Annotated in this window: 70 protein-coding genes, 1 tRNA gene and 1 pseudogene; 42 read left to right on the top strand and 30 right to left on the bottom strand. The window is 39.9% G+C overall.

The annotated features are described in order from the left end of the window. Nucleotides 1–546: 546 nt before the first annotated feature. From VB691_RS18125 to VB691_RS18115, 3 genes are all read left to right on the top strand, one after another. Nucleotides 547–1,320, top strand: a complete 774-nt coding sequence (locus tag VB691_RS18125; RefSeq protein WP_323292921.1) for a PspA/IM30 family protein — start codon at nucleotides 547–549, stop codon at nucleotides 1,318–1,320. Nucleotides 1,321–1,504: 184 nt separating this feature from the next. Beyond that, entirely contained in the window at nucleotides 1,505–1,831 is a 327-nt protein-coding gene (locus VB691_RS18120) for a thioredoxin family protein (RefSeq protein ID WP_323292920.1), read from the top strand. Between the two features lie 71 nt (nucleotides 1,832–1,902). Further along, nucleotides 1,903–3,090 carry an LL-diaminopimelate aminotransferase gene (locus VB691_RS18115; RefSeq protein WP_323292919.1) on the top strand — a complete coding sequence of 396 codons (1,188 nt, stop codon included), beginning with the start codon at nucleotides 1,903–1,905 and terminating at the stop codon, nucleotides 3,088–3,090. Here the strand turns inward: VB691_RS18115 and VB691_RS18110 are convergent. From VB691_RS18110 to VB691_RS18100, 3 genes are all read right to left on the bottom strand, one after another. Next, nucleotides 3,074–3,517 carry a hypothetical protein gene (locus tag VB691_RS18110; RefSeq protein ID WP_323292918.1) on the bottom strand — a complete coding sequence of 148 codons (444 nt, stop codon included), beginning with the start codon at nucleotides 3,515–3,517 and terminating at the stop codon, nucleotides 3,074–3,076. The two genes, VB691_RS18115 and VB691_RS18110, sit on opposite strands and share 17 nt — an antisense overlap. A 183-nt stretch (nucleotides 3,518–3,700) precedes the next feature. After that, on the bottom strand, nucleotides 3,701–4,330 hold the full coding sequence (locus VB691_RS18105; protein WP_323292917.1) for a hypothetical protein: 630 nt from the start codon (nucleotides 4,328–4,330) through the stop codon (nucleotides 3,701–3,703). Nucleotides 4,331–4,766: 436 nt separating this feature from the next. Beyond that, on the bottom strand, nucleotides 4,767–5,123 hold the full coding sequence (locus VB691_RS18100; protein ID WP_323292916.1) for a hypothetical protein: 357 nt from the start codon (nucleotides 5,121–5,123) through the stop codon (nucleotides 4,767–4,769). A 264-nt stretch (nucleotides 5,124–5,387) separates the two neighbouring features. On the opposite strand from VB691_RS18100, the gene VB691_RS18095 reads away from it, so the two are divergent. The 7 genes from VB691_RS18095 (at nucleotide 5,388) to VB691_RS18065 (ending at nucleotide 14,748) form a co-directional block, all read left to right on the top strand. Further along, a complete protein-coding gene (locus VB691_RS18095) occupies nucleotides 5,388–6,164 on the top strand; it encodes an amino acid ABC transporter ATP-binding protein (protein WP_323292915.1) in 777 nt (258 codons plus the stop codon). A 172-nt stretch (nucleotides 6,165–6,336) separates the two neighbouring features. Continuing rightward, nucleotides 6,337–8,187, top strand: coding sequence for an N-acetylmuramoyl-L-alanine amidase (locus VB691_RS18090; protein ID WP_323293036.1), 1,851 nt, complete (start codon nucleotides 6,337–6,339; stop codon nucleotides 8,185–8,187). 87 nt (nucleotides 8,188–8,274) lie between these two features. Continuing rightward, nucleotides 8,275–9,120 (top strand): glutamate racemase, encoded by an 846-nt coding sequence (gene murI / locus VB691_RS18085; RefSeq protein WP_323292914.1) that lies wholly within the window; start codon nucleotides 8,275–8,277, stop codon nucleotides 9,118–9,120. 779 nt (nucleotides 9,121–9,899) lie between these two features. Next, complete coding sequence (sds, locus tag VB691_RS18080) at nucleotides 9,900–10,871, top strand: solanesyl diphosphate synthase (protein ID WP_323292913.1); 972 nt, start codon at nucleotides 9,900–9,902, stop codon at nucleotides 10,869–10,871. A 160-nt stretch (nucleotides 10,872–11,031) separates the two neighbouring features. Continuing rightward, the gene (locus VB691_RS18075; protein WP_323292912.1) at nucleotides 11,032–12,627 is read left to right on the top strand and encodes an Hsp70 family protein; all 1,596 of its coding nucleotides are present in this window, start codon (nucleotides 11,032–11,034) and stop codon (nucleotides 12,625–12,627) included. Nucleotides 12,628–12,776: 149 nt separating this feature from the next. Then, entirely contained in the window at nucleotides 12,777–13,517 is a 741-nt protein-coding gene (locus VB691_RS18070) for a 2-phosphosulfolactate phosphatase family protein (RefSeq protein WP_323292911.1), read from the top strand. A 40-nt stretch (nucleotides 13,518–13,557) separates the two neighbouring features. Continuing rightward, nucleotides 13,558–14,748 (top strand): glycosyltransferase family 4 protein, encoded by a 1,191-nt coding sequence (locus VB691_RS18065; protein ID WP_323292910.1) that lies wholly within the window; start codon nucleotides 13,558–13,560, stop codon nucleotides 14,746–14,748. A 97-nt stretch (nucleotides 14,749–14,845) separates the two neighbouring features. Here the strand turns inward: VB691_RS18065 and VB691_RS18060 are convergent, their stop codons facing one another. Then, nucleotides 14,846–15,409, bottom strand: coding sequence for a PEP-CTERM sorting domain-containing protein (locus tag VB691_RS18060; RefSeq protein ID WP_323292909.1), 564 nt, complete (start codon nucleotides 15,407–15,409; stop codon nucleotides 14,846–14,848). Between the two features lie 413 nt (nucleotides 15,410–15,822). Here VB691_RS18060 and glmS point away from each other — a divergent pair, with 413 nt between their 5' ends. Then, a complete protein-coding gene (gene glmS, locus VB691_RS18055; protein WP_323292908.1) occupies nucleotides 15,823–17,709 on the top strand; it encodes a glutamine--fructose-6-phosphate transaminase (isomerizing) in 1,887 nt (628 codons plus the stop codon). Nucleotides 17,710–17,790: 81 nt separating this feature from the next. On the opposite strand, the pseudogene VB691_RS18050 reads toward glmS, so the two are convergent. Next, nucleotides 17,791–18,072: pseudogene (locus tag VB691_RS18050) on the bottom strand (type II toxin-antitoxin system YafQ family toxin). A gap of 684 nt (nucleotides 18,073–18,756) precedes the next feature. Between VB691_RS18050 and VB691_RS18045 the strand changes: the two are divergent. After that, a complete protein-coding gene (locus VB691_RS18045) occupies nucleotides 18,757–18,951 on the top strand; it encodes a hypothetical protein (protein WP_323292907.1) in 195 nt (64 codons plus the stop codon). A gap of 96 nt (nucleotides 18,952–19,047) precedes the next feature. Here the strand turns inward: VB691_RS18045 and VB691_RS18040 are convergent, their stop codons facing one another. The 3 genes from VB691_RS18040 to VB691_RS18030 form a co-directional block, all read right to left on the bottom strand. Then, nucleotides 19,048–19,746, bottom strand: coding sequence for a helix-hairpin-helix domain-containing protein (locus tag VB691_RS18040; RefSeq protein ID WP_323292906.1), 699 nt, complete (start codon nucleotides 19,744–19,746; stop codon nucleotides 19,048–19,050). Nucleotides 19,747–19,772: 26 nt separating this feature from the next. Next, nucleotides 19,773–20,123 (bottom strand): NINE protein, encoded by a 351-nt coding sequence (locus VB691_RS18035; RefSeq protein ID WP_323292905.1) that lies wholly within the window; start codon nucleotides 20,121–20,123, stop codon nucleotides 19,773–19,775. Between the two features lie 75 nt (nucleotides 20,124–20,198). Continuing rightward, nucleotides 20,199–20,396, bottom strand: coding sequence for a hypothetical protein (locus VB691_RS18030; protein ID WP_323292904.1), 198 nt, complete (start codon nucleotides 20,394–20,396; stop codon nucleotides 20,199–20,201). A gap of 140 nt (nucleotides 20,397–20,536) precedes the next feature. Between VB691_RS18030 and VB691_RS18025 the strand changes: the two genes are divergently transcribed. Next, nucleotides 20,537–21,526, top strand: coding sequence for an adenosine kinase (locus VB691_RS18025; RefSeq protein ID WP_323292903.1), 990 nt, complete (start codon nucleotides 20,537–20,539; stop codon nucleotides 21,524–21,526). A gap of 99 nt (nucleotides 21,527–21,625) precedes the next feature. On the opposite strand, the gene hmpF is transcribed toward VB691_RS18025, so the two are convergent. Continuing rightward, nucleotides 21,626–23,236 (bottom strand): pilus motility taxis protein HmpF, encoded by a 1,611-nt coding sequence (gene hmpF, locus VB691_RS18020; RefSeq protein ID WP_323292902.1) that lies wholly within the window; start codon nucleotides 23,234–23,236, stop codon nucleotides 21,626–21,628. Nucleotides 23,237–23,683: 447 nt separating this feature from the next. Between hmpF and VB691_RS18015 the strand changes: the two genes are divergently transcribed. From VB691_RS18015 to VB691_RS18000, 4 genes are all read left to right on the top strand, one after another. Beyond that, nucleotides 23,684–24,901 (top strand): response regulator, encoded by a 1,218-nt coding sequence (locus tag VB691_RS18015; RefSeq protein WP_323292901.1) that lies wholly within the window; start codon nucleotides 23,684–23,686, stop codon nucleotides 24,899–24,901. A 174-nt stretch (nucleotides 24,902–25,075) separates the two neighbouring features. After that, a complete protein-coding gene (locus tag VB691_RS18010) occupies nucleotides 25,076–25,441 on the top strand; it encodes a response regulator (protein WP_323292900.1) in 366 nt (121 codons plus the stop codon). Between the two features lie 32 nt (nucleotides 25,442–25,473). Then, complete coding sequence (locus VB691_RS18005) at nucleotides 25,474–26,004, top strand: chemotaxis protein CheW (RefSeq protein WP_323292899.1); 531 nt, start codon at nucleotides 25,474–25,476, stop codon at nucleotides 26,002–26,004. 93 nt (nucleotides 26,005–26,097) lie between these two features. Further along, nucleotides 26,098–28,857, top strand: coding sequence for a methyl-accepting chemotaxis protein (locus VB691_RS18000; RefSeq protein ID WP_323292898.1), 2,760 nt, complete (start codon nucleotides 26,098–26,100; stop codon nucleotides 28,855–28,857). Nucleotides 28,858–28,963: 106 nt separating this feature from the next. Here the strand turns inward: VB691_RS18000 and VB691_RS17995 are convergent, their stop codons facing one another. Next, on the bottom strand, nucleotides 28,964–30,280 hold the full coding sequence (locus VB691_RS17995) for a hypothetical protein (protein WP_323292897.1): 1,317 nt from the start codon (nucleotides 30,278–30,280) through the stop codon (nucleotides 28,964–28,966). Nucleotides 30,281–30,500: 220 nt separating this feature from the next. Here VB691_RS17995 and VB691_RS17990 point away from each other — a divergent pair, with 220 nt between their 5' ends. From VB691_RS17990 to VB691_RS17960, 7 genes are all read left to right on the top strand, one after another. After that, nucleotides 30,501–31,061: a hypothetical protein gene (locus tag VB691_RS17990; protein WP_323292896.1), complete on the top strand. Its 561-nt coding sequence runs from the start codon at nucleotides 30,501–30,503 to the stop codon at nucleotides 31,059–31,061. Between the two features lie 113 nt (nucleotides 31,062–31,174). Next, on the top strand, nucleotides 31,175–31,858 hold the full coding sequence (locus VB691_RS17985; protein WP_323292895.1) for a DUF1822 family protein: 684 nt from the start codon (nucleotides 31,175–31,177) through the stop codon (nucleotides 31,856–31,858). 13 nt (nucleotides 31,859–31,871) lie between these two features. Continuing rightward, a complete protein-coding gene (locus VB691_RS17980; RefSeq protein ID WP_323292894.1) occupies nucleotides 31,872–34,199 on the top strand; it encodes a hypothetical protein in 2,328 nt (775 codons plus the stop codon). Then, on the top strand, nucleotides 34,199–34,801 hold the full coding sequence (locus VB691_RS17975) for a CPBP family intramembrane glutamic endopeptidase (protein WP_323292893.1): 603 nt from the start codon (nucleotides 34,199–34,201) through the stop codon (nucleotides 34,799–34,801). Before VB691_RS17980 ends, VB691_RS17975 begins: the two co-directional genes overlap by 1 nt. Then, nucleotides 34,776–34,997 (top strand): DUF4160 domain-containing protein, encoded by a 222-nt coding sequence (locus VB691_RS17970; protein ID WP_323292892.1) that lies wholly within the window; start codon nucleotides 34,776–34,778, stop codon nucleotides 34,995–34,997. The genes VB691_RS17975 and VB691_RS17970 overlap by 26 nt, the downstream gene beginning before the upstream one ends. Nucleotides 34,998–35,047: 50 nt before the next feature. After that, on the top strand, nucleotides 35,048–35,272 hold the full coding sequence (locus tag VB691_RS17965; protein ID WP_323292891.1) for a DUF433 domain-containing protein: 225 nt from the start codon (nucleotides 35,048–35,050) through the stop codon (nucleotides 35,270–35,272). A 279-nt stretch (nucleotides 35,273–35,551) separates the two neighbouring features. After that, nucleotides 35,552–36,343, top strand: coding sequence for an MlaE family lipid ABC transporter permease subunit (locus VB691_RS17960; RefSeq protein ID WP_323292890.1), 792 nt, complete (start codon nucleotides 35,552–35,554; stop codon nucleotides 36,341–36,343). A gap of 200 nt (nucleotides 36,344–36,543) precedes the next feature. On the opposite strand, the gene VB691_RS17955 is transcribed toward VB691_RS17960, so the two are convergent. Then, the gene (locus tag VB691_RS17955) at nucleotides 36,544–39,864 is read right to left on the bottom strand and encodes an efflux RND transporter permease subunit (RefSeq protein ID WP_323292889.1); all 3,321 of its coding nucleotides are present in this window, start codon (nucleotides 39,862–39,864) and stop codon (nucleotides 36,544–36,546) included. Between the two features lie 229 nt (nucleotides 39,865–40,093). Here VB691_RS17955 and VB691_RS17950 point away from each other — a divergent pair, with 229 nt between their 5' ends. Beyond that, nucleotides 40,094–41,110, top strand: coding sequence for a cyanophycinase (locus VB691_RS17950; RefSeq protein ID WP_323292888.1), 1,017 nt, complete (start codon nucleotides 40,094–40,096; stop codon nucleotides 41,108–41,110). A gap of 917 nt (nucleotides 41,111–42,027) precedes the next feature. Here the strand turns inward: VB691_RS17950 and VB691_RS17945 are convergent. Continuing rightward, nucleotides 42,028–43,188, bottom strand: a complete 1,161-nt coding sequence (locus VB691_RS17945; RefSeq protein WP_323292887.1) for a Na/Pi symporter — start codon at nucleotides 43,186–43,188, stop codon at nucleotides 42,028–42,030. Nucleotides 43,189–43,344: 156 nt separating this feature from the next. Here VB691_RS17945 and VB691_RS17940 point away from each other — a divergent pair, with 156 nt between their 5' ends. Continuing rightward, complete coding sequence (locus tag VB691_RS17940; protein WP_323292886.1) at nucleotides 43,345–43,611, top strand: TIGR02450 family Trp-rich protein; 267 nt, start codon at nucleotides 43,345–43,347, stop codon at nucleotides 43,609–43,611. Between the two features lie 168 nt (nucleotides 43,612–43,779). Continuing rightward, nucleotides 43,780–44,373, top strand: coding sequence for a hypothetical protein (locus tag VB691_RS17935; RefSeq protein ID WP_323293035.1), 594 nt, complete (start codon nucleotides 43,780–43,782; stop codon nucleotides 44,371–44,373). A 107-nt stretch (nucleotides 44,374–44,480) separates the two neighbouring features. On the opposite strand, the gene VB691_RS17930 is transcribed toward VB691_RS17935, so the two are convergent. Continuing rightward, entirely contained in the window at nucleotides 44,481–44,876 is a 396-nt protein-coding gene (locus VB691_RS17930; RefSeq protein ID WP_323292885.1) for a zf-TFIIB domain-containing protein, read from the bottom strand. A gap of 103 nt (nucleotides 44,877–44,979) precedes the next feature. Between VB691_RS17930 and coaE the strand changes: the two genes are divergently transcribed. Next, nucleotides 44,980–45,582, top strand: coding sequence for a dephospho-CoA kinase (gene coaE / locus VB691_RS17925; RefSeq protein ID WP_323292884.1), 603 nt, complete (start codon nucleotides 44,980–44,982; stop codon nucleotides 45,580–45,582). Nucleotides 45,583–45,941: 359 nt separating this feature from the next. On the opposite strand, the gene VB691_RS17920 is transcribed toward coaE, so the two are convergent. Continuing rightward, nucleotides 45,942–47,483, bottom strand: a complete 1,542-nt coding sequence (locus VB691_RS17920; RefSeq protein ID WP_323292883.1) for a bifunctional pantoate--beta-alanine ligase/(d)CMP kinase — start codon at nucleotides 47,481–47,483, stop codon at nucleotides 45,942–45,944. A 166-nt stretch (nucleotides 47,484–47,649) separates the two neighbouring features. Between VB691_RS17920 and VB691_RS17915 the strand changes: the two genes are divergently transcribed. After that, the gene (locus VB691_RS17915; RefSeq protein WP_323292882.1) at nucleotides 47,650–48,042 is read left to right on the top strand and encodes a RidA family protein; all 393 of its coding nucleotides are present in this window, start codon (nucleotides 47,650–47,652) and stop codon (nucleotides 48,040–48,042) included. Here the strand turns inward: VB691_RS17915 and VB691_RS17910 are convergent. Beyond that, on the bottom strand, nucleotides 48,035–48,211 hold the full coding sequence (locus VB691_RS17910) for a hypothetical protein (protein ID WP_323292881.1): 177 nt from the start codon (nucleotides 48,209–48,211) through the stop codon (nucleotides 48,035–48,037). The genes VB691_RS17915 and VB691_RS17910 overlap by 8 nt on opposite strands. Nucleotides 48,212–48,417: 206 nt before the next feature. On the opposite strand from VB691_RS17910, the gene VB691_RS17905 reads away from it, so the two are divergent. Next, a complete protein-coding gene (locus tag VB691_RS17905) occupies nucleotides 48,418–48,735 on the top strand; it encodes a 2Fe-2S iron-sulfur cluster-binding protein (protein ID WP_323293034.1) in 318 nt (105 codons plus the stop codon). Between the two features lie 228 nt (nucleotides 48,736–48,963). Here the strand turns inward: VB691_RS17905 and VB691_RS17900 are convergent, their stop codons facing one another. After that, nucleotides 48,964–50,736, bottom strand: coding sequence for a glycosyltransferase family 39 protein (locus VB691_RS17900; protein ID WP_323292880.1), 1,773 nt, complete (start codon nucleotides 50,734–50,736; stop codon nucleotides 48,964–48,966). Nucleotides 50,737–50,786: 50 nt separating this feature from the next. Between VB691_RS17900 and VB691_RS17895 the strand changes: the two genes are divergently transcribed. Beyond that, a complete protein-coding gene (locus VB691_RS17895; RefSeq protein ID WP_323292879.1) occupies nucleotides 50,787–52,637 on the top strand; it encodes a sodium:solute symporter family protein in 1,851 nt (616 codons plus the stop codon). Nucleotides 52,638–52,797: 160 nt separating this feature from the next. Here VB691_RS17895 and VB691_RS17890 read toward each other — a convergent pair whose 3' ends face one another. The 6 genes from VB691_RS17890 to VB691_RS17865 all read right to left on the bottom strand — a co-directional run bounded on the left by VB691_RS17890 (nucleotide 52,798) and on the right by VB691_RS17865 (nucleotide 61,316). After that, complete coding sequence (locus VB691_RS17890) at nucleotides 52,798–53,295, bottom strand: chemotaxis protein CheW (RefSeq protein ID WP_323292878.1); 498 nt, start codon at nucleotides 53,293–53,295, stop codon at nucleotides 52,798–52,800. 69 nt (nucleotides 53,296–53,364) lie between these two features. Continuing rightward, entirely contained in the window at nucleotides 53,365–56,427 is a 3,063-nt protein-coding gene (locus VB691_RS17885; protein ID WP_323292877.1) for a hybrid sensor histidine kinase/response regulator, read from the bottom strand. Nucleotides 56,428–56,478: 51 nt separating this feature from the next. After that, on the bottom strand, nucleotides 56,479–58,857 hold the full coding sequence (locus VB691_RS17880) for a methyl-accepting chemotaxis protein (RefSeq protein WP_323292876.1): 2,379 nt from the start codon (nucleotides 58,855–58,857) through the stop codon (nucleotides 56,479–56,481). A 17-nt stretch (nucleotides 58,858–58,874) separates the two neighbouring features. Beyond that, the gene (locus tag VB691_RS17875) at nucleotides 58,875–59,378 is read right to left on the bottom strand and encodes a chemotaxis protein CheW (RefSeq protein ID WP_323292875.1); all 504 of its coding nucleotides are present in this window, start codon (nucleotides 59,376–59,378) and stop codon (nucleotides 58,875–58,877) included. Nucleotides 59,379–59,562: 184 nt separating this feature from the next. Continuing rightward, nucleotides 59,563–59,922 carry a response regulator gene (locus VB691_RS17870; protein ID WP_323292874.1) on the bottom strand — a complete coding sequence of 120 codons (360 nt, stop codon included), beginning with the start codon at nucleotides 59,920–59,922 and terminating at the stop codon, nucleotides 59,563–59,565. Between the two features lie 125 nt (nucleotides 59,923–60,047). Then, a complete protein-coding gene (locus VB691_RS17865; RefSeq protein ID WP_323292873.1) occupies nucleotides 60,048–61,316 on the bottom strand; it encodes a response regulator in 1,269 nt (422 codons plus the stop codon). A 547-nt stretch (nucleotides 61,317–61,863) separates the two neighbouring features. On the opposite strand from VB691_RS17865, the gene VB691_RS17860 reads away from it, so the two are divergent. Then, nucleotides 61,864–62,061 (top strand): hypothetical protein, encoded by a 198-nt coding sequence (locus VB691_RS17860; protein WP_323292872.1) that lies wholly within the window; start codon nucleotides 61,864–61,866, stop codon nucleotides 62,059–62,061. A gap of 76 nt (nucleotides 62,062–62,137) precedes the next feature. On the opposite strand, the gene infB is transcribed toward VB691_RS17860, so the two are convergent. The 4 genes from infB to rimP form a co-directional block, all read right to left on the bottom strand. Next, nucleotides 62,138–65,167 (bottom strand): translation initiation factor IF-2, encoded by a 3,030-nt coding sequence (gene infB, locus VB691_RS17855; protein ID WP_323292871.1) that lies wholly within the window; start codon nucleotides 65,165–65,167, stop codon nucleotides 62,138–62,140. 194 nt (nucleotides 65,168–65,361) lie between these two features. Continuing rightward, nucleotides 65,362–65,607: a YlxR family protein gene (locus VB691_RS17850; RefSeq protein ID WP_323292870.1), complete on the bottom strand. Its 246-nt coding sequence runs from the start codon at nucleotides 65,605–65,607 to the stop codon at nucleotides 65,362–65,364. A 6-nt stretch (nucleotides 65,608–65,613) separates the two neighbouring features. After that, nucleotides 65,614–66,864: a transcription termination factor NusA gene (nusA, locus tag VB691_RS17845; protein ID WP_323292869.1), complete on the bottom strand. Its 1,251-nt coding sequence runs from the start codon at nucleotides 66,862–66,864 to the stop codon at nucleotides 65,614–65,616. Between the two features lie 41 nt (nucleotides 66,865–66,905). After that, nucleotides 66,906–67,361, bottom strand: coding sequence for a ribosome maturation factor RimP (rimP, locus tag VB691_RS17840; protein WP_323292868.1), 456 nt, complete (start codon nucleotides 67,359–67,361; stop codon nucleotides 66,906–66,908). 206 nt (nucleotides 67,362–67,567) lie between these two features. Between rimP and VB691_RS17835 the strand changes: the two genes are divergently transcribed. After that, a complete protein-coding gene (locus VB691_RS17835; protein WP_323292867.1) occupies nucleotides 67,568–68,158 on the top strand; it encodes a Uma2 family endonuclease in 591 nt (196 codons plus the stop codon). Nucleotides 68,159–68,210: 52 nt separating this feature from the next. On the opposite strand, the gene VB691_RS17830 is transcribed toward VB691_RS17835, so the two are convergent. Next, complete coding sequence (locus tag VB691_RS17830) at nucleotides 68,211–69,056, bottom strand: prohibitin family protein (RefSeq protein WP_323292866.1); 846 nt, start codon at nucleotides 69,054–69,056, stop codon at nucleotides 68,211–68,213. A 634-nt stretch (nucleotides 69,057–69,690) separates the two neighbouring features. After that, on the bottom strand, nucleotides 69,691–70,974 hold the full coding sequence (locus VB691_RS17825; RefSeq protein ID WP_323292865.1) for a glycoside hydrolase family 10 protein: 1,284 nt from the start codon (nucleotides 70,972–70,974) through the stop codon (nucleotides 69,691–69,693). Nucleotides 70,975–71,083: 109 nt separating this feature from the next. On the opposite strand from VB691_RS17825, the gene VB691_RS17820 reads away from it, so the two are divergent. The 5 genes from VB691_RS17820 to VB691_RS17800 all read left to right on the top strand — a co-directional run bounded on the left by VB691_RS17820 (nucleotide 71,084) and on the right by VB691_RS17800 (nucleotide 75,873). Beyond that, the gene (locus tag VB691_RS17820) at nucleotides 71,084–71,287 is read left to right on the top strand and encodes a DUF751 family protein (protein WP_323292864.1); all 204 of its coding nucleotides are present in this window, start codon (nucleotides 71,084–71,086) and stop codon (nucleotides 71,285–71,287) included. 739 nt (nucleotides 71,288–72,026) lie between these two features. Beyond that, complete coding sequence (locus VB691_RS17815; RefSeq protein ID WP_323292863.1) at nucleotides 72,027–72,467, top strand: DUF29 domain-containing protein; 441 nt, start codon at nucleotides 72,027–72,029, stop codon at nucleotides 72,465–72,467. A gap of 164 nt (nucleotides 72,468–72,631) precedes the next feature. Further along, nucleotides 72,632–73,489 carry a DNA repair protein RecO gene (gene recO, locus VB691_RS17810; RefSeq protein ID WP_323292862.1) on the top strand — a complete coding sequence of 286 codons (858 nt, stop codon included), beginning with the start codon at nucleotides 72,632–72,634 and terminating at the stop codon, nucleotides 73,487–73,489. A 46-nt stretch (nucleotides 73,490–73,535) separates the two neighbouring features. After that, nucleotides 73,536–74,951 carry an MFS transporter gene (locus VB691_RS17805; protein WP_323292861.1) on the top strand — a complete coding sequence of 472 codons (1,416 nt, stop codon included), beginning with the start codon at nucleotides 73,536–73,538 and terminating at the stop codon, nucleotides 74,949–74,951. A gap of 163 nt (nucleotides 74,952–75,114) precedes the next feature. Continuing rightward, nucleotides 75,115–75,873, top strand: a complete 759-nt coding sequence (locus tag VB691_RS17800; protein ID WP_323292860.1) for a hypothetical protein — start codon at nucleotides 75,115–75,117, stop codon at nucleotides 75,871–75,873. Between the two features lie 171 nt (nucleotides 75,874–76,044). Here the strand turns inward: VB691_RS17800 and surE are convergent, their stop codons facing one another. Beyond that, nucleotides 76,045–76,722, bottom strand: a complete 678-nt coding sequence (surE, locus tag VB691_RS17795) for a 5'/3'-nucleotidase SurE (RefSeq protein WP_323292859.1) — start codon at nucleotides 76,720–76,722, stop codon at nucleotides 76,045–76,047. A gap of 71 nt (nucleotides 76,723–76,793) precedes the next feature. After that, on the bottom strand, nucleotides 76,794–78,221 hold the full coding sequence (locus tag VB691_RS17790) for an NADP-dependent isocitrate dehydrogenase (protein WP_323292858.1): 1,428 nt from the start codon (nucleotides 78,219–78,221) through the stop codon (nucleotides 76,794–76,796). Between the two features lie 140 nt (nucleotides 78,222–78,361). Between VB691_RS17790 and VB691_RS17785 the strand changes: the two genes are divergently transcribed. The 4 genes from VB691_RS17785 to VB691_RS17770 all read left to right on the top strand — a co-directional run bounded on the left by VB691_RS17785 (nucleotide 78,362) and on the right by VB691_RS17770 (nucleotide 80,966). Continuing rightward, nucleotides 78,362–78,435, top strand: a tRNA-Val gene (locus VB691_RS17785). 372 nt (nucleotides 78,436–78,807) lie between these two features. Next, a complete protein-coding gene (locus VB691_RS17780) occupies nucleotides 78,808–80,292 on the top strand; it encodes a class I SAM-dependent DNA methyltransferase (protein WP_323292857.1) in 1,485 nt (494 codons plus the stop codon). A 44-nt stretch (nucleotides 80,293–80,336) separates the two neighbouring features. Continuing rightward, entirely contained in the window at nucleotides 80,337–80,549 is a 213-nt protein-coding gene (locus VB691_RS17775; protein WP_323292856.1) for a type II toxin-antitoxin system HicB family antitoxin, read from the top strand. 42 nt (nucleotides 80,550–80,591) lie between these two features. Beyond that, on the top strand, nucleotides 80,592–80,966 hold the full coding sequence (locus VB691_RS17770) for an endonuclease domain-containing protein (protein WP_323292855.1): 375 nt from the start codon (nucleotides 80,592–80,594) through the stop codon (nucleotides 80,964–80,966). Nucleotides 80,967–81,064 lie beyond the last annotated feature (98 nt).

Genomic DNA, 81,064 nt, shown 5'->3' with positions numbered 1-81,064 from the left:
TGATTTTTTGGTCTGTCGTTGGCAATAACCGATATTGATAGGTGTATTTCATGAGCGTGGGCTTATTATGATACGGTGTTCGTAAAAATTAGGGGCATCGAACCCCTAATTTTTACCCGCCTTTCATCCCGACACCGACCCGAAGCGGGTACGGTGCGGGGCTTCTCTGCGGGAAGCTAAAAGAAAGCCTGTACCTTACTAGTTTACTTAAAGATTAAACCCATTAATCAAGTTTCCCTGATCTTGATGCTGTTCATAGAGCAATTCGTGGGAGAGTATATCAAGAGGCTTGTTGAACCTCCACTGCCGTGCATACGAGTGGATTCCCATATAGACTATATACTAACACAAATTAATTTGTTTTAGTTAATCAAAGACAAAAAAAGCCGTCGTAGAACGACGGGGTTTTAAACCCAATTTTCCGATAAACTAGAAGATAGCAATGTCTCCCTCAAGAGCATAACAACGCTATTTTTAAAACTGAGCGGAGCCGAAGTTTTAAACTGAAACCTTACTCAACCTTGTAAACGCCAAGAGAAAAGTATTATGGGATTATTTGATCGCCTAAGCCGAGTTGTCCGAGCCAACCTCAACGATCTCGTTAGTAAAGCAGAAGATCCAGAAAAAGTTTTAGAGCAAACCCTGATTGACATGGGAGAGGACTTGCTTCAACTGAAACAAGCCGTCGCCCGTACCATGGCAGAGCGCAACCGCACGGAACAACGCTATAAACAAGATCTAACCGAAGCCAATAAATGGGAACAACGGGCTAAACTCGCCCTCTCAAAAGGAGAAGAAAGTCTCGCCAGAGAAGCTTTGGTGCGGAAAAAATCTCATGGTGAGGTGGCAGCTACCCTTAAAGCGCAATTAGAACAGCAAAATGCTCAAGTGGAAACCCTGCGCCGCAATTTAGTCGCTCTAGAAAGCAAAATTTCTGAGGCCAAAACCAAGAAAAATATGCTCATTGCTCGCGCTAAAGCAGCCCAAGCCAACGAAGCCCTACAGGGTGCTTTAGGAGGCATCAACACCAGTGGCTCTATGGCAGCCTTTGAGCGCATGGAAGACAAGGTGTTAGAGGCAGAAGCTCGCTCTCAAGCGGTTGGCGAATTAACAAGCACAAGTCTAGATAACCAATTCCTAGAACTCGAAGCGGGTAGCGGCGTTGATGATGAATTAGCCATGCTCAAAGCACAAATTACAGGCTCTGCTCAACCCCAAGGGGCCTTACCCGAAGCCTCTAGTAACGAGCCATCTTCCCCCAAAGATAAGGTAGTTGATGCCGAATTAGAAGACTTACGTCGCCAACTGGATAACTTATAAGCCTGATGGGGTGACAGCTTGCTTGAAGTGTAGACGGAGGTTTAGAGTTAGGGGTTAGGGAAAATTTGGGGAAACTACCGCAAAAAGTGACCCCCAAAACCTAACCCAACCTAAAATCCCATCAAAAGTCAATAACGGGAACTTGTAAGCTAATAACTGAATAACCGATCACTGATAATAAATTATGAGTAGTGTTCTCGAAATTACCGATCCCAAATTTGAAGCCGAAGTATTCGATACAGATCAGCCTGTGTTAGTCTATTTTTGGGCAGCTTGGTGTGGCCCCTGTCGTTTGGTATCCCCTTCTATTAGTGCCATTGCTAATACCTATGGCGATCGCCTTAAGGTGGTCAAATTAGAAGTTGATTCTAACCCAGATGCTCGCTCCAAATGCAAAGTTGAAGGGGTTCCTGCCCTGAGACTGTTTAAAGATAAGGAGCTTCTCCTCTCCCATGAAGGGGCGATCGGCAAACAACAACTCGAAACGATGCTCTCTGACCATCTTAATTAAACAATGGGGTGATGGGGTAATGGGATCATTAAGACAATTATTCTCCTCACCTCCTCACACCCATAAAGATCATGCACTTTGCTCAACGTCTCCAAGCTTTACAATCTAACGTTTTTGCTGATATGGATCGGGCCAAATCTCAAGCGATCTTAACAGGAAAGACTATTATTGATTTATCTTTAGGATCATCAGATTTACCCGCCGCACCAGAGGCGATCGCAACTATTGAAAAGTCTTTACATGATCCCACCACTCACGGCTATCTCCTTCATCGCGGAACCCTAGAATTTCGGGAGGCGGTGGCCCAATGGTATAGCCAACGCTTTAAAATTCCTATTGATCCCCAAACTGAAGTTTTACCCCTCATTGGTTCCCAAGAAGGGACAGCACACCTACCTTTAGCATTACTTGATCCTGGAGATTTTGCCCTATTGCTCGATCCTGGTTATCCTTCTCATGGGGGTGGGGTTTATCTCGCAGGTGGGCAAATTTATCCGATGCCGTTGTTAGCTGAAAATGATTTTTTACCGATCTTTACAGATATTCCTAGAAACATTTTAAGGCAAGCAAGGTTAATGGTCTTAAGTTATCCCCATAACCCAACAACAGCAACGGCTTCTTTGTCATTTTTCCAGGAAGCAGTGGCATTTTGTCAAGCTCATGAGTTAGTTTTAGTTCATGATTTTCCCTATGTTGATCTAGTTTTTGATGGCAACATATCAGCCCCTTCTATTCTGCAAGCAGATCAAACAAAATCTATTTCTGTTGAATTATTTACCTTTTCTAAATCCTATAATATGGGGGGTTTTCGGATAGGTTTTGCCATTGGTAATGCTGAGATTATTAAAGGTTTAAAACAGGTAAAAGCAGTGGTTGATTTTAATCAATATCGAGGCATTTTAAACGGTGCGATCGCTGCTTTAAACTCTGCTGATGATACGGTCAAAAAAACCGTCGCTACCTTCCAAAAACGACGAGATGCGTTTATTAATGCCCTTGATAAAATTGGTTGGCCTGTTACTCCCCCTCAAGCAACTATGTATGTTTGGGCAAAATTACCTGATCCTTGGACAAACAAGTCCATTGAATTTTGTACTGAGTTAGTCGCAGCGACAGGGGTTGCTGTTTCTCCTGGGGCCGGGTTTGGTAAACAAGGAGAAGGTTATGTAAGATTTGCTCTTGTTCATGAACCTGATATTTTAGAATTAGCAGTTAATAAAATAGCCATATTTCTTAAGGATACTACTGCCAAATACTAAATTCATAATAGATATTGCCACGGGTACTATGACGACTTCCTCTTAATTCTTTTAATTTCTTATTCAAATAGTTTTGTGCTTCTTCTGAAGGTAACTGTGTGGCTTGCATAAAGGTTAAAATACTAATCCTTCCTTGACTTTGTTCTAACAATTTATAAAAAATAGTATCGATATCTTTTTTAACTGATTTTAAATAAAAATAAATGGATAAAGCATAAAGGAAGGATAAAAATAACCCCAAGAGATGTAAAGGAAAATTGCTAACAATAGATTCAATAAAGACATATTCAAAAACCAAAAAGAAAATCAAAGTAATCCAAAAAATATAGGCTTCCTTTACCTTTTCTCGTTCAACCTTTCCTCTTAATTTGATCAGGGCTAAAAAATAAACAATAATTGTTAATCCTAGATAGATGATCCACCTCATTAAAAATGCTCTCCTTTCCCTCAAAAAGTAATCATCTCTAACCTTAATCCTATTATAGCCTGATTTATTTCTACGAAACCAGAAAAGATCAGAAAGCGGTAAGGGTTTGATTTACAAACGATTTTGGCTTTGATATTTTGGTTGATAAAGATTGCTGATAACTAATAAAGAAGGAAATGTTATCTATTGAGAACGACTACCAATACCTCTACGTCCCGTTTTATAGTCTTCACTAACTTTGGTTAATTCTTGATCTATCTTTTCCTTATCTATGCTTTCATTAAAAACCAATGAAATGAGATCTGATGTGTAAGGAATTAATCGCTGTAAATGTAAATTAAGATGACTTTTACTGTCTGTTTGCTGTTGAATTTTACTTAGAGATTCTGGCGTTAAAGCTTTGATAGATTCTTCAGCTAATTTGGTCTGATGATAGTCTTGAAATTCTTCCAGTTGTTCTGAGATAAAAAATATCAAAGAATTAACTTCAATGGCATAATTATTGACATAAAGTCGATATAAACTAGCAAGTGGAACACTTTCCCATTTTTTAGCATAAGCTTTATGACTCATAAATATTTTTTTGATAAGTGCCGCATCTTCTTCTAATGATTCTGGGTTGAATTTATCTCGGAAATCAACAAAATTTAAGCCAATATGAATCACACTTAAACCTAACACTTTTTTGTGTATTAACCATTCAGAACTCATTGAAAAATCTATCTCTTTTCTCGGTGGTTCTACGCCTAATATAAAAGAAAAATCAGCCATTTTAGCAATAGTTTCCCTCAGTAGTGTTTCTGTAGGGCGCACTATTTTATCTCTCTGATAATTTCAGTATTCCCAATCAGATGACCCTGATCGCTATACCATTATATTTATATTTATTTATTTTATGTAATTCTTCTGATTATTCAATAATTCCTTATCATGATGAGCAAACTCAAAAGTATAGTTCCCATCCTAACAGACACAAAACCCATAGAGGATGGGAATTTAGGGATAGTTAGATAAGTAATTTTGGTATTTTGTCAAGAATGTCTTGACAAAATGTAATATTGTTGTTACATTAGTTTACATAAGACAGTAAACAAAATCTTAATTTTAACTGGTATTGTTTGCGATCTAAAATCGTGTGATTTCGGTATCTCCCATTGATATTGAGTTCTCCTAGATTACCTCGGTAGCGCGCCGGGGTTTTTTATTGGGTAAAAGACAAGGCAAACCCATCTAATTTTTGTTACGGAAGTCAATGACGATAATTGATAAAAATGCAGAGAATTACTAATAAAACTAGGGGATTTAAGGAAGGCTCATTAATTTTTACAGAAGGAGGAGGTTCGTTAGATTGATCCCCTTCATTATTTTGATCTTCGTCAGATGGAATCAAAAAATCATCTCCAACCTTCAACCAATTATCTTGAATAGGCAAGGAATCATCTCCAACCTTCAACCAATTATCTTGAATAGGCAAGGAATCATCTCCAATAACGGAAAAACTCTCATCTGCTATTAAGCTAAGAGGGTTAATTTTTGAAGAACTGCAGCTATCAAGAAAAAATAGAGGAATTAGTAATATTACTAATAATGAAAAAAGTTTGATCATAAATCTTTACAATCAAGAGTGATTATAGCAGTTGAATTGGCACTCTTAAGGTTCCCAATAAAATCATAAAAAATAACATCTTGGGTAAAAAATATTTGAAGCAAACAAATTTATTAGCTTTCAGCCGTCAGAAACTAAATCAGGAAAGCCTAAAACTAGGGATTCTCGTCAATGTACAAAAATACACTTTTTAGAATGAAATGACCCTAGTAAAATGTAAAATGGTTTCATGTTAAGTTAAAATATCTAATAATTGCGAAACTTATGACCCAATCTTTAAGTGATCCTTCTTCCCTATCTCCCGCAGAAAATGCCATGATTATTGCTGAGGATGTTGAGAAGTGGTATGACAATAACTTTCATGTTTTGCGGGGGGTGAGTCTCACAGTTCATCAGAGGGAAGTCGTAGTTATTATGGGGCCATCTGGTTCGGGTAAATCTACCTTTATTCGCACCTTTAACGCCCTTGAACCCTATCAAAAAGGCAATATCATCATTGATGGAATTAAGCTTAGCCATGACCTCAAAAACATTGACACCATTCGTCGAGAAGTGGGGATGGTTTTTCAACAATTTAATTTATTTCCCCATTTAACAGTATTAAATAATGTTACTTTAGCTCCCATTTGGGTACGTCATTGGAAGAAAGAAAAAGCCGAAGCATTAGCCATGCAATTATTAGAAAAAGTGGGAATTTTGGAACAGGCTTCTAAATATCCAGGTCAATTATCAGGAGGACAACAGCAACGAGTGGCGATCGCCCGTGCATTAGCCATGCAACCCAAAATCATGTTATTTGATGAACCAACATCCGCCCTAGATCCTGAGATGATTAAAGAAGTATTAGATACGATGCGAAGTTTAGCTGATTCTGGAATGACGATGGTTTGTGTGACTCATGAAGTGGGTTTTGCGCGGGAAGTTGCAGATCGAGTGGTATTTATGGACGGGGGAAAAATCATTGAAATTGCCTCACCAGAAGACTTTTTTAACCATCCTCAAGAAGAAAGAACTCAGCAATTTTTATCTCAAATTCTTTGACAATACAAAAAGCAAGGTGGGGAATGCCCAAAAAATAAAATTTTCGTGACAATAACCAAAGGTCATCGAAACCTTGGCTTAATTTTTCCGTCTCTTGGAGTTGATGAATAAGACGGTTGCAATTAACCTTGAATTGGTATCAGAACCGTTATTCTGCACAGGAGCAACCATTGTGAGATTTCACTGGCTACTACTGAGTATCCTCAGCACACTACTATTTGCCCTTCCAGCCCAGGCGGGTAAACTTCTATTTTGGCGGTTTGAAACCAATCAAAATCGCCTAACTTTCACCACAGACTCACGGGTTCAACCTCGGGCCCAACTGATTCCTAATCCGACTCGAATTGTTCTAGACTTACCTGGGATTACTCTGGGAAGGCCCAGTGTCGATCAATCCATTGGTGGGGCCATAAGAAGTGTTCGTGCGGGTCAATTTGACTCCCAAACAGCCCGTTTGGTGATTGAATTAGCCCCTGGATATACTGTTGATCCCACACAAATTAAAGTGCGGGGTCTTTCCCCGACGCAATGGACGGTAGAATTGCCGACTCCCCAAAGGATCGGTAGTCCTTCCCGAACCCCTATTACTCCTCCCCCTACCCGGCCCTCTCCCAATAATCCAGGGCCCTTACGTCCCCTCGGCCCAACTCCCCCATCAAATCAGCAATCTAATGATTTGCAAGTGACTCGTAATGGCTTATTAGTTCGCTTAGATAGCATGGGGGAAAATAAGGATATTCGGACGGAACGCAGCGAGGATCAACAAACCATTGCTTTAACCTTACCCGGCGCGGTTTTGCCCAAATCCCTAGTGGATAAAACCTTCCCTGTTAATGAATACGGGGTGAGTGATGTCAAATTTGAACAAACCCAAGCCTCTCCCCCAGAGGCCCGTTTAACCTTACGGGTAGCTAAGGATAGTCCCAGTTGGCAAGCTTACTATTCTCGTATCGGCGGTTTAGTTTTATTACCAAAAGGGGGCTTATCTCAAGTGCAAGGGTTAAAACCCCCTGAACCTTCCCCTAACATCACCCTTAAGCCAACTCAAAACCAAAATCCCACCATATCGGCTATTCAATTAACCAATAACAATAGTCAATTGGTTATTCAGGCTGATGGCCCCATTCAAGGGACGGGAAACCTAGATCGACGCACGGGAGTCTATGAAATCCGTATTCCTCAAGCTCAACTGGCTGAACCCCTTCAAGGGCCCCAATTGGGGAGAAATAGCCCGATCTATAAACTACAGGTTCGTCAAGCGGACGCGGCAACGGTGGTGATTGTGGTTCAGCCTTCTTTGGGGATTCGCTTTGGGGGGTTAAGTCAAACGAGTCAACAAACCTTATCCTTAGAGGTGCGTTCTCTACAGGCTATTAACCCCCCTGGAAATCCTAGTACCATCCCCGTTCCTCCCCCTTCTAACCCCTCTTTTCCGCCTCCAGATTCTTTTCCCACTAACCCCCCTTCGGGGACCCCTAGGGGGCGGGTTTTGGTGGTTATTGATCCGGGCCACGGGGGAAAAGATCCAGGGGCCGTTGGTTTGGGGGGCTTACAAGAAAAAAATGTCATTTTGCCGATTTCCCTTGAGGTGACTCAAATCCTTAAACAGCAAGGGGTTGAGGTGATGTTGACTCGCAATGCGGATTATTTTGTCAGTCTTCAGGGCCGCACTGATATGGCAAATCGGGCCCGGGCTGATATTTTTGTTAGTATTCATGCTAATGCTGTGGGAGGAGGCCGGAGTAATGTCAATGGGTTAGAGGTTTTTTATGCGGGAAACCGACAGTTGGCCGATGCGATTCATCGTAGTATCATGCGTAGTATCAATGTCCGCGATCGCGGGGTTAAACAGGCTCGGTTTTATGTGTTAAGAAATTCTCGGATGCCTTCTTCTTTGGTAGAGGTAGGCTTTGTGACAGGGGCTGAAGATAATCCTCGTTTGCAAGATCCGGCCTATCGTAGTCAGATGGCTAGGGCGATCGCTCAAGGAATTTTAGATTATATTCAGCAAAAAAGGCTCTAAGTATATTTTTTTCTTGACAATATATTTACTTCCTTAGATATTCGTGTTTCAATTGTCAAAAACTTCTTTTAAGTGAATTTATTCCAGATGAGAGAGATTCAAAACAGTCCGATTGGGATTTTCGATAGTGGTGTGGGTGGATTGACTGTTTTACGGGAACTTTACCGACAGTTGCCCCATGAATCAATTCTTTATTTTGCTGATACGGCTAGACTTCCTTATGGTAATCGTCCTTCTGGCGAAATCTTGCAGTTTGTTCGGGAAATTTTGGCCTGGATGGCCCAACAAAATGTAAAAATGGTTATCATGGCCTGCAATACAAGTTCGGCCCTGGCCTTGGAAGCGGTACGTCAAGAGTTTGATTTTCCCATTTTAGGGGTGATCTTACCAGGGGCCAAGGCGGCAGTTAAACAAGGTAAACGCATTGGGGTGATTTCTACACCAGCAACCGCTAAAAGCAATGCTTACCGTCAAGCGATTCAAGAAATTGATCCGACTGCCCAAGTTTGGCAAATCCCTTGTCCTGAGTTTGTGCCACTAATTGAACAAAACCGCATTTGGGAAACCTATACGAAACAAGTGGCCCAACGATATCTTCAGCCGTTACTCGCTCGGAATATCGATACTCTAGTCTATGGTTGTACCCATTATCGTCATCTGGAAACGGTAATTAAAGGCATTGTTGACCCCACAGTTAATCTAATTGATCCCGCCCGTTATGTGGTGCAAGCAGCAGAAAAAGAGTTAAAATTAATGGGACTCGGACAAACTCAGCCAGCGTTACCCACTCGCTTCGCTGTCAGTGGTTGCCCTCAAACCTTTTCTCAACTCTCTCAACAATGGTTAGGGTATCGTGCAACGGTTGAATCCGTTTCTTTACCGACTACTGTAACTGCTGGGGTCACTTGGGAAGAAGTGGAAATGGTAGAATGAGTTAAGGATTGGCTTTGATGTAAATATCCTCACACCTTTACCAATCCTTTAAATTCGTGAATCATTTGCGTTATAATGGTTGAGCTTAATGCAAACTGTTTCAGCCAAGATCACGGCGGGTGGGGGATAACCATTTACCCGTGCGCTGAGCGAGTATTAACAATCCATAAATCATCAACAGGTAGAGAGCGGCGAGAATCAGAGTGATCAGGGGCATTGTCTTGTCTTCAGATTTTCATTGTAAGGTGGACATTAGGTTAAAGTAAACAAAATTAGATTTTTAATGGGTAGCTCAAACCCACAGTAGTTAAAAATAACTCTGCTGGAATCTTGCAAGGGGAAAGCTTACACTCACCTGAACTTGCCCTTAAGCAACCCGGCTTTGAACTGAACTCAAACAGCGTCAGGCTTCTGCTCAACGCTAGGCCACTGCTGTCTACTGTCAACTACGATCAAAGCTAAAGCACCACAAATTAAGGCCCTTTGGCGACCCATCAGCAACAAAAAAATTGCTGACTCTCCCTCTCCTCCTAAAACCGCCTAGATTAAATAGGCATCTGGGGCATTTCAGTAGTGAGGGGGGAAATTCTTAAAACCCTTATTACTAACTTAACATAAGAATTCATAAATGGAAGATTTTTTTAGGGATTTCACCGAGTTTGTTGAGGGTTAGGCCAAGAAAATGACAAATCCAGTTCCCTTGTCTGGGAAGGTTAGCTTAAAATAAATACAAGGATATGTAAACTTTCGTAACTGAATAACCAGGTTTGGCTAACCGAATGATCTCAACCACCTCTCTCTTTTCTCCCGTTGACAACGATTTGTGTCTTCTCACAGATAACCTCAAACGTCTAGTGGGGGCCCGTCATCCCATTTTAGGGGCAGCCGCTGAACATCTTTTTGATGCCGGGGGTAAGCGGATTCGTCCAGCCATTGTTTTGTTAGTTTCACGGGCTACCATGTTGGAGCGTGAAATTACCCCACGTCATCGTAGATTAGCAGAAATCACGGAAATGATCCACACCGCTAGTCTTGTTCATGATGATGTGGTGGATGAAGCCCAATTGCGGCGTAATGTTCCCACCGTTAACAGTTTATTTGATAACCGAATTGCGGTGTTAGCTGGGGATTTTTTATTTGCTCAATCTTCTTGGTATTTAGCCAATTTAGATAACTTAGAAGTAGTAAAACTGCTGTCAGAAGTGATTCGAGATTTTGCTGAGGGAGAAATTCTTCAAGGTATTAATCGATTTGATACCAGTTTAACCTTGGATGCTTATTTAGACAAAAGCTACTACAAAACCGCTTCTTTAATTGCTAATAGTGCTAAATCAGCCGCGATTTTAAGTGAGGCATCTACTGAAGTAATTGATAATCTTTCTGCCTACGGGCGTTATTTAGGATTAGCATTTCAAATTGTGGATGATATCTTAGATTTTACCTCCTCAACTGAGGTATTAGGAAAACCCGCAGGCTCAGATTTAATCAGTGGAAATATTACCGCACCTGCTTTATTCGCAATGGAGGAACATCCTTATTTAGAAACATTAATTGAACGAAAGTTTAATGAAACAGGAGACATTGAAAAGGCGTTATCTATCGTTAAAGACAGCCAAGGAATTGAGCGATCGCGGGAATTAGCCGCCTATCATGCTCAATTAGCTCTCAAACATATTGAGTGTCTGCAACCGTCTGTTTCTGCTCAGTCATTAACTGATTTAGTAGATTATGCTTTGAGTCGTCTTTATTAACAGATGACCATGGGATCACGTTGAAAATCCTTGAATAAAATAGGGCAAGGTTTAATAATTATCTTGTTCCCATAGTTTATCTTGTCATTTGAGAACATCTTTTGCTATTCTAATAAAATTAGCTATCATTTTGCTGTCTCTTACAACTGTTTAAATCAAAGTGTCCTACGCCATTGACTTCGGTACCAGCAACACAGTAATTACCCGTTTAAACCCTGTCACAGAAACCCCAGAAATAGTTAAACTTCCAGGGGTTTGTCAACAATTAGGGAATAATCCGCCTTTAATTCCGAGTTTAGTCTATATTGAAAATGCGGAGCAAGCACAAATATTAGTGGGTCAAAAAGTACGCGATCACGGTTTAGATTTATCTAATAATCCCAGATTTTTTCGACAGTTTAAGCGAGGAATTGGGGCAACTATTCAAGGATTTTTACCAGAATTAGACGGCAAATTAATTACTTTTGAAAAAGTGGGAGAATGGTTTTTAAGTGATTTAATTAAACAGATAAAAAGTGAAAGTGTTACGCCGTTAGATTCTTTGGTTTTAACGGTTCCAGTTGATAGTTTTGAAACCTATCGTCATTGGTTAAGTAAAGTTTGCCAAGGGTGGAATATTGAACAGGTGAGGCTATTAGATGAGCCGACAGCAGCAGCATTAGGCTATGGAACTAAGGAAGAAAGTTTGTTATTAGTTGTAGATTTTGGAGGAGGAACAATTGATTTATCTTTAGTGCAGTTAGGGGCAGAAAATAAGCAACAAAATCAAGGATTTATTTTAAAATGGGGACAAAAATTATTAGGGGAAAGTTCGGGACAAAAGGCTAAAATTGCCCGTGTTTTAGCAAAAGCTGGCTCGAATTTAGGCGGATCTGATATTGATGATTGGTTAATTAATTATTTTGCTAATACTCAAAATTTGCCGAAATCTTCCTTAACCTTAAGATTAGCAGAAAGGTTAAAAATTAAGTTATCTTCTGAAATTGAAGCTAATGAAGTTTATTTTAATGATCAAACCTTTGATAGTTATGAATTAGCTTTACACAGAGAACAATTTGAAACCATTTTAAAAGAACAACAATTTTTTGAGAAATTAGATGAATTAATGACCCAAGTTTTGCAGCAAGCAAGAAGAAATGGCATTGAAAAAAATGATATTGATGGGGTGTTATTAGTGGGGGGAACAGTACAAATTCCCGCCGTACAAACTTGGATCAAACAATACTTTGAGCAGTCAAAGATTAAATGCGATCGCCCCTTTGAAGCTATTGCTGAAGGGGCCCTACAATTAGCCCAAGGATTTGAGGTCAAAGACTTCTTATATCATAGTTATGGTATAAGATATTGGAACCGTCGAAAAAACTGTCATAGTTGGCATCCTATCATCAAATCAGGGCAAGCTTATCCGATGATTAACCCCATTGAAATTATGTTAGGAGCATCGATTGAAAATCAACCCAGTATAGAACTAATTATCGGGGAATTAGGGGCAGAAATAGGGGGAACAGAAGTCTATTTTGATGGTGATCGTTTGGTGACTCGTTCTATCAGTAATGGAGAAACAACTGTACAGCCTTTAAACGATAGAGATGGGGCGAGAAATATTGCCCAATTAGATCCTTTAGGTTCTCCTGGAAATGATAGAATTAAGTTACAATTTTGGGTAGATGACCAGGGATTTTTAAGAATTAATGTTGAAGATTTATTAACACAAAATCAGTTGGCCAATAATCAAATTGTTGCCCAATTAAGTTAGTGCCAACCATTACAGAGGCGATCGCCCAAAATAAAAACCTTAAAAGCGTTGGGGGAAGATAGCGACGGAGTTAATTGATTGCTTTTTTGTCGGTCAGGAGTTATAAAGGAACTCATCCCCTGATTTATCAATTGTTCCTAAGTGCCAACGTGAAGCTTTTTGTCTACCATACCCCTGAACTAACGCCTCCCGATAGTCTACCTGACTGTGCCGTGGTAATCGATGTACTACGGGCAACTACCACCATTGCCACTGTCTTAGACGCAGGTGCTGAAGCAGTGCAAACCTTTAGCGACATCGACCAATTAATGCAAGTCAGTAAACAGTGGCTACCCGAAAAACGCCTCAGAGCCGGAGAAAGAGGCGGCGCGAAGGTAGAAGGCTTTGAATTAGGCAATTCTCCCCTAGACTGTACCCCAGAACGGGTTACGGATAAACGTCTCTTTCTTACCACCACCAACGGAACCCGCGCCCTACAACGGGTAGAACAAGCTCCAACCGTGATCACCGCAGCTATGATCAACCGACAAGCAGCGGTAAAGTACCTCCTCAAAACCCAACCCGAAACCGTCTGGTTAGTAGGCTCAGGATGGGAAGGCGGCTATTCTTTAGAAGATACGGTCTGTGCTGGAGCGATCGCCTATGCTTTAATTAACGATAATGCTGAAGCCATTAGCGTCGGCAATGACGAAGTGATCGCCGCCACTGCCCTTTATAGTCAATGGCATGATAATCTACTAGAGATGTTTCATCGCTCCAGTCATGGTCAGCGATTGTTACGCTTAAACTGTAACGAGGACTTAAAATACTGCGCTCAAAGGGATATTTTAGAGGTATTACCTATCCAAAAATCCCCAGGGGTTCTCGTTAAACTCTCTGAATCATCCTAAGACTTATTGGCTTCATTGAATTGCCGAGGACAGGGAAGTTATGAAAATTTTGGTATTGACTTGGGAATTTCCCCCGCGAATTGTGGGCGGAATTGCCCGTCATGTTGCCGAATTATACCCAGAATTAGTTAACTTAGGCCATGAAATTCATTTAATCACGGTTGAATTCGGCCAAGCACCTGCTTATGAATTAGTGGATGGTGTTCATGTCTACCGGGTTCCCGTAGCAGGAGGGGATAATTTTTTTGCCTGGGTAGCTAACATGAACAATAGCATGGGCTATCATGGCGGTCAGTTAATCCAAGAAAAAGAGGATTTTGATCTGATTCATGCCCATGACTGGTTAGTGGGAGATGCGGCGATCGCCCTTAAACATCTGTTTAAAATTCCTCTTATTTCTACCATCCACGCCACAGAATATGGTCGTTACAATGGCATTCATACCGATACTCAACGCTACATTGCCAGCAAAGAGGGAACCTTAATTTATAATTCCTGGCGGGTGATTGTTTGTAGTGATTATATGCGCCATGAACTGGAACGGGCCTTTAATACCCCTTGGGATAAAATGGACGTGGTTTATAATGGCATCCGTCCCGAAAAAAAAGGACATGATCCTGAGTTTGATTATCAAACCTTTCGCCGTCGTTTTGCCCACGATCATGAACAAATTATCTATTATGTTGGTCGTATGACCCGCGAAAAAGGGGTATCTATCCTTTTGCAAGCCGGGGCCAAAGTGCTTTGGGAAATGCAGGGCAATGCTAAATTAGTTATTATTGGTGGGGGTAATACCCATCATTTACAAGTTGAAGCCTGGAATTTGGGCATCTCTAACCGCTGTTGTTTTACTGGGTTTATGTCTGATGAAGATTTAGACAAGTTTCAAACTATCGCAGATTGTGCCGTTTTTCCCAGTTTATACGAACCCTTTGGCATTGTGGCCCTAGAAAGTTTTGCCGCGCGAGTCCCTGTGGTAGTATCTAATACAGGGGGACTCCCTGAAGTTGTTCATCATGGAACGACAGGCATTGTCACCCATGCTGATAACCCGGACTCTTTAGCTTGGGGAATTTTAGAAATTTTGAAAAATCCAGGTTATGGTCAATGGTTGGCAGACAATGCCTATAAAGATTTAGCAAATCGCTTTAGTTGGGCTAAATTGGCTCAAGAGACAGAAATTGTCTATACAGTTGTCTATCAGCAGCGATCGCAAATAAATTGGGACTAAAGCAATGAGATTACTAGCAACGACACCGCAAAAAAAAAATCAGGACATAATACTATTATGTCCCTACAAATCAATTAATTAAATTGTTATTGTAAACCTAACCAACATTACGCTTAAAACGAGAACCTAACCCTAATCCAGCTAAGGTTAATAACCCTAAAATTGTACCAGGTTCAGGAACAGTTTCATGTTGAGCTTGAATGGCAAATGACCAAGTTTGTGATGGTGGTGGATTAGTAACGTCTAGAAGATCAATAGTAATAGAGTCATCGGTAAAAGAAATTCCAGAAATTAGACTAGCATTACCTGATGTTAATGTTACTCCAGTTACAATTCCAGGGGCATCTACCCAATCAAGATCAGACAAAATCCAACGTGAAGGAAAACCGATGCCAGGCAGGGTAGTTAAATTGTAGATAATATCAAAAGAATCGCTTTTGACATCTAAATTTAAGTTAGCGCCCTGATTCCCAAAAACAGTAAATTCAATCCCTGGATCAACCACTGTAGCCGTTTGATTTAAGATTGTTCCAACACCAATACCAATCAATTCTGCTGACACTGTATCACCGAGTAAAGCAGCTTGTGCAGGGGCGTAACCTACCATCAAACCAGTAGAAGCTACGACAGTTCCTAATGCAAGTTTAGTTAATGTTTTCATTCAATGCAAGTCCTCACAGGAAATAAATAAAATTGTCAAAATAATCAGGATCTAAGAGCAAAAGAGCCTTTAAACTAGAATTAACCTGATATTATGGCCAACAACGCCTGTATTCTACCCCCCCCCGTTGATTTTGTCAAGTATTTGTTTAAAAACGGAATATTCTAGGGGTTATTACCGTTATTAATGCTGGTGTTATTTAAGTAGGTGAGTATAATTAATTTTATGGTTATTGAAAATTCAGCGATCGCAACTGTTAAAAGTTCGATGAAACCCAAAATTGATAGTTTACGTCTTCATAGGTTAAGGTAGGGGTCAACGGCCGTTGACCCCTACGATGTTCTAAAATACATGGTCATGATTCACCGAATCATTGATAATTAATAAAATTAATAAATTTCTAAATTAAACTTATGTGTGGAATAGTTGGCTATATTGGCACTCAAACAGCAACCGAGGTATTAATCGGCGGTTTAGAAAGGTTAGAATACAGAGGCTATGATTCAGCAGGTATTGCTACAGTTTTAGAAGGCAATATTCACTGTACCAGAGCCAAAGGTAAACTGTATAACCTAAAGGAAAAATTAGAACGGGAAGTCAACCCCTCTCAAATGGGTATCGGCCACACTCGTTGGGCAACTCATGGAAAACCCGAAGAAAATAACGCCCACCCTCATACAGATAACAAAAAACGGGTGGCTGTGGTACAAAATGGCATTATTGAAAATCATCAAGAATTACGGGAAGATTTAATCAGTAAAGGGTGTAAATTTACCTCTGAAACTGATACAGAAGTTATTCCCCATTTAATTGCTCAATATTTACCTGATACCTTTGATTATGATGGTTTACTAGAAGCAGTAAAAAAGACCATTCATCGTCTTAATGGTTCATTTGCGATCGCCGTTATTTGTGCAGACTACCCTGATGAAATCATTGTGGCACGAAATCAGGCCCCGTTAATTATTGGGTTTGGTCAAGGGGAATTTTTCTGCGCTTCTGATGTGACAGCAGTTGTCCCTCATACCCCTGCGGTTTTGTCCCTGGAGAATGGGGAAATTGCCCGTTTAACCGCCCTTGGGGTAGAAGTTTACGATTTCAACCTAAAACGTCTGAGAAAGCTGCCTCGTACCCTTGATTGGAATTTAACAACGGTTGAAAAACAAGGGTTTCGTCACTTCATGCTCAAAGAAATTTATGAGCAACCTTCGGTAGTGAGAAGTTGTCTAGAAACCTATCTTAATCCTAGCTGGAATGTTCAAGATGGGAGTGAAAATAGTCCCATTGATTTAGGGTTAGCAGCAGACATTTGTGAGAATGTAGATTATATTCAAATTGTGGCCTGTGGTACCAGTTGGAATGCCAGTATGGTTGGGAAATATTTGCTAGAACAATTAGCAGGAATTCCTACAATGGTACAATATGCTTCAGAGTTTCGTTATTCTCCTGCTCCGATGTTAGCAAATACCTTAACTATTGGGGTAACACAGTCAGGGGAAACAGCAGATACTTTGGCAGCATTGGAGATGGAAAAACAGCGAAGAATGGGCTTAAAATTTCCTAATGATGCCCGAATTTTAGGCATTACCAACCGTCCCGAAAGTACCCTCGCTCACATGGTAGATCGAATTATTAATACTCAAGCAGGGATCGAAATTGGAGTCGCTGCAACTAAGAGTTTTACAGCGCAATTAATGGGCTTTTATTGCTTGGCTTTACATTTAGCTCATCGTCGAGGTAAGTTAGGGTTAGATAAGCTTGAAGGGTTAATTAAAGGGTTACGAGAATTACCGGCCCAAATTGAATTAATTCTCGAAAAACAAGGGGAACAAATTGAAGAATTAGCCCATGATTTTGCTGAGACACAAGACTTTATCTTTTTGGGACGGGGTATTAATTTTCCCATTGCTTTAGAAGGGGCATTAAAATTAAAAGAAATCAGTTATATTCATGCTGAAGGGTATCCTGCGGGTGAGATGAAACATGGGCCAATTGCTTTATTAGATGCTAAAGTTCCGGTAGTTGCGATCGCAATGCCTGGAGTAGTTCATGATAAAGTATTATCCAATGCACAGGAGGCAAAAGCCAGGGATGCTCGGTTAATTGGGGTAACATCAATTGATGATACAGAAGCGCGATCAACGTTTGATGATCTGTTATTTGTTCCCCATGTAGATGAACTTTTATCACCTATTATTGCAGTGATTCCCTTACAATTATTAGCTTATCATATTGCTGCCCGTCGCGGTTTAGATGTCGATCAACCTCGCAATTTAGCTAAGAGTGTTACAGTGGAATAATTGTTAGTTTGATTTATAAAATCATGGGTAGTATACTCGGCGTACTATCCGTGATAACCGACTATGGCTAAGGGAAGGGAGTTAATAAACTTCATCATGGGAACCAACATCAACTAAGATGATTAAAGATTCCTCTGAGTCTTCATCCTGCGAAAAGATAAAAATAATACGACAATCATAAGTGACAGAAAAAAACCACAAGTCTCATAAATTACCCGTTAATTTATGAGACTTCAAGGAGGAAGTAAAAGGATCTTCTGCTAATAAAATTAAAACACTGGTTATTTTATTTTTTAACTCAGGATTCTTTTTAATAAGTTTCTTGAAAGCTCGTTTAAAACGATTATTCCAAACTATTCTCATCGTCTTCCTCTAACAAGTCTGCTATTAACTCATCTACTGTTCCAATTTTTGCTTTTTGAGAGTTTATAAATAAAATTTTCTTTTTTCTTAGTATCAAGCTATTTCATTCTTTTGAAATGCTCGCAGGCTTAAGCCTGGAGCTATACGAATGAAGCCTGCCTACGCAGGCTCAAATATTAATAATTCGTTGGATAGCCCGCCTGCGCGGGCTTTGTTCCTATAGCCCAACCCTTTAAGGTTAGGGCGTTTTAGAGAATGAAATAGCCCTGTGATACAGAAGCGAGATCAACCTTTAATGATTTGTTATTTGTTCCCCATGTGGATGAACTTTTATCAATGGACAATGGACAATTGACAATGGACAATTGGTTAATTTAGTTTAAAACCTCCTCTTTTAAGGGGAGAAATTAAAAAATTTTTCCTTATTTTCAATCCTCTACCTAAAAGGTAGAGGTAATTGTCAATTGTCCATTGTTCATTGTCAATTGTTGAACACCTATTATTGCGGTTATTCCCTTACAATTATTAGCCTATCATATTGCTGCGAGACGAGGGTTAGACGTGGATCAACCGCGTAATTTAGCTAAGAGTGTTACAGTGGAATAAGATTAATAGTCTTAGGAGGATTGTTAAAGGAAAAAAGTAGGTGTACGTAAGTCTTGTAACTATCAGGAATCTTTAACTATGACCACTCATTTTATTACCGCAGAAATTGACCTACAAGAAACTCCCCTAAAATTACAACAAGCGATTGAAGGGGAACTGCAAAAACAGGGTGAACCCCTACGTTGGGCTATTACTTCAGTAGATTCTCAAAAGCAAACGGTTCAAGTTGAAGCAATTGTAACACCTTGCTACGGTGAAGGGGTTAAGTCCTAATGCTCACGGTTTGACAAGGCAACGGGGCGGGTTTATTTAACTTATTTGTGAGAATCCAGAGATTTTGACAAATACCCGCCTCTACAAATTGAGTAATTAAATCAAATGTTGATAACAACTTAGAGGAATTCCTGTCCGACGTTGTACTTCAATAACCGATTGATAAGACCCATTTTTGTCTCGTTCTTCAACTATTTTTTCTGCTGTCTTTTGCTCAATTCCACATTCAATTAATTGATGTTGAGAATAAGCGTTTAACCGTCGCCAAGATACCTCTAATTCTTGATTTAAGTCATAGGTAAAGGTAATCAAAGAAGCGATTTTTTGGACATAATTTTGCGGTAAACCAGCAATATCTGATAATTCTTCAATCTGAGTAAAAATATAACCTTGATGGCGAACCGCCTCAATATCATTAGCATAGACAATAGGTAGGCCTAAACCATACACTAAATCATCTTTAGAACAGGTATTAATATCAATTTTGTCTTGTTTTTTTTCTGATGAATACTTGAGATTTCTCCCCGTAAAATTCTCTTTAATGGGCTTATTGATCAGAAAAAATTTTTGTTTCAGATAAACAGCTAATCCGATTTGCGATAACCAAATTACTAAAATAATCCCAGAAGAAGATAATAAAAAACTGGCAATCACACAACCAATGCCCGCCCAAATCAAATTATTCTGTTTGATTTTCTGTCCTGCATAAGCAATTGCTATTCCCCCAAAAACAGGAATGAAAGCCAACCAAAACCAAGTAGAATTATTGTTTTGATGAGTAGGAAGTTTTGACATAATCTATCTCAATTAATTTTCATATCTTAAATAGAATCTAAAATTTTCCGTCTCTTTTCTTCAAATTCTTCCGCAGTAATAATTCCTTGATCGTAAAGCCGTTTAAGCTCAACTAATGTTGCAGCTTTATCTCTAGAAGATTCCTCAAACTTAGGCTGACTAGGAGTAATATACTGATAATTAAATTTAGCATCAAAAGACTGATCTGACATCAAAACTAATCCTAAAAATTCAAAAAAAGCAATAAGACCGGGGATTAATGTCCAAGAAAAAATCAAGTATAATATTCCTGCTAAATTCTCACCCAAATAAAATTTATGAATGCCTACATATCCTAAAAATAAAGCAAGTAAGGCGGCTACTAATCTATTTTTCATGTTTTCTCCTAGCTTACGTTAATTGAGGAAAAGAAAAGCCAAAATAATCTTGTAAGAGGTTTACAGTAACTAATCCTAATTTTTGTCCTTAAGATGAGCTAACATCCAATAAAGAATAACCAGTCCAATTTGGGCTTCTAATAAAACGAAGTAACCCTTAATCCAATAATTCCCAACTGTCAGAGAGTTAAGAGAAAATACTAATGCCCCTAACCCAAGGTAAGGTAAAAAGCGGAACCATCGCAAAGTGTTTCTCGTCCTTTGGGTAATCATTGAAGTTTAAATTGAGTAATCCTTGTTATATCTTAGCTTAAATAATGAATCAGACTTTAGAATAGGGATCACGCTTAGGTTAAAATATAGTCGCTTTGATCTACAAAAAACGATTAACATAATCACAACAAGGAAAGTTCATGGGTAGAAAGTATCACGTTTATGGTGTCGGTAACGCTTTAGTTGACATGGAGTTTGCTGTTACTCCCTCCTTACTTCAAGAATTGAACATTGATAAAGGGGTAATGACTCTAGTTGATGAAATTCGTCAAGGGGAGATTATTGACAAATTAAATGGAAATCTTTGTAAACAAAGCGGCGGCGGTTCAGCAGCGAATACAATGGTTGCTATTAGTCAGTTTGGGGCCAAAGGATTTTATTCTTGTAAAGTCGCTCAAGATGAGGCGGGAATTTTTTATCTACAAGACTTACAAACCTGTGGGTTAGATACCAATGTTCATGATGGTAAGGAGGAAACGGGAACCACCGGAAAGTGTTTAGTTATGGTTACTCCTGATGCTGATCGTACCATGAATACGTTTTTGGGCATTAGTAGTGGTCTTTCCCAAGCAGAATTAGTCCCAGATGCGATCGCAGACTCCGAATATCTCTATATGGAAGGGTATTTAGTGACTTCTCCCACTGCCAAAACTGCCGCTATTAAAGCGCGAGAAATTGCCGAAAATGCGGGAGTAAAAACCACTTTTTCCCTCTCAGATCCCAATATGGTGGAATTTTTTAAAGAAGGATTATTAAATATTATTGGATCAGGGGTGGATTTGATTTTTGCTAATGAAGCTGAGGCCCTAAAAATGGCTAATACATCGGATTTTGGGGAGGCGATCGCACATTTTAAAACCTTAGCGAAAGGGTTTGCCATCACTCGTGGCTCACAAGGGTCTATAATTTTTGATGGTCAAGAAATTCTGGAAATTACACCTTATCCTGTTCAAGCGATTGATACCGTCGGCGCAGGTGATATGTACGCCGGAGCTTTTCTTTATGGGATCACCCATGGCATGACTTATACTCAAGCGGGAGATTTAGCTTCTCGTGCTTCTTCTCAGATTGTTACCAGCTATGGCCCTCGTTTAGCTACAGAAGAATTGAAAGCCTTACTTAAAGGGTGATGGGGTAAGCTATAGCATTCGTCAACCCACCCTACCCTCCCAGGAGGGGAAGTAACTAACTTCAGTAGGGGCTTAATATTATTAAGCCCCTACTGACTTCTAAGAAGGATTAAGCCACTGTCCTAAAATCCCTAATTGATGTCTCGTTTCATCAACTTGATTCTGTAGCGGTTGTAAGGCTTCTTGGTAAAGACTGAGACGAGTTTGAAGTTGAGCGACTTGTGTTTGAGCTTGTTGCCAGTGAGCTTCTTCTATATGGAGTTTTTGTGTCTTTTGAGCTTGTTCTGTATCCAGTTGCTTAATCATTTCCTGAATTTGTTGCACACTGTGTTGTAAATGCTCAATTTCTGTTTCCAATTTTTGACGTTCTTGCTCCGTATTATTGGCCAATTCTTCTAACTGATTAAAAACAGGGTCTAAATTAATGGTAGTCGAACCCCCATCAAAATCCATAATTCCTTGACGGCGACGTAATACCCGTAAATGTTGTAAAATCACCTCTTGTCTTTCTTTGAGATTACGCCGTTGACCCACAAGAGTTTCATCTAAAAATTGCTTTCTTTCAAGTTCTTCTGCGAATTCCTGGTCAAGATCAATACGTTCAAAGTCACCAGCTTTTGCTAGTTTGTCTTGTAATGCTTGAACGGCTTGACATTGAACGGTTAATTCTTCTTCTTGATCGTTAACAAAACGCACCAACTTCTCTAAATCTGCCTGTAGATTATGGACAATGGTTTCTAACTCCCCTAATGGCATATTTTCCAAAGCCACCACATCCACTTTCGACTCTGAGACGACATCCCCCGCCCCTGACGCTAAACGCTCCAGGGTATCTTGTAAAGCTTGAGTGGTTTGTAAATCCCAATTAATTTTGTTTAATAGTTCTTGTTTATTGCTGAGGATATTTTGCTGGACTTGCCACTGAATTTTAGACCCTTCCAAGGAGGTGCGAGTTTCTTCGAGGGCTTGGAAACGACTTCTTAGTACATCTCCCTGCTGTTGAACTTGCTGTTGTTTTTGTTGAACTTGTGCTTTGAGACTATCAAGTTGCTGCCAAAAACCATTGAGAATTTCTTGTTGACCCTCAACCGCAGCTAACGCCCCTTGTAAGGGTTGATTTAGGGATTCTACCCCAGAAGAACTGTCCGCCAGACGACTAATCAATTGTTGAATTTTTTCCGCCTCTTGTCCAGGGAGATCAAGCACCGCCCCAAAACGGCGTTGAAAATCTTGCAGTTGTTCTTGGGTTTGTTCAACTCTGTCCCAAGCCGATTCTGCTTCTCGACGACGACGTTCAATTTGAGAGAGTTCCTTTTCAACCTCCTCCAACTGTTCTAAGCGTGTCTCCATCTCCATTTCTCGACGAGTCAACTCCTGACTTTGATAAGTCAGAGATTGTTTCCACTGTTCAGTTTCTTCTTGCTGCTCTTTTAATTTTTCTGAGAGACGAGACAACTTTTGTAGTTGACGAACCAACTCCGGTCCGGCCCGTTCAGGTTCCCCTTGTATTTGACGATTATTGCCCAAATTGAGCATCAATAGGGCCCCTTCTCCCACCTGATCCAATTCCTTTTCAATGGCAATAATTTCATCTCCAGGGACAGAACTCCAGGTTTGATCGTTGTGTTGACAAGCTAAAAGCTTGAGTTCTGTCCGAGAGCTACCAATAAATCCTCTTGTTTGCTTTTTGACTTCTGCAAGGTATAGCACGAACCACAATCCTCTCGATATTGCTTTTGCCTAGATGGTTGACAGTGAGTTGATGTCGAAGGATCTCAGAAAACCCAGAAGATCTAATCCTTGGATTTCTGTCCCTGAAAAGATTGCTTTGCCTGATCTTGTCATTTTTTCATCAGCAGAATTTAACTAAAAAGAAGCAAAAATTGACCAATTTTCATGTCACGCCAAATTTTTGACCATTGAAGTGGACAAACAATATACCTTCCATGAGGAGAATCAAAGTTCTAGATCGGTTGATTTCTCAACAGTCAACGATGATTAACTTAATGTTTACTTTCTCAATCCTAGCAGGAAATTTAGCAATCTCGATCAGAATTGTTTTTATTCATAATGTCCCTATCCCGATCTCCATTAAACTAAAAGAGAGTGGGATAATGCTCTGCTCCCAAGACTTCAAAATTATCATGTTAACTAATTATGCAGGGAACGTTAAATGAAATTGATCTTCGCAGTATCCTGCAACTCATTGAATTAGGACAGCGTACAGGAGAACTTTTAGTAGAAGCGAAGCCAACAACTTCGGGAGAATTAAGAAATTTTCAGTCCTTACCCCAGAAAACCCCTAGATTAACCCCTAATGTTGATGATCAGCGGACATTTTGGCTCGTTTTTTTCGTCAATGGCCAAATTGTCTATACCACCAATGGGGAAAATAGTAGTTGTCGTCGTTTACAAGAATATTTGTATCGTTATCGACAAGAGATTACCTTACCCAAGTTAGAGTTAGGAACTATCAGCACTAACAATGATATCGAATATGCTTATCTTTGGCAGTTAATTAAACTTAATCTGATCACTCCCGATCAAGGCCGCAGTATCATTCAACAGATGGTACGTGAAACCTTATTTGACTTACTGAGCTTACATCAAGGGGCTTTTATTTTTGAGATAGGTGTGGCTTTAGATCCCCTGCTAACCAGTCTCGAAATTGCCCCTTTAGTCACTCAAATGATGAAAGAAGTCCAACAATGGAAACAATTACATCCTCACATGCAAAGTCCTCAAGAATGTCTGGCGATCGCCCATGAGGACAAATTACGTGAGGCCTTACCAGAAAAAGCCTATGAACAATTATTACACTGGGCCGATGGCAAAACCTCCCTCCGTCAACTCTCACGCTATTTACAACGAGATTTAGGAACCTTGGCCAAAGGGGTTTATCCTTACATTGAACGGGGTTGGTTACAGGTGATCCCATCCCCTAACCCTGACTCTCCCCAACTCACCACCAACTGGGAAAAAACAGAAACCCGTAAGCCGCCTCATATTGTTTGTTTTGACGATGATTTAACCATTGGCAAAACCCTAGAAGGGATTTTAAATAAAAACGGCTATCGAACTTCCTTAATTAACGATCCCTTGGCAGGATTAAGTTTAGTCTTTGAATTAAACCCCGATCTAATTTTATGTGATCTCGTTATGCCCAAATTAGACGGGTACGAAATTTGTGCCATGTTGCGACATTCGAGTCGGTTTCGCTCCACACCGATCATTATGCTCACAGGTAAAGAAGGATTTACCGATCGCATTAGAGCGCGCATGGTGGGGGCAACAGATTATCTCACCAAACCTTTCGGGGAGCAAGAGCTATTAATGCTCATTGAAAAATATGTTCAGCTTGAAACTAATAATTAATCAAATAAGCGAGAAAAATTTTTTCCTAGGGACAATGTTCTTTTCCTGCAAAATTTGGGCAAATTAAGTATGTACACTTGGGGACTGAAATGCTGAGCCATCAGTTAATTTATCTCACCCTGAGAACCCATTAAGTCTAAATGTTCTATTAACTCAGCAATTAGGGAAAACCTTATGAGAGCAGTTTTACTGGTAGAAGACAGCCCAGTGCAACAAGAAATGATTTCCAGCATCCTCAAAAAGAATGGGTGGAATGTAGTTGTAGTGGGGAATGGGGTAGAAGCCTTGGAAAGTATTAAACAATCGAGTCCCGATCTCGTTGTTTTAGATATTGTCATGCCCAAAATGAATGGCTATGAAGTCTGTCGTCGGATCAAATCTGATCCCAAAACCGAAAATGTTCCCGTGGTGATGTGTTCTTCCAAAGGGGAAGAATTTGATCGCTATTGGGGCATAAAACAGGGAGCAGATGCTTATATTGCCAAACCCTTTGAAGATATTGAACTCATTGGGACGATTCAACAACTCCTACGTCAATAAACAAATACGGATTAAGCTAAGGGACAAAAAACATGGTTGGGAATCCAGAATTTGTAACAGGAAACGGTCAAGATCTCTCCTCAGAAATTCAGGCATTGCAAACCCCTGAAGGAGAATTACATTTACGCTTTCATCTCCCTTCCCAGGAAGAATTTGCTCTGCCGGCCATTGCCATTCGGGAGGTGATGCAACAAACCCCCGATCGCATTACTCCCATTCCCAATGCTTCCCCCTTGCTATTAGGAACCCTTAACTTAAGAGGTCAAGTGATTTGGGTGGCGGATCTTGGGCAATTTCTTGGCAATACAACCCCATTAAGAACCGATCGCCCAGAAATTCCCGTAATTGCCGTGGAGGAACAAGAAACCATTTTAGGCCTAGCTATCGATAAATTAGGAGATATGGAATGGCTCAATAGCGAACAATTACAGGCCCCAACCAATGTAGCCGATCATATTGCTGGTTATGTTCAAGGGGAATGGGTACTCAATGAGGATAGAAAACAAATTTTAAGGCTGTTAGACCATGTAGCGATTTTACGTTCGGCACGATGGGCAGCTTAAAGAAACAGACAATCACCGTTTATTGATACCAATACAAATAACTCATAACTGAAAGCTCATAACTGACCAGATTAACGACAAAGGAGAGAGGCAATGGCATCAGGGACAGACTATGCAAAATTATATAATGAAGCTTATGTGGCTTATGGACAGGGAAACTACGAAGAAGCGGCAACCTTAATGGAGCCAATGGGGGAAGCCTTTCCCGAAGATCCTGATGTCCTTTTACTCAGGGGTCATATTTATTTTAGTCTTGGTAAATATGACACCGCCTGTAAACAATATCAATCTGTTCTGCAACGGACAGAACGCAAAGATTTACTAGATTGTGCTAATCAAGGCTTAACACAAGCCCAACAACTATTAGCCCAATCAGGCGGCCCTTACTTAACTCAGACAGCCACGGAAAACGAAGGGCCCCGATTTAACCCAGATGAAACAGAGCTTGCCCTTGAGGACTCTAATGGCCATGAATGGCCAAACAACGAACAGCAAACAGACTGGGGCAATGATTTTGATCTCGATGGACTGGACTGGGATAGTGCCGTCTTTAATGAGGATGATTTAGGAGAACCCACCATCGGGCAAGAGGCATCTCAGGGGCGTAAGTCGGCTGATGATGGGGGAGAAACGACCTTTGAGATGGCGGTAGACCCATTTTCGACCCTAAGCGAGATCAATCCTTTTCCCCATCAGCCTAACCCTACTTCGTCAATGGATCAAGCTTGGCCCCCACTTGACGAAGATGATCTCCCAAATTTTTCCTTTTCCGATGAGGAAGATCTCAAAACTGAAGCTAGGACTAACTCAAATGATGACAACACCTTTCTGGTATCGTCTGGGTTAGATCAACCAGTTTTGGGCAACAAATCCCCTTTGAGCCATGGGAAACCCTCCTCATCCTATAACAGTGATAGCCAAAAAGCTGGCCAAGATTGGTCGAGTTATCCCTCACAAGATGAACCCACCATTCAAGCCACACCAACGATGGCATCGAGTAAACTGCGAGAACAAAACCCCGTCTTCGATGATTTTGGGGGTTTTGAGGAAGATCAGTTAGAAGATTTGTCTAATTTTGATTTTACTGAGGCAACTTCTCAGCTACCAGACTCCGATCTCTTTACTCAGGCCACTGGGGATCTCAGTAGCGATCTGGGGTTGCAAACGGGAGATCTCCTAGGGGAGCAAACTACTGGTACGGTTAATTGGGTGAAACCTGATGAGATGAATCAGACTTCCCTTTCCAATGACTCAGCTAAGGGGGTTAAACTGATGGTGGAAGGCTCCCCAGGATATTTGGGCTGGTTCATCAATGCTTCCCTCAAATATAAACCTTGGATCGCGGCCGGTGCCACGGGTGCCGTTTCGTTTTTAGCCATTTTACTGGTCAGTGGTTTGGCTTGGCTGACTACCCCTAAACCAAAAACGGCAGAAGTTGTCTCTCCTACTCAGTCCCCTGAGCAAGTGGCTAAACCTGGAAAACCTTCTACCCCCCCCAAGACTGCCCCAAAAAATGCTCAAGCTTCCCCAGAACCGGAACCGCTCTCAATGCCGAAAAAGTCTAAATCGGGTAGCCCTGTGTTTCTACTGGCTTTAGTCGGCGGTTTGACCGGTTTTGGCACTACTCTCTTTTTTGGGTTAATCAGTGCCTATCAATTGAAGCGCACTATGGATGATTTACAAGCTCAGTTTGATGCCATGTATGCCGGGGATTACAATGTTAAGGCGACGGTGATTTCCCAAGATGAATTAGGACAGTTATCCACCAGTTTTAATCAACTATCTCGTGTTATCTTAACCACCACCAGTGAGGCCCAACAACGGGCAGAGGAAACGGAACAAGCAAGAGAAGATCTACAACGGCAAGTTATTCGTCTCCTGGATGATGTGGAAGGGGCTGCTAGAGGGGATTTAACTGTAGAAGCTGAGGTGACGGCAGACGTATTAGGAGCAGTGGCTGATGCCTTTAACCTCACCATTCATAATCTCCGAGAAATTGTGGCCCAGGTCAAACGTACAGCAAAACAGGTTAACCAAAGTTCGACGGATAGTGAATTATTTGCCCGCAATAATTCCAGTGATGCCCTACGCATGGCGGAAGAATTAGCCGTTACCCTTAATTCGGTTCAGGTGATGACGGAATCGATTCAACGGGTGTCAGAAAATGCCCGTGAAGCGGAAGAAGTGGCTCATACCTCGTCCGTAACGGCTCTTAAAGGGGGTGAAGCGGTAGAACGCACGGTGGCGGGTATTCTGCAAATTCGGGAAACGGTATCGGAAACCACCCGTAAGGTGAAACGCTTAGCGGAAGCATCTCAGGAAATTTCTAAAATTGTGGCTTTGATCTCTCAAATTGCCTCACGCACCAATTTACTCGCTCTTAATGCTTCGATCCAAGCAGCAAGAGCAGGGGAAGCGGGACGAGGCTTTGCGATCGTTGCGGATGAGGTGCGTCAGTTGGCTGATCGTTCGGCGAAATCTTTGAAGGAAATTGAACAAATTGTACTACAAATTCAAAGTGAGACGGGTTCGGTAATGACTGCTATGGAAGAAGGTATTCAGCAGGTAATTGACGTAACGGATAAATCAGAACAGGCTAAACGCTCTCTTGAAGATATTATTGAAGTATCTAACCATATTAATACTCTCGTTCGTTCGATTACCGGGGATACTATTCAACAACGGGAAAATTCTAAAGCGGTGGGCCAGGTTATGCAGTCGGTAGAATTAACGGCCCAAGAAACGTCCCAAGAATCTCAACGGGTGGCGGGATCATTACAAAATCTGGTGGGAATTTCCCGTGATTTATTGGCATCTGTGGAAAGATTCCGCATTGAACCAGCAGAAAAATAATTTCTTTATTAAGTAAGCTAAGCACACAAAATTAATTTCACAAAAACTGTAGGGTGGGCATTGCCCACTCTACAATTGTTTTATCTTTAAACCCACATTCCGCACTTCAATTAAGGTAAGATAAAAACTGGGTATTTTGGCTGGTATCAATCGGCTGATTAAGACGAGGCACCACCAATTTATGAAGTTTAGGGTTATGGTGGGCAAATAATTCGACCATTTGATTGTCTTCCAACAATTCAAAGAGAGCTTGATCATCCTGTGCAGCAGATTGCATTTGCTCAATGCCCTGCCAACGGGAGGCGACCTGAATGAAATCATAAACCCTTTTTGCCTTACCAAGCCCCTTAGCTTCACCAAACCAAGGAATTAAGCCACCGTAACGCTCCCAATCTTCAAGTTTTTCTTCTAGACCACAACTCCTTCCCGTTAAGCTTTCCATAACGTCAACAACCCAACCAAATCCCAACACCGCCGGAGTTGTACAGCCAATTATTTTATTCTTGATTGTTTCACCAGATTGGTAAATTTCGGACTTAACTGTTTTGATCTCCTGATTAATTGAAAAAACCCAGTTATTCGCCACTTTTGAAAGGGGATGTTTAGGATAATTTTTCCGCAAAATCTTCAGAAATTCTTTAGATTGAGGATAAGCAATAGTATTGTAGTAAGCAAGTGAACAATTCATATAAACCACAGGCATTAAAGACGGCAAGTTCCGAATATTTGGGATACTCTGAAATGTCGAAACCTGAGAACAAATGTTCGCATTCTTGGCCACCGCTATCTGGACATTTCGGGATAGAGAATGCCTCGGCGAGAAACTCAGAAAACGTTGATATTGACCCAATTCTTGTTCATTTTGACCACTTTTAGCGTAAAACTTAGCACATGAATAGTAGAAAAGAGGGGTATTCGCTTTCGCATTGGGAATAACCTTCGCATTTACCAAGTTATCAACGCGATCGCAAGATTCAATCCCTGCTAACTGTACCAATTTATAGTTGCTGAAAAGGGCAGTAATTGAAGAAAGTGTTGCCTTCGTCAACTCATCGCTGGGATGTTGCTCAATAAAATTAGATAAAGTGACGAACGCTTTTGATAAATTTCCTTGTTGCTTGGCCTGAGTTGCTTGCTGATTGGCAGTCATAAAAGCAGAACAAGTTGCTATCTTTTGCTGTGCGCGGTCTGTCAAACCATCAAAATTATTAAATGGAAACGATGCCGTTTGCTCAACCTGAGTAAAATGAGATGTTGCCTCTGGACAATTAACGGATTGATAAGCTATTTGTCCCTGTTTAAAAGACTCATAGCGGAAGGCTGAGGCTTCTTTAACCTTGTAAACGATAAAAACGGTGAGAGCAGTGACAGCAACCGCAGCAATACTGCCACTTGTGAGTAAGGTCTGTGTTGAACTACGCATTTAATCATCTCCGAAGTTAATCGTGTTGAACCCAAAATTAGGGTCATAAAAAGTTGAGAAGTATATTGAGTGATTTTTTACAAACAAAAAGTCTTTCTTGTTTGGGTTATTTATAAAACAGTTTAATATTGGCTACTCTAGATAGCTCCCAACCTTGGTTGGAGATTGTGAGGGAGAGGTTATGATATATTTGATTTTGCGAAAAATTATTAATTAGCTTATGAGCCAAACAGAGACTAAGCAATGCGACGTTGCTCCTAAACTACTTTGTGTTATTTGTCCCCAAGCTCAAAGGGATTGGGATTTAGATAGATTATTTACGGATCTAGAATGTGTACTCTGTCTCCAAGATGAGTATGAATCTATTAATAAAGTCCCTGCTGAAGCATGGAGGTCTGCTCAAAGACGAGGCAAAAAACTAAAATCTAAAGAAAAATGTTGGTTATGTTTACTATTACAAGGGTATGATGTCAAAGAGATAGAAAGCTATTTACATTTAACTAAGATTGGAGGAGATGTATCTAAAGGCATTTATAAATGGGTCAGTTTTCTGGCTGGTAAAAAAGTAAGTGATTGGGCGCAAGTTCGTCTCTACCTTGAGTGTAATGTCACTCAGAGTTATAGAAAAAATACCAACACGTCAGTTAACAACGAAGAGCTTGGTATTAATATTAAGCTTCATAAGACACCTCAAAATCAAATCAGTCGTTCAATAATAGTTGAAGTATTCAGACTTCTTGGAATTGATATTAAGGAGGAAGATATAGAGGTAATAGGTTAACAACGATAATCTATGACTTAAAGATTGTTACGATTATTTTTCAAAGACCAAGTAATTTCTTGAAATTGTTAAACTCAAAAACATTAAAAAACAATAAAACTAAGGAGTAAATCATGTCTGATCAAGTCAATACAAAAAATCAAAATATTACAATTAAACTGAAGGGTAATTATCAAATGTTTGATCAGTTATGTGGACTATATGAGTCTGGTGAATTAGAAAAGGCACTCGGTATTTCTATTTTAGAATTAGAAGCCTTTAGTTTTAAAAAAAATACAACAGAACAAGAAGAAATTGTTCCAGAGGTTAAAATTGTAGATATAGCTAAAGTTCCGCCGAATACAATGACAGATCAAGAGTCTGCTATCGCCACAATATCGCCTATTATTGAAACCATAAAAAATGAGGTAAATTCGCTATTTGATTTTTGGTTAGATCGTCTCGGAAATCAAGGATTTAAAACAGCAGCACTTGGTAATTCAACTAGTCGAAAAAAAGTGATTCAATTAAATCAACACCTGATTGAATTAATCTTTACAATTGACGAGATTAACGACACAGAAATTCGGATATATTTAAAAATCAGACCTCAAAATGGTAAAGGTTATTTGCCTGAAAACCTCATTGTTTCTGTCTTTGATGAAGAAGGAGAATTTTTCCCCTCTCAAAAAACTAATCATCAAACTAACATTCTTGATCTTACAGTAGGACATAGCTTTATTTGTAAAAATAATGATTATTTTAAAATTAGTTTTACTCTCAATAAAATTACAGTAATAGAGAGTTTTCCAGAATAAAAAAGAGATTACTATGTCGAAAAAAATTTATTTCAAAATTGGTTCCTGTCTTCAGTTGCAAAACCAGAAGAAAGTTCTACCTGTCACTTTGACTATCTCTGACTCTAAAGGCCGCCTCGAAGAAAGAAGCTCTTATCTTTCAATTATGCCAGAGCAACTTAGTCAGACATTTAATATCTGGAAACATTATATTATTCCAGACTCCCCTCGACGACCTGAAGCAAAATCTCTTTCTAAACAACCATTAAACACCGATGGTAATATTAGTTTGGAAAAACTAGCTGAAAATTTAAAAAAAGAAATGAATCAATGGTTAACGGCTCCTCAGAGTTGGATTAACGAAAAAGGCGAAGTAGATTCAAAAATCCATAATACCTTAGAAAAATACTCAAATTTAAAAGAAGAAATTCAACTTTTCATACAAACTGAAGATCGAATATTAAGAAGTTTTCCTTGGCAAGAATGGAAATTTCTAGAGCCTTTATTTCGTCTGCACAAAAATACAGAATTATCTGTTAGTGCCACTGATTTCGTTCGTCCCGAACAAGAGCAAACTATTTATGTAGATGCAAGAGTTCGGATTTTAGCTATTTTTGCAGATAACGAATTAGACGAAAATAATGAATATAGACAGGAAGAAGAATCTCTTAATAAATTAGAAAAATATGGTGCTTTTATCAAGACACTTTATCAACCTAATTACTCAGAATTAATTGAAACTTTAGAAGACCAAACAGGTTGGCATATCTTCTTTTTTGCAGGTCATAGTCACAGTAATCCAGACGGTAGAATTGGCTGGCTTCAAATTAGTTGGCTAGATGATAATCGAAAACCCCAAAAACAAGAAATTGAGATTAATGAATTAACTAAATGGATGCAAAAACTGATTAATGATAAGCTGCAACTGGCAATTTTTAACTCCTGTGACGGTTTAGGATTAGCCAATCAACTGACATCTCTCAATCTCCCTTACTGTATCGTAATGCGGGAAAGAGTTGATTCTTTTTTCGCGGGTACATTACTTAAGCATTTGCTGAAGGCTTTTGTTGAAAAGGAAAAATCTATATTTGCCTCCATGCGCTATGCCCGTGAACAACTCTTATCTGAATACGATAAGGGAACTGAACCATCAGGAAAAAGTTGGCTACCCGTTATTGTTGCTAATCCAGAAGCCCCTGAGTTAACTTGGGATAGTTTGTTTATAGAACGTCGCTTTAGTCCCAAAGTCGAATTAATTTTATTAGTTTTTTTAATCATTATAGCAGTTGGATTGCCATTAAGTATTTTAGGAGAGTTTGGAAGTCTTAATACCTTACGGTTTTATACACAGCTTTATCCCCATATAATTGTCTATCCTTCACTATTTTTACCTCTATCACTTTACTCTCTCTATCGAGCGTTTAGCTTAATACGCCAAAAAACAGAGATAATTTGGAGAGTTACTATTGGTGTATTTATTGTAAGCTTCATTGCTCTCATGTTTGAAGTATATTCCGATCCAGTATTTTTATTTGAAATTAAACCTCATAGCACCATCATACTTGACAATCAAAAGTTGACTACTATTTTAAGTAGCAAAGATATTGATAGATCACAAATACCTACTCAATGGATAAATCAAATCAATTTAGAGGGAAAAATAACTCTAGATAAACAGAATATTGAAGATGCTGTTAAGAGCGTTATCCAATCTTTTAACAGAGATAATCAAGCTAATAAAAATCATTTTTTTAACATCGCTCATAGCCATAAAATTTGGTCAAATTATTACTCAATAAGTCGTATTTTTTATATGTTAAATTATTGGGCGATTTTTTTCTGTGCTTTTGAATTTTTAGCTTTTCTAGTTGAAAATATTCGTAATGATAACTCTGTATTTAATTTTGATAAGTATATCAAATATATTTTCTCATGTTACATAGGATTACTTCTCTGGATACCTTTTGATAATTACTATACTCAAGAGGTAAAACACTTATTATTCCAGACAAATCAGGGAGGAAACCTCAGAAGTCTCGTCCACATATTTATTATTTTTTTCTTATCTATTATTACCTATTTCATATATAAAACCACCAAAATCAAAATATTGAAACATAAAATTATTGTATTTTTTATGTTTGTTACTCCTTTCATTGCAATACTTTTATTAGAACCATTAAATATATTAATCATCAATAAATGGTTTGGTTTTTTAAGTAAAAGCCTCTTTATCACTTGGTCTGGATTGTTTTGCTTTTTAATGATACTCATTTATCCTATTATTAAATTTTTGATTGACGGAAAATCTTTTTCAAACTCCCTTTTGAAATTCAATAAACTAATAAAATTTTTGCACTAATGAAACTCTTATCCTCATCACAAATAACAATTTTTGTAGTGATCATTTTTCTGTATATCCTACCTGTTGTTTTGCTTCTAACAAAGGTTATTCCCTTCGGCGATCGCTTTTTAGTATTAACCATTACAGGAGTTTCTATTATCGGTTTAGCACTGATCAATAAAATTCCTTTTGTAGATTTAGGCTTTAATCATCAAAATCTATTACCTGCGATTAAAAATATTTTACCCGTAACCATAACATCTTCCGTTTTAATGATTGCCTTTTATCTTAAATATGGAATGCGAATTGATAACACCAGTATTCCCTGGTATTTCTATGTATTTTATATTTCACTCTCATCTCCATTACAGGAATTTTTATACCGTTCCTATCTTTTTAACCGACTCACTCAAATTCAAGTTAATCAATATTCCATCATTATCACTTCTATTCTTTATAGCTTTGCTCATAGTATCTATCAAGACCTACTAACAGTATTATTAAGTTTAATCATAGGTCTGTATTGGGGTTATCATTATAATCGCTTTAAAAATCTTTATAGCATTACCTTTAGCCATACAATTCTCGGCATTGTTGCTATTCTTACAGGAATTTTATGATCTTAATGGAAAAAGAGAAATAAAATTAAAGTCTAATTATGGAATTATTATTAAACTCTTTTTTGCAGATCATCCACCTCCCTATTTTCATGGGATTTATGGAGAGTATAACGCCCTATTTAACCTAGAAACCTTAGAAATCATTGAAGGAGACTTACCAAATAGAGCCACAAAATGCGATCGCCTACTATTATAAATATAAGTTCTTTATTTCCATTATTATTCAATCAAAATGAGGAAAACTATATGAAAAGTTCTATCACTATTGATCCAGATATTTGCAACGGAAAACCTATTATCGCTGGAACAAGAATTTCCGTACAAACCGTTATGGAGTTTTTGGCAGCAGGAGATTCCATTGAAGAAATCCTAGAAGAATATCCTTCCCTCTCAAGAGAAGATATTTATGCCTGTCTCCAATTTGCTACAAAATTAATGGCAAATCATTATGAAATCCGAAAAGTCGCATGAATGGATTTTTATTGGATGAAAACCTGCCTTTATCTAGATCAAATTGAGGCATTTAGATAGTGCGGTCTGCTCCGCAGTGCCTTCGGCAACGCTGATCTTGTAGGGTGCGTTAATGAAATATAACGCACCAATCCCCTCCGCAAACCCTCAAAATTAAAGCTCAAATGCTGTAGAATGAGGGACAGATGAAATTCAGAAAGTCCCGTGAGCGAAACCGTCTATATTGAAAGAAGTATTTTGGGGCAGATAACTAGGAGTATTGATGGATGATGAGGCACAATGACAAATTCTAGCCATTCCCGACGAGGTCTTGGTATCTGGTTTGAGCGATTATTGGCGGCTATACTTTTAGGTGGCCAGGTATTTTTTCATCTCCTAAAAACTAGGATACATCGACGTAATACCCTGGAACAAATGAGTATTGTGGGGCCAGAATCTTTAACTATTGCTTTAGTTACATCGGGATTTGTTGGCATGGTGTTTACTATTCAAGTGGCCAGAGAATTTATCCATTTTGGGGCAGCGTCTACCGTTGGGGGAGTTTTGTCTTTGGCATTAACTAGGGAATTAGCCCCTGTTTTAACAGCCGTGGTGGTGGCCGGAAGGGTGGGTTCGGCTTTTGCGGCGGAAATTGGGACAATGCGGGTGACAGAACAAATTGACGCGCTTTATATGCTAAAAACTGACCCTATTGATTATTTAGTGGTGCCTCGTGTTCTTGCTTGTTGTATTATGTTACCTGTTTTAAATATTCTTTCTTTGCTCACTGGAATGGGTGGGGGACTTTTAATTTCTGACGGATTATATGATATTTCTCCTCAAGTTTTCTTAACGTCAGCACAGAATTTTCTTGAGCTTTGGGATTTGGTAACATCCATTATTAAATCGATTGCTTTTGGTGGCTTAATTGCAGTTATTGGGTGTAGTTGGGGACTCACAACTACAGGGGGAGCAAAGGGTGTGGGCCAGTCTACCACAACGGCGGTGGTAACTTCTTTATTGGCGGTATTTGTGGTTAATTTCTTTTTGTCTTGGTTAATGTTTCAAGGAACGGGAACAGCTTCGCTGTAACATTTTCAAATTGATGTTTTATTATCTATTTACTTCAACAATTGACAATGAACAATGGACAATTGACAATTACCTCTACCTAAAAGGTAGAGGATTGAAAATAAGGAAAAATTTTTTAATTTCTCCCCTTAAAAGAGGAGGTTTTAAACCAAATTAACCAATTGTCAATTGTCAATTGTCAATTGTCAATTGTCCATTGATCAATCATGTTCAGAAGATGTCCTAAAAATCGGGGTGGGTTCTTCTTCTTTTTGGGGTTGAGTAGGAGGGGATTTTTTACCTTTTCCTCCGCCACCACCACCAGGAGATTTTGGCGGTTTTTGACCTCCTTCAAGAATATATTTTTCAAAGTTTTTAATCACAATATAGAGAATGGGAACTAACACCAAACTTAACACCGTTGCTAAGGCCAAACCCCCAAAAATTGCTGTTCCCAAAGACCAACGACTGACTGCTCCTACACTCGAAGCACTTAACAGGGGAGCAAACCCCACTAATGAGGAAACCGCCGTCATTAAAATGGGGCGTAAACGCTGTTCAGAGGCGGTAATTGCAGCTTGAGTAATGGTCATGCCTAAATCACGAGCCTGGTTAGCAAATTCCACGATTAGAATGGCATTTTTAGCCGCTAAACCAATCAACATCACCAACGCCACCTGAGCATACATATTATTATTTAAAATGGGCCAGATGCCGTTTCCAGGGTTAAAAGGAGCCGTTTGCACAAAAGCCACCCGTAACCAAATCATGCCCAACGCGCCCAAAATAGCCAAAGGAACCGTCAATAAGATGATGGTGGGGTCAATATAGCTTTCATATTGGGCAGCTAAGACCAAAAACACCATGACAAATGCTAAACCAAACACGATAGGAGCCGCACCCCCAGAGCTTTTTTCCTCTGCTGCGGTGTTAGTCCATTCATAACCAAACCCTGGTTGTAGCACCTCATTTGCCACCTCTTCCATTGTTTGAATGACCTGTCCTGAACTATAACCAGGGGCAGGAGAAGCAATTAATTTAATAGCAGGATAGGTTTTAAAACGGGTCAGAATAGGTGGATAGGTTGTTGTTTTAGTGGTGACGATGCTACTAAGTTGTACGATTGCTCCATCCCGTGATCGCACATATAACCGGCCAATATCATCAGGGTTGGCCCGATCAGCAGCTTGTGCTTGAGCAAGAACCCGATAGAGACGGCCTTCAAACACAAATTGGTTAACAAAATTTGAGCCGAGATAAGTTTGTAATGTTCTTAAAATGTCATCAATGGCAATATTTTGGGCTTTAGCTTTTTCTCGATCAATAGACATGGTGATCAAAGGACTATTAAAGGTAAAAGTCGTAAAGGTTAAGCCAATTTCTGGTCGTTGATTGGCCGCTGCCATTACCCGTTGAGTATTATCAACTAACGCCGTCATGCCCTTTAATTGACGGTCTTGAATAAAGATTTCTGAGCCATCAAAATTACTTAAACCATCCACAGGGGGTGCATTGGTGGCAAAAACTCTCGCCCCTGATATTTGTTGAGCAAAAGCGCGATTAAGATTTTGAATAATACCAAAGGCTGACTTTTGGGGGCCGGGGCGTTCTTCCCAAGGTCTTAACTTAACAAAGGTGAGAGATTTATTGGCATTTCTGCCCTCAAAGGAAAATCCAGTCAGGTTGATTACATGATCTAACACCTGATCGGCATTTTCCATATTTTGAATAATATTCGTGGTTTGTTGCGCAATTTTGTAGGTGTAGTTCAGAGAAACTCCAGGAGGTGCGTCTGTAATGCCAAAGAAATAGCCTTGATCCTCTGCTGGGATAAATCCTGATGCCATTGTGGTATAAATCCACCAAGTCGCAATTAATCCGCCAATGAACACCGCCATGACGATAATTCGGATGTGGGTGAGGAAATTAATAAAACGACGATACCCTTCCCGAATCAGATCAAACCCTCGGTTAAACCAGCGAAAAAACAGGGCTAAGGGGCCATGTTGTTCTTCCGGTGGCCCCAATAAAATGGCCGCCATAGTAGGAGAGAAGGTTAAGGCGTTGAAAGTAGAAAAGATAACCGCAAAGATGATGGTTAAGGCAAACTGACGATAGACAATACCTGTTGTTCCAGGAAAAAATGTAACGGGAATAAATACCGCCATCAACACCACCGAGGTGGAAATTGTTGCCCCAAATAATTCATCCATGGAGTCCATCGCGGCTTGCATGGGGCGCATTCCTTGGGCTAACTTACTCGAAACCGCTTCCACAATTACGATCCCATCATCCACCACTAACCCTGTCGCTAACACACAGGCAAACAGACTTAACTGGTTGAGTGTAAACCCAAAGGCATTTAAACCAATCATTGCCCCTACTAACGCAACGGGAATGGCAATACCAGGAATAACTGTAGTACGCCAATCTTGAAGAAAGACAAAGATCACCAGCACAACTAAAGCGATCGCCTGAATTAAGGTAATAGTTAAATCATTGAGGGAGGCATTGACAAACAGGGTGTTATCTAAACCCACGATTACTTTTAATCCAGGGGGAAAATTTGGCTGTAATTCCGCCATTTTCGTCTTGGCCGCTTCGGCGGTTTCTAAAGCATTACTACCCGGTAATTGATAGATTAAAAAAGCCACCCCAGGATAACCATCCACATCCACCAAGGTGTCATAGTTCTCCATCCCCAGTTCAGCATAACCCACATCCCGAATGCGGATTAATGTGCCATTCTCTCCTACTTTTACCACCATATTTTCTGCTTCGTCAACATTGGTAAACCGTCCCACTGCCCGCAATGGCAATTCAAACTGCTGTTCCTTGGGGGCCGGTTGTTGCCCAATTCTTCCGATTCCTACCTCAAAATTTTGTTCATTAATCACCCCAACCACATCTAACGCAGTGAGTCCTCTAGCTGCCAATTTATCAGGGTCTAGCCAAATTCGCATGGCATATTTGGCCCCACCAAATAGGGCGACTGAACCGACCCCCGGCAACCCTTGCATTTCATTCCAGAGATAGCGTTCAACGTAGTTATAGATGAAGGTTGTGTCATAAAGGGGTTGGCCATCGGGCCCCTTTTCTGCATAAAACCCATAAACTAGGGTTAAACTAGGGGATTGGGTATTAGTTCTGATCCCTGCTTGGTTAACTACCGAGGGTAAGGTAGATTGGGCTTGGGAAACTCGGTTTTGGACAAGTACCTGCGCCGTATTCCGATCAATTTCTGTCGGAAAGGTGACGTTAACGGAAACATTCCCCGTATTATCGGTAAAAGAGTCAATCCATCTAACTTGTTCGGTTCCGTTGATTTCCCGTTCTAACACAGTGGTAACGTTATCTTCAGTCGTTTTAGCATCTGCCCCAATATAATTGGCCGTTACAGCTACCTTTTTCGGCGCAATTTCGGGCAACTTATCCAAGGGCAACAGGGCCATAGAGATAGTTCCCAACAGCACAATAACAATGGTGCAGACGGTACTTAAAACGGGTCTTTTAATAAAAGCGTTTGATAGGGAAAGTAACATGGGGCCGTTGTCGATGAAGGACTAGGGGAAAAACTAATTTTAGTACGATTGTAGGGGATAATCTGAATATTTGTCAGCAACCAGAAGAATTGATTTTTGAAATCTAGATTTTTCAAATAAGCCATTTGCTATAGCATATTTTAGTTGATTTTAGGGAAACTTAAAAAATCTTGAGATAGCTATTTTGGTATAAGATATTTAATAAATAAAGATAGGAGGGTTGCTAATTATGGGAAGTCCATCTGATTTTGATTATTATTTAGCTTGTGGAAGTAGCAATTCTGTCTCAATCAGTTCTCAACCAGGCTGTTTACTGATTGGGGGAGCAGAAGGGAGCAAATCGGGTGAACATGAATCAACTCAATGGTTTCTGGAACGGGCCAAAGGGGGTAAATATTTAGTGCTGCGGGTTGGTGGGATAGGAAAACAAGCTGACTGGATTTGCCGATATTATCGAGATTGGATTCATTCATCCGCGGAACTTTCTATTGATGGTCGTGAAGCGGCCAATAACCCCAAAGTTGTCGAATATATTCGGGAAGCTGATGCCCTATTTATCGCCGGAGGAGATCAAAATGCTTATCAAGAATATTGGGAAGGAACCAAGACAGAGGATGCTCTCAATTATTTAATTAATGAAAAGAAAATCCCCATAACTGGTACCAGTGCTGGTATGGCTATTTTGGGAGATTATTATTATGCTCCCGATCATCAAGGAATCCTCAGTTCAGAAATTCTTGACGATCCTTTCCACTACAACACTGAACATATTCATCGAAGCGACTTTCTGCAAGTACCTTACCTTAATCGGGTAATTACAGACACTCATTTAGATCGTATCAATCGGAAGAACCCTGAAACTAGATATGGAAGGCTATTAGGCCTACTAGCCAAGGTCATTTATGAAGACAATAATCAACTAAATCATTATGCTATTGGCTTAGAAGAAGGGGCCTTTGTGGCCATTGATGAGCGGGGTATTGCTAAGGTTTTTGGCAATGGAACTAATATCGGACAAGATGCTTACTTTTTACAGACTAATGGAGTCTTACCTGAGCAAATGGAACCAGGTTGGCCACTGATTTGGAATAACTCAGGCAAAGCAGTGAAAGTTTACCGCATTCCTGGAACTCCAGAAGGCAGTGGTTATTTTGACTTAAATGATTGGTCTACCGTTAAGGGTGGACAATGGGAATATTGGTATACAGTAGGTGGTAAATCTGGATTGAGAAAAGAACCCTTCTAATTTTAGCTTACCGCCGAAGTGAACTGTCTCATTACTTCCCTTTGTTTCTACTTTTTTCGTCTAACTTTCCCTAAATTAAGCCCAAGTTTCCCTTTTGTATGGGACTGACATTCTCAATTTTCAAGGCTAAATTGGTATTACAGGCAAAACGCAGTCTAACAAGCACGATAACCTTACGGCCTTCGATTAACACCTGTTTCTAAAAGTTATCTTTCAGATGCAGTATGTTGAGTGTGAGGGGTCATTGTTTTTGGGGAGAAGTCGTTATCTTAATGAGTGGTGATGAAGAATCATAATTGACTTCTCCTTTTTTTGAAACTTTGAGATCATTCCCAGTTTCATTATGACCCAACTAATAAAGAATCATGAAAAAATTACCAGGACTTTGCATTAGCCGATCTGTTTTCTTGTATGAAGTGGCAGTGTCGTTGCTAGTGATATCCTTGCTTTAGTCCCAATTTATTTGCGATCGCTGCTGATAGACAACTTTATAGACAATTTCTGTAGACATAAACCCAGTAAAACAACAGCGGTTAGAGATGGGTTTAACATTTTGATGGGTTTAACAGTGTTAAACCCCTACAAGTAACCTGTAGACAGTATCCCCTGACGTTGTAATTCTGCCAGAGAAGCTTTAAAAATTTGGTAGATATCTTCAATGGTTATCAAGTCATCGGTTGAAAGTTGTCATCATTAATAATAGCTAAGCTGTTGTGCCTTTAAACTGCTTATTTGTTAAATTGAAGGAAACAGCTACAACCCTCTTTCATGAAAGCTTTTTGCTTGGTTGGTGCATACTTCGACCAAGCTCAGTACAAGTCTCGACTCCGCTCGATAACCGCTTGTCGAACCATTGCCTTTTGCCTTGCTAATACGCATTTTAAATGCGTATTAGCTTACACTATCCCCTACAGGCATCATCTGTAGGTAATTCCTAGTAATAAACCAGGAATTAAAAAGAAAACAAAAATAATATAAATAAAGGCCAAATATTTCCTTTCACTCGATAGGTTTGCTAAGGTTGTTGCCCCTAAAATGGGCAGATTTCTTAACCAAGGAATACCATAAATAATGATTACACCAATTACATTATAAAGTAAATGCACTAGGGCAATTTCTAGGGCGGCAATTTGATTAGTTGTCACTGCAGTTGCTGCTAATAAGGCAGTAATACAAGTTCCAATATTAGCCCCTAATGTAAAGGGATAAACTTGTTCTAAAGTGAGTAAACCTGTCCCCGCTAAAGGAACAATTAGACTGGTGGTGGTTGATGAAGATTGTACTAAAATTGTGACAAGTGTTCCGGCAAAAATTCCAGTAATTGGCCCTCTCCCCATGGCCATTCTCAACATTACTTTTGCTTGTCCAACCATTAATAATTTAAGGAGCTTTCCTATATAAAAAATAGCAATAAATATCAAAATAATTCCAATAACAATCAATCCTATTCCATCAAAAGGTTTAGGAAATATTCTGGTTAATCTTTCAATAAAACTAACCAGAGGAAGGGTTATTATCTGAACAAAATTAAATTTATCTAGGTTAATTGCTTCGCCACCAATAAAAAAATCAGACAATAATAATGCTGTTTTTTCTAAAAAGTGAGTTGTAATTTCTAAAGGCAAGAAAATAATCACACTAACTAGGTTAAAAAAGTCATGAATAGTGGCAGCAGCAAAAGCTTTTTTAAATTCTTCTTTGCTATGAATATGACCTAAACTTACTAAAGTATTGGTGATAGTTGTCCCAATATTTGATCCCATAATCATCGGGACAGCAACCGTAATAGGTAAACCACCAGCCACTAAACCCACTATAATAGACGTAACTGTACTCGAAGATTGAATTAAAGCCGTAGCAAGGGTTCCCACAATTAACGCCGCAAAAGGATTAGTCGCAAAGGCAAATAATTCTTTCGCTTGTTCCCCTGCTATTGACTTAAATCCTAAACTAATTAAACTAACGGCTGTAATTAATAAATAAACTAAAACAAGAACCCCTAACCATGATAAAATAGATTGGGTTTTACTGCCTAATTGTTCTCTTTGTTCTTCATCAACTAATTCTAATTCACTCATGAAAAACTTATCTCAATCTGCAATTTATTGATATAATGTCTGATAATATATCAATTTTGTATAAATAGGTTATTCTTCCTAAATTTCTTAAGATTATTGCTGTTCCAAGTAGTTTTCTAAACTATCAAAAATTCATTGTTACTAATTTGCAAGAATATGGCTAAAAAACTCAAATTTCCTCACCTATTAGGCTCAAAATGGACAGCTAGACAGAAAACTTGGGGATGGCGACATTTTCAAGTCATTAATCGTAAAAATCAAGGACAATGGGTATTTGCTGAAATGGTAGCATCTTGTGATCCTGAAGTGCGTTTTTGGATCAATGCTCAACAATTTAAAGATCGTGCTTTATGGCAACCTGGATGGCAAACCTTGCAAGAAATGAATGAACCCGAAGAAGAATTAGACATTCTTTTCCTTTAACTGCCCTGCGGAATATAGTCAATCCGTAAATTCCATTGCTTTTCTCAATCATCTTAACACTTATAAAGCTATAGTTAAATTTCCGAGGGTCTGCTTGGGAACTAAACTACACTGAAAAGTGTCAAAGGATAATTTACCCATTAAGGTTGGAGTGAGGTTATCGTGTTTATTAAGCACTCACACATATTAGCTGGATTAGCCCTCGGCTTATCCTTATCTAGCATTGCCCCCGCTCAAGCAGAACCCGCCAATGGCGAGGTACTCGTTGCTCAGTTACGTGGCCATGTATTAGAAGATCCCATCGAAGTTTATCGGGCAGATTGGTTAAAATTCAAATTTGAAGACTATGCCATTGGTCGGATTCGTGGTGTTACGGGAGATATTGCTCAAGTGCAAATCATTTCTCCCTCTCACATCACCATGACTTATAATGTTGGCTTCACCACAGGTGAACGGGATGTTTACAAGGTAAGCACTCGGATGCCTGGTCAATGGCCAACTTTAGTGGCTGGTGCTGATGTCATCATGAAAGAAGTAGATGGTAAATGGGTCATTGTTAGTGATAAGAAGCAAGACCTAGAAGTTTATCAAGCCTATGCTATGCCACAGTGGGTTTCTCGTTTAGACCTACGGGAAGTTGCCTTAGTTGAACGTACAGCCCTCGATTGGGGTCGTCCTGACGTAAGTTTACCTCCTTTAAAACCTAGCACCGCTGTCATCACCCCTGCCCCCGCTCCTGAACCCGTCCAAGGTTTGTGGTAAGGTCTGTGTTGTCAGGGAGTTAGAGGATTTAGTGACAAGAGCAAAACTTAATTATTGGTAAACTAGGGCGATGCTTGATAAATTTATTATTAAGTATCGCCTTTGATTTATTTTTTCAAGCGAAAAGCTTTGATCGCTTTAGACAGTAACCCTTGCTTGGGGAAATTGTCTTTATATTTCTTAAATTCTCCAGCATCAAACCATATTCCTTGACATTGACTGCAGGTTTCATACCAAATCGGATGTTTATCGAGATCAAGCATTTTGATCATAGAAATTCCGCAACGAGGACAAGGAATTTGAGCATCTAAAGCTTCTTGATGATTTTCCCAGTTAAGTTTACCAATATCAATATTTTCGGAACCCTTACGACGCTTTAATTCTTCAGCTTCTGATGAGTCAAACCAAATTCCCGCACATTGACAACAGCGATCAACTTCTATATCTTCATAGATAATTGTTTGAAGTTCTCCCCCACATTTGGGACACATTAACATCTTCATCGGATTGTTTTGTCACTAACTAATTTCTTCTAGGGTAGCTAAGTTTGCTCAGATCTCTGCAATTTTTCTCGAAATTGTCATCAGATTTTTTGATTTGCCTGACATGGAAAAAACCTCAAAACGTCTGATTGGGTTAACGGGTGGTATTGCCACAGGAAAAACAACTGTATCCCGCTATTTAGTCGATACTTATCATTTACCCGTTTTTGATGCGGATATTTATGCCAGAGAAGCGGTTAACGTCAATTCTCCAATTTTTCAAGCAATTATCAAGCGATATGGAGAGATAATTTGTTTAGAGAATCATGAATTAAATCGTCAAAAGTTAGGGGAAATTATTTTTAATGATTTAGGGGAAAAGCAATGGTTAGAAAGTCAAATTCACCCTTATGTTAGACAAAGATTTCGAGAAGAAATTGAGGGATCTGATGCTCCCGTTATCCTATTAGATATTCCCTTATTATTTGAATCAAATTTGACTCATTTAGTGACAGAAACTTGGGTGGTTTATTGTTCATCTGAGCAGCAACTAAGACGGTTGATAGAACGAAATAATCTCACTCAAAAGCAAGCGATCGCCCGCATTAATAGTCAATTACCCCTAGAAGAAAAAGTTAAAATGGCTGATCTTATTTTAGATAATTCTTCTACCTTAGCCCATCTTTATCAGCAGATTGATGAAGCATTAATAATTAATAATTATTAATTACTATTTGGTAAAAATCTGGGTTTTCAAGTTAGGTGCAATATCTCAGAAAAATCCCCTGCCGTCAGTGCAGGGGATGAACTTAAATTAACTTAGAAGAAAGGTTTAATTAAGCTAAGCTTAAGGTAAGAAATAAGGAAAAAAGGGAAGTAATCAATGTAATCCAGATTACTTGAAAGTCTTCGGGTTTCATAAAAGTCAACTCAATTTAAAAGTTCAGTATAGGTATTCCTTTTGATTGTAACCTAAAGCTCTCAAAATAGCATGGGAGAATTTACTATCTTCCATACAGGGTTTCCCGTAAGCCCTCGTCACTGAAGCTTTTCAAAGGATTAAAGCTCAAACACAATTAAGCATTTCTAATCATTATAATCAGCAAATCTTAGTAATTCTAACTCAGGCAGTTTAGCTTGACAAAGAGCAATAATCTTATCAGTAACTTCTTGAATCGTTAACCCATCTGTATTTAGTTCAATGCCATCGATCGCTTGACGAAGGGGGGCAATTAAACGATGACTATCTCGATAATCTCTTTGTTCAATTTCTTGTTCAAGTTGTGCTAAATTAATCTCAGCCTGTCCTTGAGCCTGAAAATCTAAAAAGCGTCGTCTCGCTCGCTCTTGTACTGAGGCCGTCAAGAAAATTTTTACATCCGCATCAGGAAATACATGAGTGCCAATATCTCGCCCTTCAGCCACAATACCGCCTCGTTTGCCCATTTCCTGTTGATACATAACCAACTGATTACGCACAGCCCCTTGAGCCGAAATTTGAGAGACTAGGGCCGTCACTTCAGGGGTACGAATGGCTTGAGTAACATCCTCCCCATTAATTATAATTTGGGGAGGATTATGAAATTCTAAGGTTGCCTGAGCCACCAATTCAGCGATCGCACTTTCATCTTCTAAGGCAATACCAGACTGTAACACCAACCAAGCGATCGCCCGATACATGGCCCCTGTATCCAAATAAGTTAAATTAAGGGCTTGAGCTACCCGACGAGTTACGGTTGATTTTCCTGCCCCGGCGGGCCCATCAATGGCGATAATCGGTTGACGTACCTTAAGCATAACATTATCAATTAAACGGGTTGATCCCACATAAGCGGCGATCGCCAATAACCCTACTTCTTCAATGGTATCTAACGGGTTCAAGGTTTCAGGGTTAACTAATGCCACATACTGCACCTTAACGAATGGGGTGAAGGCTAATTTTTGCTGAACCAAATTAATCAAGACTTGAGCTTGTCTTTCTCCTTGTTTAAAGGCTTGTTCTGCTTGCTGAAGACTATAATATAAAACTAAGGCTTGATCTCGTTCTGCATCAGAAAGATATTGATTACGAGAACTATAAGCTAGGCCCGATGATTCCCGAATAATGGGACAACTTTTAATTAAAATTGGTAACTTTAAATCAGTGACTAACTGACGAATGATCGCCAACTGTTGAGCATCCTTTTCCCCAAAATAAGCCACCTGGGGGCTGACAATATTCAAAAGTTTAGTGACAATGGTTGCTACCCCTTGAAAATGTCCTGGCCGTAAGGGGCCACACAATTGAGAAAGCATTGAAGGCGGAGGATTTACTATCGTTGTCATCTCATCAATGCCCATTTCTTCAGGGGTTGGGGCAAAGATAGCTGTCACGCCTAATTCTTCGCAATATTGACAATCTTTGGCTAATTGACGGGGATACTTGTCTAAATCTTCATGGGGAGCGAATTGCAGGGGATTAACAAAAATACTAACCACCACCAGATCCATTTCTGCCATAGCCCGACGAATTAAACTAATATGGCCCTCATGTAAAGCCCCCATAGTGGGGACTAGGCCGATGCTTTGGGTGTTTCGTCGGGGGGATAAATAAGCCCGTAACCCTGCCACAGTTTTAAACAAACGCATTTTTTTATCTATAAATCAAACAATAAGAGCAATCAGCCCAGATACGATCATAATCAATATATGCTGTTGTTTGTAGGGTAAATTCATGAATTCCCCCTACCTATAGGGTCGATCAGACAGGCAGGAATGATAAGATAAAGCCTGGTAAGCAACATAAATATTGTTAATGAGTAAAATAGTTATCCGTACAGAAAACGCACCGGCCCCCGTTGGCCCCTATAATCAAGCGATCGCCACCCAGGGACAACTCTTATTCATTGCTGGCCAAATTCCCTTAGATCCCCAAACATCACAAATTGTTGGATCAGAAGACATTACTCAACAAACCCAACAAGTTATGAAAAATATCGGAGCCATTTTAGAAGCAGCAGGCACAACTTGGGAAAATGTAGTCAAAACAACGGTTTTTCTTCAGGATTTAGCGCATTTTGTCCCAATGAATCAAGTTTATGCCCAATATTTTGACGAAGCAACGGCCCCGGCCCGGGCCTGCGTTGAGGTTTCCCGCTTACCCAAGGATGTGTTAGTGGAAATTGAATGTATTGCCGTGATTAAATAATATCAAATTGATGACAGATCACCCCACAAATAGCCGCGATCGCAGTTATTCCTAATCCTATCAAGGGATCTTGTCCCTGTCCAACTGCAAAAGATGTGACAATGCCTGCACCCAAGGCAGCAGTTAACCCGGCAGCAACTAAGTCTTTATCCGTCTTGTTTTTGTACATAGACCCTTTCCGATAGCAATTTTGAAACGCATTAATTAAGCATTGCTCAAAAATAACATTCTCTTGGGGTTCTCTGTCAGCAAATCAGGAAAACTGCAATCAAGCTTTAAGTTTAGCTATATTTCTTAACAATAGCCAAGGGTTGCCCAATCAGGATACATTAGATCAAGGAAAGCTTATCAGTGTTAACGAGTGTTACGGGACTTATGTCAAATATTTATACTGTTGAAATTCATCACGAAGGGGAAACCTACACTATTGAAGTTCCCTACGATAAAACAGTGCTTGCTGCTGCCCAAGAGGCTAACATTGACTTGCCTTTTTCTTGTAGTGCGGGAGTTTGTACCACTTGCGCCGCACAATTATTAGAGGGAAGGGTTGATCAAAGTGAAGGGATGGGGTTATCTCCTGAGTTGCAAGGAGAAGGTTATGCCCTATTATGTGTCTCCTATCCTCGTTCTAACCTAAAAGTTGAAACGAAAAAAGAAGACATGGTTTATAACCGACAGTTTCCCCAACCTTAACCTAATTGTCGTCAGTAGAGTGGGCAATGCCCACCCTACTAATCTAAATTATGTTATCAATGGACAATTGACAATTGACAATTGACAATTGGTTAATTTGGTTTAAAACCTCCTCTTTTAAGGGGAGAAATTAAAAAATTTTTCCTTATTTTCAATCCTCTACCTAAAAGGTAGAGGTAATTGTCAATTGTTGAAGAAACGTCTCTACACAAAATTGATAAAATTTACTCAATTACAGATATATCTTTTATATCCATAACCATCAATATAAGGATAGTTTTTGACATCAACAGTACAATTTTTAAAGTCAATGGGTGCATTAAAATTAACTGTCCAAACTTCTAGGGGATCAGATATATTTTCTACTGTTTGTTGCAGTATTTTTGTTGTTTCAGGGGAATTATCTTGCTCTTGATGAATCAGCAAAAATGAAATATTTTCTAATTCAGATTTATTGTGTAATTCTAAACCTATACCCATCATTTCTCCGGTTTGGACTAAACTTTTATGAGTCGTAGCAATTAAAACAGGTTGAGATGCGGTTTCTTTAATCACAGAAATAAATTGTTCTGGGCGATAATATTTTTGATAACCCAAATTAACCATAACTGTAATTGCTCCTAAAAATCCCATTACCCAAACAGCAGTAAAAGCCAGTTTACCATTTGAGTTTAATTTGTCATAAAGTTTGCGGAGTAAAATTAGGGGATTTAATGTTTTTTTCTGTTGTAAAATGATGTTTTCTGGTTTAACTTCATTCCACAAAATCCCTAAACTTGCACCAACTAAAACCATGACAGCAGGGAAGTAAGTAAAACTATAACGAGCAGCACGAGTTAAATCTTGTCCTATCACATAAGTAATGATGAGAAATAAACTAATTACTCCAGCAATGAATGTCATCAAAATCAACAAAGGTAAACGAAATTGATTTAACTGCATTCCTGTTTTAATTCCTCTGTTGATATAAGGAATAAACCAAATAAAAAACAACAGTAAGATTAAACCCGACAGAATAACAACAGGAATAGAATCAGATTCTACAGGTAATAAAGAAATCATCGGAACCCATACCGCGAATAATTGGAATGGGGGACTAATGGCATATAAAATATGACTTAAAGGATGAATCCAAGTAATCATATTATTACCGTATCCTTGGGGAATTACCACAAACATCCAGATTAAACCTGTAGTAGTCGTTCCCACAATTACTAAGAGAATACGGATTAAATTACGTTGCAATGAAGCAGATACATTTTGTTGGAATTTGAAATAACTTAAAATCCCTAATGTGATGGCTTCTCCAACCAAAGTTAAGCAAAAAAAGTAATGAACTGATAAACCCAAACTATTGATCAAAATCCAAGAAAAAACTAACCATAAGGGTATTAATGTTTGCTGATAAAGATGTCTCAAAGAAACAACTAAACAGATTAAAGATGCAATCACAAACAAAATAGCTAAAGTATAATGACGCGCTTCTTGTGCCAAAAAGATACCATAGGAAGAAACCGCCATTAAAGCCGCACTAATTTGGGCAATAAGACGGGAACGAAAGGCAATTTTAGCCAAAAAATAAACAGCAGGAATAGATAAAACCCCTAATAAAGCAGGTAGCGATCGCATTACCCAAACATCCACATATTCCCCCGAAGAAGGAAACAATTTCACCCATAAATTAACCAAGACAAAATAAAGGGGCGGATGATTATCTTCTCGTAATAACAAAGAAACAATATCCCCTATATTTGCGTCAGCGTTTAAACGCAGTGGTTGCAAAAGGGTATCCAATGAAATAACCTGATTCAGAGGAACTGACGTAAAATTATTCCCCAAGCTAAACACCATAGTGGCAAATTCATCTGTCCAAGGGGGTTTAGCTGCTAAATTTGTAAACCGGAGAATGCTACCAATAAACACCCATAAACACAGAAGTACCCAGTCATTGACTTGAGATACCTGACTCACCCACTGTTTAGACGACTGAATTTTTAACACTGACTATCCTCACAACCAAACTTTAATTAAAATAACTTAAAATTCAAACTATGCAACCGATTGATTGGATTATTATCGTAATTTATCTCATCGCCACAATGGTGTTGGGGTTATTTTTGTCTCACAAAGAAAGCAAACCCTCGACTACAGGGGAGGAAAAAGAACCTAAAAGTCTGGTTGATAACCTCTTGGCTGGAAGAAACCTCCCTTGGTGGTTAGCGGGAACCAGTATGGCCGCCACAACTTTTTCTATTGATACTCCCTTGTATATTTGTGGTGTGGTGGCAACTAGAGGCATTGCAGGGAACTGGGAATGGTGGAGTTTTGGTATTGCCCATATTGTCTTAATTTACATCTTTGCGGGGCTTTGGCGGCGTTCTGAAGTGGTGACTGATGCGGAATTAACAGAACTGCGTTATGGTGGCAACACGGCAGCCATTTTACGGGCGACAAAGGCCTTTTTATTTGCAGTTCCCATCAACTGTATTGGTATTGGATACGCTATGTTAGCGATGGTTAAGGTGGTAGATGCCTTGCAATTATGGCAAAGTTTAGGTTTTAATCCTGGAGAAGCAGGGAAACTTTGGACGGTGATTTTTTTGAGTATCTTTGTTCTCATTTACACCGGATTTTCGGGGCTTTGGGGTGTGGTGATTACAGATTTCTTTCAGTTTTTTCTAGGTTTATTGGGGGCGATGATTGTAGCAGGTATTGCCCTTCATGATGTGGGAGGAATACATCAATTAATTCCCAAGGTTCAAGCGGTAACAGATTTTGATGTTTTATCCTTTATTCCTCTTACTAATAATGGGGGTTTTGGGTTTACTTGGAATGATGCAGCAGGGATTACAGCGACGACATTTTCGGCCTATTTGTTTGTGCAATGGTGGTCATTTCGTCGTAGTGATGGGGGTGGTGAATTTGTGCAAAGACTGTTAGCTGTTAAAGGAGATACGGAGGCAGCAGCTAAAAAAGAAGCGGAAAAAGCGACTTGGTTTTTTAATATTTTGCATTACATTGTTAGAACTTGGCCCTGGATTATTACGGCATTAGCTGCAATGGTTTTATTACCTAAGTTAGAAGACCCAGAATTGGCTTATCCAACCCTGATGTTAAAGTATTTACCCTCTGCTTTATTGGGTTTAGTTGTGGCTTCATTAATTGCTGCTTTTATGAGTACGATTTCTACCTCAATTAACTGGGGGGCTTCTTATTTAACTAATGATCTCTATCGTCGTTTTCTCCGTCCTCAAGCTTCTGATTTTGAGTTAACCAATGCTGTGAGAATATCATCAGTTTTAGTGACAGTTTTCGGCTCAATTGCTGCCTTTTATGCTACGGATATTACGACAGTTTTTCGTTTAGTAATTGCCATTGGAACAGGGCCAGGCTTAGTATTGATTTTACGCTGGTTTTGGTGGCGCATTAATGCTGCAGCCGAGTTATCAGCAATGATTGCAGGGTTTGTTATTGGTTTGGTTACAACAATTAATCCTGAAATTAATAATATTTTTCCTGACTTTGGTTGGCGGTTATTAGGCATTTCTGTTATGACTGCGGTGGTATGGATAACTGTTATGTTTTTAACTCCGCCTGAAGATGAAGAAACCCTCTTAAATTTCTATACTCTGGTTCGTCCAGGGGGAATTGGTTGGCGACATCAACAATATAAAACAGGGTTAAAATCAACCCAAGATTTAAGAATTGATCTCCTAAAAGTTGTGGCAGCTACTTTATTAATGTTTGGTAGTATGTTTGCGATAGGTGGCTTTTTACTCTTGCAATCTATGACCGGATTTATATCATTAACTATCGCCGTTGTTGGAGGAATTTGGTTGCGTCAATTGAATAAAAAACATATTGTATATATGTCTAAACCTGGATCAAATGATGGATTTTAAGATAATGGTTCAACAATTGACAATGAACAATGGACAATTGACAATTACCTCTACCTTTTAGGTAGAGGATTGAAAATAAGGAAAATTTTTTTAATTTCTCCCCTTAAAAGAGGAGGTTTTAAACCAAATTAACCAATTATCAATTGTCAATTGTCAATTGTCAATTGATAATGGATAATTGATCAACATCTAACAAAAATAAAGGCTCTTGATTAGGAACTTGAATCATGGTAGAACTAATACAATTAATATTACCTTGGGTCAAATAAATTTCGGGTAATGCCATAAATGCAGATGCAGGAATACGACGCAGAGATGGGGGCGAATCTATTGGTAATCCGACAATTTTATGGGCTTGATTTTGGATAACTAATAAAAAACGTTGTTCATTAATAGTTTGCTCTGGGGACATTGATGTTATACCAAAGATACAACGAGCAACATCAATTACTAATAATTCTTGGTCTTGATAATGGGTTAAACTAATACCTGTCTCTTGAGGATCACCATAAACTTTGCCCATTGTTACGACTTTTTGAACTGCATCAATAGGTAAAGCAAACCATTCTTTACCCAAGATAAAAGCAATCATTTGTTGAGTTTTTTCTAGTTTTTGCTCAGCCAAACGGCGAGAACGACGAGGAGTGTAAATTGTCATATTTTTTACCTTAATGTGAATAAAAATAAGTGACAAGTAAGAAATTTTTTACTTTTTACTTTTTACTTCTTACTTAACTAAAGATGCTTTGATTAACTGTTCAAGAGTGGCTAATAATTCAGTTTCCTTAAACGGTTTAGAAAAATAAGCAGACGCGCCTAAATTCATGGCTAGTTGACGATGTTTATCCCCACTACGAGAAGTTAACATCACCACAGGAACATATTTAAGCATGGAGTCAGATTTTAGATGAGATAATAAGCCATAACCATCAAGACGGGGCATTTCAAGATCACTAATAATCAATTGAACCCTGGATGATAAACCCCCTTGCAGCTTTTCTAAGGCATCTTGACCATCTTTCGCTTGTTCCACCTGATAACCCGCTTTTTCCAGGGTTAAAGCCAAGAAACGACGCACATTAATCGAATCATCCACAATCATAATGATAGGAGCGATCGCATCAGTCAACCTCAGATCTAAGTCCGTCAGGTTTTGAGGTTGCGATCGCAAGGATGAACGATTTTCCTCATTGATCCAACGTAACAAAGCGGTTGCATCTACCAAAGGAACGACGCGACCATCTCCTAAAATAGTACAACCAGAAAACCCAGGGGGCATTCCTAAATTCCCTTCCACCTGACGAATAGTAACTTCTTGTTCACCCCAATAGCGATCAACCTGAATCCCCACAAAATCATGACCTTGAGCTACCATTAAAACGGTAGGTTGATCAATGACAGGCATTCCTTCTGTGAAGGCGATCGGATGAGAACGAGCAAAATCCAATTGTTGCCCTAAAGCAATCAGGGGAACTAACTGACCATCCCAATTAAGTACATTTTGTCCTGTTCCCATCATCATCATTTCAGGGTCAAGACTAATCATTTCTTCAATCACACTATTAGGAAAAGCTAACAGCATTCCGCCACTTTCCACCAATAATACCCGTATCACTGACAAAGTAAAGGGAACCGTCAGGACAAAGCTTGTTCCTTGGCCTGGTTTGGTGGCCACGGCAATTTCTCCCCGAATTTGACGCAGGTTAGTGCGTACCACATCCATACCCACACCCCGGCCTGATAAGTCTGTCACGGCCTCAGCAGTAGTAAACCCTGGCTCAAAAATAAGATCTAATAACTCTTTATTGGTTGCTTCTGCGAGATCAGACTGATCTAACCCCATTTGTAAGGCCTTAACTCTGATTTTATCTAAATTAATCCCCGCCCCATCATCTTGAACCGTAATAATAGTTTTATTTCCCCGATAAGTGGCACTAATTTCAATAGTTCCGGTTTCGGGTTTTCCTGCTGCTTGACGCACTTTAGGGGTTTCGATGCCATGATCAAAGGCATTGCGTAAAAGATGTAATAAGGGGTCATTTAAAGCATCTAAAATGGTTCGATCCACCAAAGTAGATCCCCCTTTAATTTTCAAATCCACCTGTTTACCGTATTGGAGTGCCATTTGTCGTAACCCCATGGGAAAACGCCCCACCAAATCAGCAATGGGACGCATTCGCAATTGGGTGATGGTGGTTTGCATTAATTTAAAGGTGCGGGAAAAAGCCCGTGAAGATCCTTCTGTTTCGTCTAAGTTGGTCTGAAGATCCCTAGTTACTTCCTGAAGTTGTACCATTGTATCCATCATTTCTTGGGACGCGACATGAAGATCACTATAACGATCCATTTCCAACAGATCGAAGTCTTGAAGGCTTAATTGCCCTGATTTAAGGGTTGAATCTTTGTCAGGCGATCGCTCTCCCACTTGCTCATAAGTGTTTCTGAGATGGGCGTTAGATTGTTCTAAAGTTTGTACTCTGTCGCTTAACAATTCAATGAGATTTCGTAAGCGTTTTAGTTGTAAATTTGAGCCATTGCGTTCAATGGTAAGTTCCCCAAACAAATCACTGAGGGCTTCTAATTGCTTGATAGGGACACGAATTGTCCCTTGTTCTTCCTCTCTGTCCATGTCTTCTGTAGTCGCAACAGAAGGGGGAATAATAAAGTCGTTGGCCGTTTCGGTTTCATCGGCGTTTAACTGGGCCAAAAATTCCTGGGCCTCCTCCGTAAATTCGGCAGTGGTGACATAGGATTTTAAGGCATCTGAGGTCATGAGAATGTTTAATTCTTCCGTTTCCTGTTCCAATTCCCAAGGTAGAGGTAAAGTAGTCTCTCCTGGAAGTTGTGGCGACTCATCCCTAAACACAGGTTGGGGAGTACCAGAGGAGAAAAAACCAGAGGAGGGAAACCCAAAGGATAAGGGCGTATCTTCTAAATCTACAAAGCTATTATCCCAGATTTCTGATTCTGCATCAGCGAGAGAGAGTGACAGATTATCTTCAATAGCTGGCATAGAGGAAAGATGGGACAAATCGAGTTCTGTCGGCATCATTTCCCTCTGTCCAATGATCACCATGGCCTGCGATCGCCGCCAAGCTTGTAACCCTAAAGGGGCAATAGTTTTAATTTGCTCCTGATGGGTTTCTAACCCCTGGATAATGGATTGACAGAGAGCAGAAAATGCGTCTAGTTGTAGCATTTGCCCCAACCCTTCTAATTCTTGGGCCGCAATCAAAAATTCCTCCAGTAAACATGGCTGTTGGGGGTTCTCTAACACTGATTCTAAGCGTTGCAAACAGCCTTCTACTTCCGTTTGAAACATCAGCAAGACCATATCTTCCCCTGCTTCTTCTGATAACAAGCTTGTGGCATCTTCCGGTTGAGGATCACCCAAACGCTCATAAAGAGCAGCCATCACCGGGTTAACCTGGGTTTCTAACCAAGATCGGTCAATATCTATCCCCTGACGATTCCATTGAGCTACCTGACGCAGATGGTCAATACTGGTTAAAAATAGGCTTTCTAAGCTTCGATCAACCCGATGAGAACCCCCCACCTTAAGGACTTTCAAAAAGTCTTCTAAACGGTGAGCTAAGTCTGATAGGGTGTGAAATCCCATCATGGCCGCCCCACCTTTGATCGAATGGGCGGCCCTTAATGCTCCGTCCATTTTTTGACGATCAACCCCATCGGTAGCTAACCCTAATAAACCCGATTCTAAAGCATTTAAGTATTCCTGAGCTTCCCCCAGAAATTGCCACCTAATTCCTTGTTCCTTATCCTTAGCCATGATTTCCTCCCTTTTGCCTGCTTGCACTGAGCGTTGTCGAAGTGTTGCCTCCTAATTCACCTTAAATGTCCCCACAGAGGCTTGTAATTGATTTGCGATCGCAACAGTTTCTTGTAGGGAACCGGAAACTTGACGGGAAGAATCAGAGGTTTTTTGCGAAACTTTAGCCACTTCTTCCATTAATTGCGTCACAGACTGGGAGGTGTGGGCCTGGGATACGGTAGCTTGGGAGATGGACTCTAATAATTGATCGATTTGGCGGGAAACTTCCACAATTTGCCCTAAACTAGCTTTCGTTTTCTCTGCCAAACGGGTTCCTTCAACCACCTGGGTTGTCCCTAATTCCATCGCTTCTACCACGGCTGAGGTTTCTTGTCGAATGGTTTCCACAATTTTCTCAATTTCTTTGGTGGCTGCTGCTGACTGGGCCGCTAATTGTCCCACTTCTTCCGCAACTACTGCAAAGCCTCGGCCTTCTTCTCCGGCGCGGGCTGCCTCAATACTGGCATTAATAGCGAGTAAGTTGGTTTGTAGGGCAATTTGGTTAATTAAAGAAACAACTTTAGAAATCTGTTGGGAAGATTCCCCTAACCGCTTCACTTTCTTCGTAGTTTCAGCCACTGTATCCCGTAATTGGAAGATATTGGCTACGGTTTGTTCCATGTCGGCCCCGCCCATTTCTGCGGTAGTTGAGGCGGTTTTTGCTACTGCGGCGGCGGCTTTAGCGTTATCTGCCACCACTTGAATTGATTGGGTCATTTCTTCCACAGAATTCAAGGTTTGGGTGATTTGAGACGCTTGGGCGATCGCTTCAGAGGCTAATTGACGAATTGACCCCTCATTGGTGGTAATAGAACTATTTACCTGGGTTGCTGTCTGTTTTACCTGACTCACAACATCCCGTAAACTTTCCACAATGGAGTTAAAGAAATCCGCAACAATGCCAATTTCCCCGGCACTAATTTCGGCCCGTACTGTTAAATCACCTTCTGAAGCACCTTCTACTTCTGTGAGGAGTTTAATCAGTTCCCGTTGTAGTTTTTCACTCCTTTCTCTTTCTTGTTCTGCTAATTCACTTTGTTGACGGGCAAATGCGGCTTGATCTTCTTTTTCCCGTTGGGCTGCTGCTTGTTGTTCGATTAATAATTCTTGGATCTGTTGCGCCATAGTATTAATATCAGACCCCAGTTGAGCAATTTCATCATCCCCAACAACTTGAACCCGTTGTGCAAAGTCCCCTTCTCCTAATCGTTTAACCACCTGACTTGATTGTAAAATGGGACGGGTGGCACGATTGGCAACAATTACCGCAATTATGCCCACAATTAACGATGTAGCTGCTGTTCCTAACAATAATAACCACCGTAGCTGTTTTTGGGAGGCAAACACAATATCCGCATCGGTGGCAATAATAGCACGCCAATTAAGATCCGGTAAGCCTTCAAATTTAATGGGTGGAGCATAGGCCAACAGTTGTTCTGTCTGGGCTTTCAGATTTTGACCAGGGATAACATTAGCCTTGTTTTGTTGTTCAAGTTGTTCAATAATTGGGAAAATTTGGGCAGCGTCAATGGCTTTATATTCATCGGTGCGGTTAGTCATTGCTTTTCCACTGGACAGAGTTTGAACCACATATTCCCCTTCTGGCCCTAAAAAGATTTGTCCATCACCATTAATTAAATAAAAGGTTTGTCCTTCAGTTCTATAGTTATTAATGATTTTTTCTAAGGATTTTACAGGCATACGGGCCCGAATAAAGCCAATGGGTTTACCTGTAGCTGGATCTTTAATAGTAGAGGCCGCATAAACATTAAAGGTTCCTTCTGTTGTTGAAATAGAAGGCTGACTTAAGACGGGGCCATTAATTTTTAGGGCAGCTTTAACATAGGTTCGGTCAATATGATTTTTTAAGGGAGTTCCTGCTGTTTGAGCAATGACATTTCCTTTGATATCAAACACGGCAATACTATCATAAAGGCCGTAAGCTTTTAAAACATTAGTCAGGGCTGCATCTTTTTCTTCTCTGGTTGCAGTTTCTCTCCATTTCGGGTTTGTAAAAATATCCAAACTAGCCATGGCTTGAATATCGGAAAAACGATCCTTCATATAAACGTGAATCTTATCCTGTAATTGAGTCACATTTGTTTTTTCAAAGGTATCAATTTGTCGATTAATTGACTGGTTGGCTAAAGTATAAGCAATTCCACCAACTGCCATAACGGGTAAGGTTCCTATGGCGATCGCTAATAGGGTTGCTTTGGCTCTAATGCCCCATTTTTTGTGGTTCATCTTGGCATTTGATTCAGCTATCCTCGGCAAAATGTTGGGGTTTTCTACACTATTGAAGGTAACTTCTTTTTCGATAATAATCGGTTGGTTATTATCATCGACAGGGGTTAGGTTTCCGTTATTATTATTCGTGGCAGTCATGGGTTAATTCCTTTAATTTAAGATAAATTGTGCTGTAAAATGGGCGCATTAAGAATGGCTTCAGGAGATAAAATTAGTAAAATTTGTCTTTCTTGGGCAATACATCCCTGTAAATAAGGTGTTAACTCTGGTTCAACAGTTCCAATGGGAGACTGTATTACTTCTTTGGGGAAACGAATGACCCCTTTAACTGCTTCTACTGCTAATCCTAGGGCATTATTTCTGGAGCGAATAATGGCAATAGAATACTGTTGAAGTTCCAAACCTAATGGCTGTAAACCGAGTAACAAAGCTAAGTCAATTACCCAAAAAATACGACTTCTTTGATTCAATAATCCCAACAAACAAGAGGGCATATTTGGCATTATTGTTAAACGATAGGCTGAAGTAATTAATACCTCTTGCGTCATGTTCATGGGTAGGGCTACTTGAGTTTGACTGTTGATTTGCAGTTGAAGATAGGGATCACCAACTGCTTTTTTTGAGCGCAAGGTTTGAGTTTCCGAAATTGGAAGATTCATATAAACTTTTGGGAGGTTTACGATAATCTTAATGGGTATTATTGACTTAAATATTATTAGCCAATTAAACCAGAAAAGAGATAGTAAAGTTAGGATATTTCCCTTTCTTTCTACTCTCTATTTTTAGGGAAAACTGAAAGAAGTTTTGTCCTACAAAATAACTTAAATAGGATTGCTAGATTATTTATTCAACAGATTTTACAGCCCTAACTAATTGTTCTTTGGTAAAGGGTTTTGTAATATAAACATCTGCCCCTTGTTTCATAGCCCACATTCGATCTAAATCTTGATTTTTTGAAGTACAAACCACAATAGATAAATCCTTTGTATCGGGATTTTTCTTTAAACTACGACACAATTCTAAACCACTCATCCCTGGCATTACTAAATCAGTTACCACAATATCAGGTTTATGTTGTTCAACTTTTCCGAGGGCATCTTTCGCATCGTTGGTACTGATAACAGTATAACCACTATCCCGCAAGTAATCACTAATTAACTCCATTTCCGAGATGGTATCTTCCACGACTAAAACTTTAGACATCGCTATATATCCTCAAAATAGAACCGTTGAAAAGGGTAGACTAAATCAGTTGCCTACTCTTAATGTTCCCCAGATTTACCGAAAAATTAACAGGTTGACTAATTTTCTTTTTTCTCTTGGGTTATCTAAGTCAAATAACGAAAGACCATTTTTAATAAATCAGCTTGACTAAAGGGCTTTGTCAAGTAGTCTGATGCTCCAGCAACTCTCGCTTTTGCCCTATCAATTAAACCACGATTTCCCGTGACCATAACAATTGGTGTATTTTTAAATAAGGGATGATTTCTAATTAATTGACAAAGCTTATATCCATCTATTCCAGGCATTCCTACATCTAATAAAATAATATCTGGTTTAAAACGAATAATCTCTAATAAGGCTTTTTGAGAATCATTAATTGCTTGAATTGATAAATTTTGATTTTCAAGAAATCGACTAATTTCTCTCAGAATTGTTGGACTATCATCAACACAAAGTAATTTATTGTTTTTTTGGGAATTGGAGGAAGATGGCAGATTATTAAAGGTTATTTGCTCCGTTACGGGACTAGGTTTTTCTGTTTCTCCAGATTTATTAGGGAGTAAAAATTTAGTTTCAGAAAGTTGAGGCAGTTTATCAAAGGGAGCTTGAGGCTCTCTTAAAACAACAATTTTATCAAGAATTAATTGATGGAGATATTGAGCAACTTTCAGATCATCTTGATTAGTTAAAACAGCTAGTTGTCTAAAACTAAAACCCCTTAAAAATTTGCTGAGCTTTTGAATTTTTTCAGGAGAAATTTGTTGTTTTCCTTGATTTTGACTGAAAAAATAAGGTCTTTGATCTGGGGAAGTAATAACTGGATATAAGGCCGCCCAACCCCTTAATCTTTGCTTACATTCTGCAATAAAAACCTTTAAATTTAGCTTCACAAACGGCGGAATAATTTCAGTCCTTTTGATGAATTTATATTGACCATTTTTTAATAATAAAAATGAATCAAATATCTCTATATTCAAAGCTTTAACAATACTAGCAGCTTGATTCGTATTAAGATATTTTTCGGTAACTAACCAATTAATTGCTTGATATTCAGAGGGACAATCTTCAAGATTTTGCCCTTCATTATCAAAGTTTAATCTGGCTTGATTACGCACTACTGCCGTCAGAGAAGAAACTTGATAACTTAAACGACGTAAATGACGCTCTAAGCGATCAAAAGAGTCTAGAGAATGGTTAGCATAAATCAGTTCCCCTGCTTGCACATAAATACGCCAGGTTACTGAATTATAGGACAAAATTAAACATCCGCTGGCTTGCGCTTGGGCAATTCTTCCTAAAAATTTGATGGGAGAGAAACTCGGAGTTTCTTCTATCTGATTTAGAGGAATCTTCTTCACAATTTCTAAAGTCATAGTTTTGCTTGATTAATGACAAAAAATCAAAAATTTTGATGAGGATAAATTTTGTTTGTTTCATCCAATCAAATAGATATTTTTAAACTTAAAACTTTCTCGGCAAATCATCAGACAATTAATGTCCTGATTTTTTCTATTATATTATTTGTTGTGAAGGAAAAAAAATCGTATTATTACGGATATTCTTCCTGCTTTTTAGACTTTTATTCCTGTCTTTATATTATGCTTTTAATTAATTTATCTTTCTGTGAGTGAATTCCTATAAACTCAGTGATCTCAATCACAGGTTTAGTGATCCCTAATGTTAGTGCAAGCCAGAGGGCGCAAGCATTGCGCCCCTACAATATGCCCTACGCCCTCTCTTTGATAACTATTAGTTTAGATAATATGTAATTCTGACATATTAAGATAACATTACTTAATGATCCTTTTTTGTCAAGTTTGGGTAAAATTACTGTAAAATGTCGGTAATGGCTTGATCATATATTCTGATATATAAGTTCGACCCAGTTAAGCGTTCTTCAGGGAAAACCCCTAGATTCTTATGCAATTAGGTCAAATCTTACTTAAGAAAAACTGGATTTCTTCCCATCAACTCGAAGAAACCATCAATCTGCAAACTGCTCACCAAGCCCAATTAGGAGAATTGCTGATCCAAAAAGGTTTAATTGTCAAAGATCAGCTAGAAATTGCCCTAAAAGAGCAATATTGGCGCAAGAATGGCTTCTGGGTTATTGATTAAGACTCAATTTTATTTTTAGCTTTTTCCCTCGGAAAAAGGAGTGATCCCCTATGAAACCATAGGGGATATTTTAATACTAACTGGTTTTTCCAGCTAAAATACGACGTTTCGTCACCATTTCATAGGCTTCGATCTGATCGCCTTCTTGCCAGTTACTAAACTTATCAATGCCGATACCGCATTCGTATCCGGCATTAACTTCTCGTGCATCTTCCTTCATCCGTTTTAGGGAATCAAGGATGCCTTGATAAATCACATTACTACCGCGACGCACTCTGATGAAACGGTTACGCACCACTTTACCCGATTGTACATAACAACCAGCGACAGCCCCTCGTCCCACAGGGAAGACGGCACGGACTTGGGCTTCTCCTAGGGCAGACTCGACTTCTTCGGGTTCGAGTAACCCTTCCATCGCGCCTTGGATGTCATCTAGGAGCTTGTAAATAATATCATACTCCCGAATATCCACCCCTTCTTGGTCTGCTACTGCCCTTGAACCACTGGCCAAGGTCGTATTAAAGCCCACAATCACCGCGCCACTAGCAGCGGCCAGATCTACATCCGTTTCCGTAATTTCACCGGCCGAAGCCAACAGAATACGGATTTGTACCTCATTTTGTGGTAATTGTTCTAAGGACCCTAAGATCGCCTCAACAGACCCCTGAACATCGCCTTTAAGGATTAAATTGAGTTCTTTGAGTTCTCCTTCTTGGGCTTGGGCCGATAGGGTACTAAGGGTGATACGACGAGAGGACATGGACTGTTGTAATCTTGTCTGACGCTGGTTTGCTGCATTTTGCTCAGCGATGAGACGGGCTTCTTTTTCGTTAGGATAGACATCAAATTCGTCCCCAGCAGCAGGTACGCTGTTCAGTCCTAAAATCTCCACCGCAAAGGATGGAGTTGCAGCCTCAACTTTGTTACCACGATCATCAATCATGGCGCGGATTTTACCAAACACTGGGCCAGCGACGATCGCATCTCCTACCCTTAAGGTCCCATTTTGCACCAGGAGGGTGGCCACAGGGCCGCGAGTCCGATCTAAATTGGCCTCGATCACCGTTCCTTTAGCGAGACGATCCGGGTTAGCCACTAATTCTTCTACTTCTGAGACGAGCAGTAGCATTTCCAACAAAGTATCCAGATTTTCCCCTTTAAGTGCGCTCACGGGAACCATGATGGTATCTCCGCCCCATTCTTCAGGGACTAAGGACAAGTCTGAAAGTTCTTGTTTAATGCGATCGGGGTTTGCTTCTGGCTTATCAACTTTATTAATGGCCACCACAATTGGCACTCCAGCAGCTTTGGCATGACTGATAGCCTCTCTGGTTTGAGGTTGTACCCCATCATCAGCAGCTACTACCAGAATGGCCATATCAGTGACTCTTGCCCCTCTGGCCCGCATAGCGGTGAAGGCTTCGTGACCAGGGGTATCTAAAAAGACAATTTGCTCTGGGACACCATTATGCACGATATCCACATGATAGGCACCGATATGTTGAGTAATGCCTCCCGCTTCCCCTTGAGCCACTTTCGTTTTACGGATAGAATCAAGTAGGGTTGTTTTTCCATGATCAACGTGACCCATAATTGTCACCACAGGGGGACGACGTTGGAGATATTCCAAGTCTTTCGCCTCGATCATTTCCGTATTCTTGGTTGCGGCGGATTCTACTTGGGGAACTTCCACCAAAACTCCTAATTCCTCTGCCACCATGGTAGCGGTTTCTTGATCAAGGGTTTGGGTAATATTGACCGCAATACCTTTAGAAAATAGACTCTTAATGATTTCTGTTTCGGCAATTTGCAACCTTTCAGCCAGTTCTCTCAGGGTTAAGTTGCTATCAAGAATAATTTGCTCAGGTCGTTGGCTAACCTCTTGACGTTCCCGACGGTCAGCTTTTGTTCGTTCTCCCCCTGTCTCAGCAGTTTTTAGGGTGGGTTTTTTGGGTTTATAGGCTGCAGCAACGGGTTGATTCTGAGATTTCGGTTTCGGTGGACGGGCCATCGATAAACTGACATTCAGAGACACGGGACTGGTGTCTAATTCGGACTCAAAATCTTCGTCCTCTTGATCGAGGCGTTGAGAACGGCGTTTCGCTTTGCCGACCCCTTTAGCAGCTTTGGCCTTGGTTTCCTGTTCTTCTTCCTCCTCGTCCCAAGTTTTCCGTTTTGAGATCCTTGGGGGGGCCGGACGTTTTAATTGAGGTTTTGGCTTGAGTTCAGTGTCAATGGTATCATCATCCACATCCGCTTCTTCTGGAGCTTCTGAAACGGGTTTAATGGAAGGTGCTACTAATTTGAGGGTTTCTTCTTCCCCTGACTTCAGAGATTTTGGTCGCTGTAGTTCTGGTTTTGCTTTGGGAGTAATTGAAATTGATTTGGTGAGGGGTTTTTTCCCGTCAAGGACAGCAACTTTCTCAGCATTATCAACTTTTTCCCCTCGATCTTTGGGTTTGGGCAGATTCACCTTGACCGGTTTTTGCGGCAGTTGAACCCTACTCGGCCCCTCAGAAGATGGTTTCGGTTCAATTTCTTTAGCTTTTGGGGTGGCTGCTTCAGAAGACTTCACCGGAGGCTTAAGCATTTGCGGTGGTTCTGATAAACTTACCTCTGGTTCTGGGGGGACTTCTTTTTGAGGAGTTGTCCGCACTGGCTGAGGGGTAGGCTGAGGTTTTTCGGCCGCAGCACCAACCTGGGGCTTCACTAGGGCAGGGGGAATTGGCTTTTGGGGGGGAGTAATGGTAGCAGATGGCCGAGGCTTAACAGGAGGTCTAGGCGGAGTCACTAAGGCAGAGGAAGATTCTGTCTGCGAATCTTGGGCATTCGGGGTGGGACGAGAGTTGGGTTGCTTATGATGAATGGCCAATATCTGTTGTTTCCGTTCTCCTAATGAGGACGCTTCCTCTGGTTGATGAGTTCCTTGACTGGCGACATATTTTTCCGCCATTGCCTTAATTCGTTCTGCTTGAGATTCAGTAATGGTGCTACTGTGGCTCTTAACCGCAATGTTAAGCTGTCCGCAAATTTCCAAGATGTCTTTGTTCTCTAAATTCAATTCTTTCGATAAATCGTAAATTCTAACTTTTTGTGCGTTGTTCATCCACTATCCCCCTGACTAGGTTGTTGCTACATTGATTGCTGAGACTCCCGATTAAAGGCACGGGTAAGCTCTGGGTTTGAGCCGTTCCATTTTACTTTGATCATGATGATGATTTGGAAAACAAGGTTCTCTCCTATGCTAACGATTAAAAGTCCTATATGATCTACTTTTTTTGAGAAAGTTATCTGAGGATTCTATTTTAAACGCCCCCACAATTGTTGATAAATACTATCGGGGGGTGAGGCTTTGAGGGCCCGTCCTAAGCGATTTTTTTTGTGGGCAAGCCGCAAACAACTTTCTTGAGGACATAAATAGGCTGATCTTCCCATTCCCTGATCTAATTGTACCTGCCGAGATGGATAGACTCGCACAATTCGCCAAAATGCTTCTTTGGGAGCAACTTTACGGCAACTGATACAACGTCGATAATTGGGCTTCATGGGGGACTATTCGGCTTCACTGAGAGTTGAGGTTAAGATTTCTGACTTTTCTTCGGGTTGTTCCCATTCATCAGTTAATTCCTCCTCTTCTTCTAGGACGCGCTGTTTTTGTTGTTCGAGTTGAGCTTGATAGGCAACGACATCTTTGATATCAATTTTCCATCCGGTTAAACGGGCGGCTAATCTGACGTTTTGTCCTTCTTTGCCAATAGCTAAGCTTAATTGATCTTCGGCTACTAATACTATGGCATGACGCTCATCAGGATTAATTAACACTACTTCATCAACTCTAGCTGGACTGAGGGCATTGGCGATGTAGGTTGCTGGATCTGGTGACCAACGAATGACATCGATTTTTTCTCCCCTGAGTTCATTGACCACCGCTTGAATACGTGATCCCCTCGCCCCAATACAAGCCCCAACAGGATCGACATCTCTCTCTAAGGTATCAACAGCAATTTTGGTTCTGGGGCCGACATTGCGGGAGGGGGGGTTGGCTTCACGGGAAACGGCGACGATCCGCACGATTTCTTCTTCTATTTCGGGGACTTCTACGGTGAACATATCTACCACTAACCCGGCAGCAGCACGGGAAACAATTAATTGTGGCCCCCGATGAGATCCTTCTCGAACTTTTTTGATGAGGACTTTAAAGGCGGCATTGGCCCGATAATTGTCGTTGGGTAACTGTTCCCGTTTGGGTAAGGCGGCTTCTACTTCGGGTTGACCAAAGGCACTTTGAACGGCGACGATCACGTCTTGTCTTTCAAATCGCATAACTCTGGCATTGACAACAGTGCCTTCTAGTTCATTGAATTCCTCTTGAATCAGTTTGCGCTGTTGATCCCTGAGTTTTTGTAGCAGGACTTGTTTGGTTTGAATGGCGGCCATGCGCCCAAAGTCCCGTTGTTCGGGAGTGACATCTAAGACGACTTCATCCCCTAATTCTGCTTCAGCAGCGACTTCTTGGACTTCTTCTAGGGAAATATGATGATCGGTGTTATCAACGGTTTCGACAATTCTTTTGGTGGACAGAATGCGAAACCCTTCTTCTTCGGTATCTAGTTCGACTTCAAAGTTATCAAAGTAGTCGTCATGGAATTGTTGACGATCTAGGCTTTGGGAACGGCGAAATCGTTCATATCCTTTTAAAAGAGCTTCTCTTAGGGCTTCTTGAACCGCGGGTTTTGGTAAATTGTGACCCTGGCTAATTTCTTCAATCATACGAGTTAAGCCTGGTAAACTGACGAGAGACATAAATAGACACCTCCTTGGCTATTAAATGGGCATGACTAGGGTTAGTCATCTAGTTGGACATGGGCGATTAAGGAACAGGGAATGGTGATTACTCGTCCTTTTTGGCTGATCTGAATGGCTTCTGAGTCTCGCCCCCTGAGTTGACCTCGCCATTCTGTTTGCTCTAAATAAGGGGCCTTGGTTTTGACGCTTACGGCAAATCCTTTAAAGGTAATGAAGTCCCGCTCGCTGTTCAGTTGTCGAGAAATTCCTGGACTTGAAATCTCTAGTAAATAAGCCCCTGGAATGACTTCAGCTTCATCTAGTATGGTTTCTAAGACCCGACTGACTTTTTCGCAGTCGTCTAAGCTAGTATCACTGGTTAGGTTGCGAATATCAATCCGTAAAATGGGGGGGCGTTTGTTGGTTTGAAAAACCGCGTCCACTACTTCTAACCCCATTTCTTGGACAATGGGGCTTGCTAAATCGATAATTTGCGGAATCAGAGGATGGGTCATTGCTCAGACAATAAAAAAAGCGGGTTCTGACCCACTTCCTTTTTACTTTGTTAATGTGCCTTAGTCCTTCAGTCTAGCAAATCTTGTGCAACATCTCAAAATCGATCTTCGCTGTGATAGCTGTTTTCCTTGGGATGAGGTCGAGAATTATTGGTTTTAGGGAATGGATAATAAGGATATAATTATCGATAAAGAGGTAAATATTTATGATGATACAAACACAAGAAACCAAACTTTATACCCCTCAAGAATACCTTGAATTGGAAATACATTCTGAAGAACGGTATGAATACATTAATGGAGAAATTATCCCCATGACAGGCGGAACCCCCAATCATAATAAAGTGGCTCTAAATTTTGCCAGTGCGCTTAATTTGGGTTTGAAACGTCAACCATTAGACATTTTTATGACAGATCAAAGAATCTGGATTCCGGCAAAACGTATCTATACTTATCCTGATGTTATGGTAATTGCTCAACCAATTGAATATGTTGAAAATAGAAAAGATACTTTAATTAATCCCTTGTTAATTGCTGAAGTATTATCAAAATCTACTCAAAGTTATGATAAGGATGAAAAATTTGCTGCCTATCGAACGATTAGCAGTTTTCAAGAATATTTGTTGATTGATCAATACAAAATTCATCTGGAACATTATCTTAAAACTGAACCCCGTCAATGGTTATTTACTGAGTATGATAATCCTCAAGACATCATTTATCTATCATCAATTAACTTTAAATTTGAACTGGCAGATCTCTATGACAAAGTAGATTTTTCAGTCACAGAAGAATAAAAAAAGTGATCAGCTATTAACCGATCACCATCAATAATTAGGGATTAACTCTTTACTGAGTTTGTATATCTCCTAAATTAAATAGGAAAGGAATACTACTCTTATTATCCCCGTCCATAACTAACACTTTAGGCATTTGCGCTCCTCCTTCTTTCCACGCTTCAATGGCTTCTTTTTGTAGCACTAATTCCCCTCCTTGCGCTTTCAAGGTTTCGGCTAACAAACGCTGCGCTTCTGCTCTACCTTTAGCACGGTTAATATCAGCTTGTGCTTCCTGTTCTGCTTCTTGAGCAATATAAACTGCACGTTGCGCTCTCTGTTCAGCAATTTGTTTTTCTTCTACTGCACGAGAAAATTCAGGGGAAAAGTTTAGGTCAATAACGCTAGTATCCAGCACAATAATTCCATACTTCTCTAAACGAGAATTTAGGGCATTATCAAAGTCTTCTTTAAGTTCACTCCTCTGGGTAATTGCCTGTTCTACAGTACGTCTGGCTGCGGCAATTTTAAAAGATTCCTGGGTTTGGGGAGCGACAATTTTAGAGACAATATTTTGTAAGGTTCCTTGGGTTCGACGAATATCAACAACTTGCAAGGGATCAAGACGAAAATTAATGGCAAAACTTGCACTAAGATTTTGTAAATCTTTGGTGGAACTTTCGGCTGGAACTTCAAATTTCTGTACAGTAAGATCATACACGTCTACCGTAGAAATAACCGGCGGTTTAAAGTGTATTCCTTCTAATAATACTCCATCTTGCGCTTTGCCTAAAATGCTTAATACTCCTGCTTGGCCAGGGTTAACAACAATAAATGAGTTAAAACTTATGACAACCAATAAGGCGGCAATAATACCACCGATTAACGGTTGTAAGCTAGGGGGTGATTGACGGTTCACAAATATCTCTCCTTAATCCTATCTGGTTTCAATCTTAGCGGTTATTGCGACACTTAAGATGTTACGTAAAACTAACCAGAAATAAGGAGTATGTAGGTATACACCTTTTGCCTATCCTACCGTTACTATCATCCATTAGCATAGCAAAAAGTAGTATGGGTTGTCAATGCTTCGACTCCCTTCGACTTGGCTCAGGGCAAGCCGCTCAGCATTGACCCTGAGAGAAGCCGAAGGGTCAACCCCATTCTTTCGTTGCTTAATCAGAATGATTTTGATTGATTTTGCTCGTAGTGAACATTTTTTAACAGTTTTGGGGGAGTTTTTGTATTGAATGTTACAGTTTTTGTCAAAAATATAAACATAAAAAATACAAATATGTTACATTGCTTTAGATGAGTTAAGGTTAATTAATGGCGAGGATATCTTCTGACAGCAGTTTTCCTAGACAAAAATGGCTTTAAAATAATATTTTAACTTAAGTATGGGTAAGGCCAAATAGAGAGATTTTGTGCGAATCAATATAATTTACTAAGGCCCTTCGTGCTTAAATAAGAAGTAATAAGTAATAAGGCTTAAGACAGAGGTAAAACTTATTACTTATTACTTGTTAATGATGCCTTGCCCTTACCGAAAACTAAGGATTAACGGAGGGACGACTAACAAGAGTGGGAAAGATCTGTTTAAACATAAATTGCCGTTCTTTGGGAGATTTCGGTCCAAAGTTCCATAAACTTTCATAGAAGAAAAAAGAAACCCCGGCCAACTTTTGTTTACGGCTTGCAGCGACTTGCTCAGAAATTTTATTCATGGAAACAGGACGACCTTTTAACCCAGAAAGAACCCCAACACCAAAGGGAATATGGGCTTTTGCTTGCTGCACTTCAGGACTATTAATTTCTCGTTGAAAATCACTCAAATTTTCCCGATATACTTGTAATACTAATTCTTCAATCAGTCCTTTTTGCTGCCAAGTTTGCCAGTCTAAAAGAAAACAATTAGCGGAGAAAGTCTGAGGGTTAGGAGAAACCGAAACAATCACTTTAGGATTAGCTGCTTTAATCGCTGTAAATAATTCTCCCATATAAGTTGTAATTTTATTAGCTCTCCATTGTGTCCATTCTGTCCAAGCAGCATCATTGACCATACAATTATTACTGCCCATTTTTAAATTTGCTGGCGGTTTAGGAGGCAACTGACCATTATGTTCTTGTTGATATAGTTTTACGGTGAAATCATCATAACCAAAATCAAAAGGGATACCAAAATGATCATCAACTTGGATACCATCGAGATCATAATTACTGACAAGTTCAGTGATTAATTGAGTAATAAACCCTTGAACTTCGGGATGAAATGGGTTTAACCACACTCGTTGATGGACATTTCCTTCTAACCAAATTTTGCTACCATCTTGACGTTTGGTTAACCATTGATCATGGCGTTTAGCTAATTCCGAATCAGCCGGGGCCATAAAACCAAATTCAAACCAAGGGATTACAGCCATACCTTTTTTATGGCCTTGTTCTATCGTTTCTTGGAGAATATCTCGTCCTTGTAATCCTTCTGTGGGATCTAATTTTTGTCCAATGACAGATTCAGCAACAGTAGAAGGATAAAGTGTGTAACCCCAATTCCAAACGGTGGGATAAAGGGTATTAAAATTTAGCTGAGAGAGAGTATTGATGCCTTCGGTTAATTTATTTTTATCAAACAGAACATCACTATCAATATTGGTTAGCCAGACCCCACGAATTTCTGTGGGTTGATTGCGAGCTTGAGCAATATTGGGCCAGGTAAAGGGAATTAAGGTTAAATATAAGCCAAAGAGAATCAGAAAAATAAACCAAGTTTGACGACCCCAGAGACGACTGAAAATAACGAGGGCATCAGCACCCCGATCAAAAAGATTTTGTGCCATGATTAATCATTAAGTATTCAGGTTTTCTATGTTAGAGGATAGCGTAGAATGTTGTCCGATCGCTTGACTGATATGATGAAAGACGATTGTTAAGTTGGAAGGTTGAACTATGGGAGAATTTTTTGACAACGTTTCACGCTACCCCCGTTATCTGATTAGCTTTTCTTTGGGGGTCTTTTGGTCATTTTTTGAATGGATTAGACCCTTATTTAAAAATCCGGTTACTGCGATCGCTATGAGTGGCATTGTAGTCGGGGTCTTTTCTCTGCTTTATTTTACCTTAAAGGCAATGTTGGGATTATCAACGGTTTAGGCAAGACTTGGAGGGTGAAAGCCATCGCTATTTGTCGGGGTTTAATACTATTAAACCCTATGCTTTGCTGTTGCAATTGTTCTTGACAACCTTGACTTGACATGATATTCTATAGATAATGGGAAATCCGTGCGCTTGCAGACCCCTGCCGGAAAAAGAAAATCCTGACAATTGAAACAGGGAATTAGGAAAGCTAAAGGGCGATCAGTGTCTGTCGGGGTTTAACCTCTTTTTGGCGAGAAATCCCCGATTGAGGAACGAAAATCGAGGGATGATAGCCAAAGCAACAGTTTTGTGACATAATAGATGTGGCCGCCAGGTAAAAAACCTAAATCGCAGCCCAAGTTGGGGTGTACCCATCCAAGATGAGAGTGAAAGGTAGTCAATTGACGGAACCGACCGAGCTTGGGAAATACGACAAAAAATTGAACAAATCGACAAGTATCCAGGGACTCTGGAAAACGAAAACGCCTGATTAGTCGTTCTGTCGGGGAACCAACGGTGGGAGATGTTTATCATCATTTGTACCAACGAGTTTTAGATAAGTGGCGAAACCTCGCATGAGCGAGAATAACCAGGAATGCCCTATCGTGAGTTAGGGAGGTTCCCCGCACAAAACGTAGTGGCGTGCGTGGGAGGATGTCACTATCATTCAACCCGATACTTTGATGTTTCTTGGGCTTAATATTATTACCAAGGGGACATCTCGAAAAAATGATTCTCCACCGGAGTTTAACCCATGAGCCAGACAATATCGAAATTGACTTACGAGAGAGATTACCATCAATGGTCAATAGAACAAGCCAAGGCGTTACGAGAGCTTGTGAATACCCATCAGGAATTGAAACATTTAGAGAACGTAGACTGGGACAATATTATTGAGGAGATCGAAGCTTTGGGACGTAGTGAATATAATGCAGTGGTCAGCTTGCTCATCAGACAAATTGAACACCGTTTAAAGATTGACTATGTTCCTTTGCCTGAATGCCGTAATAAGTGGAAGTCTGAGGTTGTCGCTTTTAAAAAGAATATGAAGCGTAAAATAGCACCCAGTATGAAACCCAAGCTTCAAAAAGAGTTTTCAGAAATTTATCAAGATGCCGTTGAAATTGTCGAGTCCGAATATGAAATCAGCTTACCTAGCCAATGCCCTTATACCTTAGAGGATCTACTCCCCTAAACTGAATTTATTTATTATTATTTCCGAAGCGGCAATTTATCAGAGAATTGGGTTGAAAACCCCGTCTTTCTACTATTCTTTAATGTAGGGGCATAGCAATACTAAGATTTCGGATACAATGGAAAGTCTTACTGATGCCATGGCCCTACAGAAATAATCAATCAATGAGTCGAACCTATCAAGCGACAGGAATTATATTAAAAGGAATGCCTCTCGGAGAAGCCGATCGCCTGGTGACGATTTTATCTCCTGAATGGGGATTAATTCGGGCTGTAGTACCTGGGGCGAGAAAGCCAAAATCCAGTTTAAGGGGACGCTGTGAATTATTTATGGTCAATCAGTTATTAATTGCCAAAGGGCGATCGCTGGATAAAATAACCCAAGCAGACACTATTGAATCCTATCCAGGGTTAAGTAAAGATTTAGGGAAGTTAGCAGGAAGTCAATATTTAGCGGAATTAGTGTTAAGTTTAGCCTTAATTGATCAACCCCAAGGAGAATTATATGGACTGTTAAATGAACATCTCCGTCGCTTAGAAAAGATGTCTACCTCGGAAAGTTTACATGGTTATTTAGCCCAAGCAGTCTTTCATTTATTGGCGATCGCAGGTATTGCGCCTCAAGTCTATCGCTGTTGTCTCACCCAAAACACCCTTAATCCCAATTTTAGCGATCCTAATTGGCGAGTCGGGTTTAGTTTTGAGGCAGGAGGAGTGATCGATTTAGCCCTTCGAGACAGCCTAAAAGCCACCTTAAAGATGCCTGTAAACCAAAATAGTCCTTCTGTGTTACCAACCCTTAATAATCAACTCAGAGCAACAGAATTAAGCCTCTTACAACAGTTAAATTATTCTTCGTTGCCCCATCCAGGAAAACTCTTTCCCGCAGAAATCCTAGACAGTCTTTTTATTGTTCCCTGGGTAGAAGTAGAACATCTCCTCAGAGACTATGCCCAATATCAGTTAGGGCGATCATTTCGGTCAGCAACTTTAGTGGATAGCGTATCTTCGATGGAGTTTTAAGGTTTAATAAAAATTGTGTGATTTGCTATTTAATTAACCCCTAACCATGCCAGTTTCTAATTCTGAAACCACTTCCACCACAGAAAGCCCTATGGATCGCCCTCCCATCCCCAAAAAATCTCCCCGTCAAGGATTTGCCGCTGTCTTAGATAATCCTCGATTTTTAATTCTCTGGGTGGGTCAAGTCTTTTCCCAACTCGCGGATAAAATATATTTGGTGTTGATGATTGCCTTAATTGCGGGTAACTTTCAAGGGGAAAATCAACCTATCAGTGGTTGGGTATCAGCCATTATGATTGCTTTTACCATTCCTGCTGTTTTATTTGGTTCTTTGGCCGGGGTTTATGTAGATCGTTGGTCAAAAAAAGGGGTTTTAGTTATTTCTAACCTAATTCGGGCCGCCTTTGTGTTTATTATTCCCCCGTTATTATGGTTATGCCAAGATGATAAGGTAGCAATTACGGTGGCTTGGTTGCCTGACTGGTTAAGACGTTGGCAGCATCAAACCCAAGATGTGTTTTTCTTGCCTCTTGGTTTCTTAGTTTTATTAGTAATGACTTTTATTGATTCAACTATTACTCAATTTTTTGCCCCTGCTGAACAGGCTACCATTTCCCTCATTGTTAAACGTCGTCATTTACTATCAGCTAATTCTCTATTTACCACTACCATGATGGCCATGACCATTATTGGTTTTGCAATTGGAGAACCTTTGTTAGAATTAGCAGCAAATATGGCTAACACGATTAATCTTTCTTGGGAAGAAGGCAAAGCTTCTGTGGTGGGATTTTCCTATTTAATCGCGGGGTTAATTTTATCTTTCTTGAGAACAGGGGAAAAGCGGGAACATTATGAAAAGGAACGTCCCCATGCTTTTGATGATATTAAAGATGGGATTAGTTATTTAAGCAATAATCATCGGGTACGCAATGCCTTAATTCAGTTGGTAATTCTGTTTTCAATTTTTGCTGCATTGTCAGTTTTGGCAGTGCGTATGGCTGAAACTATTCCCGGCATGAAAGCGGAACAATTTGGCTTTTTACTGGCAACTGGTGGCTTAGGAATGGCCTTTGGGGCAGCAATTTTAGGCAATTGGGGGCAACGCTTTCGTAATAATCAATTAGGGTTATGGGGATCGATCGGTATGGCTGTGTCTTTGGTAGGTTTATCTTTGGGTACTTCGAGTCTCTGGATAACCTTGCTGATGACCACTTTTTTAGGGCTATTCGCGGCGTTTGTGGGGGTTCCCATGCAAACCATCATTCAATCAGAAACTCCCGTTGATATGCGGGGTAAAGTGTTTGGGTTACAAAATAATGCGGTTAATATTGCTTTATCCTTACCCTTGGCCTTAGCTGGTATTGCCGAAACTTTGGTCGGGTTGCCACCTGTATTCTTAGGGTTGGCGGTAATGGCGATCGCAGGTGGGGTATTAACTTGGTTTATTGGGTTACAAGAGTAAAAAATCGGGTTTTCAAGCTTCAGTAATACAGAAACTGTAGGGATAAGGCATTAGCAAATTTTCGGGTTAAACCATTTTCTTACTATCGCCTTGTCCTGACCAAAAATTAGGTTAACAGTAAGTTAAGGCCAGTCCTCATAGTAAAATTGGTAGAAATTCGTTTATGAATTTATCATTGACACAAAAACCGTGCTATAAAAGTGGCGCAATGGACTGGGGAATTTCCATGCTTCAGGTTAAAGATAAAACCATTACCCAAGTGGCAGTATTACTGTCTCGTTATGGGTTTGAATTGAAAAAAATCACCATTCCTGAATTACTTGAGGGCTGGTTAGCTTCCTATTCAGTTTACTGGATTCGTTTGGCTATTGTGGAAGCTCTTTATCAAGGCCGTTATAAAGCGATTTCGGTTGAATATATTTTAAGCCTTTGGAAGCGACTAGGACAACCAACTTATAACTTTACCCAAGATTTTGAACGTTTGATCACCGGTAATCTTTTCCTGGATGACTTAACAACTGATTCTATGGAGTCTGATGATGTCCCAATTAATCAGCAGGAAATAGAGACGGTTACTGAAGAAATTCCGGCTAACTCTCTCACCTTAACCCCTGTTCAAGAATTACTGAAAAATTTAGCAACTGCTCACAAAATACCCTCAGAATCTTCTTTATCAATGTCTCAAGAAAATTCTTTTTTATTGTCTGAAGCTTCCCAAGATGATTTAGATAATAATCAGGATAAAATTGCTTTAAATATTCCAGAAAATGATTCAAATATAGTTATTGAAAAAACTTTATCAGATAATTTTAATGGTTATGTTAAGGGGCCAATTCATCAATTTGTTCCCGATGGTGATTCTTCAGAATTTTATGGAAAATTGAGGGCAGTTGTTCACCAAGAATTAGCGGAAAATCATTAATTTATTTGATACCTTAGTTATCCTGCTAGTAGCAATTAATGCAATTCTCTTTGCTTCTAATGCCAAACTTAATTGGATTCATTATAAATAATAACTTAATCCCTAAACTACTTTATTGGCCCGGTAATCTAAGCTTATTAATGTTAGTGACTCTCTTGATTTTTGATTGATTTACAACTTAATCAAAGTTACTGCAATATTTCCCGAAAAACAAACATCGACATCTGTGCCTTCTGCTCGTTGTCTTTTGGCATATTCTCCATAATAATAAAAATAATCTCTTTCAACACGATAATCAACAGGTAAAGGATGAATACTACCTTCACAAAAGACAATTTCTGGCTCAGGGGAACCAATTTCTAAATGAGGTAAATTAACATTCCAAAAACTACCAGGGTTCAGGGGAATATTCCAAAGAGTTTCTAACACCCTTTCTGTCCATTTTGTAGCTAATTCCCAATCAATTATTAAAGGTCGTTTAATCCAATGGGAAATGGCAATTCCTGGAACCCCGTGCATTGCTGCTTCCCTAACTGCTGCAACCGTTCCCGAAATATAGACATCAACCCCTAAATTTCCCCCCGCATTAATGCCAGATAAAACCCATTTTGTTTCTGTTTCAAGATGTTTTAAAGCAATGCGAGTACAGTCTGCTGGTGTACCATCTACTGCGTATTCTGTCGGGGAACGTTTATCTAAATGAATGGGTTTATGAGTCGTAACTTGATGACCACAACCAGAATGGGGTTCTTTCGGGGCCACAATAATTCCTTGACCCCCTAAAGCCTTTGATAAGGCACGAATTCCAGGGGCATCAATACCATCATCATTTGTTAAAATAAAGGTCATAATTTCGATTCTCTGCTTAATCCTTTTTATCCTAGGGACAATTTATGAATTGTCCCTACAGTTGTCAAAAATTAATCATTAAAATGATCAATAATTGCTTGAGCAAACTCCGAACATTTCAAAGGTGGATCAACGGGAGGTTCCATTAACCGGGCCAAATCATAAGTAACTTGACGGTTGGCGATCGCATTACCTAAGCCTTTTTTAATCAAATCTGCGGCTTCTTGCCATCCCATATATTCCAACATCATCACCCCTGATAAAATCACTGAACCAGGGTTAATGCGGTCTAAACCTGCGTGTTTTGGGGCAGTTCCATGGGTGGCTTCAAAAATAGCGCAAGTATCCCCAATATTAGCACCGGGCCCCATGCCTAAACCACCGACAACGGCGGCCGCAGCATCAGAGAGATAGTCCCCGTTTAAATTCATGGTTGCGAGGATAGAATATTCATCAGGGCGGGTTTGAATTTGTTGGAAAATACTATCAGCAATGCGATCATTCACCATGATCTTTTCTTTCCATTTTCCATTACCATGACTGTCCCAAATAGCATCAAGAACAGTCTTAACTTCTGCACAAGCTTCCTGTTTTTTATCTGGGGTTAGGGCATCATAACCAGGTTCAACTTGACGAGCATTATCTTCAATACTCAGGTCGGCTTTTTTCTCTTTATTACTCAAAATCCAAGATTCTCGTTCCGTCACACAGACATCTCGAAATTCTGAGGTTGCTAGTTCATATCCCCAGTCACGAAAGGCCCCTTCAGTGTATTTCATAATATTACCTTTATGCACTAAAGTGACCATTTGCTTCGCTTTGGGAAGGGTTAATGCGTGTTCCATCGCACGACGCACTAACAATTGTGAGCCAGTTTTACTAATGGGTTTAATCCCAATTCCTGAGTCTAAACGAATTTGTTTCTTCCCATGTTCTGGAGTTGCGGGAATCAGTTCATTATTCAAATAATTGATCAGTTTTTCCCCAATTTCTGATCCTTGTCGCCATTCAATTCCTAAATAAATATCTTCGGTGTTTTCCCGATAGACAATGACATCTAATTTCTCAGGGAACTTATGGGGAGAAGGAGTCCCAGGATAATAGCGACAGGGACGCACACAAGCATATAAATTAAAAATTTGCCGTAATGCGACGTTTAGGGAGCGAATACCCCCACCAATGGGCGTTGTCAGGGGGCCTTTGATGGCGATACCATACTCTTTAATAGCGGTTAAGGTATCTTCAGGTAAATATTGATAGGTTCCATAAAGCTCACAAGCTTCATCCCCTGCATAGACCTTAAACCAATTGATTTTTTTGCTGTCTCCGTAAGCAGCAGCGATCGCAGCATCAATGACTTTTTCGGTAGCGGGCCAAATATCAACCCCTGTTCCATCGCCACGAATGAAGGGAATAATGGGATCATTAGGAACAATGGGTTTACCGTCTTTAAAGGTGATTGTAGAACCAGTGGTGGGGGGTGTCAGTTTTTCGTACATAGAATGATCAATAATCAAAGGTCATCTTTTCATTACACCCCCCAATGGGGTCAACTCCCCCATCTCTTAAGGAAATCTATGTAACTTGGTGGCGTGGGTTGTGATTTTTTAAACTTGTGTGTTATATTAGAAACTTGTGCGGACGTATAGCTCAGTTGGTTAGAGTACATCGTTGACATCGATGGGGTCACTGGTTCGAGTCCAGTTACGTCCATATTTTTAAACTATCTACATATCATGTATATGTACAAGGAACCTGTAGAGTTTTTTGGTCACTTCAAAAGTTTTGTTTTTTGTTTGTTTTCATCAACCAGAATAATTTCTGTTTCCCCCACATGAAGAATTTTTCGTCCTTTTCCATCCCACAAAATTAAACTTCCTGTACCCGAAACAATGGGAGCGTTTATGGTGACTAATTTCGTTCAATTTGCTTATATAGGCTCCAGTACCAATTTAAAGAAAAGATTTGAAAATTCGGGTTTTTTAGAGCAATTAGAGAAATTTAAAAGTGAGTATGAGTAATCGCAGGATAAAATAACAAAGGAGTGTATATTCCTTTCACACTTACTTAACAGGAGTTTATTGAATGATCACAGGTGAGATTAAATCCAAGGTGGATAAACTTTGGACGACGTTTTGGAATAATGGCATCAGTAACCCCCTCTCTGTGATCGAACAAATATCCTATTTACTTTTTATCAAAAGACTTGATGATTTGGAATTGACCAAAGAGCGGAAAGCGCAAAAATTCAAACAATCAGTTGAAAATCCTGTTTTTTCAGCAGAACAACAAAGATCGCGCTGGTCCCATTTCAAGAACCTCACCGATGCCGAGGAAATGCTCAAGATTGTGCGAGATGAAGCTTTTCCCTTCATTAAAAATCTGGGGGGAACGCAAGTCGAAAATGCCTATGCTCGTCACATGAAAGATGCGGTGTTTTTGATTGCTAATCCTGCCTTGTTAACGAATGTGGTAACACAGATTGAGCAAATTCCCATGGAAGATCGGGACACCAAGGGGGATCTCTATGAGTATATGCTCTCGAAGCTAACCACCGCAGGAACTAACGGACAATTTAGAACCCCTCGCCATATTATTAAAATGATGGTGGATTTAATGAACCCAGGCGCAAGGGACATCATCTGTGACCCTGCTTGTGGGACGGGAGGCTTTTTGGTTGCTGCTGCGGAGTATTTACGCCATTTAAAAAATGCTGAGGGTGGACTGGTTTTAAATGCCCCAGGCAACCGCGAACACTTCAATCAGGAAATGTTTCACGGGTTTGATTTTGATGGCACAATGTTGCGTATTGGTAGCATGAACTTGATGCTGCACGGGATTGAAGACCCCAAGATTGAGGCAAGAGATTCACTCTCAGAAGATTATTCAGGAATCTCTGAAGCTTTTACTATGATTTTGGCTAACCCACCCTTTAAGGGCTCGGTAGAGAATTCGACGATCGCCAAAGATTTAACTAAAGTTATTTCTACGACTAAAACCGAATTGTTATTTTTACCTCTGTTTCTACGACTGCTGAAAATTGGCGGAAGAGCAGCCGTAATCGTTCCTGATGGGGTGTTATTTGGCTCTTCCAATGCACATAAAACCATTCGTAAAACCTTAATTGAGAATCATAAGCTTGATGGGGTGATTTCTATGCCGTCGGGGGTGTTTAAACCCTATGCAGGGGTTTCGACGGCGGTGATTATTTTTACTAAGGTGGGAGTAGAAAAAGACGGGACGGATTATGTTTGGTTTTATGACATGAAAGCTGATGGTTTGTCTCTCGATGATAAACGGCAACCAGTAGCAGAAAATGATATTCCCGATCTATTAGAAAAATGGCACAACCGCGATCCTAAAGGAGAATCAGATCGTAAAGAAAAGGCGTTTTTTGTCCCTAAGAAAGAGATTAAGGATAATGGTTATGATCTTTCAATTAACCGCTATAAGGAGATTGAATATGAGGAGGTTGAATATGAACCGCCTAAGATTATTTTAGGAAAACTGCGATCGCTTGAAGCTGAAATTAGTTCTGATTTGGATGAACTAGAAAAGATGTTGGGGTAGGAAATGGGCAAATTTGATTGTGAAATACGGTTTAGGAGGTAGCGATGTCGGTTAAATATGAATTGATTATTTACTGGAGTGAGTCAGACCAAACTTTTATCGTCGAAGTGCCAGAATTACCTGGATGTATGGCAGATGGTCAAACTTATGTCGAAGCGGTGACTAATGCTGAGGTGGTAATCTCTGAATGGATTGAAACTGCTCAAGAATTAGGGCGCGATATTCCTACTCCTAAAGGGAGGTTGCTTTATGCTTAGTTCAATCCCCCTAAATCCCTGTTAAAAGGGGAGGGAATTAATATGAGAGAAAGTAATTTTCATTTGCCTTATAATCCTAAACTGGTGGCGAAAGCTAGGGAATTACGGAAAAATATGACCCCAGCCGAAAAAAAACTTTGGTATGATTATTTAAAAAGTTTTCAGTTTAGAGTATTACGACAAAGACCGATCGCCTATTTTATTGTTGATTTTTATTGTGCTGCTTTGAAATTGGTGATTGAGGTAGATGGAGAGTCTCATTTTACGGAACATGGTAAGGTTTATGATGCTAAACGCACTGAAATTCTAGAAGGTTATGGTTTAAAGGTCATTCGGTTTACTAATGATGAGGTGTTACATTATTTTGAAGCGGTTTGCGATCGCATTGAGTCTTTTATCCCCCTAAATCCCCCTTAGAAATGAGTTTTGATCCCCCTAAATCCCCCTTGGAAAGGGGGACTTTCTGACAATGATTATTAGGCAAGAATAAATGATGTATTTGTATTTCTATTCAA

It is taken from the genome of Crocosphaera sp. XPORK-15E, assembly GCF_034931425.1.
GTDB lineage: Bacteria > Cyanobacteriota > Cyanobacteriia > Cyanobacteriales > Microcystaceae > UHCC-0190.
This window is presented reverse-complemented; position numbering and strand designations above follow the sequence as displayed.

Coding starts and splice junctions, on each gene's coding strand:
- VB691_RS17955 (WP_323292889.1), bottom strand. CDS start 39,864: ATGTTACTTTCCCTATCAAACGCTTTTATTAAAAGACCCGTTTTAAGT.
- VB691_RS18010 (WP_323292900.1), top strand. CDS start 25,076: ATGAGAGCAGTTTTACTGGTAGAAGACAGCCCAGTGCAACAAGAAATG.
- VB691_RS17895 (WP_323292879.1), top strand. CDS start 50,787: ATGCAACCGATTGATTGGATTATTATCGTAATTTATCTCATCGCCACA.
- rimP (WP_323292868.1), bottom strand. CDS start 67,361: ATGACCCATCCTCTGATTCCGCAAATTATCGATTTAGCAAGCCCCATT.
- VB691_RS17995 (WP_323292897.1), bottom strand. CDS start 30,280: ATGCGTAGTTCAACACAGACCTTACTCACAAGTGGCAGTATTGCTGCG.
- VB691_RS17950 (WP_323292888.1), top strand. CDS start 40,094: ATGGGAAGTCCATCTGATTTTGATTATTATTTAGCTTGTGGAAGTAGC.
- VB691_RS17820 (WP_323292864.1), top strand. CDS start 71,084: ATGGGAGAATTTTTTGACAACGTTTCACGCTACCCCCGTTATCTGATT.
- coaE (WP_323292884.1), top strand. CDS start 44,980: ATGGAAAAAACCTCAAAACGTCTGATTGGGTTAACGGGTGGTATTGCC.
- VB691_RS18030 (WP_323292904.1), bottom strand. CDS start 20,396: ATGATTACCCAAAGGACGAGAAACACTTTGCGATGGTTCCGCTTTTTA.
- VB691_RS17850 (WP_323292870.1), bottom strand. CDS start 65,607: ATGAAGCCCAATTATCGACGTTGTATCAGTTGCCGTAAAGTTGCTCCC.
- VB691_RS17930 (WP_323292885.1), bottom strand. CDS start 44,876: ATGAAGATGTTAATGTGTCCCAAATGTGGGGGAGAACTTCAAACAATT.
- VB691_RS17940 (WP_323292886.1), top strand. CDS start 43,345: ATGGCTAAAAAACTCAAATTTCCTCACCTATTAGGCTCAAAATGGACA.
- VB691_RS17915 (WP_323292882.1), top strand. CDS start 47,650: ATGAGTAAAATAGTTATCCGTACAGAAAACGCACCGGCCCCCGTTGGC.
- VB691_RS18100 (WP_323292916.1), bottom strand. CDS start 5,123: ATGATCAAACTTTTTTCATTATTAGTAATATTACTAATTCCTCTATTT.
- VB691_RS17945 (WP_323292887.1), bottom strand. CDS start 43,188: ATGAGTGAATTAGAATTAGTTGATGAAGAACAAAGAGAACAATTAGGC.
- infB (WP_323292871.1), bottom strand. CDS start 65,167: ATGAACAACGCACAAAAAGTTAGAATTTACGATTTATCGAAAGAATTG.
- VB691_RS18045 (WP_323292907.1), top strand. CDS start 18,757: ATGACCACTCATTTTATTACCGCAGAAATTGACCTACAAGAAACTCCC.
- VB691_RS17800 (WP_323292860.1), top strand. CDS start 75,115: ATGAATTTATCATTGACACAAAAACCGTGCTATAAAAGTGGCGCAATG.
- VB691_RS18120 (WP_323292920.1), top strand. CDS start 1,505: ATGAGTAGTGTTCTCGAAATTACCGATCCCAAATTTGAAGCCGAAGTA.
- VB691_RS17980 (WP_323292894.1), top strand. CDS start 31,872: ATGTCGAAAAAAATTTATTTCAAAATTGGTTCCTGTCTTCAGTTGCAA.
- VB691_RS18060 (WP_323292909.1), bottom strand. CDS start 15,409: ATGAAAACATTAACTAAACTTGCATTAGGAACTGTCGTAGCTTCTACT.
- VB691_RS17790 (WP_323292858.1), bottom strand. CDS start 78,221: ATGTACGAAAAACTGACACCCCCCACCACTGGTTCTACAATCACCTTT.
- VB691_RS18040 (WP_323292906.1), bottom strand. CDS start 19,746: ATGTCAAAACTTCCTACTCATCAAAACAATAATTCTACTTGGTTTTGG.
- VB691_RS17975 (WP_323292893.1), top strand. CDS start 34,199: ATGAAACTCTTATCCTCATCACAAATAACAATTTTTGTAGTGATCATT.
- VB691_RS17905 (WP_323293034.1), top strand. CDS start 48,418: ATGTCAAATATTTATACTGTTGAAATTCATCACGAAGGGGAAACCTAC.
- surE (WP_323292859.1), bottom strand. CDS start 76,722: ATGACCTTTATTTTAACAAATGATGATGGTATTGATGCCCCTGGAATT.
- VB691_RS17890 (WP_323292878.1), bottom strand. CDS start 53,295: ATGACAATTTACACTCCTCGTCGTTCTCGCCGTTTGGCTGAGCAAAAA.
- VB691_RS18025 (WP_323292903.1), top strand. CDS start 20,537: ATGGGTAGAAAGTATCACGTTTATGGTGTCGGTAACGCTTTAGTTGAC.
- VB691_RS17965 (WP_323292891.1), top strand. CDS start 35,048: ATGAAAAGTTCTATCACTATTGATCCAGATATTTGCAACGGAAAACCT.
- VB691_RS18015 (WP_323292901.1), top strand. CDS start 23,684: ATGCAGGGAACGTTAAATGAAATTGATCTTCGCAGTATCCTGCAACTC.
- VB691_RS17880 (WP_323292876.1), bottom strand. CDS start 58,857: ATGACTGCCACGAATAATAATAACGGAAACCTAACCCCTGTCGATGAT.
- VB691_RS18095 (WP_323292915.1), top strand. CDS start 5,388: ATGACCCAATCTTTAAGTGATCCTTCTTCCCTATCTCCCGCAGAAAAT.
- VB691_RS17920 (WP_323292883.1), bottom strand. CDS start 47,483: ATGCGTTTGTTTAAAACTGTGGCAGGGTTACGGGCTTATTTATCCCCC.
- VB691_RS18115 (WP_323292919.1), top strand. CDS start 1,903: ATGCACTTTGCTCAACGTCTCCAAGCTTTACAATCTAACGTTTTTGCT.
- VB691_RS18005 (WP_323292899.1), top strand. CDS start 25,474: ATGGTTGGGAATCCAGAATTTGTAACAGGAAACGGTCAAGATCTCTCC.
- nusA (WP_323292869.1), bottom strand. CDS start 66,864: ATGTCTCTCGTCAGTTTACCAGGCTTAACTCGTATGATTGAAGAAATT.
- VB691_RS18000 (WP_323292898.1), top strand. CDS start 26,098: ATGGCATCAGGGACAGACTATGCAAAATTATATAATGAAGCTTATGTG.
- VB691_RS17865 (WP_323292873.1), bottom strand. CDS start 61,316: ATGACTTTAGAAATTGTGAAGAAGATTCCTCTAAATCAGATAGAAGAA.
- VB691_RS17780 (WP_323292857.1), top strand. CDS start 78,808: ATGATCACAGGTGAGATTAAATCCAAGGTGGATAAACTTTGGACGACG.
- murI (WP_323292914.1), top strand. CDS start 8,275: ATGAGAGAGATTCAAAACAGTCCGATTGGGATTTTCGATAGTGGTGTG.
- VB691_RS17990 (WP_323292896.1), top strand. CDS start 30,501: ATGAGCCAAACAGAGACTAAGCAATGCGACGTTGCTCCTAAACTACTT.
- VB691_RS17770 (WP_323292855.1), top strand. CDS start 80,592: ATGAGAGAAAGTAATTTTCATTTGCCTTATAATCCTAAACTGGTGGCG.
- VB691_RS18035 (WP_323292905.1), bottom strand. CDS start 20,123: ATGAAAAATAGATTAGTAGCCGCCTTACTTGCTTTATTTTTAGGATAT.
- VB691_RS17985 (WP_323292895.1), top strand. CDS start 31,175: ATGTCTGATCAAGTCAATACAAAAAATCAAAATATTACAATTAAACTG.
- VB691_RS17825 (WP_323292865.1), bottom strand. CDS start 70,974: ATGGCACAAAATCTTTTTGATCGGGGTGCTGATGCCCTCGTTATTTTC.
- VB691_RS17775 (WP_323292856.1), top strand. CDS start 80,337: ATGTCGGTTAAATATGAATTGATTATTTACTGGAGTGAGTCAGACCAA.
- VB691_RS18110 (WP_323292918.1), bottom strand. CDS start 3,517: ATGAGGTGGATCATCTATCTAGGATTAACAATTATTGTTTATTTTTTA.
- sds (WP_323292913.1), top strand. CDS start 9,900: ATGATCTCAACCACCTCTCTCTTTTCTCCCGTTGACAACGATTTGTGT.
- VB691_RS18065 (WP_323292910.1), top strand. CDS start 13,558: ATGAAAATTTTGGTATTGACTTGGGAATTTCCCCCGCGAATTGTGGGC.
- VB691_RS17875 (WP_323292875.1), bottom strand. CDS start 59,378: ATGAATCTTCCAATTTCGGAAACTCAAACCTTGCGCTCAAAAAAAGCA.
- VB691_RS17835 (WP_323292867.1), top strand. CDS start 67,568: ATGATGATACAAACACAAGAAACCAAACTTTATACCCCTCAAGAATAC.
- VB691_RS17885 (WP_323292877.1), bottom strand. CDS start 56,427: ATGGCTAAGGATAAGGAACAAGGAATTAGGTGGCAATTTCTGGGGGAA.
- VB691_RS17910 (WP_323292881.1), bottom strand. CDS start 48,211: ATGTACAAAAACAAGACGGATAAAGACTTAGTTGCTGCCGGGTTAACT.
- VB691_RS17805 (WP_323292861.1), top strand. CDS start 73,536: ATGCCAGTTTCTAATTCTGAAACCACTTCCACCACAGAAAGCCCTATG.
- VB691_RS17860 (WP_323292872.1), top strand. CDS start 61,864: ATGCAATTAGGTCAAATCTTACTTAAGAAAAACTGGATTTCTTCCCAT.
- VB691_RS18125 (WP_323292921.1), top strand. CDS start 547: ATGGGATTATTTGATCGCCTAAGCCGAGTTGTCCGAGCCAACCTCAAC.
- VB691_RS17815 (WP_323292863.1), top strand. CDS start 72,027: ATGAGCCAGACAATATCGAAATTGACTTACGAGAGAGATTACCATCAA.
- VB691_RS17960 (WP_323292890.1), top strand. CDS start 35,552: ATGACAAATTCTAGCCATTCCCGACGAGGTCTTGGTATCTGGTTTGAG.
- recO (WP_323292862.1), top strand. CDS start 72,632: ATGAGTCGAACCTATCAAGCGACAGGAATTATATTAAAAGGAATGCCT.
- glmS (WP_323292908.1), top strand. CDS start 15,823: ATGTGTGGAATAGTTGGCTATATTGGCACTCAAACAGCAACCGAGGTA.
- VB691_RS17870 (WP_323292874.1), bottom strand. CDS start 59,922: ATGTCTAAAGTTTTAGTCGTGGAAGATACCATCTCGGAAATGGAGTTA.